We start from the raw sequence: 102,814 nt of genomic DNA on the forward strand, positions 1-102,814 counted from the left end.
ATTCCCTAAATAAATAGGGAGAGGCTCAATGAATACTGACTTCAAAACTACTAATGTAATTTTAAAGCTATTATCGTTCCAACAGAACGATAATGAATTGACTGTGCCAAGTCCGAAGACTTGATTGGTCACTTCGTTTCATTGAAACCTAATTTGATACCGCTTTCCGTTAAGAAAGAAATACCTAATTGGATTATCATCAACGAGTGCCCACACAGATTGATAGGTCTATATTGTTAAAGAGCTTGCTTATCGAGAAGTTTTTCTCTCAAAGCGGAGGTGCATTCTAGCGAGATAATTGAGAGTGTCAAACACTTTTTTCAACTAATTTTTCGTAGAAGCTTTTCACCTCTCCGACTCTGCTGAAGCCTTGTGGCGCCTGCCGTGTCGATGGATGCGCATTATAGGGAGAAGATTTTCTTTGGCAATACTAAAAATGCATTTTTTCTAAAAAAACATGCCAAATGGATACTTTCCATCCAACCTTAAAATTACCCAGAAATAACACTCAGGATTTCTACAATTTACCCACAAAAAGCTGTGGATAACTACTCATCACTATCGAAGAAATAAGAAATGCGTGAACGTGGATTAAGGTATTCTTTGATTTTCTCCGGCAATTTAGACGGATGAATCGCATTAACTATCTTTATGTCCTTTGATGCAAGGTCAATGATTGGCGCTTGAGTTCTTGGAACTGCTGGGTCATAGACCAGTACATTTGGAAATAGTAAGTGGGACGCATTAACAGAGATAACCAATCCCACCATATTATTGGAGAGCTGAACCACTGTTCCCGGTGGGAACACCCCCATAAACTTAATAAGGATGTTGAGGTTCTCTTCTTTATATAAGTGTTTGCAATTCTTATAGAGGTGGGAAAGCGCCGTATATGGAATTTTTTGTTCAGCAGCAATCGAGGTGTGACATAAATTATCAAAAGCATTCGCAACGATAATCACTTGAGCGAGTTCATCAATCTCATCTCCCTTCAAACCTTCAGGATAGCCAGAGCCATCACGCAATTCATGATGTTGCGCTATCACTGTTTTTGCACTGTCAGGAAAGTCTTCAATTTGATTAGCCATATCCAAGCCATACTTAGTATGTAGCTTTAGATAATTGCTTTCTGGTTCAGTGAGTGGAACTTGCTTCCTTAATATAGCGGTTGGAATTTTGATTTTGCCCATATCATGGAACAAAGCAGCAAAAGAAAGCGCTTTAAGTTGCTCCGCTGAATACCCCTTCGCACGTCCAATCATCATCGCGATTACCGCAACATTAAGGGAGTGGAAGTAGATATCTTCAAACTCGTTTTTACCGTTCATTAAGTGCAGTGTCACATTGTCATCACACATTAACTTATCAACGATGTCATCGATCAGTTGTTGTGCCTCCCCTACTGCATCGACAGGGCGGTTGCGAATTTTGGTCATCACTGAACGCATTCTCGCAAGTGAACGCTCAAACTCTTTTTCACATTGAATGACACGGCGTCGATACGCGCTTAACTTTTCTATGCGTTTTTGCTTTTCTTTCCAAAGCTTTTGCGCTTCAAGATCTAATGTATTGTCTTGCGTTACTTCGACCTGAGGTTGATTTGCAGGTAAAGGAGACGCATCGCTTTGCTCGGGATTGAAATAAACGAACTTCACACCAAGATGACGAATCATCTCAACTTGTTCTTGGTCTTTGATTTTGAAGCTATTGAGTAGGAATGGGTGATCATTCCACTTTAGCGGAAGACGGATATGTAACCCGGGCTGAATACGATCCACTGTAAGTTTAATTGCTGCCACTTTTCCACTACTGATTCGGTTTTCCTGATAAGCCTATAATAGTAGTCAATTTTGTAAATGAATTCATCAATAAGGAGGATGTATCAAGCACCTCTGTGCATGTCGTCAACAAAGTTGCACTAACCAGGTCGATAAGAAAGGGAAACTAAGTAATTATTCGGTCGGCTTTGCGCAGCTTTAATTGCGCTTCAAATTCGGGTTGAGTCATCAATGGTTGCTCTTTTATTAAGCCTATCAACGTTTGCACCGCTACTCTGGCCATATCACTGATCGGGAAATGTACCGCTGACACAGTTGGGTACAAACTTTCACACAAATCCACACTGTCGAAGCTCACCAATGAGATTTGCTTCGGTACGGAGATACGATGCTCATGAAGAAACTGCATGGCACCCACGGTCATTTCTTCACTGCATGAGAACACTGCGGTCAAATCGGGATGCCTTCTATAAAGAGCAGCCATTGCATCGTACCCACTTTGACGACCGTAGTTTCCTTCTTCACACCAACTCTCATCGATGTCTATACCCGCCGTTTTCACTGCATCAATATAACCTCGCTTTCTCAACAAACTGTTTTGGCGTTGAGAGGGACCAGCGATGCAAACTATTTTTTGATGGCCACCAGCGATTAAATGCTCAACAGCAATTCGGCTCGCGTGATGATGGTTAAAGGTCACACAGCGTTCTTCAATACCCTCAACATACCGATCGAGCAGTACAAATGGTGTTGGTAGTTTGGCAAGTTCTCTCAAATCATCATCAGAAAGATAACGACTATGGAGCACATAACCATCACAGCGCAAATCATTAAAACGCTGAATTGCCTCTCGCTCCCCTTCCGCTGAATGATGTCCTTGTGCCGTGATGAGGAACTTCTTGTGCATATCCAACTCAGTCTGCACTTGTTCCATCATTTCACCAAAGAACCCACCCGTGTAGTACGTCACCAAAAGGCCAACCATATTACTAGAAGAGGTCGCGAGTGAACGCGCGATTGCACTAGGGCGATAGTTGAGCTCTGCCATCGCAGCTTCGACTTTCTTTCTCGTTTCTTCTCGGAACTTCCCTTCTCCGTTAATGATACGAGAAACCGTTGAGCGATTTACTCCTGCGAGTTCGGCTACATCTTTAATCCTTGCCATAATGCTGCTTAATCCAACTTCCTGTTTTGTTAATCATGACTTAGCGAAAAGTAGCTGCCAGCAAATCGTAAGGTGTATAGGGGGCGATGCTGACAGCCTTAATCATACACTGGCGACTCCACTTGAAGAAACGAGAGCAGAGTAATCCGTGATTGCCATACCATGCTGAGCAAGTTCTTGTTTAAAAACGGGAGAAGTCAGGACTTGAAGTTCCACCTCTCTTTGTTGGGCGTAGCTACTTTTCGACAATAGAGATTGGTCCGCTTCCGCCGGGTGACACATCACTTCAACTACGTCATATTGAGCTTTCAAACTCAATAAATGCTTCATAATGCCTTCCAAACTAACCCCTTGATCATAGAACTCAGCAGTAAAGTAATACTTCACACTGTTCTCTATGTGGCACAAACCGCTACCACGCAAAGGTACTTTGTATTTCTGAGCAACCTTTCGAATCACCGGAAGCAGCTGTGGATGTGTATGCGCATGGTGGTGACTATCTAAATGACTTAGTGGTAGACCCAATTTAAGAAATGCTTCCACCTGGGCCACCGCTTCTTGATAGACCACCTCTTCTTCGAAATCTTGTATCTTCCATAGCTCATCGTAACTAACAAACTGAGTTTGACCACGAGTAAGATTTGGATGTCCCGTTAAAGGAATACCGGTAGTAAAACGAAGGTGCACACCAACGTTCAAATTTGGGTTCTGCTTTGCTAATTCAATCGCGTGCCGCTCTGCATCCATTCCCACCATCATTGTTGTAGACTGAACCACACCCTGTTGATGGGCTTTGATAATTCCCTTGTTCACACCCGGAGTTAAGCCGAAATCATCTGCGTTAAAGATCACTTTCATTGGTGCGGTTCCTTACTTTACAAAGTCGTCAATTTGAATTGAGGCAGATACGCGGCGTTTACTTCTAATATCTCATCCAAAATGGACTTAGCCCGTCCGATATCAGGAACAAGCGGATTATTGGTTAACGCCATTAACGCTTTTTCGTAGCTTCCTTCAACTGCAGCTTCAATAGCGAGCTGTTCATAAGCTTTGACCTGATGAAGTAGTCCTTTGATATTGCTAGACAGCTCACCAACTGCCAGCGGCTTCGCTCCCCAACTGCCGATCACTGCACTGCATTCAATCACCGCGCTATCCGGTAAGCCATTGATAGCACCATTGTTTAGCACGTTCACTACATGAATACTGTTACGATTGTTGTAAATTGCATCCACGAGATTCAACGACGCGTCAGAATAGTAAGCACCGCCTCGCTCTTCCAATTCCTTTGGCTTGTGGTCTAAATTAGGATCTTGGTAAAGCTTAAATAATGCGCTTTCTGTTTCCATCACCTGCTCAGCACGTGTCCCTTGCTCTCCTGCACTCTGCTTTTCTTCCGCTAGCATCGCATCTGTTTGATAGAAATAACGATGATACGGACAAGGTATGGCTCCAAGTGCTTTAAGAAACGCAGGATCCCACGGCTCTTCCCATATATTTTTCATGCTGAAGTTGGCACCATCCCCAACTTTTTCCAGAACGGTTTGCGTAACGTCTTCTCCTTTCAACCAAGCCTTGAGCACCCAAACAAGATGGTTTAAACCAGCAAACTCAAGCTGAAGCTCTTTTGGCTCGCAATCCATCATTTCGGCAATCATCATCTCCATAGATACAGGAACGTTGCACAAACCTATACTTTTTACGTTGGAGTATTTACTGACCGCTTCTGATACCAAACCTGCAGGGTTAGTAAAGTTCAACATCCACGCGTGTGGAGAAAGTTCTTCAATGTCCCTACAGATATCGAGAATGACAGGAATAGTGCGCAGCGCTTTTGCAAAACCTCCGGGCCCCGTGGTTTCCTGACCGATAACGTCATACTTGATTGGAATTCGCTCATCATTCGCTCGTGCCGTTAGTCCGCCAACGCGAAATTGAGTCATTACAAAATCTGCATCTTTTATCGCTTCACGACGATCAAAGCCGGCTTTGATTTCAATGTCAGCTCCTGCTTTATCAATCATCCGTTGTGCCAAGCCTTTGATGATCTCTAATTTCTCCGCACCTGATTCAATATCGACAAAGTGCATCTGTTTTACAGGCAAGAACTCCAAACGCTTAATTACCCCCTCAACAAGCTCCGGGGTATAACTGCTTCCACCACCTATAATGGCGAGTTTGATTGCATTTCTTGGCATCGTACCGTCCTTATCTCGCTGCTAACTGCTTGTTCAACGCAACGATTTCCACTGCCATTTCTTGCGCTAAGATGGTTGTCATTAAGTGGTCTTGTGCGTGTACCATAACAAGAGTCATTGGCACTTTGCCCTCCCCCTGATCTTCTTCAATCAATTGGGTTTGAATCAGATGCGCTTTGTTAATGCACTCTTTTGCTTGAGAAAGCTTTTCCTCTGCGGCGGTAAAATCTTTCTCTCTCGATAGACGCAACGCTTCGTAGCTCAAACTCCTGGCTTCACCTGCATTACAGATAATTTCCATTACGACTAGTTCTTGTTCCATTTCTTCTCTCCGGAAATGAAGGCTGCCAAGCGACAGCCAAATCATGATTAAGCTGTCACGCCCTCGCCTGATGGCTGTTCAGCGTCTTTACTTTCTTTGCTCATAGGTAACTCTTGTTCCATAACCTGCTTTTCAAACATCTTGAAGAACGGCAGATAAATGAAGAGATCAAGAATCAGAAGCCCAATCACCAACAGCACAGGTGAGAATGTCCAACCGCTCCCCCATGAGGCACCAATTAACGCCGGAGTCGTCCATGGCGTGGTCGCAACCCCCATACCAACAAAGCCGAGTTGTACTGCAAAGTAAGCAATGGTTGCGTTGACGATTGGTGCAAACACAAATGGAATGAATAGAATTGGGTTCATTACGACTGGGCTACCAAAAATCACAGGTTCATTAATTTGGAAAAAACCAGGTACCGCACTCATGCGACCAATACTCTTTAGGTGAGCAGAGCGGCTAAATGACATCAACATAACAAGGGCAAGCGTTGCGCCCGAACCACCAATAAAGATGTAGAAATCCCAGAATGGTTGAGTGAATACGTTTGGAATTGGTTGACCCGCGACAAACGCATCAATGTTGGCACTGATGTTAGTTAGGAAGATTGGAGACAATAAACCAACCACAATTGCGGCACCATGAATACCAGCAAACCAAAGTAGTTGACACACAAGCAATGCACCGATAATTGCTGGTAAGGTGTTGGAAGCACTGATCAATGGCTTAAACATCGCCATCACTGCATCAGGGATCAACATGTCATATTGGGTTTGAACAAAGATACTTAATGGGTACAGTGTTAGAAATACAGCCAGTACCGGAAGAAGAACTTCGAAAGAGCGAGCAATCGCAGGTGGTACTTGTTCTGGCATGCGGATAGTAATGTTGTGTTTTTTCATGAAGCGGTATAGCTCAACAGCAAAGAAGGCGCACATTACCGCTGTAAAGATCCCGGTCCCCCCCATATGTTTCATAGCAAGCGCTCCGTCTTTTGCAGGTGCAGCTACCAGCAAAAAACACATCAAAGACAATACGGCGCTGGTGATACCGTCCATCTTGTACGCTTTCGCCAAACTATAGGCGACGCCAAGCGAGACAAATATGGTCATGATGCCCATCGACATATTGAAGGGCATCATAATGGTATCGAAATGCGTGGTCGCAAAATCCAACCAAATTCGTCCTAGTGCAAACGTCGTGTCTTCAGCAAATGGTGGGAAAGCAAAAATTAAGATAAAACTACCAACAATAATAAACGGCATTGCCACAATAAATCCGTCTCTCATTGCTCTGACATGAGGCTGATTACCTACTTTCGCTGCAATTGGGGCTATATGTTTTTCGACTATTCCTATAATCGCATCATAGAGCTTCATAGAATCCATCCTTATTTTCAGACAAAAGAATCCCACACCAAATATTGATATTTAGTGGCGACTCTTATTTCTATTTAAAATTATTGAATTAGTTAATAAGTTCTAAAGCTTGCTGGAGTACTTCTTCTCCTTTCATCATCCCGTAGGCTTGTGGAGAGATTGCATCAATATTCTTACCATGTTCCTGTGCTGTTTTGCGCAACTCCTCTAACTGAAATCGCACTTGCGGACCTAACAGACAGACATCGTACTCTTTAATTGCCTCATCAAACGCATTAACTGACAGTGCATCAATCTTACACTCAAGCCCTTGCTTTTCAGCAGCTTGCTCCATTTTCTTCACTAGCATACTGGTCGACATTCCAGCACTGCAGCATAAGAGGATCTTTTTCATAGCCTTGCTCCCACTGTGTAAATTTCGAACTACAAAAACTGTAGCAAAAATAACCAACACAAAAAAGCGCAACCGGTTGCATTGAGTATGAACAAGATCTCACTTTTAATATAAAACAAAGGAGTAATTACATAAAAATAGGAATTAGACAGGAAAAGACAAAGCTAAGTATATATTTACAATTTTCATATTTATTCAATTAAAACATTAAATTAAAAACAAGAAATTTATTATCAACCTCGCTATTTAGAAGCATAAAAACCATGATAATAATCATTTGAATTTCATGTCATTAACTATTTAATCCTCTTAGTAACCTAAAACATCACAACCGTCATTGACAGATTTCTCGACACAGCTCTTATACATTGCCATCAACTAAATAAACCATTGAGACTGCTGACGTGAGCACATTAATTGAGCAATTATTTCAAGAATTAGTTACAGACCTAGGCATCGACACACTCCAGCCCAACGAAGACGGGCATTGTACTTTGATGGTTGATGAAACTCTTTTACTAGACATCGAGTTGGACCCTAAACGTGAACGGCTGATCCTGACATCGCTAGTAGGACCATTAAGTTCCCAACAAGGCATAAAACAATTATCAAGCTTGATGCAGTTCAATAAAGCCTTATATAAAGAACTCAATATGTCTCTAAGCCTTGAAACTCACACAGCGAGTATCGTTTTGACATACAGCGTGGATGCTGGTCTTTGTACTGTGTTTGACCTAGAAAGCGCACTGTCGTGTTTCATCAGTCAAACAGAGAAATGCCGTCATTTGCTAGAGAGTACCCAAGAGGACTCGCCTCCTAAAAATAGCATGCTCAATACTGCTATCTGCGTTTAATTTTCCTCAAGAATTTATAGAGATACCGATATGGCTATACAACTACAACAGTTTCTTAGTGTTGCTAAAAATAATACTGTGGTTGCCAATCAAAACAATCAAGGAGAGGTCACTTTAAAAAGTGGTCGTTTTGAAGGCAAAACGCTTTCTCCTTTTGCAAAGCACACTCAAACTCAATCCAATCTTAACCTTCAAACCATGGGGCTCTTTCTCAACTCATTACAGAAAGAGTACGGAAGTGATATCACCTCACATCTAGCTTCTAAGTTAGATATTACCTCCGGTAGTAAGCCGTTAAGCGGAAAAGTCATCCAGACCATTGTTGGTGAGGCGAATGCCATCAGCAAGGCCATGACCGCTTTCAATGCCCAAGCCGTTCATGATTTTATTGCCTCTCCAAATGGCGCTCAAAAATTACTTGCTAACAACGACCACGAGCAATGGTTGGCTCCAAATAATGCAGCAGGAAAACAATTTGAAGGCTTACTTCACGAGGCATGCGACAAACAACACCATCAATTGACTCAACGAGAAATTGCCGAGATCGCCCAAACCGTTGTTGATGACATACATCGTCTTCCACAAGGTATTCAAGAAGACTTCAACCAAGTAGCGGATGCATTCAATCAGAAAGATCATTATCAAGTACTTCACAACCTCGATAATTGTGCGCAAAAGATCATGCTACGCGCGCAATTTGACTTAGCTGATGTCGATAAGCAAAAGCTTGGCGCTGACGACAAGAGTGGTTACCAGCAACGTATCGTGTCTGAATTAACGCAAGGCTTATCTCAGACTCAAGCCAGCGATTTACTCAACTCTATTCTTAATCATCCAACCAGCAAAGAACTGGTCCAATTGCTCAACTCTCCAGGATTCAAAATGCAAGTAATGGATGACCTAGAGCAAGCCGATATTCCACATGAAGAGCAGTTGTTAACACTGACTAAACTGTGTCGAACTGAAACACTGCTTGATGCACTAATTACAGAGTTAGATAAACGCGCACATGGTAGTGACAAAGCATCGCAACGTTTAAATGATTGGGTAAGTTACTATGGACAGGGTATTGGTGCTGGTGAGATTTCAGCATCAGATCCTGAGTTTGCTTCTGCCTTTTTGACGATGCAAGCCAATGACAACCACTTAAATCTTGACGATTGTGGGCTTACTCAAGAGCCTGTTGCTGCGCAAACCAAACAATATGTCACGCTGACTAACCCCACAGCCGTCACCAATGCACTCAAAGAAATCGCCGCAAAAGTGGATGAAAAACGCAGTGAGCAGTTTGAGAAAGACTTTGATCGTGCAACTTATCTAGTTGATGGTGCACAAATCAGTCGCAATGAAGATTCAACATTAGATGACATCAGTAAAATGCCGACAGGCGTAAGCTACTTTGCTAACCAAGAGTTGTTTGCAAGCGTCCTTATCTCTTTAATGAATGAACAAGGCATCACGCCAATAGGCGACCCAACATCCACGTTCAATTTGTACAATAAAGAAGATGGCACAATGGAACTTCATGCCCAATTGGACATGCAACTTAAAATGATGATTGGTTTAAACGAAGAGCCATTAGATCCGGATAAAAGCTCGCTGCATCTTGAGGTCAATCTAACGATAGCAGCGCACAATAGCCAAATTGATGCCAAGTTAAATGGACCAATTAACGTCGACTATCGAGCCGCTCCTCTTTAATCCCGCGTAATAAGATTCCAACAAATAACCAAGCCTCGATAGTGTCGAGGCTTTTTGTTAGCCTGAAATGCGTCAGTTTTTAGGGACATAATCCCGCTAACTACCACCTTGATCATCATGCTGGATTTGAATTCACAAACCTCAGATACAACAAAGCCCCGACTTTCGTCGAGGCTCTGTCTTGGGAAACGAGTAGCGGAATTGAATTCGAGTATACTCAAGATTCATCGATCAAAAGTAGATATTAAGCAAAGTCATTGACCATAGTAAACATCTCATTTCTGCTTTCCTCTACTTTGAGAGATAGTATTTCATCAATACGATTCAATCTTGCTTCTTTTTTCAGACCAAACAAATCCATTTTATCAAGCAAGTACATTGTAAGCGTTGTCAGTACAGCCGTTAATACGGATGAAATGATAATCGACCATGGTTCGCCGATATTGATAGAATTAAGCCATGTTTCAATGCCAATGCTAGCAAAAATTGTAAGTGAACTGGCGGCAAGTTTGAGCAATGCATCGCCTTTTTCTGCCATGGTTTTGTTGCTATCCATCAGCACTGGACCAATTTGCATCAGGATTTTAACCCCTTCTTTGATCATCCGGACAATATTTTTGAATACGCCAACAAAGCAATTGACTATGCCTTCCAATAGCATGGAAATGAAATTTTTGATGAACGAGAACATGCCATCTTTCAGCGAAGTTCCAGCTTGAGCAAGAATATGTTTTTTCATTCTGCTCATACGAATGGACAGTGCAGATTTAAATGACTTGGCATTGACACCTTTTTCTATACCCTGAACAAGGCAATCTTTTAGCTCATAATACAAGGGTTTAATCATGAAGATAATGATGTCACCGAGAGATTGATTTGCCGCAGCACCTCCGGCATCTTTTGCTATTCTGACGCGAACTTCTTTTCTTTCTTGAAGTTTTTTTTCTACGTACTTTTGTTTGTTCTTCTCTTTTATTTTCTTACCTTGGCTTGACTTAAGGAGCACATAATCATCTTCAGCATTTTTTTTAATTGTTGAATCTGTTGAAAATAAATTTTTTAGTACAATATTATTCGTCTTTGAGTCTATCTCTTTCTGTACTTCCTTCATTTTGTTCGCCATGTTTACCCTAATTAACAATTCTTCATCGGTGAGGTCGCGAACTTTATTTCCCTTTTTATTTACAATGTATCCTTTATCAATTTCTTCTCTGAGATGAGCTTCTGTCTTGTCTGATTTGCCAATATTTTTGCCGCGATTGTTTTCAAAACTAGTAGCGACCAGATTTTCTTCAGAGTTAATGATCTCTTTAATATCTGAATCTGTAAGTACTTTGTTTTTTTTCAGGTTATTGCAAATAACTGCACATGGTACAGCGTGATCGATTTCCGTCCTTTGGCTATACTTATCAATCCCTTTTGCATGAGAACTGCTTTCATAAATTTCTTTGTTACCATCATATCCATCGGTAGCAGTTAGCCCTCCATTGAAATGATCTTGATGAGCTTTACTCATTTTAGAATCATCACGCATGTTCATCGATTTGGAACCATCGTGATAAACTAACTTCCCCTTGTTATATTTAGTTCTACTATCATGCTTCTTGATATATTCTTTTTCATTCAAATACTCGGTATAGCTATCGAGCATCGGAGCATGAACATTGGGGTTGTCGTAACTGAATGATTTACACTCACTATACAATCGAGTCGCAGTGATCCCCTGTTTTGTTCCTACCTTAAAAGCTCGCATCGTTCCATCTAGCAAGCTTAAAAAAACGGGCTCCAAAATATGATCGAGCGAATCAATGTTGTCATCAAAAGATTTGAATAGTGCTTGCACTTCTTCACGTGAAACAGACACATCCGCATTTTGAATGCGCTTAGAATACTCTTGAGACATATCGGCAAAAGCAAGGGTGCCTTGGTCAACATCACCACCTAAATGTCGATTGGTATCGACATTGTTAGGTACAGGACGTATATGCGAACTTTTTTCAAGTTGACGTAGTTTTGCTCTTCTTGCTTTTAGTTTGTGCAAATCATTCATAACAATCCCAACCTTAAGCCGCTAAACTATTCCAAGCTTCAATGAACTCTTCTTCATGAGTGTTTTGCTCGTCATCAGCCCATATCACCATATGTACGATCTTATCAAAGATGACGACATGTTCAGGATTGTTGAAGTTGTTCTTTTCAATCATTTGCCACACGGTGTTGAGATTCGGCGGGTTGTTAAACCAAGCATCCAATCGCTGTAATGTTGCCTTAGATAAAACATTTTCTTTGCCTAGACCCGCAACGAGTTCGACAAGTTCTGCACGCTCCTCACCACAAATGTCATGATCAGCATTTGCAGCACATATGCCTACTGCGAACGCCGTTAGTAAGAAGCTTTCTCTCACTTCAATATCTCGCAAAATCGCCGCCAATTCATCACGCAACTTCTCGAGGGCAATAGCATTTGCTGCATCAGACTCTTGCTTACCTTGTTGTCGAGCTTGTTCAAGATCTTTCTTATGTTTATCTTTACTTCTCGAATCCAAAGCGGCACCAGCTGCTGCTCCAGCTACACCTGCTCCAGCAGCCGCAGCACCTGCACCAGCTAATGAACCCGCAAGTGTTGCAGCACCTAAAATAGAACCACCACCAGTAAAAGGAGCCGCTGCAATAGCACCTACACCAATAACTGCACCACCGATTACCTTTTTCCAGAATCCCATCAGAATTTCCTCAAACTTTTAACGACAGCAGATATACCCGTTCAACTTGAAGGCGCGAGGTTCAACACCTAAAAATTATTCGCAATCCCGTCAAGAATATTGATACTGGTATTTATCGAGAAAATATAAGAAAACAATTTCATTGAATGTGATTTCCCTCTCGATTCAAACTCGCCTAAATTCAACTGCTTACAAATTAGTCATTGACATTCAATATCTACCTCCTTCACAAAACAAAGCTCATTGATAACACAACCTCCGTATATGCTAGTGGTCACAAAGCTAATGAGAGAACGAAGTTTATAGAAACTAGTAGGCATAAAATTCAAGCCTAGAAGGAGCTTAAAGCTGCTGTAACTGGAACAGACATTCTTTTGGATAGGAGGAAAGAGTCAGAAATGGTTCTTAAAATTGCTTATCCCCCTTTTCTCAATGCCAATTCATCAAATAAGCTTTAAAAACTAACCTTGCTGAGGGGGCGTAACAGAGCTATTTCACCGTAAACATAGTTCTGGTATCTAATAATCTTCGTCAACACTGGCTTACGACTTTGCATTAACTGGGTTTAGAATCACCTTGCACACAGAATCGTCATGCGATGGGCAATGGGAGAAGTTTTAAGATGGATAGAAGGAGTTCAATGGAGCGAGAAAAGCGTCGATAGCAAGAAGATATAACTGAGGTAACCACCTGAACAATCGAATATTTTTAAACGCCCAAAATGACGAAAGAGCGCTATAAAAGCGACGTTTCAATGTATGGTACCGGTTGATTGGACAGGCACGCCTGCCGCCACGCTGGATTTGAATTCACAAACCTCAGATACAACAAAGCCCCGACTTTCGTCGAGGCTCTGTCTTGGAATATGGTACCGGTGGGCGGACTTGAACCGCCACGCCCGAAGGCAACGGATTTTGAATCCGTCGTGTATACCAATTTCACCACACCGGCATCTCTGGGCTATTGCCCTTTGATGGTTGGCATTATACGTAAGCTTTTGACCTGCGCAAGCAGAAAAACCTTAAATAACTATCGTTTGCTGATAATTTCGCCACAAAGTGTGACAAAGGAGATCTCATCTTAGCTCAGTCTGCCGTTTTGCTTTGTTGTAATACCACCATTCAGTCCTATAAACGGTTAACGGTAATATCCGAAATGTAACCATTACCGATATTAGATAGCGCACCATGAATCATCCGCGCAGCATCACCTGCGCTCATAAAACTACTGGTGTCTAAAGACTTGCCACTCGTCTCCCAAAACTCAGTCGCCATACCTCCAGGATACACTGCGATAATTTTCATTGGTTTGCCTTTTAATTCCATACGAACGGATTCAATCAAACCTTTGACAGCCCACTTCACCGCACAGTAGGTCGATTCTTGTGCCTTAGGCTGTTGTGCCGCTGTCGACATCACCATCACAACATTTACCGGCCGATCTTGATAACGCTTTACCAACTCTCTTAAGACATGAATTGCTGAAGTGAGATTGTTTTCAATCAGCTTTTGAATCTCTTGTGGGTCTTGCTTGGCTAACAAACCAAAATAACCACTTCCCGCACAATGAATCAGTGTTGAAGGCACTTGAGGCAACTCATCAAACAACTTCTCGACTTGAGATGCGTCGATAAGATCGCAACTTCTTACCTTAGCTTTACTCGAGAGGTGTTGAGCAAGCGTATTTAACTTCTTTTCGCTGCGACCAGTTAACAGTGTTTCTTCGCCTTGAGCATCATACAACTTAGCTAACTGCGCACCTAAGCCACTGCTCGCGCCTGTAATTACGATCATCTTGTACCTCTATCACGTCATTCGTAATCTTGTGTTCTAAGCAAAGTAACCCATGTTTGATGCTTTCACAGATTGCATGATAGGAAGTTTGAACTCGGTTACTTTGTTGGATAGTTGATTAGCGATAGAGTCGTATTCAAACTTGTGATTTGCCCACAATTGAAGACTCTGTGCGTTAGCTCTCTTTTCACAAGCTAATGGAATCTATATTCTGACGCACAATTTTAAAGGTAAGTGATGGAATTATGACGACTTCTACAACTCTTCCACCAGCGGGCTTTTTCCGTCGACTCGCAGCATTGTTTTACGACACGCTGATCATCCTAGCGATTGAGATGATGGCAGCAGGCGTAGTAATGGCGATTGTTTTTGCGCTTAATGCGGCAGGCTTGCTGAGTTATGGGGAATATGTGGATGCAGCAGATATGCTAGGAAAGCATCCAGTTCTAAGCCCATTGTTCACGCTGTACCTGGCTGTGGTGTGGATCTACTTCTTTGTATTCTTCTGGACCCGCGCAGGACAAACACTGGGCATGCGAGCTTGGAAAATGCAAATTCGTAACAGTAAGGATGGTGCGCCAATTACAGTTACTCAGGCTTTAATTCGTTTAGGTACGTCGGGCTTTGGTTTGGCTAACTTGACTGTGCCAATCGACCCACAAAAACGTGGCTTCCACGACATTTGGGCAAAAACCGAAGTCGTTGTCTTGCCGAAAGCAAAATAGCGAAACCGCGCAAGCAGAATAGAAAAAGGAAGGCACAGTGCCTTCCTTTTTTATGTTTATCGCTTTTGAAAACCTACAGCTTTCTTCTTAGCAAGGATACCGCAATTGCTAGAAACACTAAGCTAGGGGCTAATGCGCCGAACACTGGCGGAATGCCATATACCAAGGTCAGAGGTCCAAAGAACTCACTGGATATGTAGAAGGTAAAACCTGCAACTACCCCTGAGAGCACCCTTGCACCCATGGTGACACTACGCAATGGACCGAAAACAAACGACAACGCCATCAGCATCATTACTGCGATAGAGAGTGGTTGAGATAGCTTTCGCCAAAATGCGAGTTCATAACGCGAAGCATCTTGCTCCGAGGCTTTCAAATAGGTCACATAGTCATATAAGCCACTTAAAGAAAGCTCTTCTGGTTTCACCGTTACCACCGCCAACTTATCTGGTGCTAATGAGGTGTGCCATTCCATCTGCTCTAAATCGCGCTTGGTAATGACGTTTTCATTTTCCATATCGGTGATTTGGACATAACGCATCAACCAGTTGTTATCTTGTTGGTAGTCGACTTCTTCTGCGAAGATAACTTTGTCTAAGTTCTTATCTTCATCGAAACGCCACATGTTCAAGCCGTAGAGTTTGTCATCCTCCACTTTACCGATAAAGATGAAGTCGTTGGCATCACGAGCCCATACCCCAGCCCGCACCGACACAATACTACCGCCAGATAGAGCAAATGCACGTAGGTCACGCGCCATCTTTTGCGCCTCTGGTGCGCCCCATTGACCGAGCGTCATAACGATAAGCATTAAGGGTACTGCGGTTTTAAGTACTGATAAGCCGATATCCAACTTAGAGAAACCCGCGGCTTGCATAACCACAAGTTCAGAACTTGAAGCAAGCATGCCCAAACCAATCAAGGCTCCCAGCAGCGCCGCCATTGGGAAGAACATTTCGATATCGCGAGGAATACTCAGCAAAACAAAGTAAAGCGCGTGCATTAGGTCGTAAGCACCACGACCAACTTTACGCAACTGTTCTACGTACTTGATGATGCCCGACAAGCCGACGAAAGTCGCCAGAACCAAGGCTGTGGTAGAGATAATCGTTCTACCGATGTAAAGGTCTAAGAGTTTGAACACAGCTTACGCGAGCCTCTTCTTGCGGAATTTGTCTTTAATTCGTCGAGCTGGAACACTGTCCATCATGTTAGCCAAGATAGCGACAATCAATAACATGGCATTAATTGGCCACATACCAATAGCAGCAGGAATAGCACCATCTTCTAGCGCGGATTTCGTTGCACTAATCGCAAGGAAGTACGCCAAGTAAATCAAGATAGCCGGTCCCATTTTAGCAAAGCGTCCCTGGCGCGGGTTCACTGCCGACAAAGGAATAACCAGCATCGTTAATAGTGGAATACACACGAACAACGAGATACGCCATTGCAGCTCAGCCTGCGCTTCAGGATCTGGGTGACCAATCAAGTCTGCCGTTGGGTACGCTTCCCAATCGCGACCTTTTTGCTTCACTTCACGCTGACCAATCAAACCTTCGTACTGATCGAACTTAGTAACCATGTATTCAACACGAGTTGGCACACCTTCATAGCGCGTACCTTCATGCATAGTGATGATCTGACGCCCATCCGAAAGTTCTTTTACTTCACCAGAAGAGGAAAACATCACGCTTGGTAAGATGGAATCACGCGGACGCATCTGTGCTACAAACACATTACTTAACGTGCTGTCTTTGATGTCATCAATAAAGACAACCGAAGAACCATCTGGCGTGCCTTGGAACTGACCTTTCTTCAATAAGTCGACACTGTTTTCTGCCGCGACTTGCTCATAAAGTTGCTCAACACGGTCTTGTGACCAAGGCGATAGCCATAATGCATTGAACGCTGCCACACCCGATGTGATGATCGCCAAGTACAACGCAGCTTGTACCAGGAACTTATTCCCGATACCCGTCGCGTTCATCACCACGATTTCACTTTCCGCATATAAACGACCAAATGTGATCAATATGCCGATGTACAAACTTAATGGCAGCATTAATAGCCCCATTGCTGGCATGTTTAAACCAACAACTGAGAAAATTAACCCAGCAGGAATATCCCCGTCCGAAGCATCAGCAAGAACACTGATAAACTTCTGGCTCACAAACACCAAAAAAAGCACGAAGAAAATCGCAAATTGGCTCTTGAGTGTTTCGCGGATCAAATATCTAACAATAATCACGCTGAAATTACCTATACAAAACTTGTTTTTTTGGTCGAATCACTATAGTTTCCCGTTGAACCATTTATTTTTTTAAAAATTATAAACTAGATGTTAGCGCTTAAATCAGCTCTGTTGGTAAGACCTGAGCTTAAATTCAACAAGTAAGCGATCATTATCTAACATTTAGAGCAATTTGTCTTCAGGATGTAGGAGTACGCATGGAGTTCAGTGTTAAAAGTGGCAGTCCAGAGAAACAACGTAGCGCATGTATCGTTGTTGGTGTGTTTGAACCACGTCGCCTTTCTCCAGTAGCCGAGCAACTTGATAAAATCAGTGACGGTTACATCAGTTCACTACTTCGCCGTGGTGATCTAGAGGGTAAACCTGGTCAGATGCTGCTACTGCATCAAGTACCAGGTGTTTTGTCAGAGCGCGTTCTACTCGTAGGTTGTGGTAAAGAACGTGAGCTAGGCGAGCGCCAGTACAAGGAAATCATTCAAAAGACGATCAGCACACTTAACGAAACAGGTTCTATGGAAGCAGTATGTTTCCTAACTGAACTACACGTTAAGGGTCGTGATACTTACTGGAAAGTTCGCCAGGCAGTAGAAGCGACTAAAGATGGTCTTTACACATTCGATCAGTTCAAGAGCGTTAAGCCAGAAACTCGTCGTCCACTGCGTAAGCTAGTATTCAACGTACCAACGCGTCGTGAACTAAACCTAGGTGAGAAAGCAATCACTCACGGTCTAGCTATCGCATCTGGTGTGAAAGCATCAAAAGATCTTGGCAACATGCCACCAAACATCGCAAACCCAGCGTACCTCGCCTCTCAAGCACGTCGCCTTGCTGACGATTACGAAACAGTAACCACCAAGATCATTGGTGAGCAAGAGATGGAAAAACTGGGCATGACATCTTACCTAGCAGTAGGTCGTGGTTCGAAGAACGAATCAATGATGTCGATTATCGAATACAAAGGTAACCCAGAATCAGAAGCAAAACCTATCGTACTAGTCGGCAAAGGTCTGACGTTCGATTCAGGCGGTATCTCTCTAAAACCTGGTGAAGGTATGGATGAGATGAAGTACGACATGTGTGGTGCAGCATCTGTATTCGGTACGATGAAAGCGCTAGCGAAGCTAAACCTACCAATTAACGTTATTGGTGTTCTAGCAGGCTGTGAAAACATGCCAGGCAGCAACGCTTACCGTCCAGGTGATATCCTAACAACCATGTCAGGTCAAACCGTAGAAGTTCTGAACACGGATGCGGAAGGTCGTCTTGTTCTTTGTGACGCACTGACTTACGTAGAGCGTTTCGAACCAGACTGTGTAGTAGACGTTGCAACGCTAACTGGTGCTTGTGTTATCGCACTAGGTCACCATATTAGCGGCGTAATCTCTAACCACAACCCACTTTCTCATGAGCTAGTAAACGCTTCTGAGCAAGCAAGTGACCGTGCATGGCGTCTACCAATGGCAGACGAGTACCACGAGCAATTGAAGAGCCCGTTTGCTGATATGGCAAACATCGGTGGTCGTCCTGCTGGTACTATCACTGCGGGTTGCTTCTTGTCTAAGTTTGCTAAGAAGTACAACTGGGCACACGTCGATATCGCAGGTACTGCTTGGAAATCAGGCGCAGCGAAAGGCTCAACGGGCCGTCCTGTCTCAATGCTTGTCCAATTCCTTTTGAACCGCAGCGGCCAAGAGACAGAAGAGTAATTTCTGAACAACATCTAAAAGGGCCGCAAGGCCCTTTTTTATTACCTCGATTTTCTTGATTGAAAATCGGATTTAAGATGGTCTTAGGAAGAGACCAACGGCAAGCGAGAGAATGATGCAAACTGCAACCTTCTACATCATTAACGAAGAGAGCCCACAAGCAACGGTGACTGGCTTTGAAGAATACATCGTGTTTTTGGCTCAGCACTTTGCTCGCCAAGGCGCAAAAGTGTATCTGAACTGCCAAGACAAACCGCACGCCGAGCAGCTCGCCGAAGCCTTTTGGCAAATTGATGCAGACAAGTTCATGGCACATAATCTTGTAGGCGAAGGACCGAAATACGCCACCAATATTGAAATCGGCCATGAAGGTGTAAAACCTAATTGGAACCGTCAGCTGGTAATTAATTTGGCGGAAAATGAGACAACCTTTGCGAACAAGTTTGCTCAAGTGGTAGACTTCGTGCCTTGCGAAGAAAAAGCTAAACAGCTCGCAAGAGAAAGGTATAAAATTTACCGTCAGGCAGGTTATCAACTGCAAACGATCGAAATTCAATATCCTTAACGGTCAATCCTTATAGTTAAGCTCTCCACTCAGAGAGTTCACTTATAAAGATTGACTTAGATTCAACCATCAACGTATCCATTAAAAGAGCGCTATGGAAAAGACATACAACCCAACTTCAATCGAACAAGCTCTGTATCAGACTTGGGAAGAGAAAGGCTACTTTAAGCCACACGGTGACACTACTAAAGAATCATACAGCATCATGATCCCGCCACCGAACGTCACTGGTAGCCTACACATGGGCCACGCGTTCCAAGATACGATCATGGATACGCTTATCCGTTGTGAGCGCATGAAGGGTAAAAACACTCTTTGGCAAGTAGGTACGGACCACGCAGGTATCGCAACTCAGATGGTTGTTGAGCGTAAGATCGCTGCAGAAGAAGGCAAAACAAAACACGATTACGGTCGTGAAGCTTTCATCGACAAAATCTGGGAATGGAAAGGCCAATCTGGCGGCACTATCACTAAGCAGCTTCGTCGTCTTGGCGCATCTGTAGACTGGGATCGTGAGCGCTTTACGATGGACGATGGTCTATCTAACGCCGTTCAAGAAGTGTTCGTACGTCTATACGAAGACGATCTAATCTACCGCGGTAAGCGTCTAGTTAACTGGGATCCAAAGCTACACACAGCGATTTCAGATCTAGAAGTAGAGAACAAAGACACTAAAGGCAACATGTGGCACTTCCGCTACCCACTAGCAGATGGCGTTAAAACAGCAGATGGCAAAGACTACATCGTTGTTGCAACGACTCGTCCAGAGACCATGCTAGGCGATACTGGTGTTGCAGTTAACCCGGAAGATCCACGTTACAAAGATCTTATCGGTAAAGAAATCATCCTTCCTATCGTTGATCGTCGCATCCCAATCGTGGGCGATGAGCACGCAGATATGGAAAAAGGTACTGGCTGTGTGAAAATCACACCTGCGCACGACTTCAACGACTACGAAGTTGGTAAGCGCCACCTGCTACCAATGATCAACATTCTGACTTTCGACGCGAACATCCGTGACGCTTCTGAAGTATTCAACACCAACGGCGAAGCAAGCGACGCTTACAGCACTGAGCTACCAGCTAAGTACCACGGTATGGAACGTTTTGCTGCTCGTAAAGCTATCGTTGCTGAATTCGACGAGCTAGGTCTACTTGAAGAAGTGAAAGATCACGATCTACAAGTTCCTTACGGCGACCGTGGTGGCGTGGTTATCGAACCAATGCTAACTGACCAATGGTACGTACGTACTGCGCCTCTAGCGAAAACAGCGGTTGAAGCAGTAGAAAACGGCGACATCCAATTCGTTCCTAAGCAATACGAAAACATGTACTTCTCTTGGATGCGTGACGTTCAAGACTGGTGTATCTCTCGTCAGCTATGGTGGGGTCACCGCATCCCAGCTTGGTACGACAACCAAGGCAACGTTTACGTAGGTCGTGACGAAGAAGAAGTTCGTAAGAACAACAACCTAGAGTCAGTTATTGAACTGCACCAAGACGAAGACGTACTGGATACATGGTTCTCTTCTGCACTATGGACGTTCGGTACTCAAGGTTGGCCTGAGCAAACTGACGATCTGAAAGTATTCCACCCTTCAGACGTACTAGTAACTGGTTTCGACATCATCTTCTTCTGGGTTGCGCGCATGATCATGATGACCATGCACTTCGTGAAAGACGAAAACGGCAAACCACAAGTACCATTTAAGACAGTTTACGTTACTGGTCTAATCCGTGACGAAAACGGCGACAAGATGTCTAAGTCGAAAGGTAACGTACTTGACCCAATCGACATGATCGATGGTATCGACCTAGAGTCTCTAGTAGAGAAGCGTTGTGGCAACATGATGCAGCCTCAGCTAGCGAAGAAGATCGAGAAGAACACTCGTAAGACGTTTGAAAACGGTATCGAAGCATACGGTACAGACGCACTACGTTTCACTCTTGCAGCAATGGCATCAACAGGTCGCGATATCAACTGGGATATGAAGCGTCTTGAGGGTTACCGTAACTTCTGTAACAAACTATGGAACGCAAGCCGTTACGTAATGATGAACACAGAAGAGCAAGATTGTGGCTTCAACGGTGGTGAGATTGAATACTCACTAGCGGACAAGTGGATCGAGTCTCAGTTTGAACTTGCAGCGAAAGCGTTCAACAACCATATCGACAACTTCCGTCTAGATATGGCGTCTAACACGCTTTACGAATTCATCTGGAACCAATTCTGTGACTGGTACCTAGAGCTAACTAAACCAGTTCTATGGAAAGGTACTGAAGCGCAACAGCGTGGTACTCGCCGTACACTAATCACGGTTCTTGAGAAGACTCTACGTCTAGCTCACCCAGTGATTCCTTACATCACTGAAACTATCTGGCAAAGCATCAAGCCACTAGTTGAAGGTGTAGAAGGCGAGACAATCATGCTGCAAGCACTGCCTCAATTCGACGAAGCAAACTTCAACCAAGAAGCGCTAGACGATATTGAATGGGTGAAAGCGTTCATTACCAGCATCCGTAACCTACGTGCTGAATACGACATCAACCCAGGTAAGCCGCTTGACGTTATGCTGAAAGCTGCAAACGCAGAAGACGCAGCGCGTCTAGAAGCAAACAAACAAGTACTGATGTCTCTAGCGAAACTAGAATCTGTACGCGTACTTGCTGCTGACGAAGAAACGCCAGCGTGTGCGACAGCATTGGTTGCGAAGTCTGAGCTGATGATCCCAATGGCGGGTCTGATCGACAAAGACGCTGAGCTTGCTCGTCTAGATGGCGAAATCAAGAAAACTCACGGCGAAATCAAGCGTATCGAAGGCAAACTAGGTAACGAAGGCTTCGTAGCGAAAGCTCCTGAAGCAGTTGTTGCTAAAGAGCGTGAGAAACTTGAAGGCTACAAAGAGACGCTAGCTAAGCTAGAAGAGCAGAAGACAACGATCGCTGCACTTTAATCGCTAAAGGCTAGAGTAAAAGAATCAAAGGGTTGGTGTGAAAGCATCAACCCTTTTTGCATTTTATCGCTAGGAAAGCTTTCAAAGATATTCGCTCTTCTCTCCTACTTCCCCTCCTATTTAATAGTTTTTACCTATCAAACTAATCTTAACTGCCCATTAGATTTAATGATAATAATTCTCAATAATAGACCTATCGAAACAACACAACGATTGAGTAATTATCATGAAAAAGACACTAACCTTTGCAGCACTCCATTTTACTATCGCGTTTAGTGTCGCTTACGTGCTTACTGGCGACATTCTAATTGGTAGTTTAATTGCCATGATTGAGCCTTCAGTGAACACCGTCGCTTTCTACTTTCATGAAAAGGCATGGGCAAAAGTCCCAGCGCTTAAAGCTCGTCAGTGGATGACCAAATTAAAAACCGCAAGCTTTGCCACTATCCACTTCAGTGTTGCGTTTAGCGTGGTTTACTTACTAACAGGTGATGCGTTTGTCGGCGGTATTATGGCGATGCTAGAGCCAAGCTTGAACACAGTGGCTTACTACTTCCACGAGAAAGTATGGATGCGTAAATCAGATAACCAAACACCACAATTTTGTCTACACCAACACGCTTAAACATGGAGGCTCAATACGCCTCCTAACAAGCAAAATAACATTTACCATTGACAAAGTTGCGCACCGCAATTAATTTAATTGCGGTGCGCAACTTTATTTCCAGAGGTAAGTGATTATGAATGCTCGTCAACTCCGACACTACTCCCGTCAAGCCGTCCGATTGCTTGGTATGCTCGATAAACAATGCGGCGATGTCGCTCTCACTCCAGTACAAGCGCACGCATTAGGTGAAATCCAGCTGCAGCCGTTAACCATCAATCAATTGGCACAGCAGCTTAATGTCGACAAGTCCAATGCGAGCCGAACCGTTACTGGTCTGATTAAATTAGGCTTGGTTGAGAGCATCGAAAACCCAAAAGACAAACGTAGCCAACTTGTCGGGCTTACAGAACAAGGGCAACAGGCGTTATCGCAACTAGACCAGCAGCAAAACAGCTTCTTTGAACAACTGCTTACCCAACTCGATGACAGCGAACAAGAGCAACTCAAACTTGGTCTAGAGACTTACCTAAAAGGGCTAACGAAAGTGTGCCAGGCTGAGGAATACGTTCTTCGACCTCTTACCAAAGCAGATAACTCGCAAGTTGCGGACGTGATTCGTAAAGTCTCTGCAGAATACGGTTTAACCGCAGATAAAGGTTATGGTGTGGCAGATCCAACGCTTGATGACATGTACTCGGTTTACGATCAACAAGGCGCAGCCTACTGGGTAGTCGAGTACCAAGGCGAGATTGTGGGTGGCGGCGGCTTTGCACCTTTAGCTGGTGAGCCAAATGTGTGTGAGCTGCAAAAGATGTACTTCTTACCTCAAACACGAGGGCACGGCTTAGCTAAACGCATCGTCGCATTGAGCTTACAGCTAGCGAAACAGTTTGGGTATCAGCAGTGCTATTTAGAAACGACAGAATGTCTAAGAGAAGCGGTAGGCTTGTATGAAAAGCTAGGCTTTGAGCATCTCGATGCCCCGCTAGGACAAACAGGGCATGATGCATGTGAAGTCGTGATGCTTAAGACGTTATAGCGTTTTATCCCCAAACTTAAAGTACAAGATGGGTAACACAGAGCTCTTGGCTAAGTGCCACTGTAAATGCTTGGCGTTGCCCATCCAACTCCACCACGAGTTCGTAGAGATCTTTTGGATTGGGATCATTAAGATCGGCATACTTTGGCGCTTCGATCTGGAATAAAGCACTCGCATGATCCGCTCGGACATCAATAGGAATATGGTAAGTCATCCCATTAAACTTAACCGATGCTGATACTAAACCCGGCGCAAAAGTTTGGTAGTACAAGTCTACTTTAAACTCACAACCACCACCATGGTGCCAAATCTGCTCGGTTGCTACACGGTCTAAACGCACATTGCGAATGAACTGTAGATACGGCTCTTGCCATACCCCCAAGCGCTCATCACTCTTTTGGTATTCATGATCCGCAAGTGAGCACAACTCTGGCTTATCTTCATCGAGTAGAAGATCTTCTTCTTCCTCAAGGAACAGAATCTCAAAACGGTTACGCCCCATCTGCATGAACGGACGAATGTCTTTCTTGTACACGCTTTGTGAGCCATCACAGTCGAACAATGCAACTCCATTTAAACGCACTTCAGCATGGTAATCCACACCACCCAACACCATTTCTACCGCTGGGAATGCCATCATGGATTCATCCACTTCGATGTCATGCATCAGGTGCCACTCTTGCTGACGAATTGCTTCTTCTGTCAGCTCAGCAGGCAATACCTGACTCAAAGGAGCAGGGAAAGTAATGTCATCCTGTGGGATAGAAAGGTCCGTCAGTGGAGAGACTTGCCATAAACCGGCGAGTGAGAGTTGCATAGTTACCTTGAGCTAGATCAATTTTCACGCATTATATACACAAGTAACTTAGGGTTACAGGCAATAAGCACACAAACTCAATGAGAATTATTTATCGTTACCTGCGGTTATCATTTTCAGGGCACAAAAAAGCCAGCGATAAACGCTGGCTTCTTAGATTGAATAAGAGGATTACTCTTCGTCTTCATCATCTTCTTCAGGGTAAAGCGCATCTTCGCCTTCGTAGTAAGTACCCCAACCGTCATAAATGATGTCGTATTTTTCTGCCAGATGAACCAGTTTCTCAACCTGAGCATCAATTGCTTCTGCGTTTAGTGCAGATTCCATTGTTGCATCACAGCAAAGTAGTTTGTTGCCATCTTCATCTTCTGTTTCTTCAGCTTCAAGAACTTCAAAGCCCATCTTGAACGCTTCAACAACCGCTTTTTCTAGCGTATCGAAGTCTTCAGCAAATAGGTGGTGCTCGATTTCGTATAGTGAATCTGGATCGCTGCCATCTTCTAGCAATGCTGCAATGATATCGCGAGTCTCTTCCTTTTGAATCTCAATTAATTCTTCTACTGATAGATATTCATCTTCGTGAGACATGTTTTGGCTCCAGATTAGTTACTTGATGGAAACACTATACTCTAAACTGAGTACATTAATGCGGTGAAATATGGCACGGATTGCGATGAAAAGCCACAAACAAACACCAAACTGCGGTGATTCTTGATGATAATTTTTACTCACAAATCTAAACCTCGCTCACAGAAACAAAAAATTAACAAAAACGGCTAATCTTTAATATTCAGAAGATCCTAATTGAGCCTGAGACGAGTAATTTTAGGCTTGTTTGCGTGTTTATGATCTTGGAGTGAATACAGCAACGGCTCGTTAATTCTGACCTAACGAATAAAAGAAAGCCAAAAACTGCATATTTCAGAATGGTTATGCACGTTTTATGCACTTTTGATGTATGACTTCTTTCTCAAACGAAAAAGAATAAAAACGCACTTTTTAAAACTCATGAACAAACAACAAAATATAGAATTAAAATACACTAAGGAAGCATTTACAAAATATAACGCCAAAAAATTATATTTTTGCAATATATAAGCAAAGTTCTAAGACTTGCATCTTTGCACCAAGCTTGTCATAACTAACGGCTGGAATATTTGTAAGGATGCAAAATGAGTAAGCTGTACGTTGGATCAGAAGTTGGTCAACTAAGACGAGTTCTATTAAACCGCCCAGAGCGCGCCCTCACCCACCTAACGCCATCGAACTGCCATGAGCTACTGTTTGATGACGTATTAGCGGTAGAAGCGGCAGGTGAAGAACACGACGCGTTTGCGCGCACACTGCGTGAACAAGATGTCGAAGTACTACTACTTCATGATCTACTGGTTGAAACCCTTGCGGTTCCAGAAGCAAAACAATGGTTGTTGAATACTCAGATCTCTGACTTCCGTTACGGTCCGACTTTCGCTCGTGACTTACGCCAGTACTTCGCAGAGATGGACGATGAGCATCTAGCAAGCATTCTCCTTGGCGGCTTGGCTTACTCGGAACTGCCAATCAAATCTTCATCAATGTTGCCGAAGATGAAGCGCCCACTGGACTTCGTGATCGAACCTCTGCCGAACCACCTCTTTACCCGTGACACGTCATGCTGGGTATACGGCGGCGTTTCTCTTAACCCAATGATGATGCCTGCACGTCAACGCGAAACCAACCATCTGCGTGCGATTTATCGCTGGCACCCAACCTTCGCTGGTCAAGACTTCATTAACTACTTTGGTGATGAAGACCAGCACTACGACAATGCCAACGTTGAAGGTGGTGATGTACTGGTTATCGGTAAAGGTGCGGTTCTGATTGGTATGTCTGAGCGCACAACCCCACAAGGTGTAGAAAACTTAGCGGCAAGCCTGTTTAAATCTGGTCAGGCGAAAGAAGTGATTGCTATCGACCTACCAAAACACCGCTCGTGTATGCACCTTGATACGGTCATGACGCATATGGATGTGGATACTTTCTCGGTATACCCAGAAATCATGCGTAAAGATTTAGATACTTGGCGCCTAACACCTAAAGGCAACGGTGAAATGCATGTCGAAGCATCACACAACTATCTGCATGCCATCGAATCGGCACTTGGTTTAGATCAATTGAAGATCATCACAACGGGTGGTGACAGCTACGAAGCTGAACGAGAGCAATGGAACGATGCCAACAACGTACTGACGGTGAAACCTGGTGTTGTGATTGGTTACGAACGTAACGTCTACACTAACGAGAAGTACGACAAAGCTGGTATTGAAGTCCTGACTATTCCGGGTAACGAGCTTGGTCGCGGTCGTGGTGGTGCACGTTGTATGAGCTGCCCAATCGAACGTGACGATATTTGAGAAACCTCTCCCACCAAATAAAGTCAATTGAGACTAAGGTTGATGTGAATGCATCAACCTTTTTTTGTTTTTAATTAAAATAATTATTCACAATAAAAGCATTTATATGTTTTAATGCTTTTATTCTTTATCAACCAAACGACCTAAGGGACGAGCTATGGCTTTCAATCTACGTAATCGCAACTTTTTGAAGCTATTGGACTTCTCAACTAAAGAGATCCAGTTTTTGCTCGAACTGTCTGCAGAGCTGAAAAAAGCTAAATATGCAGGAACAGAGCAGAAGAAACTTCAAGGTAAAAACATCGCACTAATCTTTGAGAAATCTTCTACTCGTACCCGATGTGCGTTTGAAGTCGCGGCCTTTGACCAAGGCGCTCAAGTCTCTTACATCGGTCCTTCTGGCTCACAGATCGGTCATAAAGAATCAATGAAAGATACCGCTCGTGTTCTTGGTCGTATGTACGACGGGATTGAATACCGTGGCTTTGGTCAATCCATTGTTGAAGAGCTTGGTACTTATGCTGGTGTACCTGTCTGGAATGGTTTAACGGATGAGTTCCACCCAACCCAAATCCTTGCAGACTTCCTGACCATGCAAGAGCACGGACGTGGGAAACAACTGCATGAGATGACGTTTGCTTACCTTGGTGATGCTCGCAATAACATGGGTAATTCACTCATGGTTGGCGCAGCAAAAATGGGCATGGACATCCGCCTTGTAGCGCCAAAAGCGTTCTGGCCAGAAGAAGCATTAGTGGCAACTTGCCAAGAAATTGCCCAACAAACCGGCGCTAAAATCACGCTGACTGAGAACGTTGAAGAAGGCGTTAAAGGCTGTGACTTCTTATATACCGACGTTTGGGTGTCGATGGGTGAGTCGGCTGAAGCTTGGGATGAGCGTGTTGCGCTGATGACACCTTACCAAATCAATATGGATGTGATTAAGCAAACGGGTAACCCTCATGTGAAGTTCATGCACTGCCTGCCAGCTTTCCACAACGATGAAACGACTGTGGGTAAAGAGGTCGCGGAGAAATACGGTATGAAAGGGCTTGAAGTAACCGAAGAGGTGTTTGAATCTGAATACTCTATCGTATTCGACGAAGCCGAAAACCGCATGCACACGATTAAAGCCGTGATGGTGGCAACCTTAGGCAGCTAAACCAAAGCATTAAAAATGGTAACAAAAACCATGATGTAATCGCTTGCGCTCACGAAAGTTAAGCGTATAATGCTCGGCAATTTGTCTGAGGATTACGAAATGACCACGCCGATTGCTGACGTAAAAACGCGATTTGCTCTAGCTAAGCGACTACGCTTACGTGCTGTTATTTTCGTTAATTCTATTGAATTTTAAAACCTCCCCAATTGGGGAGGTTTTTTTATGTCCGAAATTCCATCAGGGTAATTTTGGGGATAGTCACCACTGTTATAGGGAAGAAGATCATGGCGAACTCGCTTTACCAGAAGCACATCATCTCTATTCCAGAGCTTTCACGTGAAGAACTGGAACTGATTGTAGAAACTGCAGGTCAGCTAAAAAAAGAACCTCGTCCAGAACTGATTAAAAACAAGGTTGTAGCGAGCTGTTTCTTTGAGCCATCCACACGTACTCGCCTGTCATTCGAGACAGCAATTCAACGTATCGGTGGCGATGTTATTGGTTTTGATAACGGTGGTAACACCTCTCTGGCGAAAAAAGGCGAGACGCTATCTGACTCAGTTCAAGTTATCTCTTCTTACGTCGATGCATTCGTGATGCGCCACCCTCAAGAAGGCGCAGCGCGCTTAGCGTCTGAGTTCTCTAAAGGCGTACCAGTTATCAATGCAGGTGACGGCGCAAACCAACACCCAACGCAAACGCTACTCGACCTATACACCATCGCGGAAACGCAAGGTCGTCTAGACAACCTAAACGTTGCGTTTGTTGGTGACCTAAAATACGGTCGCACCGTGCACTCGTTGACTCAAGCATTGGCAAAGTTCAATAACATTCGCTTCTTCTTTGTTGCACCAGAAGCACTCGCAATGCCAGATTACATCTGTGAAGAGCTAGATGAAGCAGGCATTCAATACAGCCTACACACAGACATGGAAAGCGTGATTCCTGAGCTCGACATTCTGTACATGACTCGCGTACAAAAAGAGCGCTTTGATGAATCCGAATACGCGCACATCAAATCAGCTTACATCCTAACGGCGGCACTACTAGAAGGTGCACGTGAAAACTTGAAAGTACTGCACCCACTGCCACGCGTGGATGAAATCACCACAGACGTCGACGTCACACCACACGCTTACTACTTCCAACAAGCAGAAAACGGCGTTTACGCGCGCCAAGCGTTGTTGGCACTGGTTCTTAACGAAACACTGTAATCGAGGGAGAAAAAGACATGGCTAAAGAAACTCAATTGCAGGTTGAAGCAATCAAAAACGGCACAGTAATCGACCACATCCCAGCACAAATTGGTATCAAAGTGTTGAAGCTGTTCGATATGCACAACTCTTCTCAACGTGTCACCATCGGTCTGAATCTGCCTTCATCTGCACTCGGTCATAAAGACCTACTCAAGATTGAAAACGTGTTCATCAACGAAGAGCAGGCAAGTAAACTAGCACTGTACGCACCACACGCGACCGTTAACCAAATCGAAAACTACGAAGTAGTGAAGAAGCTAGCGCTAGAACTCCCTGAGCGAATCAACAACGTGTTTGAGTGTCCGAACAGCAACTGTATTACACACAACGAACCGGTTGCGAGCAGCTTCCAGGTGTTCGAGAAGAAGGAAGAAATCCGTCTGAAGTGTAAATACTGTGAGAAAGTTTTCGCACGTGAGATCGTAACTGAGCGTTAATTTTCTGCTCCGATTCTTGCTAACGATAAATTGACTGATACCCCGCCAATGCGGGGTATTTTGCACTTTACGTGCTTCATGTTTAAAGGCACACTGCTTATTCTTAAGAACACTCAAGATGTTTGAGTAAACTCTTTATTCCCCTAAACAGATGGAACAATTCAAATGACGAAAGTACTTCACACTGAGTCTGCACCAGCAGCAATCGGTCCTTACGTTCAAGGCGTAGATCTAGGCAACATGGTTCTAACTTCTGGCCAAATCCCAGTAAACCCAGCGACAGGTGAAGTGTCTGCAGACATCGCAGAGCAAGCTCGTCAATCTCTAGAGAACGTAAAAGCAGTTGTGGAAGCATCAGGTCTTAAGGTTACTGATATCGTTAAAATGACAGTATTCGTGAAAGACCTAAACGACTTCGGTACTGTGAACGAAGTTTACGGCAAGTTTTTCGATGAGCACGAAGTAGCAAACTACCCTGCACGTTCTTGTGTAGAAGTAGCTCGCCTGCCTAAAGATGTCGGTATCGAGATTGAAGCAATCGCAGTTCGCAAATAATTGCCCTTGCTGACAAACATAAAAAACGGGTAGCTCAAGCTACCCGTTTTTTATTGTCTTTTTGCGATGATATCGCCGTAAAACTCAAGCTGCGTTGCGCTGTTTCACTTCTTCATCCAAGGCTTCCAGTTTCGCTTTCATCTCTTCACGACAAACATTAGCTAACTCACGTACGCCCTCTTTGCCGTAACCTTCCGTGCTTACTGGAGGTAACATTTCAATGATCACATGACCATTGTTCCAACGGTTCAGTTTAATGTGACCTGTAGAGCTGCACACGATTGGAATGATTGGCACTTCTGCACCGATAGCTGCATGGAATGCACCAGTTTTAAATGGCAGTAAACCACGACCACGTGAACGTGTACCTTCAGGGAACATCCACACTGAAACGTCACTGTTTTTGATGCTGTCTACAACTTGGTCGATAGTACCTTTTGCTTTAGAGCGGTTTGCACGATCAATCAAGATGTTACCTGTTAGCCAGTAAAGCTGACCAAACAGAGGCATCCACGCAAGACTCTTCTTACCTACCGTTACTACCTTAGGTGTAACAGCTGAAGATACAGTGAAAAGGTCCCAGTTGTTCTGGTGGTTAGCAATGTAAACATGCTGACCGCGAGAATATGCATCTTCCGGAATACGCAATTCTAGCTTGATACCAAATACACGTGACATTTTGCCGAATAGACGACCGAACGTGAAAACGTGCTTAGGGTTTCTAGGGCTAAGTAGGCAGTAACCACAACCACCAATAAACATCACAATTGCGAAAATTGCGACAGCAAATACACGTAACAGTGCAATCATTGTTGTTCTCCAAGAACCGGCTTTGCGCCAGCTACAGCTATTATTGTCTCTTTGAACATAGTCATGAACTATGAAAGAAAACGCGATATAAAAAAGCCGAAACCTACGTTTCGGCTCTCTTCATATCTAGGTCAACTGCGATGCAGTTTAACCCGCCTCACTTACGCGCTCAATATTTGCGCCAAGTGCAGACAGTTTATTTTCGATTTTGTCGTAACCACGGTCGATGTGGTAGATACGGTCAACGATGGTTTCGCCTTTCGCGATACAACCAGCAATCACCAAACTTGCCGAAGCTCGTAAGTCAGTTGCCATCACTTGTGCACCACTTAAAGAATCTACATCACCGCAAATTACTGTGTTACCTTCGATTTCCGCTTTCGCGCCCATGCGCATCAATTCAGGCACGTGCATGAAACGGTTTTCAAAGATAGTTTCAGTGATCACGCCGCCACCTTTCGCCATCATGTTTAACAGCGTAAATTGTGCTTGCATGTCCGTTGGAAAACCTGGATGTGGTGCAGTACGAATGCTCACAGCTTTCAGCTCGCGATCTGTCATATCAACAGAGATCCAATCTTCACCAGTTTCTACCAACGCGCCCGCTTCTTCTAGCTTAGCCAGTACCGCTTCTAACAGGTGACCATTGGTGTTGCGACATACCACTTTACCGCCAGACACGGCAGCTGCAACTAGGAATGTACCTGTTTCGATACGGTCAGCCACAACGCTATGTTTGCCGCCACCTAAGCGCTCAACACCTTCAATAGTGATGGTGTCAGTACCTGCTCCAGAGATTTTCGCGCCAAGTTTGTTTAGGAAGTCAGCCGTATCAACAATTTCAGGTTCACGCGCCGCGTTGTCTAGTGTTGTCGTACCTTCAGCAAGTGCTGCTGCACACATGATAGTGATGGTTGCACCAACACTCACTTTGTCCATCACGATGTGCGCGCCTTTAAGGCGACCATCGACTTCTGCTTTAACGTAACCATCTTCAAGAGTGATGGTCGCGCCAAGCTGTTCTAGACCAGTAATGTGTAGATCAACAGGACGAGCACCGATAGCACAACCGCCAGGTAGAGACACCTGACCTTGACCAAAGCGCGCGACAAGAGGACCAAGCGCCCAAATAGAAGCACGCATGGTTTTTACTAAATCATAAGGAGCGCAGTATTCATTAATGCTGCTTGGATCGACATGAACGGAACCATTACGACTTACTTTTGCGCCTAGACGCTTTAGTAGTTCCATAGTTGTGTCGATATCACGAAGGTGTGGCACGTTTGCCACTTCTACTGGCTCTTCCGCCAAGATAGACGCAAATAAAATCGGCAGTGCTGCGTTTTTTGCACCTGAAATGGTCACTTCACCAACCAGTGGTTTATCTGACCCAATAACTCGAAACTTTTCCATCAATAAACCTTAAAGCGACATTAGCTTCTTATCACGAGCCCACTCTTCTGGAGTGAACGCTTTGATTGATAGCGCGTGAATGTCGTTACGCTGGATGTAATCCATCAGAGGACCGTAAATTAACTGCTGCTTCTTAACGCGGCTCATTCCATCGAAACAAGCATCAACAGCAACCACTTCATAGTGGCTCCCTTCACCTTTTACATGCACTTCTTGAAGGTTTAGTGCTTCTTCTAGTAACTGTTGTACTTTTGCGCTATCCACAATTTACCCCTGATAATTCTGTATATGTTTGGCCACTAAAGATTCAACGTTGCTCAATTGAAACAAAGTGCGCAATTGCGCTGGCACGAAACTGAGCATTATATGACAGTTTTGCTTTTTTGCATGCTCTAATAAGTGGATTAACATCACCATTCCCGCAGAGTCGATGCGTTCAATCTCTTGGAGTGAGCATTCTAGCTCGGTTTGAGAAGGTCGCCATTGCTGTGCCACCGCCCACAAAAACGGCACCGAATCGCGATCCAGCGCCCCTGTAAGCTTAAGAATGTCTGCCTGTAAATGCCACTGAGAATGAGACTGTGCCATTACTTTGCTGCCTCGAAGCGAATTGGCTGTGCAGCCAGTTTCTCTAAATCTTTAGCGACCGCAAGAATACCTTCTTGGCGAATTTGTGTATTCCACTCCGATTGTTTGCTTGATAGTAGGCTAATACCCTCAGCCACCATATCGAATGCTAACCACTCACCGGTCTTCTTATCTTTGCGCAGTTTAAATTCAAGTTTGATATTTGGACGCGGTGCGTCGATGATTTCAACCTTGACGCTAGTAATGCGCTTAGAAGGATCCAGTTTTGGCTCCGGACCAAACTCAATTTGTTGATCCGTATATTGCGTTAATACTTGCGCGTATGACGTCACCAAGTAAGCACGAAATGCTGTGATGAATTCACCCACATCTTCACGCTTCGCCCCTTTTAGGTTTGGACCAAGCAGTTTCAATGCCGCATAGCGATCGTTGACATAAGGCATAAGCTCTTCTTCAACGATGATTTTTAGCAAGTTTGGATCTTTTTTGATTTGCGGTTGCTCCGCTTTGAGACGCTCAAACGTCACTTCTGCAACCTGCTTCATCATTTGGTATGGCTGAGTTTTATCTACTTCAGCAGCAACGGCTCCAAATGCAGTAAATGCTGCTAAGAAAGAAAGTAATAGTCTAGAAAACATGGATTATTCCTTACTCGTGTCACCAGAATCGCCTGAGCCACCAATGCTGTATAGAACCTGACCGATCAGGTCTTCTAGTACCAATGCAGATTTGGTGTCTTCGATGGTGTCACCATCAACAAGCATTTCTTCATCATCAAAAACAAAGCCCGGTACCAAGCCAATGTACTGCTCACCAATCAATCCAGATGTCAAAATTTGCACGCTAGAAGTTTCTGGGAATTGGTTATATTGGCTGTTAATCGACAAGCTCACTACAGGTAATAGGCTATCAGGGTTAAGTGTAATGTTACTTACACGACCGATAACAACGCCACCTACTTTCACAGGAGAACGTACTTTCAAGCTACCAATATTATCGAACTCGGCTTTCAGGGTGTAAGTATTGCCAGAGCCAATGCTTTTTACGTCAGCAACCTGAAAAATCATCACAAGAATCGCGCAAATTCCTGCTAATACAAAGCTGCCAACCCATAATTCTGTTTTACGTGTTTGTTGCATGATTAATTCCCAAACATCAATGCGGTCAGTACAAAGTCTAGTCCCAGTACTGCTAAAGAAGAATGCACAACAGTGCGCGTCGTTGCTCGGCTGATCCCTTCCGAAGTTGGAATAGCGTCATAGCCATTAAATAGAGCGATCCAAGTAACGGTAATCGCGAACACAATACATTTGATCATGCTGTTACCGATGTCTTGACCTAATTCCACTGAAGATTGCATCGCAGCCCAGAAGCTGCCGTGGTCTACGCCTTTCCAATCAACACCAACAAGCTGAGCGCCCCAGATACCAACTGCCATAAAGATCATAGCTAATAATGGCATTGAGATAGCCCCAGCCCAAAAACGTGGTGCGATGACACGTTTTAGTGGATCCACAGCCATCATTTCCATGCTTGAAAGCTGCTCCGTTGCCTTCATCAACCCAATTTCTGCAGTCAGTGCTGAGCCAGCACGACCAGCAAACAATAACGCAGTTACTACTGGTCCTAACTCACGTAGTAGCGAAAGAGCGACCATTTGACCCAGGCTGCCTTCTGCTCCGTAATCCACCAGCACAACATAACCTTGCAAGCTAAGCACCATGCCGATGAACAAGCCAGAAACGACAATGATCGCCAGCGATTGCACACCTACGGAATAAAGCTGTTTAATCAACAGAGGAAAATTCTTGATTGGCTGAGGTCGAGTCACTAATGCGCCAACAAGCATCAAGGTCGCACGACCAAAGGCTTCACAGATGGCTAATGTTCGTTTACCTAATGAAGCGACAAATTGAATAAAGCTATCGACCATCAAATAAGTCCTTTTCGATACTTTGAGCAGGAAAGCGAAACGGCACGGGACCATCGGCTTCCCCTTGTAAGAATTGCTTCACACGTGGGTCGGGATTATCGATCAACTCTTGTGGCGTACCAAAAGCAATGATTTTGCCATCAGCCATCAAGTAGACCCAATCCGCGATACTCATCACTTCAGGCACATCATGAGAGACGACGATTGAAGTCAGCCCCAATGCGCGATTCAAGTTGCTAATTAGCTCAACCAAAACGCCCATAGTGATTGGGTCCTGCCCAACAAAAGGTTCATCGTACATGATGAGATCTGGGTCTAAGGCTATGGCACGAGCTAGTGCAGCTCGTCGAGCCATGCCGCCGGAAAGCTCACTTGGCATCAATTCTGCCGCACCTCGTAATCCGACCGCTTCAAGCTTTAGAAGCACCATGGTACGAATTAATTCTTCGGAAAGTTCCGTGTGTTCACGCAAAGGAAACGCCACATTGTCGAACACATTCAAGTCAGTAAACAAAGCTCCCGACTGGAACAACATGCTCATTTTTTTGCGTGCTTGATAAAGCTTTTTACGAGACAGGGATGGAATATTATCGCCATCAAACCAGATCTCCCCTTGCTCGGGATAAATCTGCCCACCAATAAGGCGCAGCAGTGTCGTTTTACCAATCCCCGACGGTCCCATAATGGCCGTCACTTTTCCTTTTGGCACATGCAGATCAATGCCATCGAAGATCTTGCGCTCTCCACGTGAAAAAGTGAGATTGTTAACGGTAACTAAATCGTTGTTCGACATACTATCTCTTCTACTAGTTGTGAGCGGTTCTCACAGAGTTGCAATCCAACTCAACCCCGATTGTTTTCAAGATATTACGTCGAGAATATCCTAAAGTGACTTCGGTACACTTATTAGGCTGCAATCATAAGCACAATGAACCTGAATTAAAAGCACTGTTCGATTAAATAAAGCCGACGAAATTCAAGCAATTCAGCATAAAATATGACGAAACCCAAGGAAGGTGTTTAAATCCCATTCCAGAATAGCCGTATTCCAACAGACAAGTGAATGAGCAACAATTAAACACAATTTCGTTACTAACCTTTAATTTATTTGTTGTTTATCTTCCATTTTTGGCCGCAAAAGGTCAAAATTAGCGGTTACTCATTTCACTTATTTTATTACTTAGGAATCATCATGCTCGAAGCCGTTGCGTTGCTTATCGTCGGTCTTGTTTTACTTGTTTGGAGTGCAGATAAACTTGTTTTTGGCTCTGCTGCTCTGGCCCGCAACGTCGGTATTTCACCTTTAGTGATCGGTATGACAATCCTAGCAATGGGTTCATCTGCGCCGGAAATGATGGTTTCGGCGACAGCAGCATGGGATGGAAAAACCGATACTGCCGTTGGTAACGTATTGGGTTCCAACATTGCCAACATTGCTTTAATCCTAGGTATTACAGCGCTTATTAAGCCCCTTTCTATCAGTTCTGCAGTTATTCGCCGTGAACTGCCTTTGATGATAGCAGTAACCGTACTGGCGGGTATTTTGCTATGGGATAGCCATTTAGGTTTTTACGAAGGCGTGCTGCTGTTCATTCTGTTTGGTGGTTTCTTGTTTGCAATGTTGCAAATTAGCCGTAAAGAACAAAAAGCGGGTGATGCGTTTGTTGAAGATCAAGAGTCTGAAGTACCAGAAGGCGTGAGCAACTCAAAAGCAGTGATGTGGGTAGTGATCGGTCTGATACTGCTTCCTTTGGCAGCAAGTATGTTGGTAGATAACGCCGTGATCATTGCGAAGTACTTTGGCATGAGTGACCTCGTAATCGGTTTAACCATTATTGCCATTGGTACTAGTCTTCCTGAACTGGCAGCTTCTCTTGCTGGTGTTCTAAAGGGCGAAGACGATATGGCAGTTGGTAACATCATCGGCTCAAACGTATTCAACATTCTTGCGGTAATGGGTCTACCGGGCATTATTAATCCATCAATGCTAAGCGAATATGCAATGGGGCGTGATTTCTGGGTAATGCTGGGTGTATCTCTACTACTTGTAGCGATGTGCTTGGGTAAATCTCGTAGCATCAACCGCATTGAAGGTGGCATTTTGTTTGTGTGTTTCTTGGCTTACCAAGTTTACCTATTCGCAAACATGGCTGCTTAATAACATAATAAGTAAAGACAAATTGGAGCACTGATATGTCCACTCAATTTGATTTTCGCGCTGCTGCTAAACAAGTACTCGATATCGAAGTGAAAGCACTACAACAGCTAGACCAATACTTTGATGCGCAGTTTGAGCAAGCTTGCGAATTGATTCTTTCCAACAACGGCAAGGTTGTCGTGATGGGTATGGGCAAGTCAGGTCACATTGGCAACAAGATTGCCGCTACGCTTGCAAGCACAGGTACCTCTGCATTTTTCGTTCACCCAGGTGAAGCGGCTCACGGTGATCTCGGTATGATCAGTGCTGGCGACATTGTTATCGCCATTTCAAACTCAGGTGAATCGCATGAGATTTTATCTCTGTTCCCTGTTTTGAAACGCTTGAACATTAAGATCATCAGTATGACAGGTAAGCCGGAATCTAACATGGCGAAACTGTCCGATCTCCACTTGCAAATTACTGTACCAAAAGAAGCTTGTCCGCTTGGTCTTGCTCCAACCAGCAGCACCACGGCAACGTTGGTTATGGGCGATGCACTGGCAGTTGCACTTCTCCAAGCTCGAGGGTTCTCTGCAGAAGATTTTGCGTTATCACATCCAGGTGGCGCACTGGGAAGAAAATTGCTGCTTAAGCTGTCTGATATTATGCACTTTGGTAATTCGCTACCAAAAGTGTCACCAGATGCTTTAATTCGTGACGCACTGCTTGAGATTTCGGAAAAAGGCTTAGGCATGACCGCTATCGTCGATGAGCACGATGCTATGCTTGGTATATTCACTGATGGCGATTTACGTCGTACGTTAGATAAACGCATTGATATCCATACCACAGCCATTGGTGATGTGATGACGAAAAATCCAACTACCGCCCATCCTGAGATGCTGGCAGTAGAAGGCTTAAACCTGATGCAAGACAAAAACATCAATGCTCTGATCTTGTGTGATGACAATAAAATTGTCGGCGCACTGAATATGCATGATTTATTAAAGGCTGGCGTGATGTAATATTGCGTCACCAAAAAGACTTAACGATTGATTTAACAGATTAAGGCAATGGTCAGGGAAGTACTGAGCTAAGATAAAGGCCTTTATTTTATGAGTTTTACTCGCCTTATTTATTTGCTCTTGATTTTTGTTGTTGCGTGGTGCGGTTATTACCTCATGACGCCAAAAAGCAATGAAAATATCCAAGTAGCACCAAATTTAGAACTGCCTATGTTCAGTGGTACTGGACTAGAAAACATCACTTATGGTGAAGATGGTGTCCGCAGTTACATCATCCGTTCCACTAATTTGGATCATTATGCCAAAAGTGGAGACACGATATTTAAGAGCCCAACACTCATGGTGTACCGCGAAGGTAGTGTGGTTGAGTGGAAGGTGACTGCAACCAGAGCAGTCTTAGATGAAGACCAAATTCTGACGCTGTACGACAACGTGCTAATGCAAAACCTTTTGCCTGGTGCAAGTTTCGATACCATGGCGACAGACAAATTGGTGATTAATCTAACCAATCGTGATTTTAAAGCCGATCAACAAGTGATGTTGGTTGGACCGCAATTTGAAACTACTGGGGGCGCAATGCAGGGCAACTTAAAGGCTCACACTGCGACTCTAACTGATGAAGTTCAAGGTCGATATGAAACCGTTACACCTTAGCCTATTGGCATTGGTTTTAGCAGCGCCACAAGCGTTAGCACTTAAGTCGGATACACAACAGCCGGTTTACATTAATTCAGACACTCAACAAGTGGACATGAAGAGTAATCAGGTGATCTTCAAAGGGGATGTATCGCTTAAGCAAGGTAGCATCAATATCGATGCTGATAGAATCGTGGTGACTCGCGATCCTAAAACCGAGTCTATCAAACAGATCCAAGCATTTGGCAAACCAGCTACCTTTTCTCAGTTAATGGACGATGGCAAAACGCTCAGTGGTCAGGCGACTGAGTTAGACTACCGTATTTCTACTGATGAATTGACCATGAAAGGTCAAGCGCAACTGGCTCAAGACGGAAACACCATCAAAGGTTCGTCAATTCGTTACCAAATTGGTCAACAGAAGCTAGTCGCTGACAGCTCGAAGGATGAGCGCGTAACAACCATCCTGCAACCGAACCAAGTCGAGAACTAATATGGCAGTACTAAGTGCAAAGAACCTTGCTAAAAGCTACAAAAAACGCAAGGTGGTAACTGATGTAAGCCTTGAAGTAGAGTCTGGTCAGATTGTTGGTCTATTGGGTCCTAACGGTGCGGGTAAAACCACATCGTTTTATATGATCGTTGGCTTGGTACCACGTGACGAAGGCACCATTACAATCGACAACCAAGACATCAGTATTCTGCCGATGCATAGCCGCTCTCGTATGGGTATCGGTTACCTGCCACAGGAAGCCTCCATCTTCCGTAAGCTGTCGGTTGAAGACAACATCATGGCGGTTCTGGAAACTCGTCAAGAGTTAACGCGAGAAGAGCGTCAAGATAAGCTGGAAGATTTGTTAGAAGAATTCCACATACAGCACATACGCACCAGTGCGGGTATGGCACTATCGGGTGGTGAGCGCCGCCGTGTAGAAATCGCGCGAGCACTAGCTGCTAACCCTCAGTTCATTTTGCTGGATGAACCATTTGCGGGTGTTGACCCTATTTCGGTTAACGACATCAAAAAAATCATCGAACACCTGCGCGATCGCGGTCTTGGTGTACTAATCACTGACCACAACGTTCGTGAAACCTTGGACGTATGTGAAAAAGCCTATATCGTAAGCCAAGGACATCTCATCGCATCGGGAACTCCGGATGAAGTTCTCAATAACGAGCAGGTGAAACAAGTTTATCTCGGCGAACAATTCCGTCTATGATTACATTAGGAACGGTAAGATTCTGAGCATTACAAGGTAAGTAACACTGAATGAAACCTTCATTACAACTCAAGCTAGGTCAACAGTTAGCCATGACGCCGCAGCTGCAACAAGCCATCCGTTTGTTGCAATTGTCGACGCTCGATCTTCAACAAGAAATTCAAGAAGCGCTGGATTCCAACCCGCTATTGGAAGTTGAAGAAGGTCACGATGAACCTCAAGTAAATGGTGAAGATAAGTCAGCATCCGAAGCCGCTGAAGCCAGTGCCAACGACACCTCTGAACCCGATCTTCCAGACAGTTCAGACGTAATTGAAAAATCTGAAATCAGTTCTGAACTAGAAATCGATACCACCTGGGATGACGTTTACAGCGCTAACACTGGCAGTACAGGTCTAGCGCTTGATGACGACATGCCGGTCTACCAAGGTGAAACCACTGAATCACTGCATGATTACCTCATGTGGCAATTAGATCTCACGCCTTTCAGTGAAACAGACCGCACCATCGCACTCGCGATCATCGATGCTGTCGATGATTATGGCTACCTCACTCTTTCTCCTGAAGAAATCCATGAGAGCTTCAATAATGAGGAAGTCGAGTTAGATGAAATCGAAGCAGTGCGTAAGCGTATTCAACAATTTGACCCGCTTGGTGTTGCATCCCGCAACCTACAAGAATGTTTACTGCTGCAATTAGCGACCTTCCCAGAAGATACGCCGTGGCTAGCAGAAGCGAAAATGGTATTGAGCGATCATATCGATCACCTTGGTAATCGCGACTACAAGCTAGTCATCAAAGAGACTAAGCTTAAAGAAGGTGACCTGCGTGAAGTCTTGAAGCTAATTCAACAACTTGATCCTCGCCCAGGCAGTCGCATCACACCGGATGACACTGAATACGTCATTCCAGATGTGTCCGTATTTAAAGATCATGGTAAGTGGACCGTATCCATTAACCCTGACAGCATTCCAAAACTAAAAGTAAATCAACAATATGCGCAGCTAGGCAAAGGCAACAGTGCGGATAGCCAGTACATTCGCAGCAATTTGCAAGAGGCAAAATGGCTGATTAAGAGCCTAGAAAGCAGAAACGAGACGCTTCTCAAAGTTGCAAGATGTATTGTTGAACATCAACAAGATTTCTTCGAGTATGGTGAAGAAGCCATGAAACCAATGGTACTAAACGATGTAGCATTGGCAGTGGACATGCATGAATCAACGATTTCTCGTGTGACAACGCAGAAGTTCATGCACACACCACGTGGCATTTTTGAATTGAAGTACTTCTTCTCTAGCCATGTTAGTACAGACAATGGTGGAGAATGTTCGTCCACAGCAATTCGTGCTCTCATCAAGAAACTGGTCGCAGCGGAAAATACCGCTAAACCTTTAAGTGATAGCAAGATTGCTGCTCTTCTGGCTGACCAAGGGATTCAAGTCGCAAGACGAACGATTGCGAAATATCGCGAATCCTTGGGTATCGCCCCTTCAAGTCAGCGTAAACGCCTACTTTAAGGCACCAACTGAAAAGGAAAGTCTATGCAAATCAATATTCAAGGCCATCACGTTGATCTTACCGATTCAATGCAAGACTATGTTCAATCTAAGTTTCAGAAGCTCGAAAGGTTCTTCGACCACATTAACCAAGTTCACGTGGTACTAAAAGTTGAAAAACTCGACCAAATAGCGGAAGCTACACTCCACATAAATCAAGGCGAAATCCACGCGTCATCGAACGACGAAAATATGTATGCAGCAATTGACTCGCTGGTGGATAAATTAGTTCGTCAACTTAACAAGCACAAAGAAAAACTAAACAGTCATTAATCATGCAACTGAGCGAGATACTGTCACTGGACTGCACCAAAAGTGCAGTCCATTGTACAAGTAAGAAACGTGCCCTAGAGATGATCAGTCAAATTGTTGCTGAGAACACGGGTCAAGATTCTACGGAACTGTTTGAGTGTATGCTCAGCAGAGAAAAAATGGGTAGTACTGGTATCGGTAACGGTATTGCTATCCCCCACGCAAGAATGCAATCAAGCGACAAAGCCATCGCGGTGTTACTTCAATGTGACGAGGCGATTGAGTTTGATGCTATCGACAATCGACCTGTCGACCTTCTTTTTGCTCTCCTTGTTCCAGAAGAACAGTGCAAAGAGCACCTCAAAACATTATCCTCTATGGCAGAGCGCCTAAGCGACAAGCAAGTACTTAAGAGCTTGCGTAACGCTCAGAGCGATGAAGAACTCTACGACATTATGATTCATCAGTAATCAGGACGATCACCATGCGATTAATCGTTGTTAGTGGGCACTCTGGTGCCGGGAAGAGTGTTGCTTTACGTGTGCTTGAGGACTTGGGCTACTATTGTGTAGACAACCTACCAGTTAACTTGCTTGATGCGTTTGTTCAATCGGTTTCCGATAGCAAACAGAACGTGGCAGTAAGTATCGATATTCGCAATATCCCTAAGAAACTCAAAGAACTGAACACCACACTTGAAAAGCTAAAAGCTGAACTGGATGTGACAGTACTTTTCTTAGACGCCAACAAAGAAACCCTACTCAAGCGCTACAGCGAAACTCGTCGAATCCACCCACTGTCACTTGGCAGCCAGTCGCTTTCTCTTGATCAAGCTATCGAACTTGAGCATGACATCCTAATGCCGCTAAAAGCCCATGCAGACTTAGTATTGAACAGTAGTGGTCAATCTCTTCATGACCTTAGCGAAACGGTACGCATGCGAGTTGAAGGCAGGGAACGCAAAGACTTGGTGATGGTGTTTGAATCATTTGGTTTCAAGTACGGCTTACCATCAGACGCGGATTACGTGTTCGATGTACGCTTCCTACCAAACCCACACTGGGAGCCAGCACTGCGCCCTCTCACTGGTTTAGACGCTCCAATCGGTGCTTTTTTGGAGCAGCATCAGTCTGTACTTGACCTGAAATACCAAATTGAGAGCTTCATTGAGACTTGGTTACCTCTACTAGAGAAAAACAACCGCAGCTACCTTACAGTTGCGATTGGTTGTACTGGTGGCAAGCACCGCTCGGTTTATCTCACTCAAAAAATCGGTGAGTTCTTTGCTGATAAAGGACACCAAGTACAAATTCGCCACACTTCATTGGAAAAGAACGTTAAGGAATAACGGTGGAAATAAGTCGTAAAGTACTGATCCAAAACCGCTTAGGGTTGCACGCTCGTGCTGCGGTTAAACTGGTTGAGCTGGCGCAAAGCTTCGATGCGGTGATCACCATCGACAACGAAGAAGACAAAACCGCGACCGCAGACAGCGTCATGGGGTTGTTGATGCTGGAATCCGCCCAAGGACAATACGTGACTATCCACGCAACTGGCGACCAATCCGAGCAAGCTCTTGATGCAGTTTGCCATTTGATTGAAGATAAGTTTGATGAAGGCGAGTGATTCACTCGCTTTTTTATTATCTATAGCCAGATATCCCACATAACTTTCACCTCTTGCTTAAATTCCGATAAATAATTTTGTCGACTTTCATAAGTTGTTATTAAAAGGTGCCTAGAATTAAGTTATTATTCAAAGCATTGTAAATATCAGGAATTAGGAGGAATGAATGGCAGAGCAAATAGAATTCGACCAAGCTCACCAAGCCCTCCAAGAAGTCACTGAAGCACTGGAAAACGGTCGCTTCGTCCATGTTCGTCGCCAACTGCAGGACATGGAACCTGAGGATATCGCCCACCTTTTAGAAGCTTCGCCGCGTAAAAGTCGTGAGGTTCTTTGGCAACTTACCGACCCAGAAGATTACGGTGAGATTCTTGACGAGCTGAACGAAGACGTTAAAGACAGTCTTGTGTCCAAAATGGCTCCCGAAGCGCTTGCAGAAGCGACGGAAGGCATGGACACCGATGACGTGGCTTACGTCCTACGTAGCTTGCCTGACGACGTCTCACGCGAAGTTCTGTCTCAGATGGATTCAGCGGATCGTCTACGCGTGGAAACCGCCCTATCCTACCCTGAGGATACCGCGGGTGGACTGATGAACACCGACGTAATCACCATTCGTGGTGACGTTGATGTGGATGTAGTCCTGCGTTATTTGCGTATGAAAGGCGAACTGCCTGAAGCAACTGACGCACTATACGTGATTGATGATGACAGCAAACTGATTGGTGAACTACCGATCACCACGCTGATCACCACGCAACCTGATGTCAAAGTCAGTGAAGTGATGGAAGATGCGGATGATGCGATTACTGTTGATACTAGCGACTCTGACGTAGCAAGCCTGTTTGAACGTCGTAACTGGGTATCAGCTCCGGTTGTGGATGAAAACCAGCATCTTGTCGGTCGTATCACCATCGATGACGTAGTCGACGTTATCCGTGAAGACGCTGAACACTCAATGATGAGTATGGCGGGTATGGACGACGACGAAGATACCTTCGCGCCTGTGGTAAAGTCTGCTCGTAAACGTAGTATTTGGCTTGGTGCCAACGTACTTGCTGCACTGGCAGCCGCTTCAGTGTCCAACATGTTTGAAGCCACACTCGATCAAATGGCTGCGATTGCTGTCCTAATGACGATCGTGCCTTCAATGGGTGGTGTAGCAGGTAACCAAACCGTTGCACTTGTAATCCGTGGCTTAGCTCTCGGTCATATCGGTGACTCGAACAAACGTGAACTGTTGATGAAAGAGGCGGCTATCGGCTTGCTAAACGGCATCATGTGGGCGCTGATCATCGGTGGTATTGTGGTTGCATGGAAAGGAAACTGGATGCTTGGTGGGATTATCTCGGCAGCCATGCTAACCAACCTGCTTGTGGCTGGTATTGCGGGCGTTACCATTCCAATCCTACTCAAGAAAATGAACATCGATCCAGCCCTCGCTGGTGGTATGGCTCTGACCACAGTAACGGACGTAATTGGTCTATCAGTCTTCCTCGGTCTCGCAACCTTAATGATTTAAGCTGTGTAGCGAACCGCCAATAACGAGCAATAAAAAAGCCTGATGAACACATCAGGCTTTTTCGTATCTAGCGGTTAGCAAGCTTATTCACCAGCAACCTTCATGGTATCCAACAAAATAGAACCAGTTTGGATTTGCGAGCGTGTTTCTACGTCGCTGCCCACAGCAACAATCTGGTTGAACATGTCTTTCAAGTTACCCGCAATGGTAATTTCAGACACTGGGTATTGGATTTCACCGTTCTCAACCCAGAAACCAGCTGCACCGCGAGAGTAATCGCCAGTTACAACGTTTACGCCTTGACCCATAGTTTCTGTTACTAGTAAACCTGTGCCCAGCTCTTTTAGCATTTGCTCGAAATTTTGACCTGTCGACTTCACATACCAGTTATGGATACCACCAGCGTGACCCGTTGGGTCCATCTTCATCTTGCGAGCGGCATAGCTGGTTAGCAAGTAGGTAGCTAAAACACCATCGGTGATGATTTCACGATCTTGCGTGTAGACACCTTCGCTATCGAATGGGCTTGAAGCTAACCCACGTAGTACGTGCGGACGCTCAGAAATGTTGAACCACTCCGGCAATACTTGCTTACCAAGGTGATCCAATAGGAAAGAAGATTTGCGGTACAGGTTACCACCGCTGATTGCCATCACTAGGTGACCAATCAAGCCTGTCGCTACGTCCGCAGCAAACATCACTGGGTATTTGCCCGTCTTAAGCTTTTGCGCGTCAAGGCGACTGATGGTTTTCTCTGCCGCTTTGCGGCCAACCATTTCTGGTGACCAAAGATCGTCACGATGGCGCGCAACGGTATAGCTGTAATCGCGTTCCATCTCGCCGTTTTGACCCACGCCAATCACACAACAGCTAGTGCTATGGCGGCTTGATGCGTAACTTGCTAACAAGCCATGGCTGTTACCGTAAACCTTAACGCCGTAGTGGCTGTCGTAGCTCGCACCATCGCTTTGCTTAATAGCGTCGCTGTAGTTCAGCGCTTCTTTTTCAGCTGCGATAGCGACCTGCGCTGCGTAGTCTGGATCAGGAGCATCTGGGTGGAAAAGGTCTAAGTCTGGCACCTCTTTCACCATGTATTCTTTTGGAGCAGGACCTGCGAACGGGTCTTCTGATGTGTATTGAGCGATGTCTAGTGCTGCTAGAACGGTTTGCTCAATAGCAGCTTCGCTCAAGTCAGATGTGGAAGCACTGCCTTTACGTTGACCACGGTAGACAGTAATGCCTAGTGCGCCATCGCTGTTGAATTCAACGTTTTCCACGTCACCCATGCGAGTGGAAACACTCAAACCCGTACTCTTGGTGATTGCGACTTCAGCGGCATCAGACTTCGCCGCAGCGATTTCTAGTGCACGTGAAACGGCTTGTTCTAGCTCGGTACGTTGCTCAGCAACCTGCTGTTTAATATCCATTGTCTTTCACATCATGTATTCGATGCACAATAGAATAACAAGAATTTCGCTTTCTCCCCACGATTCTTGTTAAAATAGTCATAATATTAATCAAAACACAGGCAACTGAAATGGCACGTAAGAATCAAAAAGCGCCATGGGAACCAGAAGAAGAGATCATCTGGGTTAGTAAATCCGAGATGAAGCGAGACATGGAAGAGCTGCAAAAGCTTGGTGAAGAGCTAGTTGGTCTTAAGCCGGCGGTTCTAGAAAAGTTTCCATTGAGCGAAGAACTGCGCGAAGCGGTTGCTGATGCACAACGCTTTAAAAACGAAGCACGTCGTCGTCAGCTACAACGCATTGGTAAGCTAATGCGCTACGAAGATCCAGAACCAATTCAAGCGGCTCTGGATAAAATCCGCAACAAGCACTCACAAGCGACAGCTGCTCTGCACAAGCTAGAAGCGCTGCGTGACCGCGTTGTGGAAGAAGGCGATAAAGCGATTGATGACGTAATGGAATTGTACCCAGAAGCGGATCGTCAACGTCTACGCCAACTTGCTCGCCAAGCAGCAAAAGAGAAGAAAGCCGGTAAACCAGCAAAATCTTACCGTGAAATCTTCCAAATTCTGAAAGCATTTGAAGAAGAAATGTAATTCAACGCTTAAGAAAGTAAAAAGCAGACCTGTGAGTCTGCTTTTTTCATGCCTATTTTCAGATATTACGCCAAGCGATTGAGGCTTTCACCACGCTCAAAGGCGTTAATATTCTCAATCAAGATCTCAGCCAAACGCTGAATCGATGAGTCACTGCCCCAAGCGACGTGTGGCGTTAACAATAGATTGGGTAAGTGCATATTGGCAATCAACGGATTACTCTCATCGGCGGGCTCTTGGGTAAAGACATCAAACCCTGCACCAGCAATCTCACTTTGTTTTAAGCTATCCACTAAGGCTTGCTCATCTACCAAGCCACCACGTCCGGTATTAATCAAAATTGATGTTGGCTTCATCAGCTTAAGTTCCACTTCGCCAATCAAATTACGTGTTTCATCATTCAATGGACAATGCAGAGTGATGACGTCCGCTTGATTTAGCATTTCAGTAAAAGAGACATAGCCTTCTCGGCACTCGGTTACGCCTTTGCGCTCCGCAAACACCACGTTCATACCTAACGCTTTCGCTAATTGTGCCGTCGCCAGACCTAATGCGCCGCTGCCAACCACCCCCAAAGTGCTACCTGCAACGTCCCCAATTGGATGCGTAAAGAAACAAAACTGTTTATTACGTTGCCACTCGCCTGCGGCAATGTCTTGATGATAACCAAACAAGTTGCGGCGCAAGGCAAAAAGCATCGCAATGACGTGTTCAGGCACCGAGCGAGTCGCATAGCCACGCACGTTGGCGACCGCAACATTGTGCTCAGCGCAATAATTAACATCGACATTATTAAAACCCGTAGCCGCGACAGCAATCATCTTGAGGTTGGGAAGTTGAGAGAGAACGGTTTGGTCGAGCATCACTTTGTTGCTGATCACGATATCTGCATCAGAAAGGCGTTCAACAACTTGCTCAGAAGAAGTCAGATCGTATTCCACCCAATCATGGGCAAAGCTTGGACGAGGAACTTGAATTTGAACGGGAATAGTCGCGCGGTCGAGGAAGACCACTTTAGGCAGTGACATAACAACTCCTTGTTCACTGCCTAAAGGTGAATTTATGGACGTGGCAGTGTTTTGTAATCTGGTAATTTACGCGCTGGGTCGAAATAGTCAAAGATCATCGCTTCCGCTTCCGGGTAAAAATCACAAGGAACAAAAATGCTGCGCAGCCAATGGCATTTCGGATGGTAAAAGCTCAATTCAGCGGCGTGCAGTTCTAGGCGCTCAGAGAAAGCTTTTGCTTCTTCAGTTGCGTAAAATTCATCCCCCACAATCGGGTGACCTAATGCTTGCATGTGGACACGCAATTGGTGTGAGCGACCAGTGATAGGCAGTAAACGTACAATCGTCGTCTTCGCTCCATCAGGGTGCTCTTCTCGCTTCGCCACTTGGAATAGCGTCTTAGAAGGTTTGCCATCTTCAAAACACACTTTCTGCAGTGGACGGTTAGGCCAATCGCAAATCAGCGGTAGGTCAATCTCACCTTCTTCTTGCTCTACGTGCCCCCAAACTCGTGCATAGTAGATCTTATGCGTCAATCGATATTGAAACTGCTTCTTTAAAGCACTTTCTGCATGTTTGTTCTTCGCCAGAACCATCAAACCGGAAGTCGACATATCCAAACGGTGTACCACTTGAATGTCTGGATACTGCTCAGTGAGGCGACTCCACATACTGTCATAGTGCTCAGCGAGACGGCCCGGCACAGAGAGCAGACCGGATGGCTTATTCACAGCCAATATTTGCTCATCTTCAAAAACGACATCAATCCAAGGATCGGTTGGTGGATTGTACTCAAGCATTGCCATGGGCAGGATCTCTACAGAATAAAAACGCGCTGATTATACCCAAGAGCCCTCAAGATGCATGCACAAAACACGTTTAATTTTATCGCGAACCTGAGTCGATATAACTTTTTGAAATAACAAAAACTAACAAGTCAAACCACTAATAAAAATAAATTCAAACCAAGTTGTAAATTTAAATTGACAACCATACTGGGCATGTTACTTATAGTTTATCGTTGATGAACAAGGACAATAACAAATGGAATCGGCAGTACCAGATCAACCCCAATCCAAAATCTCCCAATTTGTACGCTCGTTGGGTCCCGGCATTCTAATGGCTTCTGCGGCGGTGGGTGGCTCTCACCTCGTTGCTTCAACAAAAGCTGGTGCCATTTATGGCTGGCAACTCGCCGTGCTTATCCTGCTAGTAAACCTTTTTAAATACCCTTTTTTTCGAGCAGGCGTGCAATACACCATGGGCACAGGTAAAACCTTGGTTGAAGGCTACGCTAAGCTTGGTCGCCCCTACCTTTGGTTGTTCTTGTTTCTCAGTTCCGTTTCTGCGGTGATCAATACAGCAGCGCTTCTGATGTTCAGTGCGAGCTTGTTGGGCTACTTCATTCCATTTTCATTGTCGATGGCATCACTCAGTATCATTGTATTGGTCACGTGCTTGGTGATCCTATTCGCTGGTCATTACAAAGCGCTGGATACGCTCTCGAAAGTCATCATGACAGTACTGACTATTGCGACATTACTAGCAGTGGCGATTGCATTTGGTAATCCGGTAGAGCCCGTTGCGAACTTTGACCCCCCTTCTCCTTGGTCAATTGCAGCTATCGGCTTTATCGTTGTAACCATGGGCTGGATGCCAGCACCAATCGAGATCTCTTGTTTGACGTCTGCGTGGCTCAAACGCCAAACTAGCCAACAAGAAGTCACCGCAAAATCTGCGTTGTTTGATTTCAATGTCGGCTATATTGGTACTGCGGTATTGGCTTTGGTGTTTGTATCGCTAGGTGCGTTGATGCTACACGGCTCAGGCATTGAACTTAAGAGCTCTGGCGTAGGCTTCTCCCACCAGCTTGTTGGCTTGTACGCTTCGACCATTGGTGAGTGGTCACGTTACCTAATTGCAGTGATTGCGTTTTTCTGTATCTTCGGTAGTACGATTACGGTGATTGATGGCTACTCACGTGTGATTTCAGACTCTCAGCGCCTGCTGCGTTCACAGCCAAAAACCGATCCGAAAGCGACGTCTGCAATCATGCTGATCGTATCGCTATTGGCTTTAGGTATTGTGGTGTTCTGGGCTTCAGCACTACTACCAATGCTGAACTTTGCCATGGTACTGGCGTTTATGACGACACCGTTCTTTGCACTACTGAACTACATTTTAGTGAGCAAAACCGACTTACCTAAACCATTAGCGCTAGGTCGTAAATTGAAGTGGTTGTCGATTGCTGGCTTGATTTACTTATTCGGCTTCTTAGCGCTGTTTATTTGGTGGAAGTGGCTAATGTAATTGGCTACGAGCGATTAACTGAACCGCTGAGATAAACCAAGCTCAGATAAAGAAAAAGGTCTTCAATTGAAGACCTTTTTTTCGTGTGTTTGAACGCTGATTAGTTATGGCTGACCACAATCAGACGTAGCGAATCTAGCTGAACCTGAGCTTGGTTGATGTAACCTGTTAGCTCTTTGATTTGTTCTTCAATCGATTCAATTTCTTCATCACGGATATTCGGGTTAACCGCTTTCAGTGCTTGTAGACGCTCAAGCTCGGCATTCAAGCTTTGTTGCATGTCTTGATGCGCTTGTTTGCGTACGTCTTCCACTTTCTGCTCAACCAATGCGTCACCCGCTTCGATTAGGCTGTGAATGTCTTTCTGTACTGATGTCACTAGCTTGCTGCCTAGGTGACGGTTCACAGGGCTAAGCTGACGGTTGAAGCCTTCAAACTCAACCTGAGAAGACAGATCGTTACCACGAGCATCCATCATCATGCGAATTGGTGTCTTCGGTAAGAAACGAGTAATACCGCTGCGTTTTGGTGCTTGTGCATCCACCGCGTATACCAATTCAAGTAGGATAGTGCCCACTGGTAGCGCTTTGTTCTTCAGCAGAGAAACCGCAGAGGTACCCACGCCCTCGCTCATCAGCAGATCGATACCGCCTTGAATCATTGGGTGCTCCCAACTGATGAAGTGCATGTCTTCACGAGACAGCGCAGTATCACGGTCAAACGTGATTGTCGCGCCTTCGTATGGCAAGCCAGGGTAGCTTGGTACCATCATGTGTTCAGATGGCGTTACCACAAGTGCGTTCTCGCCTTTGTCGTCTTGGTTCAAGCCAATGGTGTCGAACAGAGACAACGCGAATGTCACTAGGTTTGTGTCGCCATCCGTTGATGCAATTTTCTCAACGATTTGCTGTGCTTTATCACCGCCATTTGAGTGCATCTCTAGTAGGCGGTCACGACCTTGCTCAAGTTGTGATTTCAGCTCTTTGTTCATCTTCGCAGATTCTTCAATCACTTCATCAAGGTTTGAAACATCACCAGACGCCAGCATTTCAATCAGCGCATCAGAGTACTTATCGTAAACCGCGCGACCTGTTGGACAGGTTTCAGCAAACGCATTTAGACCTTCATCGAACCAACGCGCAAGGATCGCTTGTGATGTACCTTTTAGGTAAGGGACGTGGATGTCGATATCACGCTTCTGACCGATACGGTCCAAACGACCAATACGTTGCTCTAGCAAGTCTGGGTTGAACGGCAAATCGAACATCACAAGTTGGTTAGCAAACTGGAAGTTACGACCTTCTGAGCCGATTTCGCTACAGATAAGAACCTGCGCGCCACCCTCTTCTTGCGCAAAGTAAGCAGCCGCTTTGTCACGCTCAAGGATCGACATGCCTTCGTGGAATACAGTTGCACGAATACCTTCACGCTCACGCAGTGCTTGCTCCAGTTGTAGTGCCGTACTTGCACGAGAAGCAATAACCAATACTTTGTCGCTGCGCTTCTCTTTTACTTTCTCAAGTAGCCAGTTCACACGTGAGTCAAATTGCCACCAGCTTGAATCTTCGCCTTCAAATTCTTGGAAGATTTCTTCTGGGTAAAGGTTCTTCACCGCGCGTGCTTCTGGTGTCATCTTGCCACCGATCATGCCTGATACACGCATTGATGTGGTGTACTGCTGCGGAATGTCCATTGGCATTAGATGTACGTTACGCTTCGGGAAGCCTTTGATTGCAGCACGCGTGTTACGGAACAGAACGCGACCAGTACCGTGACGGTCCATTAGGTTGTCGATCAGTTCTTGGCGCGCTGACGCTTTCGCTTCTTCATCACTGTCGCTTTCGATAATACGGAATAGCGGCTCAACGTCTTGCTCAGAAAGCAGTTCGGTAATTTGGTTTTTCGCTTCGTCAGGCAGCTTATCACCAGAGAATAACGACGTGATAGCATCCGCAACAGGTGCGTATTGCTCTTCTTCTTCAACAAATGCGTCGTAATCGTAGAAACGATCTGGATCTAGCAGACGTAGACGAGCGAAGTGACTCTCACGACCTAGCTGCTCTGGTGTTGCCGTTAGCAGTAGCACACCCGCAGTGCGTTCTGCCAAGCCTTCTACCACTTGGTATTCGCGGCTTGGTTTGTCTTGGCTCCATTCTAAGTGGTGCGCTTCATCGACAACCAATAGATCCCACTCGCCTTCTAGCGCTTGCTCGAAACGCTTGCGGCTCTTACGTAGGAAATCCAGTGAACACAGCACGTATTGCTGCGTATCAAATGGGTTTTCCGCTTCTGCGAACGCTTCAATACAACGCTCTTCATCGAAGATAGAGAAGTGCAGGTTGAAACGACGCATCATCTCAACGAGCCACTGGTGTTGCAGTGTCTCTGGCACCACGATAAGGATACGTTCAGCACGACCGGACAGCACTTGCTGGTGGATGATCATGCCCGCTTCGATGGTTTTACCCAGACCAACTTCATCCGCTAACAATACGCGAGGCGCGTGACGACGACCCACTTCATGTGCGATGTAAAGCTGATGAGGGATCAAGCCTGCACGCATGCCACACAGACCACGCATTGGGCTCTTGTGTTGCTCAAATTGGTTTTGTAGCGCACGGTAGCGAAGTACAAAGTTGTCCATGCGATCGATTTGACCTGCGTACAACTTGTCTTGCGGCTTGTTAAAACGAATGTGGTTGCTTAGGAAGATTTCACGCAACACAATCGCCGTTTCTTGCGTGTCTTCACGAGTACCGAAATAGGTGTATAGACCTTCATCTTCCAGTACTTCTTCAACTTTTAATGACCAACCTTCTTGGCAATCGATGACATCACCGACGTTGAGCGTTACTCGGGTAACTGGTGCATCGTTACGTGCGTAAACTCGGTTTTCCTCTGATGCTGCAAACATCAATGTCACAGTACGAGCATCCATTGCTACTACGGTACCTAAACCTAAATCGCTTTCCGTATCGCTAATCCAGCGCTGCCCCAAAGCAAATGTCATGAATTGACTACCTCGTTGTTGTTTCTTGTTGGTCTCTACCCATCCCGATGGGCATGGATAATAGTTTAGATCTGATTCTGGCTTCTGCTATGCCAATCGTGCTTGTCATGCCACTTTGTGCTGTGCATTTTTAAGCCAGCTGCACATGATAAATCGGGCGTAGCCTATACGCAGAAAAAGGTCGCTAATCTTACTTGAAGCTGTGATTTAGGTCACGCCGAAACCGCCCAGAGGGGCAACTTTTTTTCCTGAATTAGGAATGCAATCAAATTGTAAAAAACTCATGACAATTATTAAGTTGTAAGAAGTAAATTTTACGTATACTTCTAATGAGGGGCGCTTAGAGTCATCAAGCATGATTTGAGCGCATTAAGTACACGATTAGGATCAACACGGGTTTGCAGTAAGTTGTCTTGCTACTCGGTTGCGCACTAACCGACATTGCCCGACAACCTCTATTGCAAGCAATCAGAGTTAGGAAGACTGTTCCTTCTTAGCTACTAGCCAGCAAAGCCGCGCTGCGGCAAGGAGACGCTATGGGCGATACCGATCGGAAACTGTTTGTACTCGATACCAACATTCTTCTTCATGAACCCTTCGCCATCTTCTCTTTCCAAGAACACGATGTCGTCATCCCAATGACCGTGTTGGAAGAACTCGACCGAATCAAAGACAGTAAACGTGATGTAGCAAGGGATGCACGCGTTGCGATTCGCGCTTTGGAAGATCTGTTTAAAGACGCAACACCCGATGAAATCTCAGAAGGTATTCCAGTTTCTAAAGACAACCCTAGCCAAGGCACCATCTCTATTTTGGCGGACTTCGAATTGCAGGAAACCGTCAAAGCCTTCGCCGACAAAGCCGGTGACAACCGCATACTCAATGCGGTGCTTTATCTGCAAAACAAACGCGCACCACGTGAAGTCGTGCTCGTAACCAAAGACATCAACATGCGTTTGCGAGCCAAAGGCGCTGGCGTACGTTTCGTTGAAGACTATCGTACGGATCAACTGATTGATGATATCCAATACCTCACCAAAGGCTTCCAACAACGTGAAGGTGATTTTTGGAGTGATGTGGATGAAGTTGAGAGTTACGCGCTGGGCGGAAAAACGTTCCATAAACTCAACCGCGAACCGTTCGAGCCGACCTTTATCAACCAATATGTGATTGATGAAGAGAGTGATTTTGTAGGTCGAGTAGAAACCATTAATGAGGATAAGGTTACGCTGCTCGACCTGAGTCGTGAGCGCATGATGCATCGTCGCGCTTGGGACATTACACCGAAAAATATCTATCAAGGCATGGCGATGGATGCCTTGCTTGATCCTGATATTGATTTGGTGATTCTGACCGGCGCTGCCGGTAGTGGTAAAACGCTCCTTGCAATGGCAGCAGCACTAGAGCAAACCATTGAAAAAGGCATGTTCGATAAGATTATCGTAACGCGGAACACGCCAGATATTGGTGAGTCGATTGGTTTCTTACCGGGCTCGGAAGAAGAGAAAATGATGCCGTGGTTAGCCGCAGTGACCGATACCTTGGAAGCGCTGCACAAGAACGACCATTGCACCGAAGGTTCGATGAAGTACATCTGCGATAAAGCCAACATTCAGTTTAAATCGATTAACTTTATGCGTGGTCGCTCTATCCAGAATGCGTTTGTCTTGCTCGATGAGTGTCAGAACTTAACCGCTTCACAAATCAAAACCATCATCACCCGTTGTGGTGAAGGCACTAAGATTGTGTGCTCGGGTAACTTGGCACAGATTGACTCCCACTACCTAACCCCAGTGACGTCTGGTTTGACGTATATGGTTGAGCGCTTCAAGAACTTTGAAGGCAGCGCCAATATTCACCTCAATGGTGTGGTGCGCAGTCGCTTGGCAGAGTTTGCGGAAGAGAATCTATAGCGAATCATCTCCCCCTAAAACAAAAGAGCGCTCAATGGGCGCTCTTTTATTCTTTAATAGCTTAACGTTTGATGCTCTAGGCTAAAAGTCGAGACTCCCTATCATCGCTCCTTCGTCGCGGTAAGGAATGACGATCTTTAACGTCATAGCTAATTGGTAGTTAATGCTTACTCAGTACCACCCACGGTGATTGAATCGAGCTTCAATGTTGGTTGACCAACGCCAACTGGTACGCTTTGACCCGCCTTACCACATACGCCAACGCCTCTGTCGATGCTTAGGTCGTTACCCACCATAGAAACTTGTTGCATTGCTTCGATGCCTGAGCCTATCAACGTTGCGCCTTTCACTGGGCGAGTGATTTTGCCATCTTCAATCAAGTACGCTTCCGATGCAGAGAACACGAACTTACCAGAAGTGATGTCCACCTGACCGCCCCCGAAGTTTGGTGCGTACAGACCTTTCTTCACTGTAGAGATGATCTCTTCTGGCGTGTGCTCACCCGGCAGCATGTAAGTGTTGGTCATACGTGGCATTGGTAGATGCGCGTAAGACTCACGACGACCGTTACCTGTAGGATTCACACCCATTAGGCGTGCGTTCAACTTATCTTGCATGTAGCCCTTAAGCACACCATTTTCGATAAGTGTGTTGTATTGACCGTTCACACCTTCATCATCCACGTTCAATGAACCGCGCAGATCTTTTAGCGTGCCATCATCCACGATCGTACAAAGCGGAGATGTCACTTGCTCACCCATCTTGCCCGAGAACACTGACGACTCTTTGCGGTTGAAATCACCTTCTAAACCGTGACCTACCGCTTCGTGCAGCAATACGCCCGGCCAGCCAGAACCAAGTACCACAGGCATCATGCCTGCAGGTGCTGCTTCTGCTTCTAAGTTCACTAGCGCCATACGAATCGCTTCATCTGCGAATTGGAAGGCTTGTTTCACGCCGTTCGTTTCAGATAGGAAGAAGTCGTAACCAAAACGACCACCACCACCAGCGCTACCGCGTTCACGGCGATCGCCTTTTTCAGCAAGAACACTGATTGATAGACGAACAAGCGGACGAATATCGCCAGCGTAAGTACCGTCGGTTGCTGCAACTAGCATTTGCTCGTGCACACCGCTGATGCTTATCGACACTTCTTTGATGAGTGGCTCTTTGGTACGAATGTACGCATCCAGAGACAATAACAGTTCAGTTTTTTGTTGCTTTTCCCAGCTTGCTAGTGGGTTTACCGCATCGTAGTAAGCTTGGTTATCAGAACGCTTGAATGCGTGCACTTTGCCGTTTTGACCTTGCTGCGCAATACCACGCGCTGCAATCGCACTTTGCTTCAAACCTTCTAGTTGAATTTGGTCTGAGTAGGCGAAACCGGTTTTCTCGCCTGTGACTGCTCGTACTCCGACACCACAGTCAATATTGAAAGAGCCATCTTTAATGATGCTGTCTTCTAGAACCAGAGACTCATGCCAGCTGGACTGAAAGTAAATGTCCGCATAATCGATCTGGCGCGTCGCAATGCTCGCTAGTGTGTCAGCGATGTCTTGCTCTGTCAGACCGTTTGGGGCAAGGAGTGCCTGTTCTATTTGGTTTATGCTCATAGTTAGCTCTTTTATTTCCGTTTCAATTCATTTTGAAAGCGACTGTGTTGAGTCAGCGGCATATTCTGCCTTACTTGCTGGTTGTGTGACAAATCTATCTCTGCCACCAGCAGTCCTACTTGGTCATTCAATTGTTGGTGAACGCGCCCCCAAGGATCAATCACCATGGAGTGCCCCCAGGTTTGACGACCACAAGGATGCGTCCCCGTTTGCCCGCAGGCAAGAATCCAGCACTGGGTTTCAATCGCACGCGCTCTTAGCAGTACTTCCCAATGCGCCTCTCCCGTGACGGCGGTAAACGCAGCGGGCACAACGATAACTTGTGCTCCTGCTAAGCGTAGTGCTTTAAACAGTTCAGGAAAGCGTACGTCGTAGCAAATACTTAAGCCTACCGTACCAATATTGGTCTCTGCCGTCACGATGCGATTACCTGCACTAAAGGTATCCGACTCACGATAGCTGCCATACCCATCGGCTACATCCACGTCAAACATATGCAGCTTATCGTAATGAGCAATACGCTCGCCTTGCGGTGAGAAAACAAATGTCGTGGTAGTCACGCCTTGTTCAGTGCGAATCGGCATGCTTCCGACTATTAGCGTTAATTGATTGCGTTGTGCGATCTCAGATAAACACTGCTGGATAGGACCGTCACCCAAAGTTTCTGCGTTCTGGTGATACGCCTCTCGATTGGCAAACTGCGTAGCGTTTTCTGGTGTCACAACCAGCTTCACACCTTGCTCAGCAGCCAATGCACATTGCTTGGCAATGAAGTCCAGATTCTCCTCGAAATCTGGACCTGATGTCATTTGAATGATGCCAACACGTTCCATGTATTCAATTCCTTGTTCGTCAGAAGACTAACCGCGCAATTACTTCGCTTGCTCACGCAGTTTTTCTGGCAACTTGTATTCACCTTTGCTTCGTGAAATCTCTTTTACAGTAGGTGAATCCAGAGGACCTTTCACTTCGTAGTTTACTTGCGTGAAGACTTCCACTACTGGAGAGATAACCGTCGAAATCGCCAGTACGTACAACGCCGTTTGAGGCGCTACAGCAAAGGCAGTCAGCATAGGCAAACCTGAAGTAATGTCCGGAGTAAAGTTCACTTCCGCATCCACCAAGCGGGTGTTCATATCGGCGATGCCACGAATCTTCATTTCACCGGCCAGTGCATCCATCACAATATCGTTGGTGATAAATACGCCATCTTGGATTTTGCCTGTACCCGTGATTGAGTTGAATGCCATCCCTTTGTCGAACACGTCAGTAAAGTCGAGCTGCATCTTACGAATGATCGAATCAAGACTAAACAGACCGAGCAATCGCGCCGCGCCACTCACTTCGGTGATCACGCCTTTACCAAATTCGGTAGAGACGTCACCTTGCAAACTTTGAGTCTTCATCGACCACGGCGCGCCATCCCAGTCTAGGTTGGCATTGATTTCAAACGGCGCTTGTTGGATGCCAGAGGTTATCCCAAAGCGCTCCATCAAATCACTGTTGTTATCACCCTTAACTTTCATGGATAGGTTTGAATGACTTCGCTCTTTGGTTAGCTCCCACCAACCGCTCATATCAATACGGTTTTGACCACTACTGAAAGTTACGTTCTTCCATTCAAGTCGATTATTGCCACGCTCGACATCCACATTTACCTTGCCAACCTTGTAACCTTGCAACCAGAAATCATCAATGTTCAAAGTTAAGTTTGGCATTTCTGCATGGAACTTGCGGTCAAAGTTTGAGATTAGTGGTGCGCTCTGGTCTTCACTAGCGAACAGAGAACTGCGCTCTTTCGTCATCTCATCAAAACCTGGAATATACAGGTGTAAATGCTCCAATGAGACGGACAAATCATACGGTTTGAGGTAATTGGCTTTGCCTTTCACTTCTTGACTATCAACATCGAGCTGCCAGCTTAGATTCTTCTTACGTGCATTCAAATCCACATCGTGAAACTCGATACCACCAAGCTCCAAATTCTTCACATCCATGCTAATACGCGTTGGAAGTGGAACAGTCGGTGTTTTCATGCTCGACAAAACAGACTGTGTGGTACTTTGTGGAACGTGCATTAAATCCGCCCACTTATCGAGGCTCAAATCATCCAAACGAATTGAGGCGTCGTGTCCTACCACAGGGCTGATTTTGAAACCGCCGTTCCCCACAACGAGATTTGTTGCGGTCAATACTGGGACATCGCCTGAAATGTCGATTTCCGTTTGGTACTTCGCATTTGGGATCTGCAAACGAGCCGAAACACTTTCTTGGTTTCCAGAAGCTTGGAGCTTCGCTTGCCCTTTTTCGCCCCGTTTTTTCCCAAGCGGGTACGGATATTCACTTGCTAACTGACTAAGCTGAGCAAGCACATCCACTTGATAGGTAAAACCCACATCGTTGAGTTGTAGATCGATGTCCATTTGCCATGGTGCATGACCTGAAACAAGGCTTAACCAACGCTCGCCAAGGTAAGGTTTGAGTGGGTCTACCTCCCAATCACCAAGGGTATTGATGGTCACATTGTAGCCTTGCTCGGCGTTCTCACCACGAAAGTCCAGTGAGATTGGCTGCTTCAATAATTCAGCAGATAGACCAGAAGTAGTCACTACATCGTTATCGAACTTGATACGGCCAGTCGCGTTCTCTAACGTCATCGGCGGCGCATCAATATCTACGCGGTTGTTCTTAAGATCCGCATAACCCCATGCGCGAGCATCTTTCTCGGTATCAAATGGGATATTGAGTTGGAATTCTGAATAAACAGGACCACTAACTTGCAGTGCGGTCAACGCAGCCCCCACAGAGTCAACCAGTGGCGTTGCCATCATGTAGTCACGAACTTCATTACCCGGTGCGCTTGCTTTCGCTTCGATCTCGATATGGCCACCTTCTGCAAGCTCGGGAATACGACCTGTGATTCGCTTCGCTTTCACGCCATTTAACGTGGCAGACTTCGAATCCAAGTACATGGCATCGTTTTCAAACAACAAATCGAGTTGTAAATCTGTAATGGTTGGCCAAGCAGTATCAAAGCTGAACTTCGCATTCTTCAATCCAACCCATGCTTGGAACATGCCGTTATGCTCTTTATACGGGAAGTCACCTAGCTCGCCATACCAAAGCAGCTTCGCAGTATTGACCTTACCCCCCTGAATCGCAGTAGATAGGTAGTCTGTCAAATCTTGCCCAAGTGCTAGAGTTGGAAGGTAACGCCACGTTTCACCAGCGTTGTAGAGATCAGCTTCTGCATAAAACGACAGAAATGGGCTTTGCTCTTTCGGGAAATCGAGACGGAACGCACCCAGCACTTGCAGATCGGGTGTCGCCGCAGTCACTTTATCAGACCACAAACGCCAACCATCTTCATCTTGCTGCCAAACGATGTCGACTTCACCCTGTTTGATGTTTAAAGGCGCTTGGAATACGTCCCCATATGGGAAGACATCATCGATAACCGTCACTTTCGCTTTTGCTTGTTCTAGGTTACCCGAGACTTTGCCTTGCACATGACTAAAGCCAGGCAGCAGCTCCCACTGCGTTAAACCTAATTCATCCAGTTCGGCTGAGTAACGTAGCGTGTCTAAACCACCATTCATCGACAGGCGAATGTCCTCCACTCGTCCTTTCGGCGCTAGTTTATCTAGCAAATCCGTAGTGGATTCTGATTTAGGTGCTAGCTTAACGAGCGGGGTTAACGCTTCAATGTCTAATTGGGATAAGTTGAGTAGCCAGCCACCTGGTTGCCAATCAAAGGCAACATCCAGCTCAGGCCATGGTCGGTCATCGGTGCGGATTTGCAGTGAGTGACCATTTACTTTCCAGCCTTCTTTATCTGGTGAAAGCTTGAAAATACCAGACTCCAGCAGCAGTTCATGACGCCCTTTCTCATTCCACACTAATTCAGAGGGTTGCAGATCGACATAAGCGTAGCTTGGTTGGCTGTGTTGCAACGTCAACCAAGTGTTGAGACTCACTTTGCCTGACTCAACGCCAGACTCATCTTGCATGTAAGTGGTTAGCCAAGGCGTCACGGACACATCTTTTGCACTTACGTAAAATTCACCTGAGATATCACGCAGCGAACCATAATCTTTGAAGTTAGCACGCACTAACAATGAGTTGAGACTTGCGTCCGCAATGCTCACTGTGCCTTCCGCTAAGTGATGCTTACCTTGGTTGCTCCAACGTAATTGCTCGATGTCCAAGCGGCGTGTTTCACCAGACACTGACTTGTACCAAATACGTGAGTCGGTAATCGTGAAATCTTCAAACTGACGCAGTAACAAGGAGTCCAACTGATCAATCAGCTTTGATTCACTTTGGCTGACATTCGCTGCTGGGTCGTTATTTTCTGATTTAGACAACAAATCAACGGTACGAATGTCTAAAGCCAAGTCATCAATGGTGAGATCTGCGACCACAGGCCTAAACTTTAGGAGAGATTGAATCAAGTCGAATTCAATATGAATTTCATCCACGGCAAAGCGCGCGTCTTGGTTATTCGGCAGATTCGCTTCTAGGCCTTGCAGTGCGATAGAGGGATGGCTATTACGCCAAGAGCCAGCAACGCTGGCAATAGAAAAGTCAAAACCTGTGCCTTGCTTGACCCAGGTTTTGATCTCATCTTGGAAGTGGTTAAGTTGTGGCAATGCTACGCGTAGTGTGGTTACTAAGATGGCTAAAAGCACCAATAACGTCACTAAAGTCCACGCGCAGAAACGCCCGAAACGGTTAAAACCAGAATTCACAAATTTTCCAATTACATCATGACGACGTCAAACTGCTCCTGAATGTACAGGGGCTCAGCTTGAATACGAACTTGCTTACCAATAAATACTTCGAGTTCAGCCAGTGCGTGAGATTCATCACCCAATAGTGTTTCCGCTACGTATGGTGACGCGTATACGACAAAGTTGTCTGCATCATAAGCACGGTTCACTCGGGTAATTTCACGTAGGATCTCGTAACACACGGTCTCTACTGTCTTCACGCTACCGCGACCTTCACAAGTAGGACAGCTAGAACATAAGATATGTTCAATACTTTCGCGCGTACGCTTACGAGTCATCTCAACTAAGCCTAGCTGAGTAAAGCCGTTAATGTTGGTCTTCACTCGATCTTTTGAGAGCGCCGTTTCCAACGAAGTTAGTACACGCTTACGATGTTCTTCTGACGCCATATCGATAAAGTCGATAATGATAATGCCGCCTAAGTTGCGTAGACGCAGCTGACGAGCGATCGCTTGAGTCGCTTCAACATTAGTGTTGAAGATGGTTTCTTCAAGATTACGACGACCGACAAACGCGCCAGTATTGATGTCGACCGTTGTCATTGCTTCAGTTTGATCAATGATTAGGTAGCCACCTGACTTAAGCTCAACTTTACGTTCCAGAGAGCGTTGGATTTCGTTCTCTGTGTCGTACATATCGAAGATTGGCTTATCGCCTTCGTACAACTCAAGCTTATCAGTCAGCTCAGGAACATACTCAGACGTAAACTCTTTAAGGTTCTCGTATTCAAGACGAGAGTCAACCATAACCTTGTCTAGCTCAGTGCCAACAAAATCACGCAGGATGCGTTGTGCCAAGCCTAACTCACCGTACAAGGTCGAACGGGTTTTGTACTTCGAGCGACGCTCCATGACTTTCTGCCATAAGCGCTTCAAAAATGCCGCATCTTGAGAGAGCTCTTTTTCGTCTGCACCTTCTGCCGCAGTACGAATAATAAAACCGCCGTGCTCGTCGCAGTAGTGGTTAACCACTTTCTTTAGACGCTCACGTTCACTTTCACTTTCGATACGCTGAGAAACGCCAACATGGCTAGCCCCAGGCATAAAGACAAGATAACGTGATGGGAGGGTAATATCAGTCGTCAGGCGAGCGCCCTTGGTACCTAGTGGGTCTTTAACCACCTGCACAACAATATCCTGACCTTGGCGAACCAACTCAGAAATATCACGAACTTGAAATTGTTGCTTTTCGTTTTCCGCCACACACTCAGTATGCGGAACAATATCTGACGCGTGCAAGAATGCCGCTTTATCTAAACCAATATCGACAAACGCCGCTTGCATGCCCGGCAATACTCGGCTCACTTTGCCTTTATAAATATTGCCAACAATGCCACGGCGCGATTCTCGTTCTATATGAACTTCTTGTAGTACTCCACCTTCAATCATGGCCACACGAGTTTCACTCGGGGTCACGTTAAGCAGCAATTCTGCACTCATGTGCACACCTCAAAACAATTATAAAAATTCTTGAATTAGCTGATCGGTTTCGAACAAAGGTAAGCCTACTACGGCGTGATAACTGCCTTCGATTCGGGTGACGAAACGCCCACCGAGTCCTTGAATACCATAACTTCCAGCTTTATCGCATGGTTCGCCTGACTGCCAGTATCGTTCTATTTCTTCTTCAGTCAGAGTTTTGAACCACACGTCAGTGATAACGACCACTGAGTGTTGTTGTTCTTTTGATACGACGCTCACCGCAGTCATCACTTGATGCTGACGACCCGATAAATCGCTGAGCATGCGTTTTGAATCTTCGAAATTTTTTGGTTTTTCTAATACGTGGTTATCGCACACCACCACGGTATCGGAGCCCAATACAACGGAATCAGGCTTAGCCATCGCTAAGCCTGCTTGAGCTTTTTCCAGAGAGAGACGCAAAACATAGTCTTTTGCTTGCTCGTGATCTTGTTTGGCTTCCTCTATATCAGGAAGCACAATATCAAAGTCATAACCTAGTTGAGCAAGCAACTCTTTTCTTCTCGGAGAACCCGATGCGAGAACGAGGGATAAGCCCTTTTTCACAACGCTACCTTACGTGCCATGCGCGACGGACGCGTCGCATTAATAAAAACATCCATGGCCAAAGTATACAGTTTATTGCCGCAGTCCACAGAGATAATGGATTAAATACTACGTCCTGGTTCAAATATTCCCCACAGAATATAAGAAGTTCCAGTAGCACGGTAAAAAAGGCAATCAAAATCGATTGTTGCCACAATGCCATGTTACGAATCACCAAGAAGTTCAACGCAACCAAGTAGATAACGATCGACATCATCATCCCTCGGATCCCGAGCGTCGAACCAATCAAAATATCCCAAAGCAAACCTAAAACCAGAGCAGTACCAACGTTGACACGATGCGGCAGTGCCAGCACCCAATAACAGGTAACGAGGAACAGCCATGATGGACGTAGTAAATCCAAAACGCCTGGCCATGGAATAGTTTGCAGGACTAGCGCGACGAAGAAGCTGACGCCGATGACCATTCGGCTTCTAAATACACTATTGGCCATCGGTTACCTCTTGTTCTGAACCTTCTTCTACATTGGACTGCAGTACTTTGTGTTGACGGTCTTCATTCGGCCAAATCAATAGCAAGTAGCGCAGGCGATCAAACTCAACCACAGGTTCCGCTTTGATTGATGCGAATTCTTGGCGAGTATCGTGATCCACATTCGTAACAGTTGCGACTGGGTAGCCTTCTGGATAAATACCCCCAAGACCCGATGTCACCAGCAAATCGCCAACTTGGATATCGGTACTGGTTGGGATGTGCTCTAGTTGGATTTCATCCACTTCACCATTACCGGAAGCGATAACACGAATATCGTTACGAATCACTTGGACTGGAATTGCGTTTTTCGCATCTGTTAACAACAAGACACGTGCGTTGTGCGCGGCCACAAACGTTACCTGACCAACGATACCTTTCTCGTTGATAACAGGTTGACCAACGTAAACGCCATCAATACGACCTTTATCGATCACCACTTGGTGGCGGTACGGTGACGTGTCCACAGCCATCACTTCTGTGACGACTTTCTTCTCGTCACGGACGAATGAAGAGCCGAGCAGTTTACGCAGGCGTTGGTTTTCTTCTTTATATTGGTCGAGCAAGATCAGCTCGCTCTTCAGGCGAAGCACTTCGCGCTTCAAATTGCGATTGCCTTCAATCAGTGCCTGACGAGTATTTAAACTCTCGAACATTCCATCGAACATGCTACGAGGCAAATTAGCTGCGTATTGGATTGGCGCAACCATACTGTTCAATAGGTATCGGACGTTGGAAAACGTATCTAGACGGTTATCAGCCAGCATCAAGCTCGCCGACACGATGACAGCAAAAAACAGACGCAATTGCAGAGATGGACCTCTGCCAAAAATCGGTTTCATCTTGTTTTTAACCTGATTGCTACCATGATTATTGAGCCTTACTTGGCAACCTGAGAATCTGACATGAAGAGATTCTAGGTATGGAGCAGATTGAAATTACAGAGAGCGGAAATGAAGGTGAAGCCCATATGGACTCCACCCTGCACTTTATTCTTCAGAGAATAGATCGCCACCGTGCATGTCGATCATTTCTAGTGCTTTACCGCCGCCACGAGCCACACAGGTTAGTGGATCTTCAGCGATAACCACTGGAATACCAGTTTCTTCCATTAGTAGACGGTCAAGGTCTTTCAGTAGTGCACCACCACCTGTTAACACCATACCGTTTTCAGAGATATCAGACGCAAGCTCTGGTGGACACTGTTCTAGTGCAACCATCACTGCCGATACGATGCCTGACAGTGGCTCTTGTAATGCTTCTAGGATTTCGTTTGAGTTCAGGCTAAAGCTGCGTGGCACACCTTCTGCAAGGTTACGACCGCGAACTTCGATCTCTTGAACTTCATCACCAGGGTAAGCAGAACCGATTTCGTGTTTGATCTTTTCAGCCGTTGCTTCACCGATCAAGCTGCCGTAGTTACGACGTACGTAGTTGATCACAGCTTCATCAAAGCGGTCACCACCGATACGTACAGAAGAAGAGTAAACCACACCGTTTAGTGAGATAACCGCAACTTCAGTTGTACCACCACCGATATCAACCACCATTGAACCTGTTGGCTCAGAGACACGCAGACCTGCACCGATTGCTGCCGCCATTGGCTCATCAATTAGGTAAACTTCGCGCGCACCGGCACCTAGTGCAGATTCACGAATCGCACGACGCTCAACTTGAGTAGAACCACAAGGAACACAAACCAGTACACGTGGGCTTGGTTTAAGGATGCTGTTGTCATGCACTTGCTTAATGAAGTGCTGAAGCATTTTTTCTGTTACGTAGAAGTCAGCGATAACGCCATCTTTCATTGGACGGATAGCTGAGATGTTACCGGGCGTACGACCAAGCATCTGTTTTGCCGCATGGCCTACAGCAGCAACGCTTTTTGCAGAACCTACACGATCTTGACGAATAGCAACTACAGAAGGTTCATCAAGGACAATACCCTGTCCCTTTACGTAAATTAGAGTGTTGGCAGTACCTAAATCGATAGATAGGTCGTTTGAAAACATGCCACGAAGTTTTTTAAACATATTCTTCGCTCATCCTGCAAAAATTTAGAAGACAAAAATTGTCCTAAATGTACCAATGCCTCGCTGTCACAGCAAGGCATTGGTACACAAACATGAGCAGAAAGCCTCAATTTCTTGCAGTTTCCTTACTTAACGCAAGAAACCGAAGTTTGTTATTGTCCGGTTAAGCCCGGTTCACCACGATAAATCACTCGGTCATTGCCTCGATGAATACCAAACGTGACTACCGATGATGGGTTTTCTTCGGAGCCATCTTTATCCCAGTCGTATTTGAGCCAAGGGAGCGAATTGCCACCACCTTCAAGATTAAGCCATACGCGAGTTTGCTGGCGATACGGCTCTGCTTCTTTTGCTGTTACAGAACGAGAATGGCCAGAAGCGACCTCTCCACCAGCCCCTAACGTGACATCCTTAGGTTTCGCGTTATCACCTTTAGGCCAAATATGCTCTTGTTTAGCCTTCACACCAGTAACATCGGTTTGGCTGTCATTTGGGTTAGCAATAAAGCGGCTACCATTCCAGTATTCAACTCGTAATGGCACTCTCAACGTCGAGCCTTGGTTGCCACCGACATCATCTAAGTCTACACGACCAAAGCGGATGTCAGGTTGGGTAGGCAATAACCCCTCACTACCATCGATAGATACTGGATCCTTATTATCATCCGCGGATTTGATTGATATAGCCGTATCTTTCGCGTTCTCGTTAAAGTTGAGCGGACCATCTGGGTAACTTGAGCCAGAACCTTTTAATAGCTCTAACCCATCCGTCGTTGAACCAGTAAACTTACCTAGACTTCTTGAAGTGACATAAGCAGCACCATTATTCACCCAAGTCCCCGTATAGGTTTTGTTCAAAATAAAACGAGGCTGATAAGAGCTAGTATCTTTCAAACCAAACTTTGCTTGTAAGCCACTAGAGAAGAAGGCGTAATTTGTTAAAGCGCCTTTATCCGCATTTAATGCCTCAACATAAAACTCCTCGACGCCAAAGCTTTGTCCCATATAAGCAAAGTTTTCTTTATGTGGGTAAGCCCATTGATTTCCTTTCGCTTCATCAACTCGGAAATACTTAGGGTAGAAACGACCAATATTTTCTTCTGCTGGCGTAATGGTGAAAGCTTTACTACCGAGATACGTTTCAGGTGGTGTAATCGTAAAGTCAAAAGCACCAACTTCGGACACAGTTTGCGTCACTGACCCCGTACCATTAGTTAGATTGATATGATCGTATGTGGTCGTTCCTAAAGTGCCAGGAATCGCACTATCAAACTGCGGGTAAGATACTTTATGACTAATCGTTAAACCTGATTGTTGATAGTTTTGTGCTGGCTTCTTATCATCACCAAATTGATAAGCCGTCACTTTCATTGTGAACTCTTCTCCAGCAGCAACCAGTTTCTGGCTACAAGAGCCTGAACCACACAGACCACCATCAACCGTCAATTTGAGATATGCTGGAAAACTCACAAAGCTATTCTGTCCTAACGAATCCTTTTCATCTTTTATTTTCGCCTTCAGCGCGACTTTGCCTGCCTCTGGATACTTTAAGTTGAAGTAAGCTTTACCTTGCTTATTAAAGTAGACATCAGCAACCTCAACAGTATTTGTCCCAACGGTAACCTCGTTACTGAAAGAACCATCTCTCTTTTTGAAAGAGACATAAGCGGGGACTGATACTGCATTGCTTGTCGGTTCGATTCTTTCAATGGATAACTGAACATCTCGATTTTCGCCGTCACTGCCCTGTTGGCTTGGTGAGCTACAAAACTCTAAATAAGGCGAACGTTGATTGCTATATTGTGCCTGTCCTTTGGTATTGAAGAATGGCTTACCAGCGACCTTATCTGGAACCGTTACACCCAACGCCGCAGAGTTAAATACGATATTACAGTTTTGCTCAGATAGCGGACCACCAGCGATACGACACTTCGCTCCGTCAAAGCCAAACTGTGGAACCGAGCTACTTGCAATTCCAAGTTTTGCTGAGCCTGATTGGAGCGCTTGTAGCTTCAACGAAACAGAGTCAGAGAATGTAACACGATCTCCCCCTTCCCATGCGACGAGAGAATCCGATTGTGGCAATAAGGACACCGTCACAGGATCAACCGTTGCTCCTGGGTTCGAGCTCAATACTGAAGATGGGTACGTTTTCGAACAAGAAGCATCCATACATGCTCGTAGTGTTACCTCGGACGCCTGACAAATACTGCCAGTACCAGCGTAATCAAATTCGAAGTGGTGAATGCCTTCCGTTATTTTCTGGTATTTATCGGCACAAACTTGGAAGTTATCCATTTCATGTACGTTGGTAATGTCACCAGTCGAGGCGGTAATCGACACGCGGAAATTTTCTGGAGGCGTGGTTTGCCCAAAACCTCTCATAACATCAAATTTGGAGATCAATGTTGTCCAAGAGTTCGCACTACCGATCTTACGCTGAATCGTAATGTAGACTTTACCTTGTTGTTTAGAATCAATGATAACTTTGTATCTATGATTAGGATCGCGGCGTCTATCTAAGTCACCAACATTGTGGTTACCTTTAATATAGCGATAACCTCCCATCCATTGCCCAGACCCGTTCTTAATCCCAGAACCACGAATTGCGACTGTATTTGGCTTAAACCCTGGTCGGTAATGACTATCCTCAAAGCTACCTTCTCTTGAGTAGTTGCCGTATTCATCGATACCAAACCCAAGCCAACCGCCAGCAAAGCCTTGTATGTTAGGTTTCACACCATAGCCAAGTGGACCACCAAATGCCCCAGTTTGTGGCGGCACATTAGCATCAGATAAAACCAACGCCACACCATCAGCCCCAGATCCGGAGTGCGCATAGTGGTCAAACTCCACTTCAAGATAGTTATCTTTCGAAGGGAATAGATAGTTGTATGCCGATGCTGTTGCTTGATTTCTTTGAGACGAGTTTAAAACGAATCGACCACCAGATGGCGTAGGTTTGATGCTTTGCCCAAAGCCAATAACAGACCAGTTGCTAATATCATTAGCATTGAAGTCTTCCATTGGAAGTAAATTACATTGTGTTGGTTCAGGGTCAGGGGGAGTAGTACCACAAAACTCATAGAAGTCATCATAACCGGATCCTGAACTTACATTAACTGGACATTCGCCTTTTGATTGGGAGCTGTTACAACTTGGGTCATTTAACCCACAAAACGCAACCAAATTTCCGTTGTAATAATATGAAGAGTTCAACTGCCCACACAACGTAGAGTTGTTAGAAATACTGACATACTTGTTATTGGGAAAACCTACTGCTTTCATGTCAGCAAGAATTTTCGCTCCAGAAAGAGCCATCCCTGTATTTTTGGTACTTACAGTGCCAAATACAGAGGCATTTGTGACATGCAGATACTTTTTAGTTGATACATCATCACCAACAAATGAGTTGTTAATATTTGCACCATCACCAGAGCTTGACGCTTCTCCACAAATATAGGAGTTATTAATTACGTGAAGGTACTCTTTAACATTTACATCACCTTTAACTTTAGAGTGCTCAATTCGCCCACCTTCATTTGCACTAGAAACAGTGCCTGATACTTGTGAAGATTGCACATCGACGTATCCCTTAGCAGCAATATCTCCGCCAATTTGGCTGCTATTAATTGCCATGCTCTGATTGCGCCCTTGAGTATTATCAATATCGCCAGACACACTAGAGTCAGATACACGAATAAAACCTTTGGCGGTGATATCACCAGAAACAGACGAGTTATTTAATACTTCAACCGCAGGGTTACCACTGCTACGAGAGGTAACATCTCCATTCACATTCGTATTATTGAGTTGCACATAGTCTTCAGAAAATATGTATTGATTGATTCTGTAGTTAGTCACTTTTATGGATTCTTGAGCACTAACATACCCAGAAATGAGATGCGCGCTGTTTGATACAGCCTGAATACCACCGTGGGAAGAGGAAATGTGTCCGCCCACATCACCATTCGTTGTTTTTATCTGATCTCTCGCCTCGATATACGAGCCTACATCAACATTATTCAGTGTCACCCCACCGGCATAGCTATCAACATAGCCACCAACATCACTGTTGGTACCATTAATGTGTTTTTGAGCTATGACACTTTCTCCAACATTGACATTATCAAATACAACATCATTGTTAGAGCTCCTTATAAACCTAGATACAGTAGCGTCTGTCAAATTGATGTAACCACCATTATCGATACTACCGTAAATATATAAGTTACGAGCGCTAAAAGAATTTCGGTCTAGGTTAAGGGAAAGATTCCGATTACTACTACCAATCGTATTATTACCACCGAAAGAAGAATATCGATCCAAATACAGTTGTGATACATAAGGACCGGCAACAATACTATCGCCATAATTTAGATTAACGCCTACTGTACATACGTAAGTGGAGTAGTTGCTTGTATAGTAGCCATTATTGGGGCAAGGGCTATTCCAAGCCACATATTCATTGTCGCTCCAAGACCAACGAGGAGTAAGGTCATACATAACTCCAGCAAGAGATTGAGCAGACAGCAAGCTATATGTGAGAGCCCCAAACATCATTATTTTTTTCATTATTTTATTTACTCCCTAACCCAAATCTCTTGTTGGCGCTGTACTTGTGCAACCCCGAAACCACAAATTGCTGTGGCTTGCACTCTGAAAAGAGATTCAGCTTCAGAGGTACCTGCGTTAAAGGTACCGATATTTGAACATGTCATAGTATTGATTCGGCAACCCGAGCCTTGTGTAATCTGTGTAGGAGGAGATGTATTACCGTTTTCAATCTTAGAGCAAACATCAGCGATGACGGAGCCATCTGTGTTTAATGGATAAAGCTGAGTTAGTGCCCACTCATTGGCAGATTGAGCAATAAACCAAGCTTTGGTACCTAAGAATTCTCTCGTTAATGTACTTTGGTTTGACCAACTTACTCTCATCAAAGAAGCAGCTAAGTACCCCATCACAATGATGACAAACAACACGACGATCAGAACACTACCTTGTTGGACATTTCTACGGAACATTGAGCACCTGCACGTCTTGTTGGTAAACACTACGCTCCCCGTTTTGAGTGAACTCTAAATTGATGTGTACAAGACCACCACGCTGCAGCGTTGGCTCTAGATAGTGCATATCACTTACAGAAGTATCAACACTATCCGCGACTGTAATTCCATTGCGCGTTATTTGATTATTTTCGAAGCAGTAACGTACTTCAGACTTATCTTGATAGACGTAATGACGGCTCGAAATAGAAGAGCCCCCAATCGTACTGGCAGCTCCACTAATAACAAAGACATCACCAGTTTTGGCTAGACCACCAACATTTAAACTTTGTGAAGAAGAAGGTTGCAGATCTTCATAACGGCTCGGATTAATAACCATCCAAGCGTTAGCGGGCATTGGGTTTAACGTGGCGTCATTGCCCAATAAGAACTCCAAGTCGTTATTTGTCAGTGTGTAGAACCCTGAATACTCAATAGGTACAAACTCTAAACACTTCGTCGTGTCATCAGGCTCATGAAAACTATTCGGTACCGCATGGCGAATTTCTCGAGACATTTTCTCCAACACAAACTGGGCTTGAGTTTGCATACGTTGTCGGTCAATTGTATCCGCATAACCTTTCATACCAAGCTGAACATAACCCGCAATACCCAGCATGATAAAACTCCCGATCACAATGGTGACGATCATTTCCATTAAGGTAAAACCACGAGCTTTCATCAGTAGTTCCCTCTTATGGCAGTGAGTGTTAATGGCTGAGTGTTGCTTGCAAAAATAGTAATAGTGATTTTTTTATAGTTAGTGATGCCTGTCGTTTTTGCCGTAGATAAGTTGTCGTACGCAACTCCGACCTCAACACGGAAATTGCGATATTTATCTTCACCGCTCTTCCCTAATACATCAGCAATACTCCCACGCTTCGCTCCTTGGCACTGACCTACCGTTGTAGACGTGCTCCAACACCCGATATAGTCATCTACATCATTAAAATCATTAGGCGTTGCCTCCAAAGAACCGTCGAATTTTCTATCAGCACCTAATTTACTCACCTCAGTGCAATTCACACCGTTCTCACCACATCGAACAGTACCACCATCGAAGTCACTGTTTTCATCAAAGCCGCGCGCCAATATTTGCGACATAAATCCCTGCCCTAAGGCTGCTGCACGCATTTGATAATGAGGCATTGCTGAATCACGAATTTGAGGAACTAAAAAAGACGTAAACGCTACCATCGCAATCCCCATAAGAACGATGGCAATGATCATCTCAATAAGCGTCATACCAATGTGCTTTCTCATGAGCATGCTCCCTCCGAAACATAACCCTGAGGGTTGATCAATACTCGGCACTGGCTTTGACTGTTTTTATCTTGAATAAGAATAGAAATACCAGCAGAGGAAACATTGAGAGGATTACCCAATAGATCAAATTCAATGGGACTAGAGGCACCATTAATAATAGAAAACTGTGCTGAGTTATCGACAACAACATCGCTTCGAGCATCTCGTTCCTTACTAGCCAGATTGCACGTTGCACTAGATCCTATACAAGTACTCGTAATCGATAGACAAAAGTTAGTGTAGCTAGAGTCCTCTCCAGCTTTGTAGCTACTGGGTAGACATCTTTCAGGATAAGACTTGTTTGGGATATTGATATTCGACTGCATGCGATTCACTTGAACTTGGCGAATCACAGAAATGGCTTGTTCTTGAAGTGCAAATGCAGACACACTGCCTTTGCCCATAAAACGGCTGGCAGCAAAAAGGGAGAGAATAGATAAGAGAACGATCACTAAGATCAATTCCATCAAGGTAAACCCTAATGTAGAGCTGCGAATTTTCATAACCCAACCTTAGGCTTAAGACAAGCGAAGTAAGTATACGATGAAATTATGAGAATAATGATAGGTTTATAAGTTTTAAATTCGAAGTGTGAGCAAGTGTACAAATAACCACCAATAAGTTATTTCTCTCCTTTCGAGCGCTCCAATTCTTCTTCAATTCGATCGTAGGTTTCTTTATTGCTTAGGGTTTCAGAAACGTGCTCAGCGGTTTGCTTAGTTTGCTCCCACTTAGCTTCGTAAGTTTCTGGTTCAAAGCTGATAAATCTTGGTAATACCACATAACCGATCACACCTAAGATAATCAGCACAACCACAAATTCGATTGCACTAAGACCCGATGATTTACGCATATGAACTATTCCGAGATTAATCAAAATAAGGAGATAAAGGCCAGACTAGCTGGCCTTTAGATATAAGCAAATTACTTACATGTAGTTGCTGTTTTAACCGTTGCAGCAGCTGAAGACGTTGCTTGAGTGTAAGTCACACATTTGTCTGTGTAGCCATCATAACCAAATGTAACTGCATTTGTTTGACCATTAACAGTAATCTGCTTCCAGTCATCTTTTAGCCCATCAACCACTAGCTCTAGATCCGCTTTAGTAGCTTTAGGGTAACCGTAAACCAAATTCAGGTCAGTAGCTGAGCCATCAATTTTCATTGTTGCAGTTTCTTTTGATTCGGTCCCAGCGATAGCAGCTTTACCATAAGTAATCCCTGCAGCTCCTGCAATCGCACCTTTTAGACCATCAAGTGCAGAGTTACGAGCATCATCTTGCAGGTTAAGGAAACGTGGTGCTGCAGTTACCGCTAGAATACCTAGGATTACAATTACCACTACCAATTCGATAAGGGTGAAACCACCTTGTCTTTTCATTGTTTACTCTCTCTATGTAAGCATGCAGAGTGACTGCAAAGTTTATCGGTCACACGACCATTTTGGATATTGTCAAAACGGTGTTGCGTCTCAACACACTAAGCGAAATTAGTTAGGTGAGTACTTTCTCTACCGCTTGAGCAGAATGACGATTCGCCATTGTTAAGTAAAAGCTGCGCTAAAAAGTAAATAACCAAATGGTTTACTTTCAATTACAACCTTTTTCTTATGGTAATGTTTGCATTATACCGACTTTCATTCCTATTTATAGTACTTAAGTGTCAAAAAATTCACTCCGCCGACATTTCGACGTCTATTTTCAGGTAATTAGCGTCAGATATAACGACAACTCTCTGTCCATTTTCATAAGTATAGTGACATGTATAACTATTACTTTTAATTGCTCCACGAATTTCTAACAACTCGCTCGCCATAATTTTACGTTGCGGGTAATGCACCGCTAACCAAAAGCCACAATCCAGAACCCCGTCTTGACGAAATGGCGACACTAGACCTGCTTCTGTCATATCGAGTTCAAACCCATCCATCGACATATGTTTGGGCTCACCATGAACTATCCACGCCTGATGATAACGTTGCACGCTATCTTGCATCCAAACCTTGGCAAGCTTGGCTCCGGTGACTTGCGCTTGCTGCTCTACTGGCTTGAGGGTGTGCACAAACGCCACCAGCAAAATCAACCCAATAACGCCTGCAAGGATAAGCGTTGCGCGACTCTGATTTTCAACCACTGGTTTAGCCGCCTTTGATGATGTCCAGCATCCCCCACATTGGAAGGAAAATACCCAGAGCGAGCACCATAACCATGCCTGCCACAATGACCAAAAGTAGTGGTTCAATTCGAGCTGTCAGTGTCTTCAAGTCGTAATCCACTTCTCGATCGTAGAAGTCCGACACTTCTAAGAGAAGCTCATCGATACGACCAGTCTCTTCACCAACCGCTATCATTTGAATAACCAAAGGCGTAAAAATTTTACTGTTGATTGCCGTGACAGAAATGGTACTGCCCGCTTCAATAGCAGACTTCATTTCTAAAATTCGGTTTTCCAAGAACTTGTTGCCAAGCGCCTCACCAGCCAGAGCTAAAGACTGGTTTAGAGGTACACCGGATTTCAGCATCAACGAAAAGGTTCTTGAGAAACGAGATAGCTGTGCTCGGTTTACGATATCACCCACGATTGGCAATCGTAGACGGAACTTATCGAACTTCTCTCGACCATCTGCGGTTGCAACCCAAGCTCTGAACAAAAAGAATGCCCCAACAATTGCCGCAATGAGCAGCCCCCAAAAATTCACAAAGAAGTTAGAGGTCGCAATCAGGATTCTAGTTGGCAAAGGAAGCTCCACCCCAAAACGGGTAAACATCGATGCAAACTCTGGGATCACCAGAATGTTCAAAATAAACATCGCTATAGTGATGAACACAATAACGAATGTTGGGTAACGCATTGCTGCTTTAATTCGCTTACGAGTTTCCAGTTCTTGCTCGTAGTAATTCGCCAATTGCAATAAAGCTTGGTCTAGTCGACCTGTGTTTTCACCAACGTTGATCATAGAGACAAACAACGGGCTGAATACCTTGGAATGTGGCTGCATTGCCGAGGACAAACCACGACCATTGCTCAGCTCCGCTACCACATCTTCAAGCGCTTCTTTGAGCTGTTTGTTTTCGCAGTTTTGCAGCAGACCACGCATAGAACGCAGCAGCGGTACACCAGCCTTCGTCAAACTAAATAGCTGGCGAGAAAACAGGATAATCACTTCAAGCGGAATCGCCGGTACGAACAATTTAGACAGGCTAACTTTGCTCTTTACCGCTTCTTTTTCCAAACGCAGGTTAAGAGGAATGATCCCCTTATTCATCAATGCTTCCGCTGCAGCTTCAGAATTAACAGCATCGACTTTGCCACTGGTGGATGAGCCGTCTAAAGTGCGACCTTGATAACGAAAAGTTGGCATTCACTTACCTACATGAAAATTGGGTCGGTTTTACCAGAAGCATCCCCTTCACCTAGGGTCATCACTTCATCCAAACTAACAATACCTTGCAGTGCCAGTTCCATCGCTGAAGCAAGTAGTGGCTTGTAATTCTCGGAACGTCTCGCAGCTTGAGCGAACCCTACCGCGTCATTAGCACGCAGCTTGTCCATCATTTCATTCTCTAGCTCAAGCATTTCGAACACACCGATTCGACCTCGATAGCCCGTCAAGTTACAGTTTTGACAACCCGCACCTTTGTGGAAAGTGGTGCCGACTTGATTCGGGAAGCGACCAGCCAACCATTGCTGGCGCGATTCATCCAATACATCCGTGGTTTTACAGTCGGGACAAACACGACGAACCAGACGCTGAGCAACCACAGCACGGACCGCACTCGCAACTAGATAACCAGGCGCCCCCATATCAATCATACGTAGTGCACTGTCTACTGCGTCGTTTGTGTGTAACGTACTTAACACTAAGTGACCAGTCAGCGCGGCGCGTAAACCAATCTCTACTGTTTCTTGGTCACGCATCTCACCAACGAGGATAATGTCCGGGTCCTGACGCAGGAAGGTACGTAGCACGCGAGAAAACGTTAGGTCGATCTTACTGTTGATCTGAACCTGAGTAATACGTGGTAGGCGATATTCCACCGGGTCTTCTGCAGTGATGATCTTCTTGCCCGGTTCATTCAACTCACTCAGTGCGCCATAAAGCGTGGTGGTTTTACCAGAACCTGTCGGTCCCGTAACCAAAATCATACCGTGAGGACGAGAAAGCTGGCGACGTAAGCGAGCAAGCAGCTCCGGAGGTAGGCCAGAGTCTTCAAGTTTGCGCAAACCAGAAGATTGGTTGAGCAAACGCATCACCACCGACTCACCGTATTGCGTTGGTAGTGTCGACATACGAATATCGATCGATTGACCACGAACTTTGATATTAAAGCGACCATCTTGTGGCAAACGCTTTTCAGAAATATCTAAGTGCGCCATCAGTTTAAGGCGCAGAACCAGCGCAGAGGCAATGTTAACTTCATTTAGAAGCGTCTCGTGCAATACACCATCAACACGTTGACGTAAGCGAAGCACTTTGTCATCAGGCTCGATGTGAATATCTGACGCGCCGACTTGCACCGCATCTTCAAACATCGAGTTAACCAGTTTTACGACGGTAACTTCTTCACTATCACCTTCATCAATACCATAGTCAAAGCCTTCAACGTCCTGGTGCTCAGCCTGAAGCTGCTCAGCAAACGAAGCGATTTCTTTTGTACGACGGTAGTAACGGTCAAAGCTTTCGACTAACTGACGTTCTGGCGCAATGATGAACTCTAGGTCATATTCACCAAGCAAGTTCATCAGGGATTCTTGAGTAAACAAGTCCGCTGGATCACTCATTGCAACGCGTAGCGTGTCACCATTTCGAGCAACGACCATGGCACGCAAGCGTCGCGCGTGCACTTCAGGCAAAACTTGTACAGCATCGGCATCAATCGGGGCTCGGCTCAAATCAATCAATGGCAAACCGAGCTGCTGAGATAAGAACTCCAGCATCTGCTTTTCGCTGATAAAACCAAGGTCAATCAACGCATCACCCAGTTTTTGTCCTGTACTGTGCTGAGCACTCAATGCTTGCTGAATTTGTTCTTCAGAGACAATCCCCTCTTCAACAAGTAGATCACCTAAGCGCTTTCTCAACTGAATTTTCATTGCGCGTTCTCCAGTTGTTTTAAGATGTTCAAACGGTCACGAATAAATGCCTGAGACTGATTCGAAATACCCACTTTCCCCAATGCTTGTTGATAAGCGGCAATAGCAGCAGAAAAATCCAATGCTCGCTCTTGCTGAATACCTAAACCAAGCCACCAGCGCGCGTTGTCAGGTTCGCGCTGCGTCAGCAGTTGGTAGCTTTCTAGAGCAATTTGGTTTTGTTTTTGCTTTTGTGCCAAAGCGGCACGCATCGCCAGATAATCACGGCTTGGTGCAGGAGGCAGATGCACTAGAGGGCTCAGCGCCGCTTCTGGTTGATCTGCTTTCACCAATAACTTTGATAACGCTAAGCGAAGTGACTGGTTATTCGTATCTAGCGAGATACCAGCTTGTAGGATTTCGTAGGCTTTGCGCGTGTCACCTTTGCCAAAATATAATGCGGCTAGCTTTTGACGAGCTTCAAGGTTCGTTGGTTGGTAACGAAGTGCTTCATTAAAAGATGACAATGCGGTTTTCATGTCATTCGCATCCATCGCTTTATCCGCACGTGCCAACGCTTTTTCAGCTAACTCTTGATGGGTCAGTTCTACTTGCTCAATTCGCATCGAATGCTCTTGCTCAACATTCGATGAATTCGTCACATTATTGCTCAGACTCGCCAACAACACTGGCTGCTCGACCGTGCTGCTCACCTCATTACGAGGAACATAATCATCCACCTCTGGCGTTGATTTCGCAGCAGATAATGCGACTTTTACCTTCGGTTTTTCAATTCGTTGCGTGTACACCACATCATTTAATTGTGGCGTTGTCTTATTAGTTGGAGATTGGCTTACTTCAACTACGGGCAAAGGTGGAACATTCTCCATATTAGTCGTTGAAGACGAAACTGTTGCAATCTCTTCAATAGGAGCGGGACCTTGAGATACCGCCCAACCACCGACAGCTAAGCTCAACGAAAAGCCCCCCACAAGCCATAGCCATGGTTTGCTTCGAGAAATACTCGGGATCTCTGCCTTGGTTAGTTCCGAAGGCGATTCTTTTTCAGCAAGTTCTGATAATGCTTTATTGATGGCACTCAAGGCTGACTCCATCCCCAAAATACGGGAGATTTAAACTTAGGTTTACGTGCGTCAAAAGTGTCATGCATGGCAACGTAAACATGATGATTTTTCAAAAGCGTACAACGGTCATTGAACGCAGTAAGTAAAGCTTTATGGCTGATCTGATTAATCAATCTCGGGATGCCCATCGCCGAGCGCCAAATGGCTTTCTTTTGTTCAATAGAGAAGATATGCGCCCCATTACCCGCTTTATCTAGACGATTGTTGATGTAGGCAACGCCCTCTTCGATCGAGAGAGGACGCAGTTGGCAACTGAACGTAATGCGTTGACGAAATTGGCGCAATTCGTGAGTCTCTAATCGCTCATCTAATTCGGGCTGACCAAACAAGACCAATTGAATCAGCTTATCTTGTTCCGTTTCCAAGTTGCCAAACAAGCGCAAGGTTTCTAACGCCTCAGAAGACAGAGCTTGTGCTTCATCAACAATCAGTACCGTTTTTTTCCCTGACACGTGGACTTGGATCAGCCGCTCTTGGATCAGTGAAACGACTTTAAGTGGGTCAGTATCTTCAATCCCAAGCTCTCTGGCCACAGCAAACTGCAATTGCTCACCACTTAGAACCGGATTTGGCAAATAAACTAATTCGACTTGTGATTCAATTTGCTCAATCAGTTTTCGGCACACCATGGTTTTACCCGTGCCCACTTCACCTGTTATTTTGATGACCCCTTCCCCCATTTTGACGGCTGCCATAATGGTCTGAATCGCCTCATAATGAGGTACCAGCCCCAGAAACATTTCTGTATTTGGGGTTAGTGAGAAAGGTTGAACTCGAAATCCAAAATGTGACAGGTACATACTCGAATCACAACACCACGTTAAACAGAGACTTCCTAACGCCAATTACTCAGCGTCAGGAAACCACTCTTGCAGTAAATCACGTGAGCGCTCTAGCTCTTTCTGCCATGTATTTACGCCCACAACTGTTGGTTTCAAAAGAATGACGAGTTCTGTTTTCTGCGATACGTTATTGATAGTTCGGAACAAGTTACCAAGAGCAGGCACATCACCTAGGAACGGTACTTTTGACACTTGCTCGATATTTTGCTGTTTCATCAAGCCGCCAATAACCACCACATCGCCATCTTTTGCGCGAATCACTGAGTCAGATTCTCGAATCGAGCTTTTTGCCAGCGGGAGTTGAACATTGTTGAAGTCACCACCAAGGTTTAGCTTCTTAATCTCTTCTTCCACTTCAATTACGGCAGGGTGAACATGCAGGAATACGTTACCTTTGTTGTCAATCTGTGGCGTAACATCTAGAGAGATCCCTGAGAAGAAAGGCGTCAACTCAACTTCAGGAACCGCATTAGAGTTTTCACCATTACCCGCATTACTAGAAAGTTCGGTTACAAAGTACTCGTCGGTACCGACTTTAATAACTGATTTCTGGTTATTTGCTGCGGTAATACGTGGGCTAGAAAGCACGTTCAAGTCGCCCTGCGTCGCCATAAAGTTCATCACGGCTGAGAAGTTACCATCACTGATGGTGATATTAGTTTGCCCACCTAAAAGTGAACCAATCGCATCCAATGGAGGTAGACCACCTGTAGGACCTGGACGGTTGATAACTACGCTACCTGAATTACCAATAGAAGCAGTCATATTCGACCAGTTGATACCTTGCTGGTAACCATCACTTAGCGTCACCTCTAAAATCTTCGCTTCTAGGATAACTTGGCGCTGCATACGCTCCTGAGAAACGCCCAAGAACTCACGAACTTCACGAATTTCATCAGGGAAAGCACGTAAGGTGATCACACCCGCTTGTGGCGTAACAACAACACTTTGGCCTTGACCTGAGCCAATTAGGTTTGCAACGGCTTGTTGCAGCATCGGCCAAAAATCACTTTCGGTGATGGTTTCAATGCGTGTACCGCCAGTCGATGTGGTTGAGCTATCACCGTTGTTGTTATTTGAATCAGAAGAATCTGAATCGTCAGAACTGCCACCAGAGCTAGAAGTGCCCGCAGATGTCACAGAACCCGTCACGATACTGGTCAGTGAGCGGCCAGAACGTTTGAACTGAAGATAATCAACAGGAATGGTCACTGTGCGCATACCAGCAGGATAAACCTGAATCACTTTGCCTGATTTCACAACATCGTAGCCATACATGTCTTGTACAACGTTGAGCACTTCATCTAAGGTGACGTCGGAAAGGTTAACGGTGATGTTGCCTTGCACTGCTGGGTGGATAGCCACACTGTATTCAGTTCCTTTCACCAAAGAGGCAAAGAAGCTACGAGCTTCTACTGCGTTCGCTTGGATTCTAAAACGCTTTAAAGTGCCTTGCTCTGAAGACACGCTAGTGTCTAAGTTCGGCATAAGATCGGCTTCTACAGAAGAAGGGATCTCTTCTAGTGCACGGCTATTTGCTTCATTGATAGACTCATTAAGTGCTTGCTTCACTTCCACTGGATCTCGATGACCCATAGAACAACCCATTAAGGAAGCAACCACGATTCCTACAACTAATTTGCGCATATCTGATCAGGCTCTGGTTATTATTTTTTTACGTTTAAACCAAAAAGCTCTAGTTTCCACTGACGGTCACCACGCTTTAAAGTTACAAATTCACTGTTGATACTGGCTACACGGTAGCCATTGAGTTTCGCTCCCGCCTCAACAATACGGTTATTCAAAATCGCCACGCATTGAGTATTTGGTTTACATACAATACTGTTCAGTGTTGGCAAGCGATATTGTTTTGCTTTCGGCTTTGTTTGCTCTGTGACTGGCTTTTGCCAGCCTAATGGTGCTGTTGGGTCTTGGCTTGCCCAGCTATGACCAGCAACAACTGTCAGCATTAGGGAGATTATGATTTGCTTAACCACCGATAAACTCCTCTCGTGAACCTAAGGTGTAAACTTCCAGTACAAGTTTTGCTTTTGGATATTCTTCCACGTTGTAGCTAAAGCTTCGCCAGTAGTAACTCGCTGGTAAACCTTCTAATTTCGTCAGATAGTTAGCAATTGAAAAGTAATCGCCAGTCAGCTCCATGCGCACAGGGTGTACGTAATAACCCGAGTATTGCGACGCTTCTTTGTCTTCTGTAATTGGTTCAGCAGGTAAAGTTTGTAGAGATACCAAATGAATACCACTTTGCTGCTCTAAGACACTCTCTAACAAACTTGCCATTTGCGAAGGAGTAATCAAATGTTCGATGATCTCTGAAAGTTGCATTGAAAGGTGTTGGCTTTCCATAAGCAATTGAGAGATAGCTTGATCAATTTCCGCGTTCGGATCTTTTTTCAACTGCGCTTGAATACGTAAGATCTCGATTTCTGTCTGTTGATTCGTCTGTTTTAAGTTACGTAGCTGCTTATCGTTACTCGTAACCTCATTCAGTTTTGGCTCCAAGACCAAAGTGAAAAGCAACATCACTACCGTCACTAAACCACACAGTGCGATGAGTACTTTTTCACGCCCGCTCATTTCATCGAAGCGCTCTTCTAACGAGGACCAAAACTCATTCATTTCTCTTTGTCTCCGCGCGTCTTCAATTCAAAGGTCACGATGTTGTCTTCATTACGTCCGATTTTTACGTCATCAAACGTGCGCCCTACAAGGCTAATTTCATTTTTAAACTGGCTTACCCAATTCGGAACTGCGCTTGGCGATCTCGCCAAACCTTGGAGATCTAAAGTCGATGCATCAATACGAATTGCAGACAAAGAAATATTGTTGCTGCCCAACTTGGCTAAAGCCTGCATTACGCCAGAGTAGCCTGTACGTTGTGAATCATCGTACTTACCAACGGCTTTTAATGAGTCACGCTTCGCTTTTACTTCACGCTCTAAACGCGCTTTGGCCGCGATCTTATTGGTGTCTGGCTGATGCTTACGTAATTTGGCTTGTTGGTGTTGAAGTTCTGACTTCATGATATCGCCCTTGCTTTTCACAATCGCAATTTCATCTTCTACACCTTGGCTTTGCCAAGTCACATAACCGTAAGAAACAAAGATCAACGCAGCCGCAACACCCCAAGAAATAGCAACGTTTTTGAGGGTTAATAAATTCTTCTTCGGTTTAAGGAAGTCTGGATAAAGATTGACACGTCGCTCACTGGACGTAGCTAACGCCGTATCTGCCAATACATGACCAGATAGTTCGTGTTCTTCAGTAAGCAGCGGAGAGACTTTGGTGCTTAAGCGGTAGTTAAGCGATTCCACCAGTTCTTGTTCATCTTCATCGTCACAACACACCTTCAGTTGGTGCAACTGAACATGACGCAGTTGAGAAGAGAGGTAATCGATTGAACGCTGTAGCTCTAGCGACAAGCTATCCATTTGCAAGTCACTCGAAGGTACGCCCGTTAGTGGTGGCGTTACACTGCGAATAGAACGGTGGAAAGCGATAGTATGATCAACGAATGCGCTGATACGGAAGTGTCCGCGTGCGCTGCGTTGTAGCAATAAGAAATTACCAAGTTCACCTGAGGTATCACCCCAGATGTCATCTTCAGGAATAATCGCTTCAAGGCTCAGTTGAACTCGACTCGCAAGCAGTACAATCTTATCGAGAATTTTGCGAGAAAGAACATAAGCTTGGACTTTATTCGAGTTTGGTAGCTCTACTGCATCGGCAATAATGTCAATAGCACGCTCAGATATCAGCTCTTTTAACAAAAACGGCAACGCCGATGGCCACTCATTGCGAGGCATAGCAGGCTTGTCGATTTGGTACATCTGATAGTAGTTGTGAGCTAACACAACCGTTAACGAATCATAAGAGCTTGCAGCTACACTTAATGCCTGCTCACAGGCACGTTCCCAATTTGATTCTGAGATCTCAAATTTAGATGGTCGGCTGCTTTTCGTCGGTGATGATAAATAAACTGCGTCTGGCTGAATAACCAAAAAGCAAGTGCGACCACCGACCGATGATCGCTTGAGCTTGTCGAGTACTGCTTTAAAATCCATGATTATTATCTTTATTTTTTTCGCCAGCGATTTCTTCGTCCCAGTTTAACTTGGGATTCAGATTGAGAAGTCGGCGCCGGTGTAGAACGAGGAAGGTACTGCTCTTCAGAAGAGAAGTAACGCCCTTGCCCACCGTGAACACCCAACTCATTAAGCGTGTTCAACTCGTGCTTATTCTCAATACCCACTGCTATTATTTTTGTTTTGCTGTTTGCGGCCGCACCCAACATACTGCGAACAAACAACTGGTTTTCATGTCTCTGATCGATCTTTGTTACCAAGCTGCGATGAAGCTTGAGATAACGAATGTCTACTTCTTTTAAGTAATGCGTGCTGACAATGGTACGTCCGGCCTGCCCAATCATTACGTAGCATTCTAAACCGGACAGCATTTTAGCGACTGGTCGCATAAAGTCTAAGTGTCTTACAAATTGTGCTTCCACAAACTCAAAAATGAGACACTTTCTTTGCTCCCGTGACAATTGTAAGAGTTCATCACGGAACCACTTGAAATATTCTCGCTGCCCAAAAGGCACAACATGAAGATTAAGCACATATTGCTTAGAGCTATCAAAGTTGTGTTTAAAGTCTTTTAAGAATGTACCAATAACGGCGCGATCCATTTGCGCTTCATAGCCGACTTGACGAACGGCAGAAATAAAACGAGAAGCTTTAACAATGCCATTTTCCGGATCGCGAATCCGACATGTTAACTCTTCGTGCAATGGTTTTTTATGCGCCACATCACTTATTGAATAGGCTGATTGTGCGTAGAGTATCACATTTTCAGACGTGAGTGCTGTGTCAAATAGCGTACGCCATCTCACACTGCCTCGTGCTTCTTCATCATGATTCCACTTTTTAAAACGGCTCCAATTATTGTTGTTCTGCAATTGGGCACTACGCAATGCGGTTTCTGCTTCATCAATGATTTGGCTATGACGCTCTCCTTCTTTGTACATGGTGATTCCGATATGACACCAGTTATCAGAATCCAATGGATAAGGAGGATGGAGTTTTTCTAATTGACGAATACATTGAGACGCCAAGTTTGCGACATCTTTCGCTGCTTGGTGAGGTAAGAAAAGCGCAAAGTCAGCATCGTAGTAACGAGAAAATACGACATCGGGATAACGTTGAACTAAATTGGACAGCAAACTACCAATCTCAACGATAAATTCATCGCAAGTTTGTTTGTCCTGTTCTTCTTCTACAGATTTCCAATCTTGAACTCGTATCAGCATCACTGCACCACGAGCCCCACTTTCTAACAGCGCCGATTCAAGCTTACTATCAAACAAAACTCGGTTTGCTGTACCAGTTAACTTATCGAGGAAAGTTTGAGTACGAATAAAGGTATCAAAGCGACTGCGCTCTTGGCGGGCATCTTGCAGCTCTTCAATTAATACATCCAATGCTTCGCTTGCCGTGTATGGCCATTCTCGCTCATCACCTTTCGCGTATTGCTCAACCCGCCCAGCTAAGATCATACGACCGCGCTCTTCGAGCATTTCAGAGCCAGCAAGTTGTTCTTTGAGCCATGCAACACCGCGCATCAAGCAGAAGATGATCAAGATGACCGCGAGCGTAATCGACCACAAAGCTTGCATTGAATAGCCGTAGCCTAAATAAGGAGGAATAGCCTTAAAGTAGATGACATAGTCTTGGTTGTGAGTGAGCTGAAACTCATGCTCAAACAACATGGAACTGTCTATCTTGTGGGAGGTGTCTTTGAAGCGGTATACGACGGCGTTATTCGTCGAGAGCGTCATCTCAACAATGTTACTTGCCTGTAGCATCTTTGGCATCCAACGCTGCATGGAATATGCTGCGTCAGGGTCTTCCATCTCTTTATCAACCACTTCAACGATCCCTTCCAAATAATGGTTGAGATACTCTTGCCCTAGTCGCTTAAAAGAGAGGGTGCCGCCGACAAACAAGATAAACATTGCGCAAATGACGATCATGGTGACAAAAGCCACCAGCCGCGTGCTTAGCTTAAGAGTTGGGGTATACCTCATGAATACCAAATTCCTTTTCTATTCATCATATACCTTGTTGAAATGTTTATACTTGATAAGCGTTCAGTAAACAATCGCATTCGTATGAATGTGAGAAGCTGAGGCGGAAAGAAACAAGGCATCATTCGATATTTGAGAGTTGCTGCCTTTTTGTGGCGATACGGAAATAATGTGAACCACAATGACAGAACATAACGGGAATAAAAAAGCCGCGAAATTCGCGGCCTTTTAAATTCAATATCAATTAGATTTTAGAACGGGATATCGTCGTCAAAATCCATTGGCGGCTCGTTATATTGCGGCTGTTGTTGCTGCGGAGCCTGTTGTTGCTGTTGCTGAGGAGCGTTGTATTGCTGCTGTTGAGCCGGTTGTTGAGGTTGACCCCAGCCGCCTTGTTGCTGCTGTTGTTGACCGCCACCCATTGGAGCGCCACCTTGAGCACGACCGCCAAGCATTTGCATTACGCCATTGAAGCCTTGAACAACTACTTCTGTTGAGTAGCGATCTTGACCACTTTGGTCTTGCCATTTACGAGTTTGAAGTTGACCTTCAACGTAAACTTGAGAACCTTTACGTAGGTACTCACCCGCTACTTCAGCAAGCTTGCCGAATAACACAACACGGTGCCATTCTGTTTTTTCGCGCTGTTCGCCAGTCGCTTTATCACGCCATGACTCAGAAGTTGCAATCGTGATGTTTGCTACTGCACCGCCATTAGGCATGTAACGAATTTCAGGGTCGTTACCTAGATTCCCCACCAAAATAACTTTGTTAATTCCACGGCTGGCCATGATGTGCTCCGTTTCACTCTGGATCTATATATAAAATTTTAGCGCATAAGAATACACGCTTTGGTGTTTTGATTAAAGCCTAATCCCATTGTGTTCTGAGATTAGAAATTGTGGAATCAAAATCTCACTCCAACCTCTAGGCGTAGCATTTTTGATTCGTTTTGCAGATATCGTTTCGCGAACCTTTGAATCTCAACGCATTTCCTCTCTAACGCTATGGCTCCAAATTGTGATTGATGACACCGTATTTGCGTTTTTGACCTCATGGAACTTCACTCAAGGAGATTAGGGCGCGTGAAAAAATCAGCTTATGCGAGAAAATTGTTTTTGATCAGTATGGAAGACGACGCAGAGAAAAAAGTCGAAGCACTCGTGAAATACACTGATATTGATATCCCTGTCATCTCCACACAAGCACTGATGGAAGCCAATCCAAAGCATCGCAATAAAATCCTGTTGATTGACTTTAGTGAACATAAAACACTCGTACAATCGATCAAAAACTTGCCTTTAATTTGGAAGAATTTTGAAACGGTCATATTCAATGTTCCTAAACGCTTAACCACCGATGAGTTGTTGTCTTTTGGGCAACTAAAAGGCGTATTTTATCAGGAAGACTCTCTAGAGCAGGTAGGTGAAGGCTTGAGAGAAATCGTGAATGGTCAGAACTGGTTGCCAAGAAATGTCACTAGTCAATTGCTTCACTATTATCGCAATGTCCTCAGCACGCACACCGCCCCAGCAACCGTGGACTTAACCATCCGTGAGTTGCAAGTTTTACGTTGTCTTCAGGCAGGAGCATCTAACAATCAAATGGCAGAAGAATTGTTCGTCAGTGAATTCACCATTAAATCTCACCTTTATCAGATATTCAAAAAGCTCTCCGTAAAGAATCGCGTTCAAGCTATCGCTTGGGCAGACCAAAACTTGTTGTCATAAATCAGATGAACAACACAATTTCGCTCATACAGTGATGGCTCATGCTTATTTAGGCTCAAATTGACGTACTTTTTCCTACTTAATTCATGATTCATATGCATCTCTCGTGTTAAAGTGATGCCCAGATTCTTGATTAAAAAATGAGAAAGGATATTCCCCCAATGATTAAAAAATGTCTGTTCCCTGCAGCTGGCTATGGTACGCGCTTCCTCCCAGCGACTAAGTCTATGCCTAAAGAAATGATGCCTGTAGTGAACAAGCCACTGATTGAGTACGGTGTAGAAGAAGCCATCCAAGCTGGCATGAATGGCATGTGCATCGTAACAGGTCGTGGTAAGCACTCAATCATGGACCACTTCGATAAAAACTACGAACTGGAACACCAAATCAGCGGAACAAACAAAGAAGAACTATTGGTTGATATCCGTGAAATCATTGACTCTGCAAACTTCACTTACATTCGCCAGCGTGAGATGAAAGGTCTAGGTCACGCAATCCTTACTGGTCGCGAATTGGTCGGTGATGAACCATTTGCAGTAGTACTTGCCGATGACCTTTGTGTGAACGAGCAGGAAGGCGTGTTGGCTCAAATGGTAGCGCTATTCAAACAGTTCCGTTGTTCAATCGTTGCTGTTCAGGAAGTACCAGAAGAAGAAACTCATAAATACGGCGTAATCTCTGGTGAGATGATCAAAGATGACATCTACCGCGTAGACGACATGGTTGAGAAACCAGAACAAGGTACTGCGCCAAGTAATCTAGCAATCATCGGTCGTTACATCCTGACTCCAGACATTTTCGAACTGATCGAAAACACGGAACCGGGTAAAGGCGGCGAAATCCAAATTACTGACGCACTGCTTAAGCAAGCAAAAGCAGGTTGTGTATTGGCGTACAAATTTAAAGGTCAACGTTTCGACTGTGGTAGCGTAGAAGGTTACATCGAAGCCACAAACTACTGCTTCGAAAACCTATACCTAAAAGACGAAAAGAAGTCTGAGCTAGGTAAACACGCAACAAAGAAAGAAGTGTAAATAACTCAAACTAACTGATTCTAAAGCCCAGCTTAATGCTGGGCTTTCTTTTACTGTTTTTTTGTCCAGTATTTTCTTTGCACATTTCTCACACTATGTAATACTTGCGTCACTTGGTTATACATAGAGCAAAAACGATGGATAAAATAGAAGTTCGTGGTGCCCGCACCCATAACCTCAAAGACATCAACCTCACTATCCCCCGCGATAAACTGATTGTCATTACTGGTTTGAGTGGTTCTGGTAAATCCTCTCTCGCATTCGATACTTTGTATGCTGAAGGTCAAAGACGTTACGTCGAATCCTTATCAGCTTACGCACGCCAGTTTTTGTCTCTTATGGAAAAACCAGATGTTGACCACATAGAAGGTTTGTCTCCTGCAATCTCGATTGAGCAGAAATCAACATCACATAACCCACGCTCTACTGTTGGTACTATTACTGAGGTGTACGACTACCTGCGTCTACTTTACGCACGCGTTGGTGAACCTCGTTGTCCAACACACCATACGCCTCTAGCAGCACAAACCATCAGCCAAATGGTCGATAAAGTCTTAGAGTTGCCAGAAGGCAGCAAAATGATGCTACTTGCTCCTATCGTGAAAGAGCGTAAAGGTGAGCACGTTAAGACACTGGAGAACCTAGCAGCTCAAGGTTTCATCCGCGCACGTATCGATGGTGAAACTTGCGATCTTTCTGATCCACCGCCGCTAGAACTGCACAAGAAACACACTATTGAAGTAGTTGTGGACCGCTTTAAAGTTCGCCCAGATTTGCAGCAACGTTTAGCTGAATCCTTCGAAACCACGCTAGAGCTTTCTGGTGGTATTGCGGTTGTGGCACCAATGGACGGCGAGGGCGAAGAGGTGATCTTCTCAGCTAACTTTGCTTGCCCTATTTGTGGCTACAGCATGCAAGAACTTGAGCCTCGTTTGTTCTCATTCAACAACCCAGCAGGTGCGTGTGGCACTTGTGATGGTTTAGGTGTGCAGCAATATTTCGACCCAAGCCGAGTTATTCAAGATGAAACGCTGAGTTTGGCACAAGGTGCGATTCGAGGTTGGGATCAAAAGAACTACTATTATTTCCAGATGCTGACTGCACTGGCGGATCATTACGGCTTTGATCTTCACGCACCATTTAACTCTCTACCAAAGAAAACCCAAGACATTATTCTTAAAGGATCGGGGCGTACTGAAGTAGAGTTCAAGTACATTAACGATCGTGGTGACATTCGCGTTAAGCGCCATCCTTTTGAAGGGATCCTGAATACACTTGAACGCCGTTACCGCGACACTGAATCTAACTCGGTACGTGAAGAGCTTGCGAAATACATATCTACTAAGTCTTGTTCAAGCTGTGGCGGTACTCGTCTGCGCCTTGAAGCTCGTAACGTCTTTATCGCCGATACGACACTACCGGAGATTGTTGAACTCAGCATCGCCGACGCATTGGAGTTCTTCCACACTTTGAAGCTCGAAGGCCAACGCGCCCAAATCGCTGAAAAAGTGATGAAGGAAATCAACGACCGCCTGCAATTCCTGGTTAACGTTGGTTTGAACTACCTCAACTTATCACGCAGCGCGGAAACCTTATCAGGCGGTGAGGCTCAACGTATTCGTTTAGCGAGCCAAATTGGTGCGGGTCTAGTCGGTGTTATGTACGTACTGGATGAGCCATCAATTGGTCTCCACCAGCGTGATAACGAACGTCTATTGAAAACTCTGACCCACCTAAGAGATTTAGGTAACACGGTATTAGTGGTTGAGCACGATGAAGATGCGATTCGTTGTGCTGATCACGTGATCGATATCGGTCCAGGTGCCGGTGTACACGGAGGTAACGTGGTCGCTGAAGGTACGATGGACGAGATCATTGCCAATCCGAACTCACTGACTGGTCAGTACCTCAGTGGCGCAAAAGAGATTGCGGTACCAAGAGAGCGTACACCACGCGATCCAAAGAAAACCGTTGAACTACTTGGCGCGAAAGGTAACAACTTAAAGAATGTCGACCTTTCCGTTCCTGTTGGCTTGTTCAGCTGTATTACCGGTGTATCCGGCTCAGGTAAGTCGACTCTGATCAACGATACCTTCTTTAAGATTGCTCATACCCAGTTGAACGGCGCAACAACGGCGCACCCTTCACCATACAAAGCGATCAAAGGGTTAGAGCACTTCGATAAAGTGATCGACATTGACCAAAGCCCTATCGGTCGCACACCACGTTCAAACCCTGCCACTTACACAGGCATATTTACTCCGATTCGTGAACTGTTTGCGGGTACACAAGAGTCGCGCTCTCGCGGGTACAAACCGGGGCGCTTTAGCTTTAACGTTCGTGGTGGTCGCTGTGAAGCCTGTCAGGGCGACGGCGTAATCAAGGTGGAAATGCACTTCTTACCTGACGTTTACGTTCCTTGTGATGTGTGTAAAGGTAAACGCTACAACCGCGAAACACTTGAGGTTCGTTACAAAGGCAAGACCATTGATGAAGTACTAGAAATGACGGTAGAAGATGCACGTACTTTCTTCGACCCGGTGCCAGCGATTGCTCGTAAGCTGCAAACGCTAATGGATGTTGGTTTGTCTTACATTCGCTTAGGTCAAGCAGCAACTACGTTGTCAGGTGGTGAGGCTCAGCGTGTGAAACTGGCTCGAGAGCTGTCTAAGCGTGATACTGGTAAAACCTTATACATTTTGGATGAGCCGACAACCGGTCTGCACTTCCACGATATCCAGCAGCTACTAACTGTACTGCACCGTCTGCGAGACCACGGAAATACCGTTGTCGTCATTGAGCACAACCTCGATGTAATTAAGACGGCAGACTGGATTATTGACTTAGGTCCTGAAGGTGGACAAGGCGGCGGTGAGATCATCGCACAAGGAACGCCTGAAGATGTGTCTCAGATCGAAGGTTCGCACACAGCTCGCTTCCTTAAGCCTATGTTGAAGTAGAAAAAACAGGTAAAGTACAAAGACCAGCCAATGCTGGTCTTTTTTCATTCAAAACAACACAATAACTATGGCAACTATACACGTCAGTGGAACTAAGCTTTCTCCAGGGAAAGTCCAAGTTCCTCTTAACCGCAAGTTTCTCATCGCGTTAGCAGCTCTCTTTCTGTTGGCGATGCACTTCTTTATGCCAAATCCGGGTGGCTCTGGACTAGCACTGTCTTTTAATGCGACCACGTGGATTGCGTTCAGCTTTGCACTTGGTATTGGCTGCTACCAACTTGCGACCAATCGTGTATTACGCTATTCCAAATTAACAATCGGTCTGTTGATCAGCTGTATCATCATGACGCTACCTATCTTCTACCCCAATGCGGATAGTGCGCTCGCAGCAAATAAACTGATTGGTCTGTGGTGCGGCATGTTGTTCTTCGTTGTACTGCAGCAGTTCCACTTCAGTAACAAGCATCGCCAGCGCTTGTTGTGGTTTATTGTCCTTGCCGTTGTTATCGAAGCGATTTTCGGTTTAACGCAATATCTTTACCTTAAACCAGGAAACGTATTTGGATACGACACGATAGCTAACCGCCCTTATGGCATCTTCCAGCAACCAAATGTCATGGCGAGCTTCCTTGCAACTGGTTTAGTGATTGCCAGCTATCTACTCGCCAGACAACCTTACAAATATTCTCGTAAACTCAGCGATATTTACCTGTTGTACGCCGTACCTGTACTGACACTACCTCTTATCGTTGCCCTTGCCTCTCGTACTGGTTGGCTAGCATCCATCATTGCTATTTTGCTGGTGATTCCATACATGTATCGCTTTGCAACGCGTGCACGTTTTGTTCGATGGGTAATGGCGATGGCAACAGGTCTCGCGCTGTCGATTGTGGTGATGAATATTGCCTTCCCAGATGGAAACGGTCTTGCCAGTGAAAAGGTGAATATGGAGTCACCACGTGCTTACACCTTCCCACAAACATTGGACATGGTGATTGAGAAGCCATTCACTGGGTACGGTTACGGCAAGTTTGAGTCAGAATACATGCTATACACAGCGCGTCAGCATGCACTCAATGAAAGCTATCCTGCGGGCTTGCCATCGATGGATCACCCGCACAATGAATTGTTGTACTGGGCGGTAGAGGGCGGATTGTTGCCAATTCTGGGGATCTTTTTGGCAATGGCGTTAGTGCTATATCGCATCTACCAAGCCAAACGCGGTACTCGCTTAGCACTGCTGGCACTGTTTATTCCAATCGTGCTGCACTCGCAATTAGAATATCCCTTCTATCATTCATTGGTGCATTGGCTGATCTTTGTGATTCTGCTTTATTGGGTCGACCAACGAGTTTCTCGTTACCGCCAAGCACCGTTTAGCAAAGTAACCAAAAGTTTATTGCGAGTATGTAGCCTCGTCATTCCAGCAGTATTTACTTTCTATATGGTTAGCGCATTGCACACCAACTATGTCTTAACCAAGTTTGAAACAACGCGCCCGACCAACCCGGACATCTTGAATCAGGTGACAAATCCTGTGGTTTGGAAAGATCGTTTCGATTGGGATGTATACAGTACTTTCTTAAACATCGGCTTATATAAACAAGATCCAACCTTGATTCAGCCTTACATTGATTGGTCTCTGGAAATCATTAAAGACAAGCCACGCCCAGCGTTTTACAACAACTTGATACTGGCATATCAAGGGTTGGATGACACAAGCAAGGCAGAACAAATTCGTGCAGAGGCACAGTTCTTGTTCCCTAAAATTGATTTCAGTGGCGTCAACTATCAGCCACCTTCTCAAGCTATCTCAGCCTCACCAACACCAACGTCCAGCGCTGAGCAATAAATACAAAAAAGCGAAGGAATAACCTTCGCTTTTCTTTACCTCATTACCGAGGCGATTTATTCAGTCAGTGACTCTTCTAAAGCTCGCAAACACAAAGCAACATTTTCAGGTCGAGCACCATAGCCCATCAGTCCAATTCGCCATGCTTTACCAGCAAGTGCACCAAGACCTGCACCAATCTCTAGGTTGTAGGTTTCAAGTAAGTGATTGCGCACTTTTGCTTCATCAATTCCTTCAGGGACATAAATCGCATTCAATTGCGGTAGTCGATATTCTTCTTCTACCACGAATTCAAAACCTAGTTTTTGCAGACCCGCTTTAAGCTTCTCATGCATTAACTGGTGACGCGCCCATGCATTTTCTAAGCCTTCATTTTTAAGGATAAGTAGAGCTTCATGTAGCGCATACAAACTATTCACCGGCGCAGTGTGGTGATAGCTGCGTTTGCCTTCTCCACTCCAGTAACCTAATACTAAGCTTTGATCCAAGAACCAGCTTTGAACCGGTGTCGTCCTAGATTGAATCTTCTCAATAGCAGCCGGAGAAAGAGTCACTGGCGATAAGCCGGGAACACAAGACAAACATTTTTGGCTGCCAGAATACACCGCATCTAACTGCCATTCATCGACTTTGAGAGGTACACCACCAAGCGAAGTCACGGCATCGACAATCGATAGCAGACCGTATTGCTTCGCAAGCTTACCCAAGACTTGAGCGTCACTCACCGCGCCCGTCGACGTTTCTGCATGAACAAAAGCAAGAATCTTCGCATCAGGGTGCTGCTCTAACGCTTCTTCAACTTTATCGACCGATACAGGCGTTCCCCACTCATCATCGACGACAACCGCTTCACCACCAGCACGAACCACGTTTTCACGCATACGCTCACCGAAAACACCATTGCGGCAGACGATGACTTTGTCGCCCTTTTCAATCAAGTTGACAAAGCACGTTTCCATACCTGCACTACCCGGCGCAGAGACTGCGATAGTAAATTCATTTTCTGTTTGGAAAGCGTATTTAAGCAGTTGTTTTAGTTCATCCATCATAGCAATGAAAAGTGGGTCTAGGTGACCAACTGTTGGACGGCTAAGCGCTTGTAAAACCTGAGGTGAAATATCAGATGGACCAGGTCCCATTAAAATACGATGTGGGGGAATAAAGCTTTGGATCGGCATGTCAGCTCCTTGATTGCAGTCATTCATCCTGAGCGTTATAAAAGTTCTATTCAAAAGGTTGGCTCAGGTATCAAAGTTTTCACCCTAATAGATTTTTCCTCTATCGGCAATTAGCCCTAAGTCTAGAGGTCAAACCACTGTCACAAATTCGTTAATAAAAACTTTCATAATGGTTGAGATATTGGTTGACAATGTGACAGCAAAACCGTTCAATGTTTAAGCTTTATGCAGAAGAGGAGCACTGCCCAGGCAGGTGATTTGTGGAGCCGCAATTCCAATACCAATCACTCAGGGGGAGCAGTGCCGAGGTAAGTCAAAGTTGCAGGATTTGACTTGTCGGTTGACTTGGGTTGAGTCCCATCAACTGTCATCAGCGCCGTATGATGAAGAGCTTCTGAGGGTAAATTTTCAAATTACATTCTAACTACCTCTCTATTTGCTCTGTTCCTTTCCTCACCAAACATTGGATGTATTGGGCAACCAATTAATTGTTGTTATTTTTTCAGGAAGTCGTGGGAGAACGCAGTGAGCGCATTTAACGTAGCAAAATTCGGTGGAACCAGTGTTGCCAACTTTGAGGCAATGAGTCGTTGCTCCACTATCATAGAAAACAACCCAAATACTCGTCTTATCGTCAGCAGCGCTTGCTCAGGTGTCACTAACTTATTGGTTGAGCTGGCAAATGGTGTTCAAGACCAAGAACATCGAGCAGAAGTACTTCAGAAACTAGCAGGTATCCACGAATCGATTCTGTCGCAGCTAGAAAACGCAACCGAAGCAGCAGCTGAGGTTTATTCGATTCTTGATACCGTCACGAGCTTGGCAGAGGCTGCTTCAATCCAAGCAAGCACCAAACTGACAGACCATTTAGTCGCTTGTGGTGAATTAATGTCGACTCATATCCTTGCACAACTAATGCGTGAGCGTGGTGTGAACGCAGTTCGTTTTGATATTCGCGACGTGCTAAAAACCGATGGTAATTTTGGTCGAGCTGAACCTAATGTCGAGACAATTTCGCAGCTAGCACAAGAAAAGTTAGTACCACTTTGCCAAGAATATGTGGTTATCACCCAAGGTTTTATTGGCTCAGATGAAGAAGGCAATACCACCACGCTTGGCCGTGGCGGCAGTGACTACAGTGCAGCACTCATTGCAGAAGGTGTGAAAGCAGCAGGTCTAGAGATTTGGACCGACGTACCGGGCATCTATACCACAGACCCACGTATCGCCTCAAAAGCAGCGCCAATCCCAGAGATCAGCTTTAGCGAAGCATCAGAGATGGCAAACTTCGGCGCAAAAATTCTACACCCTTCAACGCTAGTTCCGGCACTTCGTCACGACATCCCTGTATTCGTAGGCTCGTCTAAAGAACCGGAAAAAGGTGGTACATGGATCCGCCACCAAGTAGAGAGCTCACCTTTATTCCGAGCACTTGCTCTGCGCTGCAACCAAACCATGGTGACATTACGCAGTGCTAACATGTTCCACGCATACGGCTTCTTAGCCAAAGTATTTGAGATCCTAGCGAAGCACAAAATCTCTGTAGATCTGATCACCACATCTGAAATCAGTGTGTCACTCACTCTTGACCAAACAGACACGTCTGGCGGTGCTCCTCAGTTACCACAAGCCGCGCGTGAAGAGCTTGAAGAGCTATGTAAAGTAGAAGTAGAACACGACCTATGTCTCGTCGCTCTGATTGGTAACAACATGAGTGAAAGCAAAGGCTACGCGAAGCAAGTATTTGGCACGCTAGAAGACTTCAACCTACGTATGATCTGTTACGGAGCAAGTCCACATAACCTGTGCTTCCTTGTTCACGAGTCGGTATCTCGCCAAGCGATTCAAAAACTGCATACTGAATTGTTCCAGCAATAAAAACTCTTTCATCCACTAATAAGCAAGGGCTGCACATGGCAGCCCTTTTCGTTTCGATCTGGTTTGGTTAACCGTTAATGTTGGGACCTAACCATTTTTCCGCTTCGATCCTATCCCAGCCTTTGCGATCAGCATAGCTTTGCAACTGATCCTCTTGGATCTGAGCGATCGCAAAGTAACGAGAGTCAGGGTGCGAGAAGTACCAACCCGAAACGGATGCACCTGGGTACATCGCATAGCTCGATGTCAGTGACATTCCAATGTTTTCTTCAACATTCATAAGCTCCCAAAGCGGCCCTTTCTCAGTATGCTCTGGACATGCTGGGTAGCCAGGAGCAGGACGAATACCTTGGTATTTCTCACGAATCAGGTCTTCATTCGACAGAGCTTCATCCGCAGCGTAACCCCAAATCTCTTTACGCACACGCTCATGTAGATACTCAGCAAATGCTTCCGCCAGACGGTCCGCTACCGCTTGAATCATGATGGCATTGTAATCATCACCCTGCGCTTTGTATTCGTCGGCAAGTTCACGCTCACCGATACCCCCAGTTACTGCAAAAGCACCAACCCAATCGCGCTTACCAGACTCTTTCGGTGCAACATAATCAGACAGACAGTAGTTGAAGCCTTTTGGTTTCTCCGTCTGCTGGCGTAAGTTATGCAGCACTTTCGCCACTTCTGTACGCGATTCATCGGTGTAGACTTCGATATCATCACCCACGCTTGCAGCAGGGAACAGCCCACACATACCGCGCGCTTTGAGTAACCCTTCACGCTCAACACGATCTAATAGTTCGTTAGCATCTTTGTACAGGCGCTGCGCCTCTTCGCCCACTTCTTCATGGTCAAAGATTGTTGGGTACTTACCGACTAACGACCAAGTCATAAAGAAAGGCGTCCAGTCGATATACTTACGCAAAGTAGACACGTCAAAGTCATCAAAGATATGGATGCCCGGCTTCACAGGAGCAGGAGGCGTGTACTTATCCCAATCAATCGCGACTTTGTTCGCTCGTGCTTCTTCTAAAGTAACAGGCTTAGTGCGCGGCTTCTTGCGGTTATGCTGATCACGCACGCGCTCATAGTCCGCATTAAGTTTTTCAACAAAGCCAGGACGAAGCTCGTCTGATAACAGTGATGTACATACACCAACTGCACGAGAAGCGTTATTGACGTATACCACTGGATGCTTGTAGTTCTGCTCAATCTTCACCGCCGTATGCGCTTTGGATGTTGTCGCACCACCAATCAGAAGCGGAAGATCGAAATCAAGACGCTCCATTTCTTTGGCTACATGCACCATTTCATCGAGAGACGGAGTAATCAAACCAGAAAGACCAATGATATCGACGTTTTCTTCTTTGGCTACCTTGAGGATCTTCTCACATGGCACCATTACGCCAAGATCGATGATCTCGTAGTTGTTACATTGCAGAACCACGCCAACAATGTTCTTACCGATATCGTGAACGTCGCCTTTTACCGTAGCCAACAAAATCTTACCGTTGGAAGAGCCCGCTTGCTTCTCTTTATTAATAAAAGGTTCTAAGTGCGCTACTGCCTGCTTCATAACACGCGCTGATTTCACTACCTGCGGAAGGAACATCTTACCTTCACCAAATAAGTCACCCACCACGTTCATACCGTCCATCAACGGACCTTCGATTACTTCCAGTGGTTTGGATGCATTAAGGCGAGCTTCTTCGGTATCTTCAACGATGAATTCAGTAATGCCTTTAACCAACGCATGCTCTAGACGTTTTTCTACCGCCCAAGTACGCCACTCTAGTGCAGACGCATCTTCTTCTTTACCAACGCCTTTACCTGCGTATTCTGCGGCGATATCAAGTAGTCGCTCAGTCGAATCATCACGACGGTTAAGAACCACATCTTCTACCGCCTCACGCAGCTTATCAGGAACGTTATCGTAAATTTCCAACTGACCCGCATTAACGATGCCCATGTCCATACCATTTTTAAAACAGTGGTATAGGAACACCGCGTGAATCGCTTCACGAACGTAGTTATTACCGCGGAATGAGAAGGAAACGTTAGACACACCACCAGAGATCATCGCGTGAGGTAAGTCACGCTTGATGTCAGCAACAGCCTCGATGAAATCCACGGCATAGTTGTTATGCTCTTCGATGCCCGTCGCAACCGCAAAGATGTTCGGGTCAAAGATGATGTCTTCTGGTGGGAAGCCGACTTCATCAACCAAGATACGATAAGCATTAGTACAGATTTCTAGCTTACGCTCACGTGTTTCTGCCTGACCAACTTCGTCAAACGCCATAACGATAACTGCAGCACCATAGCGACGGATCAGCTTTGCTTGCTCAACAAACTTCTCTTTACCTTCTTTCAAAGAGATGGAGTTTACGATGCCCTTGCCCTGAATACACTTCAGACCCGCCTCGATAACCTCCCATTTAGAAGAGTCGACCATGATAGGCACTTTAGAGATCTCAGGCTCAGATGCGCATAGGTTTAGGAAGCGAACCATACAGGCTTCTGCATCCAACATGCCTTCATCCATGTTGATGTCGATGATCTGAGCGCCGTTCTCAACTTGTTGTCGGGCGACCTCTAACGCTTCATCATAGAGTTCTTCTTTGATCAGACGTTTAAATCGAGCAGAACCAGTTACGTTAGTACGTTCACCCACGTTGATAAACAGCGTCTCTTTTTCAATAGTAAGAGGCTCAAGACCGGATAAACGACACGCAACCGTAAGCTCAGGCAAATCACGAGGTTTCACACCTTCAACTGCCATTGCCATATGGCGAATATGCTCTGGCGTGGTACCACAACAACCACCAATTAGGTTGAGGAAACCGCTCTCCGCCCACTCTTTAACGTGTTCCGCCATATCTTCTGGCGAAAGGTCATACTCGCCAAAAGCGTTCGGTAGACCCGCGTTTGGGTGAGTAGAAACAAAAGATTCAGAAATACGAGAAAGCTCTTCTACGTACGGGCGCAGTTCATCAGGACCAAGCGCACAGTTCAAACCAAATGAAATAGGGTTAACATGACGAAGAGAGTTATAGAAGGCTTCCGTTGTTTGACCAGAAAGCGTACGTCCAGAAGCATCGGTAATGGTACCGGAGATCATAACTGGCAACTCGATGCCTAGTTCTTCGAAGACGCTATCAACCGCGAAGGCACAAGCTTTCGCGTTAAGTGTATCGAAGATAGTCTCGATCAGAATAAGGTCAGAGCCACCTTTGATCAGCGCTCGAGTTGATTCTGAATAAGCTTCAACAAGCTCATCGAAGCTGACGTTACGATAGCCCGGATCGTTTACATCAGGGGAGATAGAACAAGTACGGTTTGTTGGACCAAGCACACCCGCAACATAACGTGGGCGCTCTGGCGTTTTTGCCGTCCACTCATCAGCGGCTTCACGCGCAAGCTTTGCAGCGGCAAAGTTGATTTCCTCACTCAGGCTTTCCATCTCATAGTCAGCCATCGCAATCGTCGTCGCGTTAAAGGTGTTGGTCTCAAGAATGTCAGCGCCAGCTTCTAAGTAAGCGCTCTGAATTTCCTTAATCAATTGAGGCTGAGTAAGCACCAACAAATCGTTGTTGCCTTTTAGATCACAATGCCAATCCGCAAAGCGCTCTCCTCGATAGTCTTGCTCTTCAAGTTTATATCCCTGAATCATGGTGCCCATACCACCATCGATCAGCAAGATACGTTGCTTTAATTGAGCTTCAATCTGTTGTCTTACATTACTTCCCACAGTACAGCCTCATTCCTTTAGTTATCTCTCCATCCTATCACACAAATTAAAGGAGTCTAGACGTCTAAAATGCGAATTGCTGATTATTTTGTCTCCGTCGAGTTACAAAATAATCTCGAAAAAATGTTTGCTATTTAGTCAACATCGTCCGAGAATTCCATTCATAAAATGTTACAAATAGAGAGCTCTATGTCGGTCTATCATACTTTATGTTTTCTATCTGCAGCGGCAATGGTTATTGCCTTTGTAAACAGTAAGATAGGAAAGATGCAAACCACCATCGCAATCACTGCCGGTTCGATGATTCTTTCACTCCTCATTCTAATCGCAGGTCAAAATGATTGGTTTCATCTCACCGAGATAGCGACCGAAACGGTTACCAGCATTAACTTCGAGGACTTTCTTCTTAAAGGTATCCTCGGATTCCTACTTTTTGCCGGTGGTTTGGGTATAAAACTCCCTAACCTCAAAGACCAAAAATGGGAAATCACCGTACTCGCTTTAGGTGCAACACTCTTCTCAACCTTCTTTATTGGTTTTGTACTTTACGGCTTCTGCCAAGCTATCGGCATTCAATTCGACCTCGTCTACTGCCTGCTATTCGGTGCGCTTATCTCCCCAACCGACCCGATTGCAGTACTCGCCATTGTTAAAAAGCTTAATGCACCAAAACGAATCTCTACACAGATCGAAGGTGAATCTCTGTTTAACGACGGCTTTGGTCTGGTTATTTTCGTAACACTATTCACCATCGCCTTCGGTACTGAAGCTCCAACGGTAGGTAGTGTGACAATGCTATTCATTCAAGAAGCGATTGGTGGCATCGTTTACGGCTTCGTACTAGGTTTAATTTTCCATTACCTAATCAGCGCAACTGATGACCACTCAATGGAACTACTACTTACTATAGGTGTACCAACCGCTGGTTACGCATTTGCAGAATACCTTCACGTATCTGGACCACTTGCGATGGTGGTATCGGGTATCATGATCGGTAATTGGACGCGCTTCATTGGTTTCTCTAAAGAGAGTGAAGATCATCTAGACCACTTTTGGGAATTGGTCGATGAGTTCCTAAATGGGGTGCTATTCCTTCTTATTGGTATGTCGATGCTGTTGTTCGAATTCCACAAAGAAGACTGGATCATGATGGCAATTTCAGTACCACTAGTACTGGCTGCTCGCTATCTAAGCGTGTTCATTTCTTACATCGGATTTAAGCGCTATAGAAAATATAATCCTTGGTCTATTAAGATCTTAACTTGGGGTGGCTTGCGCGGCGGCCTCGCTCTAGCTATGGCACTATCAATCCCATCGGGTATCTTAGTTATTCCAGAGAAATTGATTGATGTGAAAGAGATCATCATGGTGATGACCTACTCGGTGGTTGTGTTCTCAATCCTGATTCAAGGCTCCACCATTACGCCAATGATCGAGAAAGCGAAACAAGCAGAGAAAGACATGGAAGCAAAAGTTTCATCGGAACCACAAGAAGCAAAAGCATCTCAAGAATAAGTACCGCGACAATTCTTAAAAAAAGGCAGCCAACTGGCTGCCTTTTTTATACTTTGTTCGCGACTAGACCTCTAGACAATATTCTATTCCCTAGCCCAGCACCTTTTATAGTTCGATCAACCAAATACAGCCAAAGTGGTAATGAATAGCTTCAACTTGAGAAAAATCTACAGGAATGCATAAAGATGGCTAGCAAAATCTATCAGATTCACTTTTGCAAACCTCAAGATCTTTACTAGCGAGGACAAGACGTTCTATGTGAGTGTGACTAAGTCCAAACATTAGTGCTCAAGCAAATTTACGAACCACTGAGCTCTAGTTGAAAAGTCAATGAGTATCTAAATACAAAAGTTGTTCTGTCGAACCACATCGTTGTGTGGTGTTTTTCTGAATAAGAGTAATTAAGGTAGGGACATCGGAAGAAATTGCAGGTTATCTGAAACTTTTGCGGGCTCGTTTTCTAGAAAGAGGGAATCGTACTCTAGAAATGACAAAACCCAGTCCGGAGGCTGGGTTTCTAAATAAGTGGCGGAGCGGTTGGACTTGCACTCAATTGGACTGCACACGAGCGGGACTCGTTGGTCGTAAACCAAAATAATAGCGCAA

88 protein-coding genes, 1 tRNA gene, 1 pseudogene and 1 riboswitch are annotated in these 102,814 nt (G+C 45.2%); of the genes and pseudogenes, 34 read left to right on the plus strand and 56 right to left on the minus strand.

The window, feature by feature from the left end:
• Window positions 1-548: 548 nt before the first annotated feature.
• From OH459_RS20540 to OH459_RS20570, 7 genes are all read right to left on the minus strand, one after another.
• Window positions 549-1,799: an HD-GYP domain-containing protein gene (locus OH459_RS20540; RefSeq protein WP_009698789.1), complete on the minus strand. Its 1,251-nt coding sequence runs from the start codon at window positions 1,797-1,799 to the stop codon at window positions 549-551.
• Window positions 1,800-1,944: 145 nt separating this feature from the next.
• A complete protein-coding gene (locus tag OH459_RS20545) occupies window positions 1,945-2,943 on the minus strand; it encodes a LacI family DNA-binding transcriptional regulator (RefSeq protein ID WP_009698790.1) in 999 nt (332 codons plus the stop codon).
• 102 nt (window positions 2,944-3,045) lie between these two features.
• Entirely contained in the window at window positions 3,046-3,801 is a 756-nt protein-coding gene (gene chbG, locus OH459_RS20550; RefSeq protein WP_017187877.1) for a chitin disaccharide deacetylase, read from the minus strand.
• A 17-nt stretch (window positions 3,802-3,818) separates the two neighbouring features.
• Window positions 3,819-5,141 carry a 6-phospho-beta-glucosidase gene (locus OH459_RS20555; protein WP_009701368.1) on the minus strand — a complete coding sequence of 441 codons (1,323 nt, stop codon included), beginning with the start codon at window positions 5,139-5,141 and terminating at the stop codon, window positions 3,819-3,821.
• 10 nt (window positions 5,142-5,151) lie between these two features.
• Window positions 5,152-5,463 (minus strand): PTS lactose/cellobiose transporter subunit IIA, encoded by a 312-nt coding sequence (locus tag OH459_RS20560; RefSeq protein WP_005448800.1) that lies wholly within the window; start codon window positions 5,461-5,463, stop codon window positions 5,152-5,154.
• A 47-nt stretch (window positions 5,464-5,510) separates the two neighbouring features.
• Window positions 5,511-6,845, minus strand: a complete 1,335-nt coding sequence (locus OH459_RS20565; protein ID WP_009698793.1) for a PTS sugar transporter subunit IIC — start codon at window positions 6,843-6,845, stop codon at window positions 5,511-5,513.
• An 88-nt stretch (window positions 6,846-6,933) separates the two neighbouring features.
• Window positions 6,934-7,239: a PTS sugar transporter subunit IIB gene (locus tag OH459_RS20570; protein WP_005448803.1), complete on the minus strand. Its 306-nt coding sequence runs from the start codon at window positions 7,237-7,239 to the stop codon at window positions 6,934-6,936.
• A 404-nt stretch (window positions 7,240-7,643) separates the two neighbouring features.
• On the opposite strand from OH459_RS20570, the gene OH459_RS20575 reads away from it, so the two are divergent.
• Both OH459_RS20575 and OH459_RS20580 read left to right on the plus strand, forming a co-directional pair.
• Entirely contained in the window at window positions 7,644-8,093 is a 450-nt protein-coding gene (locus OH459_RS20575; protein WP_005448805.1) for a type III secretion system chaperone, read from the plus strand.
• A 30-nt stretch (window positions 8,094-8,123) separates the two neighbouring features.
• Window positions 8,124-9,794, plus strand: a complete 1,671-nt coding sequence (locus OH459_RS20580; protein ID WP_017817400.1) for a hypothetical protein — start codon at window positions 8,124-8,126, stop codon at window positions 9,792-9,794.
• Between the two features lie 244 nt (window positions 9,795-10,038).
• On the opposite strand, the gene OH459_RS20585 is transcribed toward OH459_RS20580, so the two are convergent.
• The 4 genes from OH459_RS20585 to OH459_RS20600 all read right to left on the minus strand — a co-directional run bounded on the left by OH459_RS20585 (window position 10,039) and on the right by OH459_RS20600 (window position 14,310).
• Window positions 10,039-11,844, minus strand: a complete 1,806-nt coding sequence (locus OH459_RS20585) for a hypothetical protein (RefSeq protein ID WP_269988431.1) — start codon at window positions 11,842-11,844, stop codon at window positions 10,039-10,041.
• Between the two features lie 13 nt (window positions 11,845-11,857).
• The gene (locus tag OH459_RS20590; protein ID WP_269988433.1) at window positions 11,858-12,517 is read right to left on the minus strand and encodes a hypothetical protein; all 660 of its coding nucleotides are present in this window, start codon (window positions 12,515-12,517) and stop codon (window positions 11,858-11,860) included.
• An 866-nt stretch (window positions 12,518-13,383) separates the two neighbouring features.
• A tRNA-Leu gene (locus tag OH459_RS20595) sits at window positions 13,384-13,468 on the minus strand.
• A gap of 176 nt (window positions 13,469-13,644) precedes the next feature.
• Window positions 13,645-14,310 carry an SDR family NAD(P)-dependent oxidoreductase gene (locus tag OH459_RS20600; RefSeq protein ID WP_050938271.1) on the minus strand — a complete coding sequence of 222 codons (666 nt, stop codon included), beginning with the start codon at window positions 14,308-14,310 and terminating at the stop codon, window positions 13,645-13,647.
• Window positions 14,311-14,555: 245 nt separating this feature from the next.
• On the opposite strand from OH459_RS20600, the gene OH459_RS20605 reads away from it, so the two are divergent.
• The gene (locus tag OH459_RS20605) at window positions 14,556-15,035 is read left to right on the plus strand and encodes an RDD family protein (RefSeq protein ID WP_005448808.1); all 480 of its coding nucleotides are present in this window, start codon (window positions 14,556-14,558) and stop codon (window positions 15,033-15,035) included.
• 73 nt (window positions 15,036-15,108) lie between these two features.
• Here OH459_RS20605 and lptG read toward each other — a convergent pair whose 3' ends face one another.
• Complete coding sequence (lptG, locus tag OH459_RS20610) at window positions 15,109-16,179, minus strand: LPS export ABC transporter permease LptG (RefSeq protein ID WP_005441983.1); 1,071 nt, start codon at window positions 16,177-16,179, stop codon at window positions 15,109-15,111.
• Window positions 16,180-16,182: 3 nt separating this feature from the next.
• Window positions 16,183-17,283: an LPS export ABC transporter permease LptF gene (gene lptF, locus OH459_RS20615; protein WP_005448809.1), complete on the minus strand. Its 1,101-nt coding sequence runs from the start codon at window positions 17,281-17,283 to the stop codon at window positions 16,183-16,185.
• 200 nt (window positions 17,284-17,483) lie between these two features.
• On the opposite strand from lptF, the gene pepA reads away from it, so the two are divergent.
• The 5 genes from pepA to OH459_RS20640 all read left to right on the plus strand — a co-directional run bounded on the left by pepA (window position 17,484) and on the right by OH459_RS20640 (window position 24,156).
• Window positions 17,484-18,992, plus strand: a complete 1,509-nt coding sequence (gene pepA, locus OH459_RS20620) for a leucyl aminopeptidase (protein ID WP_005432840.1) — start codon at window positions 17,484-17,486, stop codon at window positions 18,990-18,992.
• Between the two features lie 115 nt (window positions 18,993-19,107).
• A complete protein-coding gene (locus OH459_RS20625) occupies window positions 19,108-19,557 on the plus strand; it encodes a DNA polymerase III subunit chi (protein WP_009703970.1) in 450 nt (149 codons plus the stop codon).
• Between the two features lie 94 nt (window positions 19,558-19,651).
• Window positions 19,652-22,510, plus strand: a complete 2,859-nt coding sequence (locus OH459_RS20630) for a valine--tRNA ligase (protein WP_269988435.1) — start codon at window positions 19,652-19,654, stop codon at window positions 22,508-22,510.
• Window positions 22,511-22,736: 226 nt separating this feature from the next.
• A complete protein-coding gene (locus tag OH459_RS20635) occupies window positions 22,737-23,135 on the plus strand; it encodes a DUF2061 domain-containing protein (RefSeq protein ID WP_199479524.1) in 399 nt (132 codons plus the stop codon).
• 115 nt (window positions 23,136-23,250) lie between these two features.
• Window positions 23,251-24,156: a bifunctional helix-turn-helix transcriptional regulator/GNAT family N-acetyltransferase gene (locus OH459_RS20640; RefSeq protein ID WP_074050835.1), complete on the plus strand. Its 906-nt coding sequence runs from the start codon at window positions 23,251-23,253 to the stop codon at window positions 24,154-24,156.
• 16 nt (window positions 24,157-24,172) lie between these two features.
• On the opposite strand, the gene OH459_RS20645 is transcribed toward OH459_RS20640, so the two are convergent.
• Together OH459_RS20645 and rraB are read right to left on the minus strand one after the other, a co-directional pair.
• Window positions 24,173-24,973: a glycosyl hydrolase 2 galactose-binding domain-containing protein gene (locus OH459_RS20645; protein ID WP_269988439.1), complete on the minus strand. Its 801-nt coding sequence runs from the start codon at window positions 24,971-24,973 to the stop codon at window positions 24,173-24,175.
• Between the two features lie 171 nt (window positions 24,974-25,144).
• The gene (gene rraB, locus OH459_RS20650; RefSeq protein WP_005432867.1) at window positions 25,145-25,561 is read right to left on the minus strand and encodes a ribonuclease E inhibitor RraB; all 417 of its coding nucleotides are present in this window, start codon (window positions 25,559-25,561) and stop codon (window positions 25,145-25,147) included.
• Window positions 25,562-26,145: 584 nt separating this feature from the next.
• Here rraB and arcA point away from each other — a divergent pair.
• The 6 genes from arcA (at window position 26,146) to OH459_RS20675 (ending at window position 30,776) form a co-directional block, all read left to right on the plus strand.
• Entirely contained in the window at window positions 26,146-27,366 is a 1,221-nt protein-coding gene (gene arcA, locus OH459_RS20655) for an arginine deiminase (protein ID WP_005432859.1), read from the plus strand.
• Window positions 27,367-27,523: 157 nt separating this feature from the next.
• Window positions 27,524-28,528: an ornithine carbamoyltransferase gene (locus OH459_RS20660; RefSeq protein ID WP_005432863.1), complete on the plus strand. Its 1,005-nt coding sequence runs from the start codon at window positions 27,524-27,526 to the stop codon at window positions 28,526-28,528.
• A 69-nt stretch (window positions 28,529-28,597) separates the two neighbouring features.
• On the plus strand, window positions 28,598-28,723 hold the full coding sequence (locus OH459_RS28280) for a hypothetical protein (protein ID WP_005432831.1): 126 nt from the start codon (window positions 28,598-28,600) through the stop codon (window positions 28,721-28,723).
• 89 nt (window positions 28,724-28,812) lie between these two features.
• Window positions 28,813-29,742: an aspartate carbamoyltransferase gene (pyrB, locus tag OH459_RS20665; protein WP_269988462.1), complete on the plus strand. Its 930-nt coding sequence runs from the start codon at window positions 28,813-28,815 to the stop codon at window positions 29,740-29,742.
• A 17-nt stretch (window positions 29,743-29,759) separates the two neighbouring features.
• On the plus strand, window positions 29,760-30,221 hold the full coding sequence (gene pyrI, locus OH459_RS20670; protein WP_005448817.1) for an aspartate carbamoyltransferase regulatory subunit: 462 nt from the start codon (window positions 29,760-29,762) through the stop codon (window positions 30,219-30,221).
• A gap of 165 nt (window positions 30,222-30,386) precedes the next feature.
• Window positions 30,387-30,776 carry a RidA family protein gene (locus OH459_RS20675; protein ID WP_005432832.1) on the plus strand — a complete coding sequence of 130 codons (390 nt, stop codon included), beginning with the start codon at window positions 30,387-30,389 and terminating at the stop codon, window positions 30,774-30,776.
• Between the two features lie 84 nt (window positions 30,777-30,860).
• On the opposite strand, the gene OH459_RS20680 is transcribed toward OH459_RS20675, so the two are convergent.
• From OH459_RS20680 to mlaF, 8 genes are all read right to left on the minus strand, one after another.
• Window positions 30,861-31,586, minus strand: coding sequence for a 1-acylglycerol-3-phosphate O-acyltransferase (locus OH459_RS20680; RefSeq protein WP_005444408.1), 726 nt, complete (start codon window positions 31,584-31,586; stop codon window positions 30,861-30,863).
• A gap of 147 nt (window positions 31,587-31,733) precedes the next feature.
• Window positions 31,734-32,999 (minus strand): UDP-N-acetylglucosamine 1-carboxyvinyltransferase, encoded by a 1,266-nt coding sequence (gene murA / locus OH459_RS20685; protein ID WP_005444406.1) that lies wholly within the window; start codon window positions 32,997-32,999, stop codon window positions 31,734-31,736.
• 9 nt (window positions 33,000-33,008) lie between these two features.
• On the minus strand, window positions 33,009-33,263 hold the full coding sequence (gene ibaG / locus OH459_RS20690; RefSeq protein ID WP_005432865.1) for a BolA family iron metabolism protein IbaG: 255 nt from the start codon (window positions 33,261-33,263) through the stop codon (window positions 33,009-33,011).
• A gap of 3 nt (window positions 33,264-33,266) precedes the next feature.
• A complete protein-coding gene (locus OH459_RS20695) occupies window positions 33,267-33,587 on the minus strand; it encodes an STAS domain-containing protein (protein WP_029789667.1) in 321 nt (106 codons plus the stop codon).
• Window positions 33,587-34,225, minus strand: coding sequence for an MlaC/ttg2D family ABC transporter substrate-binding protein (locus OH459_RS20700; RefSeq protein ID WP_269988469.1), 639 nt, complete (start codon window positions 34,223-34,225; stop codon window positions 33,587-33,589). The genes OH459_RS20695 and OH459_RS20700 overlap by 1 nt, the downstream gene beginning before the upstream one ends.
• A 3-nt stretch (window positions 34,226-34,228) precedes the next feature.
• On the minus strand, window positions 34,229-34,726 hold the full coding sequence (gene mlaD, locus OH459_RS20705) for an outer membrane lipid asymmetry maintenance protein MlaD (protein ID WP_005436386.1): 498 nt from the start codon (window positions 34,724-34,726) through the stop codon (window positions 34,229-34,231).
• Window positions 34,727-34,728: 2 nt separating this feature from the next.
• On the minus strand, window positions 34,729-35,520 hold the full coding sequence (mlaE, locus tag OH459_RS20710) for a lipid asymmetry maintenance ABC transporter permease subunit MlaE (RefSeq protein ID WP_005444399.1): 792 nt from the start codon (window positions 35,518-35,520) through the stop codon (window positions 34,729-34,731).
• Window positions 35,510-36,313 (minus strand): phospholipid ABC transporter ATP-binding protein MlaF, encoded by an 804-nt coding sequence (mlaF, locus tag OH459_RS20715; protein ID WP_005444397.1) that lies wholly within the window; start codon window positions 36,311-36,313, stop codon window positions 35,510-35,512. The genes mlaE and mlaF overlap by 11 nt, the downstream gene beginning before the upstream one ends.
• A 399-nt stretch (window positions 36,314-36,712) precedes the next feature.
• On the opposite strand from mlaF, the gene OH459_RS20720 reads away from it, so the two are divergent.
• The 11 genes from OH459_RS20720 (at window position 36,713) to mgtE (ending at window position 45,497) form a co-directional block, all read left to right on the plus strand.
• Window positions 36,713-37,678 carry a calcium/sodium antiporter gene (locus OH459_RS20720; protein WP_005444395.1) on the plus strand — a complete coding sequence of 322 codons (966 nt, stop codon included), beginning with the start codon at window positions 36,713-36,715 and terminating at the stop codon, window positions 37,676-37,678.
• Window positions 37,679-37,713: 35 nt separating this feature from the next.
• Window positions 37,714-38,685, plus strand: a complete 972-nt coding sequence (gene kdsD / locus OH459_RS20725; RefSeq protein ID WP_009698804.1) for an arabinose-5-phosphate isomerase KdsD — start codon at window positions 37,714-37,716, stop codon at window positions 38,683-38,685.
• Between the two features lie 90 nt (window positions 38,686-38,775).
• On the plus strand, window positions 38,776-39,339 hold the full coding sequence (gene lptC / locus OH459_RS20730) for an LPS export ABC transporter periplasmic protein LptC (protein WP_005444391.1): 564 nt from the start codon (window positions 38,776-38,778) through the stop codon (window positions 39,337-39,339).
• A complete protein-coding gene (gene lptA / locus OH459_RS20735) occupies window positions 39,320-39,814 on the plus strand; it encodes a lipopolysaccharide transport periplasmic protein LptA (protein WP_005444389.1) in 495 nt (164 codons plus the stop codon). Before lptC ends, lptA begins: the two co-directional genes overlap by 20 nt.
• Window position 39,815: 1 nt before the next feature.
• Window positions 39,816-40,541: an LPS export ABC transporter ATP-binding protein gene (gene lptB / locus OH459_RS20740; RefSeq protein ID WP_005444387.1), complete on the plus strand. Its 726-nt coding sequence runs from the start codon at window positions 39,816-39,818 to the stop codon at window positions 40,539-40,541.
• Window positions 40,542-40,591: 50 nt separating this feature from the next.
• Window positions 40,592-42,058, plus strand: coding sequence for an RNA polymerase factor sigma-54 (locus tag OH459_RS20745; protein WP_269988476.1), 1,467 nt, complete (start codon window positions 40,592-40,594; stop codon window positions 42,056-42,058).
• Between the two features lie 24 nt (window positions 42,059-42,082).
• Window positions 42,083-42,370, plus strand: a complete 288-nt coding sequence (hpf, locus tag OH459_RS20750; RefSeq protein WP_005444384.1) for a ribosome hibernation promoting factor — start codon at window positions 42,083-42,085, stop codon at window positions 42,368-42,370.
• 2 nt (window positions 42,371-42,372) lie between these two features.
• On the plus strand, window positions 42,373-42,819 hold the full coding sequence (gene ptsN / locus OH459_RS20755; protein ID WP_005444382.1) for a PTS IIA-like nitrogen regulatory protein PtsN: 447 nt from the start codon (window positions 42,373-42,375) through the stop codon (window positions 42,817-42,819).
• Window positions 42,820-42,833: 14 nt separating this feature from the next.
• Window positions 42,834-43,697: an RNase adapter RapZ gene (gene rapZ, locus OH459_RS20760; protein WP_005444380.1), complete on the plus strand. Its 864-nt coding sequence runs from the start codon at window positions 42,834-42,836 to the stop codon at window positions 43,695-43,697.
• A gap of 2 nt (window positions 43,698-43,699) precedes the next feature.
• On the plus strand, window positions 43,700-43,975 hold the full coding sequence (locus OH459_RS20765) for an HPr family phosphocarrier protein (RefSeq protein WP_005442213.1): 276 nt from the start codon (window positions 43,700-43,702) through the stop codon (window positions 43,973-43,975).
• A gap of 166 nt (window positions 43,976-44,141) precedes the next feature.
• Window positions 44,142-45,497, plus strand: a complete 1,356-nt coding sequence (gene mgtE / locus OH459_RS20770; RefSeq protein WP_005444378.1) for a magnesium transporter — start codon at window positions 44,142-44,144, stop codon at window positions 45,495-45,497.
• Window positions 45,498-45,580: 83 nt separating this feature from the next.
• On the opposite strand, the gene pmbA is transcribed toward mgtE, so the two are convergent.
• Complete coding sequence (gene pmbA / locus OH459_RS20775) at window positions 45,581-46,924, minus strand: metalloprotease PmbA (RefSeq protein ID WP_005444376.1); 1,344 nt, start codon at window positions 46,922-46,924, stop codon at window positions 45,581-45,583.
• Window positions 46,925-47,034: 110 nt separating this feature from the next.
• On the opposite strand from pmbA, the gene yjgA reads away from it, so the two are divergent.
• Window positions 47,035-47,559, plus strand: a complete 525-nt coding sequence (yjgA, locus tag OH459_RS20780) for a ribosome biogenesis factor YjgA (protein WP_005444375.1) — start codon at window positions 47,035-47,037, stop codon at window positions 47,557-47,559.
• 65 nt (window positions 47,560-47,624) lie between these two features.
• On the opposite strand, the gene OH459_RS20785 is transcribed toward yjgA, so the two are convergent.
• Both OH459_RS20785 and rluA read right to left on the minus strand, forming a co-directional pair.
• Window positions 47,625-48,587, minus strand: a complete 963-nt coding sequence (locus OH459_RS20785) for a D-2-hydroxyacid dehydrogenase (protein WP_269988483.1) — start codon at window positions 48,585-48,587, stop codon at window positions 47,625-47,627.
• Window positions 48,588-48,619: 32 nt separating this feature from the next.
• Window positions 48,620-49,372, minus strand: coding sequence for a bifunctional tRNA pseudouridine(32) synthase/23S rRNA pseudouridine(746) synthase RluA (gene rluA / locus OH459_RS20790; RefSeq protein WP_009698808.1), 753 nt, complete (start codon window positions 49,370-49,372; stop codon window positions 48,620-48,622).
• A 238-nt stretch (window positions 49,373-49,610) separates the two neighbouring features.
• On the opposite strand from rluA, the gene OH459_RS20795 reads away from it, so the two are divergent.
• Window positions 49,611-50,876: an NRAMP family divalent metal transporter gene (locus OH459_RS20795; protein ID WP_269988486.1), complete on the plus strand. Its 1,266-nt coding sequence runs from the start codon at window positions 49,611-49,613 to the stop codon at window positions 50,874-50,876.
• A 100-nt stretch (window positions 50,877-50,976) separates the two neighbouring features.
• On the opposite strand, the gene rapA is transcribed toward OH459_RS20795, so the two are convergent.
• Entirely contained in the window at window positions 50,977-53,886 is a 2,910-nt protein-coding gene (gene rapA / locus OH459_RS20800) for an RNA polymerase-associated protein RapA (protein WP_269988488.1), read from the minus strand.
• A 536-nt stretch (window positions 53,887-54,422) separates the two neighbouring features.
• Between rapA and OH459_RS20805 the strand changes: the two genes are divergently transcribed.
• Window positions 54,423-55,799 (plus strand): PhoH family protein, encoded by a 1,377-nt coding sequence (locus OH459_RS20805; protein ID WP_005444370.1) that lies wholly within the window; start codon window positions 54,423-54,425, stop codon window positions 55,797-55,799.
• Window positions 55,800-55,966: 167 nt separating this feature from the next.
• Here OH459_RS20805 and tldD read toward each other — a convergent pair whose 3' ends face one another.
• The 26 genes from tldD to OH459_RS20935 form a co-directional block, all read right to left on the minus strand.
• A complete protein-coding gene (tldD, locus tag OH459_RS20810; RefSeq protein ID WP_005444369.1) occupies window positions 55,967-57,412 on the minus strand; it encodes a metalloprotease TldD in 1,446 nt (481 codons plus the stop codon).
• An 11-nt stretch (window positions 57,413-57,423) separates the two neighbouring features.
• Window positions 57,424-58,245 (minus strand): carbon-nitrogen hydrolase family protein, encoded by an 822-nt coding sequence (locus OH459_RS20815; protein ID WP_269988491.1) that lies wholly within the window; start codon window positions 58,243-58,245, stop codon window positions 57,424-57,426.
• A 39-nt stretch (window positions 58,246-58,284) separates the two neighbouring features.
• Window positions 58,285-62,163 (minus strand): YhdP family protein, encoded by a 3,879-nt coding sequence (locus OH459_RS20820; protein ID WP_269988493.1) that lies wholly within the window; start codon window positions 62,161-62,163, stop codon window positions 58,285-58,287.
• Between the two features lie 11 nt (window positions 62,164-62,174).
• Window positions 62,175-63,644 (minus strand): ribonuclease G, encoded by a 1,470-nt coding sequence (gene rng / locus OH459_RS20825; protein WP_005444363.1) that lies wholly within the window; start codon window positions 63,642-63,644, stop codon window positions 62,175-62,177.
• An 18-nt stretch (window positions 63,645-63,662) separates the two neighbouring features.
• The gene (locus tag OH459_RS20830; RefSeq protein ID WP_009703017.1) at window positions 63,663-64,232 is read right to left on the minus strand and encodes a Maf family protein; all 570 of its coding nucleotides are present in this window, start codon (window positions 64,230-64,232) and stop codon (window positions 63,663-63,665) included.
• Between the two features lie 4 nt (window positions 64,233-64,236).
• Window positions 64,237-64,725 (minus strand): rod shape-determining protein MreD, encoded by a 489-nt coding sequence (gene mreD, locus OH459_RS20835; protein WP_005444359.1) that lies wholly within the window; start codon window positions 64,723-64,725, stop codon window positions 64,237-64,239.
• Window positions 64,715-65,605, minus strand: coding sequence for a rod shape-determining protein MreC (gene mreC, locus OH459_RS20840; RefSeq protein ID WP_005444357.1), 891 nt, complete (start codon window positions 65,603-65,605; stop codon window positions 64,715-64,717). Before mreC ends, mreD begins: the two co-directional genes overlap by 11 nt.
• Before the next feature lie 147 nt (window positions 65,606-65,752).
• On the minus strand, window positions 65,753-66,796 hold the full coding sequence (locus OH459_RS20845) for a rod shape-determining protein (protein WP_005381144.1): 1,044 nt from the start codon (window positions 66,794-66,796) through the stop codon (window positions 65,753-65,755).
• A 152-nt stretch (window positions 66,797-66,948) separates the two neighbouring features.
• The gene (locus OH459_RS20850; protein ID WP_269988540.1) at window positions 66,949-71,370 is read right to left on the minus strand and encodes a DUF6701 domain-containing protein; all 4,422 of its coding nucleotides are present in this window, start codon (window positions 71,368-71,370) and stop codon (window positions 66,949-66,951) included.
• A gap of 8 nt (window positions 71,371-71,378) precedes the next feature.
• Window positions 71,379-71,822, minus strand: coding sequence for an MSHA biogenesis protein MshP (locus OH459_RS20855; RefSeq protein WP_269988542.1), 444 nt, complete (start codon window positions 71,820-71,822; stop codon window positions 71,379-71,381).
• A complete protein-coding gene (locus tag OH459_RS20860; protein WP_009698816.1) occupies window positions 71,812-72,525 on the minus strand; it encodes a PilW family protein in 714 nt (237 codons plus the stop codon). Before OH459_RS20860 ends, OH459_RS20855 begins: the two co-directional genes overlap by 11 nt.
• Window positions 72,525-73,106, minus strand: coding sequence for a type II secretion system protein (locus OH459_RS20865; RefSeq protein ID WP_017187902.1), 582 nt, complete (start codon window positions 73,104-73,106; stop codon window positions 72,525-72,527). The genes OH459_RS20860 and OH459_RS20865 overlap by 1 nt, the downstream gene beginning before the upstream one ends.
• The gene (locus OH459_RS20870; protein ID WP_269988545.1) at window positions 73,103-73,651 is read right to left on the minus strand and encodes a type II secretion system protein; all 549 of its coding nucleotides are present in this window, start codon (window positions 73,649-73,651) and stop codon (window positions 73,103-73,105) included. Before OH459_RS20870 ends, OH459_RS20865 begins: the two co-directional genes overlap by 4 nt.
• Before the next feature lie 119 nt (window positions 73,652-73,770).
• Window positions 73,771-74,001: a type II secretion system protein gene (locus tag OH459_RS20875; RefSeq protein WP_005432800.1), complete on the minus strand. Its 231-nt coding sequence runs from the start codon at window positions 73,999-74,001 to the stop codon at window positions 73,771-73,773.
• Window positions 74,002-74,072: 71 nt separating this feature from the next.
• Window positions 74,073-74,528 carry a type II secretion system protein gene (locus OH459_RS20880; protein WP_045491887.1) on the minus strand — a complete coding sequence of 152 codons (456 nt, stop codon included), beginning with the start codon at window positions 74,526-74,528 and terminating at the stop codon, window positions 74,073-74,075.
• A 290-nt stretch (window positions 74,529-74,818) separates the two neighbouring features.
• The gene (locus OH459_RS20885; protein WP_005444341.1) at window positions 74,819-75,280 is read right to left on the minus strand and encodes a hypothetical protein; all 462 of its coding nucleotides are present in this window, start codon (window positions 75,278-75,280) and stop codon (window positions 74,819-74,821) included.
• Window positions 75,281-75,284: 4 nt separating this feature from the next.
• The gene (locus OH459_RS20890; RefSeq protein WP_005444339.1) at window positions 75,285-76,508 is read right to left on the minus strand and encodes a type II secretion system F family protein; all 1,224 of its coding nucleotides are present in this window, start codon (window positions 76,506-76,508) and stop codon (window positions 75,285-75,287) included.
• A gap of 8 nt (window positions 76,509-76,516) precedes the next feature.
• Window positions 76,517-78,241 (minus strand): GspE/PulE family protein, encoded by a 1,725-nt coding sequence (locus OH459_RS20895; RefSeq protein ID WP_005444338.1) that lies wholly within the window; start codon window positions 78,239-78,241, stop codon window positions 76,517-76,519.
• Window positions 78,238-79,335, minus strand: a complete 1,098-nt coding sequence (locus tag OH459_RS20900; RefSeq protein ID WP_017187906.1) for a tetratricopeptide repeat protein — start codon at window positions 79,333-79,335, stop codon at window positions 78,238-78,240. The genes OH459_RS20895 and OH459_RS20900 overlap by 4 nt, the downstream gene beginning before the upstream one ends.
• Entirely contained in the window at window positions 79,320-80,165 is an 846-nt protein-coding gene (locus OH459_RS20905) for an ExeA family protein (RefSeq protein WP_017187907.1), read from the minus strand. The genes OH459_RS20900 and OH459_RS20905 overlap by 16 nt, the downstream gene beginning before the upstream one ends.
• Before the next feature lie 45 nt (window positions 80,166-80,210).
• Window positions 80,211-81,854: a pilus (MSHA type) biogenesis protein MshL gene (gene mshL / locus OH459_RS20910; protein ID WP_029789687.1), complete on the minus strand. Its 1,644-nt coding sequence runs from the start codon at window positions 81,852-81,854 to the stop codon at window positions 80,211-80,213.
• A 20-nt stretch (window positions 81,855-81,874) separates the two neighbouring features.
• Window positions 81,875-82,204, minus strand: coding sequence for an MSHA biogenesis protein MshK (locus OH459_RS20915; RefSeq protein WP_269988549.1), 330 nt, complete (start codon window positions 82,202-82,204; stop codon window positions 81,875-81,877).
• Window positions 82,197-82,847 (minus strand): type II secretion system protein GspM, encoded by a 651-nt coding sequence (gspM, locus tag OH459_RS20920; RefSeq protein WP_005444327.1) that lies wholly within the window; start codon window positions 82,845-82,847, stop codon window positions 82,197-82,199. The genes OH459_RS20915 and gspM overlap by 8 nt, the downstream gene beginning before the upstream one ends.
• Window positions 82,844-84,292: an MSHA biogenesis protein MshI gene (locus tag OH459_RS20925; RefSeq protein ID WP_005444325.1), complete on the minus strand. Its 1,449-nt coding sequence runs from the start codon at window positions 84,290-84,292 to the stop codon at window positions 82,844-82,846. Before OH459_RS20925 ends, gspM begins: the two co-directional genes overlap by 4 nt.
• Before the next feature lie 11 nt (window positions 84,293-84,303).
• Window positions 84,304-86,313: an RNase E specificity factor CsrD gene (csrD, locus tag OH459_RS20930; protein ID WP_009698823.1), complete on the minus strand. Its 2,010-nt coding sequence runs from the start codon at window positions 86,311-86,313 to the stop codon at window positions 84,304-84,306.
• Window positions 86,314-86,564: 251 nt separating this feature from the next.
• Window positions 86,565-87,104, minus strand: a complete 540-nt coding sequence (locus OH459_RS20935) for a single-stranded DNA-binding protein (protein ID WP_005444320.1) — start codon at window positions 87,102-87,104, stop codon at window positions 86,565-86,567.
• A 294-nt stretch (window positions 87,105-87,398) separates the two neighbouring features.
• Here OH459_RS20935 and OH459_RS20940 point away from each other — a divergent pair, with 294 nt between their 5' ends.
• The 4 genes from OH459_RS20940 to OH459_RS20955 all read left to right on the plus strand — a co-directional run bounded on the left by OH459_RS20940 (window position 87,399) and on the right by OH459_RS20955 (window position 93,889).
• A complete protein-coding gene (locus OH459_RS20940) occupies window positions 87,399-88,043 on the plus strand; it encodes a LuxR C-terminal-related transcriptional regulator (protein ID WP_009698824.1) in 645 nt (214 codons plus the stop codon).
• 161 nt (window positions 88,044-88,204) lie between these two features.
• Complete coding sequence (gene galU, locus OH459_RS20945; protein WP_005444317.1) at window positions 88,205-89,077, plus strand: UTP--glucose-1-phosphate uridylyltransferase GalU; 873 nt, start codon at window positions 88,205-88,207, stop codon at window positions 89,075-89,077.
• Between the two features lie 137 nt (window positions 89,078-89,214).
• Window positions 89,215-92,037 (plus strand): excinuclease ABC subunit UvrA, encoded by a 2,823-nt coding sequence (gene uvrA, locus OH459_RS20950; protein ID WP_269988550.1) that lies wholly within the window; start codon window positions 89,215-89,217, stop codon window positions 92,035-92,037.
• Between the two features lie 67 nt (window positions 92,038-92,104).
• Window positions 92,105-93,889, plus strand: coding sequence for a PglL family O-oligosaccharyltransferase (locus OH459_RS20955; RefSeq protein ID WP_017187912.1), 1,785 nt, complete (start codon window positions 92,105-92,107; stop codon window positions 93,887-93,889).
• A 56-nt stretch (window positions 93,890-93,945) separates the two neighbouring features.
• On the opposite strand, the gene OH459_RS20960 is transcribed toward OH459_RS20955, so the two are convergent.
• Entirely contained in the window at window positions 93,946-95,067 is a 1,122-nt protein-coding gene (locus OH459_RS20960) for a pyridoxal-phosphate-dependent aminotransferase family protein (RefSeq protein ID WP_134977887.1), read from the minus strand.
• Between the two features lie 223 nt (window positions 95,068-95,290).
• Window positions 95,291-95,469, plus strand: a riboswitch (Lysine riboswitch).
• Window positions 95,470-95,592: 123 nt separating this feature from the next.
• On the opposite strand from OH459_RS20960, the gene lysC reads away from it, so the two are divergent.
• The gene (gene lysC, locus OH459_RS20965; RefSeq protein WP_269988551.1) at window positions 95,593-96,945 is read left to right on the plus strand and encodes a lysine-sensitive aspartokinase 3; all 1,353 of its coding nucleotides are present in this window, start codon (window positions 95,593-95,595) and stop codon (window positions 96,943-96,945) included.
• A gap of 67 nt (window positions 96,946-97,012) precedes the next feature.
• Here lysC and metH read toward each other — a convergent pair whose 3' ends face one another.
• Complete coding sequence (metH, locus tag OH459_RS20970) at window positions 97,013-100,693, minus strand: methionine synthase (RefSeq protein WP_269988552.1); 3,681 nt, start codon at window positions 100,691-100,693, stop codon at window positions 97,013-97,015.
• A 189-nt stretch (window positions 100,694-100,882) separates the two neighbouring features.
• Between metH and OH459_RS20975 the strand changes: the two genes are divergently transcribed.
• Window positions 100,883-102,208, plus strand: a complete 1,326-nt coding sequence (locus tag OH459_RS20975; protein WP_017187915.1) for a cation:proton antiporter — start codon at window positions 100,883-100,885, stop codon at window positions 102,206-102,208.
• A gap of 401 nt (window positions 102,209-102,609) precedes the next feature.
• Here the strand turns inward: OH459_RS20975 and OH459_RS20980 are convergent.
• Window positions 102,610-102,814, minus strand: a pseudogene (locus OH459_RS20980) (hypothetical protein); the annotation flags it as partial.

The organism is Vibrio sp. MM46, from assembly GCF_027587135.1.
GTDB classification, from domain to species: domain Bacteria; phylum Pseudomonadota; class Gammaproteobacteria; order Enterobacterales; family Vibrionaceae; genus Vibrio; species Vibrio harveyi.

Coding starts and splice junctions, on each gene's coding strand:
- mreC (WP_005444357.1), bottom strand. CDS start 65,605: ATGAAACCGATTTTTGGCAGAGGTCCATCTCTGCAATTGCGTCTGTTT.
- OH459_RS20700 (WP_269988469.1), bottom strand. CDS start 34,225: ATGTTTTCTAGACTATTACTTTCTTTCTTAGCAGCATTTACTGCATTT.
- uvrA (WP_269988550.1), top strand. CDS start 89,215: ATGGATAAAATAGAAGTTCGTGGTGCCCGCACCCATAACCTCAAAGAC.
- OH459_RS20630 (WP_269988435.1), top strand. CDS start 19,652: ATGGAAAAGACATACAACCCAACTTCAATCGAACAAGCTCTGTATCAG.
- OH459_RS20560 (WP_005448800.1), bottom strand. CDS start 5,463: ATGGAACAAGAACTAGTCGTAATGGAAATTATCTGTAATGCAGGTGAA.
- OH459_RS28280 (WP_005432831.1), top strand. CDS start 28,598: ATGCTCGGCAATTTGTCTGAGGATTACGAAATGACCACGCCGATTGCT.
- OH459_RS20785 (WP_269988483.1), bottom strand. CDS start 48,587: ATGTCACTGCCTAAAGTGGTCTTCCTCGACCGCGCGACTATTCCCGTT.
- OH459_RS20925 (WP_005444325.1), bottom strand. CDS start 84,292: ATGGATTTTAAAGCAGTACTCGACAAGCTCAAGCGATCATCGGTCGGT.
- OH459_RS20880 (WP_045491887.1), bottom strand. CDS start 74,528: ATGAAAAGACAAGGTGGTTTCACCCTTATCGAATTGGTAGTGGTAATT.
- OH459_RS20695 (WP_029789667.1), bottom strand. CDS start 33,587: ATGGCACAGTCTCATTCTCAGTGGCATTTACAGGCAGACATTCTTAAG.
- OH459_RS20640 (WP_074050835.1), top strand. CDS start 23,251: ATGAATGCTCGTCAACTCCGACACTACTCCCGTCAAGCCGTCCGATTG.
- OH459_RS20720 (WP_005444395.1), top strand. CDS start 36,713: ATGCTCGAAGCCGTTGCGTTGCTTATCGTCGGTCTTGTTTTACTTGTT.
- OH459_RS20600 (WP_050938271.1), bottom strand. CDS start 14,310: ATGATCGTAATTACAGGCGCGAGCAGTGGCTTAGGTGCGCAGTTAGCT.
- OH459_RS20815 (WP_269988491.1), bottom strand. CDS start 58,245: ATGGAACGTGTTGGCATCATTCAAATGACATCAGGTCCAGATTTCGAG.
- OH459_RS20935 (WP_005444320.1), bottom strand. CDS start 87,104: ATGGCCAGCCGTGGAATTAACAAAGTTATTTTGGTGGGGAATCTAGGT.
- chbG (WP_017187877.1), bottom strand. CDS start 3,801: ATGAAAGTGATCTTTAACGCAGATGATTTCGGCTTAACTCCGGGTGTG.
- lptA (WP_005444389.1), top strand. CDS start 39,320: ATGAAACCGTTACACCTTAGCCTATTGGCATTGGTTTTAGCAGCGCCA.
- tldD (WP_005444369.1), bottom strand. CDS start 57,412: ATGAGCATAAACCAAATAGAACAGGCACTCCTTGCCCCAAACGGTCTG.
- pepA (WP_005432840.1), top strand. CDS start 17,484: ATGGAGTTCAGTGTTAAAAGTGGCAGTCCAGAGAAACAACGTAGCGCA.
- OH459_RS20795 (WP_269988486.1), top strand. CDS start 49,611: ATGGAATCGGCAGTACCAGATCAACCCCAATCCAAAATCTCCCAATTT.
- OH459_RS20645 (WP_269988439.1), bottom strand. CDS start 24,973: ATGCAACTCTCACTCGCCGGTTTATGGCAAGTCTCTCCACTGACGGAC.
- OH459_RS20975 (WP_017187915.1), top strand. CDS start 100,883: ATGTCGGTCTATCATACTTTATGTTTTCTATCTGCAGCGGCAATGGTT.
- OH459_RS20545 (WP_009698790.1), bottom strand. CDS start 2,943: ATGGCAAGGATTAAAGATGTAGCCGAACTCGCAGGAGTAAATCGCTCA.
- OH459_RS20570 (WP_005448803.1), bottom strand. CDS start 7,239: ATGAAAAAGATCCTCTTATGCTGCAGTGCTGGAATGTCGACCAGTATG.
- OH459_RS20555 (WP_009701368.1), bottom strand. CDS start 5,141: ATGCCAAGAAATGCAATCAAACTCGCCATTATAGGTGGTGGAAGCAGT.
- csrD (WP_009698823.1), bottom strand. CDS start 86,313: ATGAGGTATACCCCAACTCTTAAGCTAAGCACGCGGCTGGTGGCTTTT.
- arcA (WP_005432859.1), top strand. CDS start 26,146: ATGAGTAAGCTGTACGTTGGATCAGAAGTTGGTCAACTAAGACGAGTT.
- rluA (WP_009698808.1), bottom strand. CDS start 49,372: ATGGCAATGCTTGAGTACAATCCACCAACCGATCCTTGGATTGATGTC.
- OH459_RS20845 (WP_005381144.1), bottom strand. CDS start 66,796: ATGTTTAAAAAACTTCGTGGCATGTTTTCAAACGACCTATCTATCGAT.
- OH459_RS20625 (WP_009703970.1), top strand. CDS start 19,108: ATGCAAACTGCAACCTTCTACATCATTAACGAAGAGAGCCCACAAGCA.
- OH459_RS20585 (WP_269988431.1), bottom strand. CDS start 11,844: ATGAATGATTTGCACAAACTAAAAGCAAGAAGAGCAAAACTACGTCAA.
- galU (WP_005444317.1), top strand. CDS start 88,205: ATGATTAAAAAATGTCTGTTCCCTGCAGCTGGCTATGGTACGCGCTTC.
- lptB (WP_005444387.1), top strand. CDS start 39,816: ATGGCAGTACTAAGTGCAAAGAACCTTGCTAAAAGCTACAAAAAACGC.
- OH459_RS20675 (WP_005432832.1), top strand. CDS start 30,387: ATGACGAAAGTACTTCACACTGAGTCTGCACCAGCAGCAATCGGTCCT.
- mgtE (WP_005444378.1), top strand. CDS start 44,142: ATGGCAGAGCAAATAGAATTCGACCAAGCTCACCAAGCCCTCCAAGAA.
- OH459_RS20955 (WP_017187912.1), top strand. CDS start 92,105: ATGGCAACTATACACGTCAGTGGAACTAAGCTTTCTCCAGGGAAAGTC.
- kdsD (WP_009698804.1), top strand. CDS start 37,714: ATGTCCACTCAATTTGATTTTCGCGCTGCTGCTAAACAAGTACTCGAT.
- OH459_RS20660 (WP_005432863.1), top strand. CDS start 27,524: ATGGCTTTCAATCTACGTAATCGCAACTTTTTGAAGCTATTGGACTTC.
- rng (WP_005444363.1), bottom strand. CDS start 63,644: ATGAGTGCAGAATTGCTGCTTAACGTGACCCCGAGTGAAACTCGTGTG.
- OH459_RS20580 (WP_017817400.1), top strand. CDS start 8,124: ATGGCTATACAACTACAACAGTTTCTTAGTGTTGCTAAAAATAATACT.
- OH459_RS20895 (WP_005444338.1), bottom strand. CDS start 78,241: ATGAAAATTCAGTTGAGAAAGCGCTTAGGTGATCTACTTGTTGAAGAG.
- lptC (WP_005444391.1), top strand. CDS start 38,776: ATGAGTTTTACTCGCCTTATTTATTTGCTCTTGATTTTTGTTGTTGCG.
- pyrB (WP_269988462.1), top strand. CDS start 28,813: ATGGCGAACTCGCTTTACCAGAAGCACATCATCTCTATTCCAGAGCTT.
- OH459_RS20890 (WP_005444339.1), bottom strand. CDS start 76,508: ATGCCAACTTTTCGTTATCAAGGTCGCACTTTAGACGGCTCATCCACC.
- OH459_RS20865 (WP_017187902.1), bottom strand. CDS start 73,106: ATGAGAAAGCACATTGGTATGACGCTTATTGAGATGATCATTGCCATC.
- ptsN (WP_005444382.1), top strand. CDS start 42,373: ATGCAACTGAGCGAGATACTGTCACTGGACTGCACCAAAAGTGCAGTC.
- OH459_RS20635 (WP_199479524.1), top strand. CDS start 22,737: ATGAAAAAGACACTAACCTTTGCAGCACTCCATTTTACTATCGCGTTT.
- yjgA (WP_005444375.1), top strand. CDS start 47,035: ATGGCACGTAAGAATCAAAAAGCGCCATGGGAACCAGAAGAAGAGATC.
- OH459_RS20900 (WP_017187906.1), bottom strand. CDS start 79,335: ATGGAGTCAGCCTTGAGTGCCATCAATAAAGCATTATCAGAACTTGCT.
- mlaD (WP_005436386.1), bottom strand. CDS start 34,726: ATGCAACAAACACGTAAAACAGAATTATGGGTTGGCAGCTTTGTATTA.
- gspM (WP_005444327.1), bottom strand. CDS start 82,847: ATGAATGAGTTTTGGTCCTCGTTAGAAGAGCGCTTCGATGAAATGAGC.
- mlaE (WP_005444399.1), bottom strand. CDS start 35,520: ATGGTCGATAGCTTTATTCAATTTGTCGCTTCATTAGGTAAACGAACA.
- OH459_RS20805 (WP_005444370.1), top strand. CDS start 54,423: ATGGGCGATACCGATCGGAAACTGTTTGTACTCGATACCAACATTCTT.
- OH459_RS20745 (WP_269988476.1), top strand. CDS start 40,592: ATGAAACCTTCATTACAACTCAAGCTAGGTCAACAGTTAGCCATGACG.
- OH459_RS20905 (WP_017187907.1), bottom strand. CDS start 80,165: ATGTACCTGTCACATTTTGGATTTCGAGTTCAACCTTTCTCACTAACC.
- OH459_RS20960 (WP_134977887.1), bottom strand. CDS start 95,067: ATGCCGATCCAAAGCTTTATTCCCCCACATCGTATTTTAATGGGACCT.
- rapA (WP_269988488.1), bottom strand. CDS start 53,886: ATGACATTTGCTTTGGGGCAGCGCTGGATTAGCGATACGGAAAGCGAT.
- OH459_RS20860 (WP_009698816.1), bottom strand. CDS start 72,525: ATGAAAGCTCGTGGTTTTACCTTAATGGAAATGATCGTCACCATTGTG.
- pmbA (WP_005444376.1), bottom strand. CDS start 46,924: ATGGATATTAAACAGCAGGTTGCTGAGCAACGTACCGAGCTAGAACAA.
- OH459_RS20870 (WP_269988545.1), bottom strand. CDS start 73,651: ATGAAAATTCGCAGCTCTACATTAGGGTTTACCTTGATGGAATTGATC.
- mshL (WP_029789687.1), bottom strand. CDS start 81,854: ATGCGCAAATTAGTTGTAGGAATCGTGGTTGCTTCCTTAATGGGTTGT.
- mreD (WP_005444359.1), bottom strand. CDS start 64,725: ATGGCCAATAGTGTATTTAGAAGCCGAATGGTCATCGGCGTCAGCTTC.
- OH459_RS20590 (WP_269988433.1), bottom strand. CDS start 12,517: ATGGGATTCTGGAAAAAGGTAATCGGTGGTGCAGTTATTGGTGTAGGT.
- murA (WP_005444406.1), bottom strand. CDS start 32,999: ATGGAAAAGTTTCGAGTTATTGGGTCAGATAAACCACTGGTTGGTGAA.
- hpf (WP_005444384.1), top strand. CDS start 42,083: ATGCAAATCAATATTCAAGGCCATCACGTTGATCTTACCGATTCAATG.
- mlaF (WP_005444397.1), bottom strand. CDS start 36,313: ATGTCGAACAACGATTTAGTTACCGTTAACAATCTCACTTTTTCACGT.
- rraB (WP_005432867.1), bottom strand. CDS start 25,561: ATGTCTCACGAAGATGAATATCTATCAGTAGAAGAATTAATTGAGATT.
- OH459_RS20680 (WP_005444408.1), bottom strand. CDS start 31,586: ATGATTGCACTGTTACGTGTATTTGCTGTCGCAATTTTCGCAATTGTG.
- rapZ (WP_005444380.1), top strand. CDS start 42,834: ATGCGATTAATCGTTGTTAGTGGGCACTCTGGTGCCGGGAAGAGTGTT.
- OH459_RS20855 (WP_269988542.1), bottom strand. CDS start 71,822: ATGTTCCGTAGAAATGTCCAACAAGGTAGTGTTCTGATCGTCGTGTTG.
- OH459_RS20565 (WP_009698793.1), bottom strand. CDS start 6,845: ATGAAGCTCTATGATGCGATTATAGGAATAGTCGAAAAACATATAGCC.
- OH459_RS20875 (WP_005432800.1), bottom strand. CDS start 74,001: ATGCGTAAATCATCGGGTCTTAGTGCAATCGAATTTGTGGTTGTGCTG.
- pyrI (WP_005448817.1), top strand. CDS start 29,760: ATGGCTAAAGAAACTCAATTGCAGGTTGAAGCAATCAAAAACGGCACA.
- OH459_RS20605 (WP_005448808.1), top strand. CDS start 14,556: ATGACGACTTCTACAACTCTTCCACCAGCGGGCTTTTTCCGTCGACTC.
- OH459_RS20850 (WP_269988540.1), bottom strand. CDS start 71,370: ATGAAAAAAATAATGATGTTTGGGGCTCTCACATATAGCTTGCTGTCT.